Here is a 108,133-nt window from a genome sequence, read left to right on the forward strand (position 1 = left end):
GATCACCGGCGAGGAACGGCCGCAGGACCACTGGGCACCCGGGCTGCTCGCGCTCTACACCGAGCTGGGCCTCGACCGGCCGGCGGCCCGGGTGCTGCACTGGCTGCTCGACGGCCGGCTCGACCGCTTCCAGGAGTCGGCGCAGTGGCCCGCCGTGCTCGTGTTCGCCGTCGAGGCGGCGCTGCGGCTCGGCGACCAGCCGGCGGCCCGGACCCTGCGGCCGATGCTCGACGAGTACGCCGGGCTGAACCTCGTGGCCGGCCAGTTCGTCGCGGTGTTCGGCGCGGCCGACCGCTACCGCGGCGCCCTGGAGTCACTGCTCGGCACCGGCGGCGCCGAGGAGCTGTTCGCCGCGGCGCTGGACCTCGACGAGCGGATGGAGGCGCCGCTGCACCGGGCGTACACGCTCGTCGCGCTCGCCCGGCACCTGCGCCGGTCCGGGGTGCGCGGCGCCCGGCTGGACGCCGTCGTGGCGGAGGCGCGCGCCCTGGCCGAGCCGCTCGGCCTGCGCCGGGTGCTCGACCTGCTGCAGGCGGAGCCGGAGCCGCGGCCGGCCGGCCCGGCGGGGCTGACCGCCCGGGAGACCGAGGTGCTCCGGCTGCTGGCGGACGGGATGCTCAACCGCGAGATCGCCGAGCGGCTGTTCATCAGCGAGAACACCGCCGCCAACCACGTGCGCAGCATCCTGGCGAAGACCGGCTCGGGGAACCGCACCCAGGCGGCGCGGTTCGCCGTCCTCCATCGGCTGCTGGACTGACACCCGCCGCCGGGTCAGAGGGGGACGAGCGTCGAGTCGGGCTGCATCGTCCCGGTCATCTCGACGATGACGTCGGCGGGCAGTCCGGCGCGCTCCGCCGCGCGCCGGATCGCGTCCGCCGACGGTGCCTCGTACAGGCAGTACGTCTTCCGCTTGTCGGCCGAGAGGAACGAGTACAGCCAGCGCACGCCCTCGTCGTCGTTGATCCGGTTGATGCCCTCGGCGTCCTCCTTGCTGACGTCCAGCTCGTCGGCGAAGCGCCGCTCGATCATGAAGACAGGCATCGACACCCCTCTCGCGAAGGGGTCACCGTACTCCGGCCGCCTGGCAGCGGGGCCGGGTCGCGCGTTACTCGAAGTAGCGACGCGGCGTGTCCACCAGCATCTGCCGGATCTGCGCCTCGCTCACCCCGCGGTCGCGCAGCATCGGCAGCACGTCCTCGCTGATGTGCCGGAAGTTCCAGTTCGGCGCGACCTGCTGGAACGCCGCCCGGGCGGCCGGGTCGGGGAAGTAGTCGATGAAGCAGCTCGCGTCGTGCGCGAGCACCATCCGGTCGGCGTAGCCGCGCTCGGCCAGCGCGGCGATCGTGTCCACGCGGTTCTGCGTGGGGTTGTAGATGTCCAGACCGAAGCGGTCCATGCCGAGCAGGCAGCCGGCGTCGGCGAGCTCGGTGAGGTAGTCGAGGTCGTTGCTGTCACCGGCGTGACCGATGACCACCTTGGTCAGGTCGACGTCCTCCTCGCGGAAGACCTTCAGCACCAGCCGGCCTGCCTGCGTGGGGGACGACGTGTGCACGGTGATCGGCGCCCCGGTCGCGCGGTGCGTCGCGGCGCAGGCGCGCAGGGTGCGCTCGACGCCGGGCGTGAGGCCCTTGGCCTCGACGACGCACTTGAGGAACGCCGCCTTGACCCCGGTGTCGGCGATGCCGTCGCGGATGTCGCGGGTGAAGTCGTCGACCATGGGGTCGGTCGGCAGGTCCAGGGGCAGTCCGGGGCCGCGGTGCTCGTACTGGTGCGGGATCTCGTCGAACGTGTACAGCCCGGTGGCCACGATGATGTTGATGTCGGTCTGCTCGGCGACCCGCTGCACCCGCGGGATGTAGCGGCCAAGCCCCCACACCGTGGGGTCGACGATCGTGTCGATGCCCAGCGCCTTGAGCTCGTTCAGCTTCTCGACCGCATCGGCGACGCGTTCGTCCTCGTCCCACCACGAGCCGACGCCGTAGTTCTGCACGTGCTCGGTGGAAAGCACGAAGACGTGCTCGTGCATGAGGGTGGCGCCGAGCTCGGCAGTGTCGACCGGGCCGCGGACGGTCTCGACGGTGGGCACAGGGGAACCTCCCGAGGGATCAACGAACGGGTTGCCAGTCCGTCTGCTCGCGCAGCGGCGGCTTGAGCACCTTGCCACCCGGGTTGCGCGGCAGCGGCTCGCTGCGGACCGCCACGTACTGCGGCACCTTGAAGTCGGCCAGCCGCTCCTTGGCGAACACGAGCAGCTCGGACGGATCGAGTTGGCGCCCAGGCAGCGGGACGACGACGGCGCCGACCTTCTCGCCCATCATCTGGTCCGGGACGCCGACGACGGCGACCTCGCCGACCGCCGGGTGCGCGGCCAGCGCGTTCTCGACCTCGACGCAGTACACGTTCTCGCCGCCGCGGTTGATCATGTCCTTCTTGCGGTCGACGATGTAGACGAGGCCTTCGTCGTCGATGCGGGCGAGGTCGCCGCTGTGCAGCCAGCCGTCGACGAACGTCTCCTGCGTCTGCTCGGGCTTGCGCCAGTACCCGGCGACGACGTTCGGCCCCCGGATCAGCAGCTCCCCGACACCGGTCTCCGGGTCGGGGTGGTCGAGGTCGAGGTCCACGACCGGGGCCGGGAACCCCACGGAGTCGGCGTGCTCGGCGGCGTACTCGTCGGGCAGGTAGGTCGACACCGACGAGGTCTCGGTCAGCCCGAAGCCGTTGCCGACCCGCGCGGTCGGGAACGCCTGCTTGATCCGGTGCACCAGGTCGGGCGCGATGGGAGCGCCGCCGTAGCTGAGCGAGACCACCGACGAGGTGTCGATCTCGGCGAAGTTCGGCTGCTGCAGCGCCAGCCAGTAGATGGCCGGCACGGTGGTGAGGACGTCGATCCGCTCGTCCTGGATCGCCGAGAGGAAGGCCTGCACCTCGAACGCCGGCATGATCACCGACTTCCCGGCGACCGCCGTGACCACCAGCAGCTGGGAGTTGCAGCCGGTGACGTGGAACAGCGGCACCGAGATCAGCGTCGTCCGCGGCTCGCGCGGCAGGCTCAGGCAGCGCAGGCAGGTCTCGATGTTGGACAGGAAGTTCTCGTGGGTGGTCATCGCACCCTTGGGGAAGCCGGTCGTCCCGCTCGTGTAGAAGATGCCGGCCAGGTCGGTGAAGCCCTGGTCGGTCACCTCGAGCGGGTCGCCGTCCGGCAGGGTGCTCCCGGGCTCGACGACGTACGCGGCGCCGGAGTCCTCGACGACGTAGCGCACCTCGGGCTCGGCGAACCGGGTGTTCACCGGCACGACGACGGCGCCGGCCAGCAGCGTGCCCCAGAACGCGTAGACCCAGTCGTTGCCGTTGCCCAGCCGGTTGGCGACCCGGTCGCCGGGCTGCACGCCGGCCGCCCGCAGCCCGCCGGCGACCCGCGCGGCGCGGTCCCACAGCTGCCGGTAGGTCACCCGCTCGCCGCCGAGCTCGACCAGCGCCTCGGCGTCCGGGTTCGAGTCGACGGCGCTGCGCAGCAGCCGCACGAGGTTCTGCGGCAGTCCGGTGTACCGGCGCACGCCGTCGGGTCCGACCTCGGTGCCGCTGCGGTCGTAGGGGTAGGGCATGCCGGCCTCCTCGGGACGTCGTCGTCCGGAACCAGAGTCTCGCGGTGTCCCGGACGCCCTGTCCACCGGCTCAGCTGTGGAGCAGCGCGAAGGTCGCGACGGCGTGCACGAGCTCCTTCCCGTCCTGCTCGACGTCGGCGTCGCAGACGGTGAGGTGCTCGCCGCGGGTGCGCACCTGCGCGGTGACCGTGAGCGGTCCCGGCGTGCCCGGCCGCAGGTAGGTGACGGTCAGCTGGCTGGTGGCCGGCACCTCCTCGTCGCCGGTCGTGCTGCGCACCGCCAGCCCCATCGCGGTGTCGACCAGCGTCGCCAGCACGCCGCCGTGCAGGGTGCCGGCCGGGTTGAGGTGCTCGTCGGCCGCCTCGAACCGGAGCGTCGCGCGGCCGTCCTCGGCGTGCTCGGGCCGCGCCCCGAGCCGTTCGGCGAACCCACCGGTCGCCCCGTCGTCTGCCATGGCCTGCGCCCTACCCCGGGAACCGCACAATGACCGCATGGCGTCCAGCGGCACCGTCGTCGTCTGCCTCGACAAGTTCCGCGGCTCGCTGACGGCCGTCGAGGCCTGCGCGGCGCTGGTCCGGGGGCTGGAGGCGGCCGGAGCGCGGGCGCTCGCGCTGCCGGTCGCCGACGGCGGCGAGGGCACGGTGGCCGCCGCCGTCAGCGCGGGCATGGGCGCGATCTCGCGCCGGGTGAGCGGACCGGCGGGCGAGCCGGTCGAGGCGGTGCTCGCCGTCTCGCGGGAGCACGCCGTCGTGGAGTTGGCCGAGGCGTCCGGCCTGCACCTGCTCGGGGAGCGGCAGCCGCTCACCGCCACCACCCGGGGGACCGGGGAGCTGATCCGGGCCGCGCTCGACCTCGGCTGCCGGTCGGTCGTCCTCGGCGTCGGCGGGAGCGCCACCACCGACGGCGGCGCGGGACTGCTGGAGGCCCTCGGCGCCCGGCTGCGTGACGCCGACGGCCGGCCGCTGCCACCGGGCGGCGCCGCGCTGCGCGACCTCGCCGAGCTCGACCTGTCGGGCCTGGACCCGCGGCTGGCGGACACCGAGCTCACGCTGGCCAGCGACGTCGACAACCCGCTGCTGGGGCCGGCCGGCGCGACCGCGGTCTTCGGCCCCCAGAAGGGCGCGACCCCCGACGACGTCGCCGTCCTCGAGGCCGGGCTGACCCGCTGGGCCGAGCAGGTCGCCGCCGCGACCGGCCGCGACCTGGCCGATCAGCCCGGCGCCGGCGCGGCCGGGGGCACCGGGTTCGCCGCGCTCGCCGTCCTGGGGGCGCGGATGCGGCCGGGCATCGACGTCGTCCTCGACGCGGTCGGCGCGGACCGCGCCCTCGCCGGCGCCGCGCTGGTCGTCGTGGGGGAGGGGAAGCTGGACGAGCAGAGCCTGGCCGGCAAGGCGCCGGTGGGCGTGGCCCGCCGCACCCCGCCCGGTGTCCCGGTGGTCGCGGTGTGCGGCGACTGCACCGTGCCCGCGGAGCGGCTCCGCGAGGTGGGCATCGGCGGGGCGCACACCCTGCTCGACGAGGCCGGCGGCGACCGCGACCGGGCGATGGCCGACGCGGCGGAGCTGCTGGAGCGGATCGGCCGGCGGCTGGCCCCCGCCTGACCTGGCAGGCTCGCGCCCGTGCACCCGCTGGCCGGCTGGCTCGTCACCGCGGCCGGGGCCGCCGTCGTCCTGCTGGCGCTGCGGGACATCTTCCACACGCTCTGGCACCCGAGCGGGCGCAGCGGCTTCAGCCGTCGGGTCATGGCCGCCGTGTGGCGGGCCGGCCGGCCGCGGCGCGGGCGCCACCGGGTCAGCGTCCTCGCCGGGCCGCTCTCGATGGGCCTGGTCGTCATCGGCTGGGTCGCCCTGGTCGCGCTCGGCTGGACCCTGGTCTACTGGCCGCACCTGGCCGGGGGGTTCGTGCTGGGCAGCGATCTGGTCACCAGTGGACGCGGCGGCCTGCTCGACGCGCTGTACCTGTCGATGGTGACCGTGGCGACCCTCGGGTTCGGCGACATCGTGCCGACCGAGGAGTGGCTGCGGATCGCCGTCCCGGTGGAGGCGCTGCTCGGCTTCGCGCTGATCACCGCGGCCGTCACCTGGGTGCTGCAGGTCTACCCCGCGCTGACCCGCCGTCGGTCGCTCGCCGTCCGGCTGTCGCTGCTGGAGCGCGCCGACGCCGTCCGGGTCCTGGCCGAGGAGGACATCGCGATGACCGCGCCGCTGCTGGAGAGCCTCACCGGCGAGCTGGTGCAGGCCCGGGTCGACCTCAAGCAGTACGCCGAGACCTACTACTTCCGGGACGGCGAGGACGCCGAGTCCCTGGCCGCGAACATCGGGACGGCCGCCCGGCTGGCGCGCGCGGCGGCCGCGTCACCCCGGGCCGACGTCCGGTTCGCCGGGCGGCTGCTCGCCACGGCGCTCGACGACCTCGCCCGGCTGCTCGACCAGCAGTTCCTGCGCGTCGGCGGCTCCGTGGACGACGTCCTGGCCGGCTACGCCACCGACCACGGGCACCGCCCCTTCCGTTCCGTCTGACAGAACGTTCCCATCCGGATGTCGTGGCCTCGCGAACCGGCCGATAGCGTCGGCGGCGTCCCCGCACCGTGGAGGAGAACCCGTGACACCCGAGACCCTGCCCTGGTGGGAGGACGGCGAGCGGCACCTCGCCACCGCCCTCGGCCGGCTCGTCGACGACGAGTTCGGCCGGCCGTCGCTCTTGCCCGGCTGGACCCGCCAGACCCTGCTCGCCCACGTCGCCCGCAACGCCGACGCGCTGGTCAACCTGCTGACCTGGGCCCGCACCGGCGTGGAGACGCCGATGTACGCCTCCCCGGAAGCGCGCGAGGCCGGGATCGCCGAGGCGGCGCAGCTGCCCGCCGACGCGCTGCGCGGGGAGGTGCTGGCCGCGACCGAGCGGCTCGCCGCGGCGGTCGGGCAGATGCCGGACGAGGCGTGGCAGGCCGAGGTGCGCACCGCCCAGGGCCGTACGGTGCCGGCGCTGGAGGTGCCCTGGATGCGCTGCCGCGAGGTGTGGGTGCACGCCGTCGACCTCGACGCCGGGATCACCTTCGCCGACATCCCCGACGACGTGCAGGCCGCGCTGGTCGACGACGTCTTCCGCATGTGGGACCGGCGCGACCAGGTGCCCGACGTCGTCCTGTTCGCCGGCGACCGCGAGTGGGGCACCGGCTCCCTCGCCGTCGCGGGCCCGCTGCCGGCGGTCACCGCCTGGGTGACCGGCCGCAGCAAGGGTGAGGACCTCACCGCCGACGGTCCGCTGCCGGCCCTGGCGGCGTGGCTGTGAGCGCCCCCGCCGCGGCCTCGAAGGGCCAAAGTGGCCACTTTGGCCCTTCCCCGCAGACGACCGCCGACGTGGTCGTGGTCGGCGGCGGCATCGGCGGGCTGACCGCCGCGCTGGCCCTGGCCCGCTCGGGCCGCTCCGTGCGGGTGCTGGAGCGCTCGGCCGAGTTCGCCGAGGTCGGCGCGGGGCTGCAGCTGGCGCCGAACGCGACCCGGGAGCTGCGCCGGCTCGGCGTGCTCGACGAGATCGTCGCCCGCGGCGTGCTGCCGAAGCGGCTGGTGCTCCGCGACGCGCTCGACGGCTCGGAGCTCACCTCGCTGGACCTGGGTGAGCGGTTCCGCGCCCGCTACGGCGGCCCGTACGTCGTCGTCCACCGCTCGGACCTGCTCGACGTCCTCGTGGGGGCGTGCGCGGCGGCCGGGGTCGCGCTGGAGACCGGCCGCAGCACCGTCGACGTCCGGCAGGACGGCGACTCCGCCGAGGTGCACTGCGCCGACGGCTCGGTGCACCGCTGTGCCGCTGTGGTCGGCGCCGACGGGCTGCGCTCGGCGCTGCGGACCCGGCTCTCCGACGACCAGCCGGTGTCGTCCGGTTACGTCGCCTACCGCGGCACCGTGCCGTTCGCGCAGGCCGCCGCGCACGTCGACCCCGGTGACGTGACCGTCTTCATCGGCCCGCACCTGCACTGCGTGCAGTACGCGCTGCGGGCCGGCGAGATGGCCAACACCGTCGCCGTCTTCCGCTCACCCGGGCACCTGGCGAACCCCGCCGACCCCGACTGGGGCGGTCCGGAGGAGCTCGACGAGGTCTTCGCCGGCACCTGCGCCGCCGTGCAGGACGCGCTGCCGCTGCTCTGGCGGGACCGCCGCTGGCAGATGTACGACCGGGAGCCGATCCGGCAGTGGGTCGACGGCCGCCTGGCCCTGCTCGGCGACGCGGCGCACCCGATGCTGCAGTACCTCGCGCAGGGCGCCTGCCAGTCGATCGAGGACGGCGTCGCGCTGGCCGCCGCGCTGCAGGACGACGGCGACGTCCAGGCGGCGCTGGCCCGCTACGCCGACGTCCGCCGCGACCGCACCGCGCGCGTGCAGTCGACAGCCCGCACCTGGGGCGAGATCTGGCACGTCGACGGGGTGGCCCGGCTGCTGCGCAACGAGCTGCTCAGGACACTGCCCACCGACCACGCCCGCTGGATCGACTGGCTCTACGGCCCCGCCCGGTAGCGCGCAGCGTCCGCTCAGCCGGCCAGCGTGGTCAGCTCCGCGGCGCAGCGGTGCAGCGCCGCGGTGAGCTCCGGGATCCGGCGGCGGGTCAGCCGCATGGCCGGCACGGACACCGTGACGGCGGCGAACGGCACGCCGGCGTCGTCCCGGACGGCGACGCCGACCGCGCTGATGCCGGCCTCGGTGTCGCCGTCGTTGACGCCGAAGCCGGCCTTGCGGACGGCGGCCAGCTGCTCGTGCAGCGCGGCCAGCGCGGTCGGGTCGAGCTGCCCGCGGTAGCGGGCGTCGACCTCGGCCGGGTCGAGCGCGGCCAGCAGGACCTTGCCGCCGGAGGCCGACTTCGCCGGCAGCCGGGCGCCGGCGCGCGAGCCGATCCGCAGCGGCTGACGGCTCTCCTCGCTGTGCAGGAAGACCGCGTCGCGGCCGTCGAGCACGACCAGGTGCACCGTCTCGTCGATCTCGTCGCGCAGCCGGCGCAGGACGGGCACGGCCAGCTCCACCAGCGCCGGGGTGGTGCGGGTGCGTTGCACGCCGCGGCGCAGCGCGGGGCCCGCGCGGTAGCGGCGGTCGCCCGACTGGACGGCGAACTCCCGGTGCCGCAGCGTCGCGAGGAGCCGGTGCGCGGTGGACCGGGCCACGCCCAGGTGCGCGGCGGCCTCGCTGACGCTCACCGCCTCGGTGGACTGCAGGAGCAGGACGAGCTGCAGCGCCTTGTCCGCGGCGTCGACGAGGTACGCCGGGGGCGGGGACTGCTCGACCACGGCGTCACGCTACGGCCGCGGCGCCACGGCGGGGCCGGCGAGTCGACGCCACGCACCCGGGACGGGCGGCCTGCACTCGACGACCTGAGAAGATTCCGAAAAATCTTCCCGGCGTTGTCGATCGGGTCGGCGGCCGTTCGACGTCAGTGCAGAACGGAGCCGGGAGGGTCGGCCCGTCGACGACGAAGGAGAGACCGATGCGCTACATGGTGATCGTCAAGGCCAACGAGGACTCCGAGAGCGGCCGCATGCCGACCGAGCAGGAGCTCGCCGAGATGGGTGCCTACAACGAGGAGCTCGTCAAGGCAGGAGTCATGCTCGCCGGCGAGGGGCTGCTGCCCAGCTCCAACGGTGCGCGGGTCCGGTTCGACAAGGACGGCCGGTCGACCGTGATCGACGGCCCGTTCGCCGAGACCAAGGAGCTCGTGGCCGGCTTCTGGATCCTGCAGGTCTCCTCGCGCGAAGAGGTGCTCGAGTGGGTGAAGAAGGCGCCGTTCCGCGACGGTGAGGTCGAGGTCCGCAAGATCGCCGAGGCCGAGGACTTCGGCGAGGCGATGACGCCCGAGCTGCGGGAGCAGGAGGACCGGCTCCGGGCGCAGACCGCGGCGCAGCAGGAGGCGTGAGCGAGCCGGTTCCGACGGCGTCGGCGGCGACGGTGGACGTCCACCGCGTCGTCGACGCCGTCTGGCGCATGGAGTCGGCGAAGCTCATCGGTGCGCTGACCCGCGTCACCGGGGACGTCGGCCTCGCCGAGGAACTCGCCCAGGACGCCCTCGTGGCCGCGCTCGAGCAGTGGCCGGGCGCCGGCGTCCCCGACCGGCCGGGCGCGTGGCTCATGGCCGCCGCGAAGCACCGGGCGATCGACACCTTCCGCCGCGCCGAGACGCTGCGGCGCAAGACCGCGGAGCTGGGCCGGGACCTGCAGGAGGCCGACGAGCCGGACTGGGCGGCCGCGCTCGACGAGGTCGTCGAGGACGACGTCCTGCGGCTGGTGTTCATCGCCTGCCACCCGGTGCTCAACCGGGAGGCCCGCGTGGCGCTCACGCTGCGGCTGGTCGGGGGGCTGACCACCGACGAGATCGCCCGCGCCTTCCTCGTGCCCGAGGCGACGCTGGCGCAGCGGATCGTGCGGGCCAAGCGCACGCTCACCGCCGCGCGGGTGCCCTTCGAGGTGCCCGCGGGCACCGATTTCACCGCCCGGCTCGCCTCCGTGCTCGAGGTGATCTACCTGGTCTTCAACGAGGGCTACGCGGCGACCGCCGGCGAGGACTGGATCCGCCCGACGCTGTGCCAGGAGGCGCTTCGGCTCGGCCGCATCCTGGCCGAGCTCACCCCGGGGGAGTCGGAGGTGCACGGCCTGGTCGCGCTGCTGGAGCTGCAGGCCTCGCGGCTGCGGGCCCGGATCGGGCCGGACGGCGCCCCGGTGCTGCTCGGCGACCAGGACCGCACGCGGTGGGACCGGGTGCTCATCGGCCGCGGCCTCGCCGCGCTGGAGCGGGCGGAGCACGCCGGCGGGAGCCTCGGTCCCTACGCGCTGCAGGCGGCGATCGCGGCCTGCCACGCCCGCGCCCGGACGTTCGAGGAGACCGACTGGGTGCGGATCGCGGCGCTGTACGAGGCGCTGGCCGAGCTGACGCCGTCGCCGGTGGTCGAGCTCAACCGGGCGGTCGCGGTGTCCCGCGCCTACGGGGCGGCCGCCGGGCTGGACCTGGTCGACGCGCTCACCGACGTGGCGGCGCTGCGCGGCTACCACCTGCTGCCGAGCGTGCGCGGCGACCTGCTCGAGCAGCTGGGCCGGCTCGCCGAGGCGCGGGCCGAGTTCGAGCGCGCCGCCGCGCTGACCCGCAACGAGCCGGAGCGCGCGCTGCTGCTGGACCGCGCCGCGGCCTGCGGCGGCGCGCTCAGCTCCGAGCCAGCCGTGTCGCGTGCTCCCGCTCCTCCGGCCGCAGCTCGGACGCCGCGGCGCTGACCAGCCGCCACGTCGTCCGGCCGCCGTCCGGCCGGTCCCCGGCACCCCGGGCGAGCGCCTCCTCGATGCCGGCCCGCACCCGCTGCTCGTCGTCCGGATCGGCGGCGAACAGGATCCGCAGCCGCACCTCCTCACCCGAGCGGGAGGCGGCGGTGTGGTGGGGAGCCAGCGGGCAGGGCGGTGGGTGCTCCCAGCTGCCGCAGAGCGCGACGGTGATCGCGCCTCCCGGGGCCCGGTCGTCCTCGGCCGGGGCCATGGCGAGCAGCGCGTCGTGGGCGTAGGGCTGCCGGCTCACGAGGCCACCGGCTCCCGCTCGGCCGCCTCCCGCAGGCGCCGCAGCGTCGTCTCCATCCCGCGGCGCAGCTCCGCGCGCCGGTCCGTGCTTCCGCCGAGGCGCTCGATGATGAGCCAGCCGATCCGCGACACCGGGCGCGGCACCTCGTAAGACTCTGTGACGCGCGTGCCCGTGCCCTCGGGCTCGAAGCGGTAGCGCCAGGTGAGCGTGCCGCCGAAGGGCTCGGTGCGGGCGAAGGCGAACTCGCGGCCGCGGTCGGCCACGACCACCCGGGGGCGGTTGCGGAACCGGAAGCGGGCGTTGGGCGTGCGGTTGACGGCCTCGAAGCGGGCGCCGGTTGCCGGACCGGTGGCGCCGTCGAGCCACGTGCACCGGTCAATCTCCGGGCTGAACTCCGGCGTTCGCGTCACGTCGGCCACGAGGTCGTAGACGACCTCGGGTGCGGCGTCGACGACGATGCTGACCGAGTCGTGGTCCAGTGTCTGCATCGGGAGCTCCTCAGGGTCGGTAGGCGGCGAAGAACAGGTCGAGCGCGGCGGGCGTGAGGCGGCTGAAGTCGCCCTCGTCGAAGGGGACGCCGGGCTGGTTGGCCAGCTGCTGCGACACCAGCCCGCTCATGACCACGGTGAACAACCGGACGGCGTCGTCGCTGTCCGCGGCGGCGGAGAGCTGACCGAGCCGGACGGCCTCGGCGAACTCCGCCCGCACGTCGGCCATGTCCTGCCTGCTGGCGGCGAAGACGTCCGGGGACGGCTCGAAGCCGGGGACCGGGCGCCAGTGCAGCAGCTGGGCCAGGGCCGGGTTGGCCACCGCCCACCGCACCGCCGCCTCCCCGCCCGCGCGCAGCCGGGGCAGCCCCGGCGGCCGGCCGTCGGTGGCGGCCCGGATCGCCGCCAGCTCGCCGGTCAGCCCCCGGGCGAAGAGGGCGTCGTAAATCCCGTGCCGGGACGGGAAGTACTTGTACAGGGACGGGCCGCGGATGCCCATGCGCCGGGCCACCTCGGTAACCGACAGTGCCCCCACGCCCTCCTCGCCGATGAGCGCCAGCGCGTGCTCGAGCGCCTCCTCGACGACGGCGGCCCGCCGCTGCGCCACACGAGGCGTCCGGCTTGACGCTGTAGCCATGGCTAGATCGTGTAGCCATGGCGGGCGGCCGGTCAAGGGGTCAGTCGGGCTGCGAGTTCTCCACCAGTTGCGCGAGCAGGCGGCGCAGCTCCGCGACCTCGTCGTCCTCCAGGCCGGCCCTGAGACGCCCCTCGAAGGCGGCCGCGGCCCGGCGGAGCCGGAGGAAGAGCGCCTCGCCGGCGTCGGTGAGCGTCACCTGCTGGACGCGGCGGTTGCCGGGGTCCCGGTCGCGGGTCACCAGCCCGGCGCGGACCAGACCGTCGAGGTGGTGGGTGAGTGTCGGCTGCCGGACGCCGACCGCCTCGGCGAGCTCGCCCTGGGTGCGGTGCTCGCCGTTCTTCAGTGACGAAAGCACCAGCCAGGTGGCGGAGGAGCCGCCGACGGCGGCCAGGGCGTCGTCGAACGCCCTGCTCAACGTCTTGGCGACGCGGCCCACCAGAAGTCCGACGGGCAGCTCGGCGGGGCTCATGCTGACACTTTAGACGTCTAACAGTTAGCGATCTATCGGTCCAGGCCGGGGTACGTTCGCAGCCGTTACCGGGGACGTCGACCGGCGTTCGGCTCCGCGTCAGGTCGCCCGGCGAGCGTCAGGGCGTCGACCCCGACTCCTGAGGAGCACCCCGCCCCATGACCACGTCCGAACAGCTGCCGCAGACCGACTCCGCGGTCTCCCGCCGCTCCTTCCTCGCCTGTGGCGCGGCGACCGGCCTGGGCATCGTCCTGGTCGGCAGCGTCGACACCCTCTTCGGTGCGACGCCCGCCCCCGCGCGCTTCGGCGGTCCGCGCGGCGTCGGCTACGGCCCGCTGGTCCCTGATCCGAAGGGCGTCCTGTCCCTGCCCGAGGGTTTCCGCTACACCGTCGTCGCCCAGACCGGCGTGACGACACTCGACAGCGGCCACCCGACGCCGGCGGACCCCGACGGCGCGGCCAGCTTCCCGCGCCGGGGCGGTGGCAGCGTGCTCGTCTACAACCACGAGGTCGGCGGTGACGAGGCCAACCCCGTGCCGGCGATCCCGGGCCTGGTCTACGACGCGGGCGCCCGCGGCGGCTGCACCACCCTGGAGGTCGACCGCGACGGCCGGCGGATCCGGGAGTACGTCAGCATCGCGGGCACGGTCAACAACTGCGCCGGCGGTGTGACCCCGTGGGACACCTGGCTCACCTGCGAGGAGACCGAGGCGGTCCCGACCGCCACCAACGGGCTCCAGCAGCGGCACGGCTACGTCTTCGAGGTGGACCCCTACGACCAGTCGGCCAACCGCGAGCCGAAGCCGATCAAGGCCTTCGGCCGGTACGCCCACGAGGCCGTCGTCATCGACCCGCGGGAGAACCGCGCGCACCTCACCGAGGACGCCGGCAACCCCAACGGCCTGCTCTACCGGTGGACCGCGCCCCGGGGCGTGCGGTTGGGCGAGCGCGTGCTCCGGACGCTGGGGTCGGACGAGGGGACGCTGGAGGCGATGCGCGCCCTCGACCGCGGCACCCACGTCCCCGACCTGTCGGTCGCGACCGCGATCGGCACGACGTACCGGGTGGAGTGGGTGACCGTGCCGGACCGGGACGCGACCACGACGCCCACCCGCTCCCAGGACTACGCCAGGCCGATCACCCGCAGCCGCAAGCTCGAGGGCATGTGGAGGGCCGACGGCGGCGCGTACGTCGTCGCGTCGTTCGCCCGCACCTCCGACGGCAGCGCCGCCGAGCACGACGGGCAGGTCTGGTTCCTGGACCCCGAGAAGAACACCATCACGCTGAAGCTCCGGTTCGCCTACACCCCGGCCGACCAGGACGGCGACCCCGACGGCCCGGACAACATCACCGTCTCCCCGTTCGGCGGCGTGATCATCGCCGAGGACGGCGAGGGCGCGCAGCACCTGCTCGGCGCCACCGACCGTGGCGAGGCGTTCTTCTTCGCGCGCAACGACGTCAACGACGCCGAGTTCACCGGTCCCCACTTCTCGCCCGACAAGAAGATCCTCTTCACCAACATCCAGGGCGACGGCAGCCCCGGCAACCCCGGCTACGTCTTCGCCATCACCGGGCCGTTCCGGCACCAGGGCTGACCGGCCGCCGGAGGCGGCGGGCGCCCTCGGCCGCCTCCGGTAATCGGCACGACCCCGACCGGCCGCCCGGTTAGGTTCCGGGGGTGGAGCACGACCAACCCGCCATCCGGGTGCGCGACCTGCGCAAGACCTTCCGGGTGCCCGAACGCGAGGCGGGCCTGCGCGCGTCGCTGAAGAGCCTGGTCCGCCGGACCTACCGCGACGTGCACGCCGTCGCCGGCGTCTCGTTCGACATCGCCCCCGGCGAGGTGGTCGGCTTCCTCGGCCCCAACGGCGCCGGCAAGACGACGACGCTGAAGATGCTCTCGGGGCTGCTGTACCCGACCTCCGGCGAGGCCGTCGTCCTCGGGCACACGCCGTCGCGGCGGGAGAAGGACCACCTGCGGCAGATCACCCTGGTCATGGGCAACCGCAACCAGCTGCAGTGGGACATCCCCGCGGCGGACTCCTTCGAGATGAACCGGGCGATCTACCGGATCCCCGACGCCGACTTCCGCCGCACCCGCGACGAGCTGGTCGAGCTGCTCGAGCTCGGCGACCTGGTGAAGAAGCCCGTCCGCAACCTCTCCCTCGGCGAGCGGATGAAGGCCGAGATCGCGGCGGCCCTGCTGCACCGGCCGCGGGTGCTCTTCCTCGACGAGCCGACCATCGGGCTCGACGTGACCGCCCAGAAGCGCATCCGGGCGTTCCTCGCCGAGTACAACCGCCGGCACGGCGCGTCGGTGCTGCTGACCAGCCACTACATGGCCGACGTCCAGGCCCTGTGCCGGCGGGTGATCGTCATCGACGGCGGCGTCGTCCTGTACGACGGCGGCCTGCGCGAGCTGACCGCCCGGTTCTCGCCGCACCGCACGATCACCGTGACCCTGCCCGACCCGGCCCTCGACCTCTCCCGCTACGGGGAGGTGGTGCAGCCGCCGGACGCCGACGGGCGCGTCGTGCTGCGGGTGCCGACCGAGCGCAGCTCCGCCGTGGCCGCCGCGCTGCTGGCCGACACCGCGGTGAGCGGGCTGACCATCGAGGAGCCGCCGGTCGAGGACGTCATCGAGCAGGTCTTCGCCACCTCGCGGGAGCCGGCGTGACCGGCGGGCTGCTCGGCTTCTACCGCGTCGTCGCCGCGACGGCGGTGCAGGCGCAGTTCCAGTACCGGACGGCGAACTACCTCTACATGATCGGCATGGTCGCCGAGCCCGTCGTCTACCTCGTGGTGTGGCAGACGGTGGCCCGGGCGCAGGGCGGCGCGGTCGAGGGCATCACGGCCGGCTCGTTCGCCGCGTACTACATCGTCTGGACGCTGGTCCGGAACATGAACATCGTCTTCACGCCGTACGGGTGGGAGGAGCGCATCCAGCGCGGCGAGCTGTCCGGGGCGCTGGTCCGCCCGGTGCACCCCATCCACTACGACCTGGCCTACTTCGCCGGCTGGAAGGTCGTCGTGATCGTGCTCTGGCTGCCGATCGCGGCGGTGCTGGCCCTGCTGTTCCGGCCGACCTTCGACGTCTCGGTGCTCGAGGGCGCCGTCTTCTTCGCGGCGATCTGGGGCGCCTATCTGATCCGCTCGCTGCTGCTGTGGGTGCTCGGGATGGTCACCTTCTGGACGACGCGGGTCGGCGCGCTCTACCAGCTGTTCTTCACCGCGGAGCTGCTGCTCTCCGGCCGGCTGCTGCCGCTCGCGCTGCTGCCGGCCTGGGCCGAGGACGTGGCCGCCGCGTCGCCGTTCCCGTCGACGTTCGGCTATCCGATCGAGGTGCTGGCCGGCGACCTCACGACCCGGGAGCTGCTGCTCGGCCTCGCCCAGCAGGGGCTCTGGATTGCGGTGGGGACCGCGCTGGTCGCCGTGGTCTGGCGGTTCGGGATCCGGCGGTTCTCGGCGGTGGGCAACTGATGGCCCGCTCCGTCGTCGGCACCTTCCTGCGCGTGGGCGTGCAGAACGAGCTGCAGTACCGGGTGAACTTCGTGCTGAGCCTGGTGCAGTCCCTGGTCTCGGTCGGGACGTCGCTGGCCGTGCTGGCCCTGGTCTTCCTGCACACCGACTCGCTGCGCGGCTGGAGCGGCGACGAGCTGCTCGTCGTCATGGGCGTCTTCGTGCTCATGGGCGGGGTCATCCGCTCGGTGATCCAGCCGAACATGCAGCAGCTGATGGTCGACGTGCAGGAGGGCACCCTCGACGGGCCGCTCACCAAGCCGGCCGACAGCCAGCTGCTCGTCAGCGTGCGGAAGTTCGACATCTGGCAGGCCGTCGACGTGCTGGTCGGCGCGGCGCTCGTCGTCGTCGGCCTGGTCCGGATCGGCCGCCCGGTCGGGGTGCCCGCCGTCCTGGCCTTCGCCCTCGCGCTGGTGTGCGGCGCCGTCGCGCTCTACTGCGTGTGGCTGCTGCTCAGCGTGACCGCGTTCTGGATCGTGCGGATCGACATGCTGGTCGAGCTGTTCGAGGGTCTCTACCAGGCCGGGCGCTGGCCGGTGGGCATCTACCCGGGCTGGCTGCGGATCGGGCTGACCTTCCTGCTGCCGCTGGCCTTCGCGATCACCGTGCCCGCGTCGGCGCTGACCCGCGGCATCCCGGGCTGGGTGCTGCTCGGCACGGTGGCGTTCACCGGGGCGCTGTTCGCGCTGACCCGGGTGGTCTGGCGGGTGGGGCTGCGGCACTACACCGGGGCTTCCGCCTAGCCCAGGCGCGCCACCAGAACCCGCGCGAGGTGGACGGCGGCGTCGTCCGGGCGGTCCTGCCCCGCCGCGGCGCGCAGCCAGTCGGCCAGCGGGCCGGCGAGCGCGGGGGAGAGGGCGGCGATCCAGCGGGCGCTGCCGGCGCGGGCCTCGGCCACGTGCTCGGTGCCGCCGTCCGGCCGGTGTGCGACCACCTCTGGCCGGCTGGCCAGCAGCCCGCCGATCCGCCAGTCGCCGGCGGTCGTGCGCCCGGCCAGCTCGGTGAGCCGGTCGGCCGCCGTCCGGAGGAGCGCGGCGTCGTCCGAGGTCATCGGGACACCGTACGAGCGGGCACGTTCTACCCCCGACCGGGTGAAGCGGAACGGAACCGTGCCCGATATGGTGCACCCGGCGGCCACGGGTGGTGTCCCGGCGCGACGGGGGTGCGCCGGGCCGCCGGGGGACCCGTGTCCCGCTCTCAGCCGCGCCGCATCGGCACGTGCGGGATGCCGTCCTCCACGTAGCCCGGCCCGCTGCGCCGGAACCCGAACCGCTCGTACCAGCCCTCCAGGTACGCCTGCGCGCCCAGCACGATCGGGACGCCGTCGCCGCACAGGGCGATGCCCGCCTCGAGCAACCGCGCGGCCAGCCCCTGACCGCGCCAGCCCGCGGCGGTGGCCACCCGGCCGATGGCCCGCCCCGCCGGCTCCTCGAGCACCCGGATCGTCGACACCGGCTCGCCGTCGGCCTCGAACCACAGGTGCACGGTGCCCGGCTCGAGATCCCGGCCGTCGAGCTCGGGATAGGGGCACTGCTGCTCGACCACGAACACGTCGACCCGCAGCCGGCACAGCCCGTACACCTCGCGCCCGCTCAGCTCGGGGAAGCGGGCCTGGCGGAGGGACGGGGCGTCGGCGGTCACGCCGGAATTCTGGTCCGGCCCGGAGGACGCCCCCTCGGCAGGTGCGCGCGCATCTGATTAGGTGTGCCTTGCCTATGTTCTCGGGAGGACCGCACGTGACCTGGCACGGCCGGAGAGCCGCCTTCTCGCTCACCCTCCTCGGCGTCGCCGGCGCGCTCGTGGCCTGCGGCGACTCCGGGGGGTCGGACGCCGACACGCTCACCGTCTACAGCGCCCAGCACGAGAGCCTGGTCCGGGCGATGCTCGAGGACTTCACCGCCGACACCGGCATCGAGGTCGAGTTCCGCGAGGGCAACGACGCCGAGCTCGCCAACCAGATCGTGCAGGAGGGCGACGCCTCGCCGGCCGACGTCTTCCTGACCGAGAACAGCCCGTCGATCGACGTCGTCGACCAGGCGGGCCTGCTCGCCCCGCTCGACCAGGCGACGCTGGACCAGGTCGGCGCGCAGTACCGGCCGGCGTCCGGCACGTGGACCGGGTTCGCCGCGCGCGCCACGGTGCTGGGTTTCCAGCCGGACGCGGTCTCGGAGGAGGAGCTACCGGCCTCGATCCTCGACCTCGCCAACCCCGAGTGGCGGGGCCGGGTCGGCATCGCGTCGGGCGGCGCGGACTTCCAGGCGATCGTCAGCGCGGTGCTGGAGCTGCGCGGCGAGGAGGCCACCCGCGCCTGGCTGGAAGGGCTGCAGCGCAACGCCGAGATCTACGCCAGCAACACCGCGGTCATGAAGGCCGTCGACGAGGGCGAGGTCGACGTCGGCGTGATGTACCACTACTACTGGTACCGCGACCAGGCGGAGAACGGCCTCGTCGGGGACGACGTCGTCCTGCACTACTTCCGCAACCAGGACCCGGGCGCCTTCGTCAGCGTGTCCGGCGCGGGCGTGCTGGCCTCCTCCGACCAGCCCGAGGCGGCCCAGCAGCTGGTCGAGTACCTCACCAGCCGGGCCGCGCAGGAGCGGCTGGCGGACAGCGACGCGCTCGAGTACGCCGTGGGCGTCGACGTCGCGTCGGCCGAGGTGCTGCCCCCGCTGGCCGAGCTGCAGGCCCCCGAGATCGACCCCGGCTCGCTCAACGCGCCGCAGGTCACCGAGCTCATGCAGGAGGTGGGCCTGCTCTGACCGCCGCGACCGGGCTCCCCGAAGGCCCGGGGCGCACCCCGGCGCCCGCGGCCCCGGTGGCGGCTGCCCGGAGCCGGGCCGGCGGAGCCCTGCGGCGGCATCCACTGACCCTGCTGCTCGCCGCCGCGGTCGCCGTCCTGGCGCTGCTGCCGCTGGGCTACATCGCCTACTACACCGCCGACGTCGGCTGGAGCGGCGTGCGCGAGCTGGTGTTCCGGCCGCGGGTCGCCGAGCTGCTGTGGAACACCGCCCGGCTCGTCGGCGGCACGGTGGTCCTGTGCGGGCTGCTGGGCGTGGGGGCGGCCTGGCTGGTGGAGCGGTCGTCGCTGCCGGGGCGCCGGGTGTGGCACGTGCTGCTGGTCGCGCCGCTCGCCGTCCCGGCGTTCGTCAACGGCTACGCGTGGATCTCGCTGCTGCCCGGCCTGGACAGCTACGGCGGCGCCCTGCTGGTCGTGACGCTGTCCTACTTCCCGTTCGTCTACCTGCCCGCCGTCGCCGCCTTCCGCGGCCTGGACCCGGCGCTGGAGGAGACCGCCCGCGGGCTGGGCCTGTCCAGCTGGGCTGTCTTCCGGCGGGTGCAGCTGCCCCAGCTGCGGGTGGCGGTGCTCGGCGGCAGCCTGCTGGTCGCGCTGCACCTGCTGGCCGAGTTCGGCGCCTTCGCGATGCTGCGCTACCCGACCTTCACGACGGCGATCTACGACCAGTACCGCGCCACGTTCAACGGCCCCGGCGCGACGATGCTGGCCGGCGTCCTCGTGCTGCTCTGCCTGTTCCTGCTGCTGGCCGAGCTGCGGCTGCGCGGCCGGCGCGGCTACGCCCGCAGCGGCCGCGGGGCCGCCCGGCCGCCCCGCCCGGTGGCACTGAGGGCGCTCACGGGCCCCGCGCTCGCCGGTCTGGGCGCGCTGGTCGGCCTCGCCGTGGCGGTGCCGCTGGGCGCCCTGGTCGCCTGGCTGGTGCGCGGCAGCTCCACCGCGTTCGACGTCGACCGGCTGGTCACCACCACCGGCAGCACGCTGGCGCTCGCGGCGGCCGCGGCGGCGGTCACGACCGCGCTGGCGGTGCCCACCGGCTGGCTGGCCGTGCGGGTGCGCGGGCGGGTGGCCACCCTCCTCGAGCGCAGCACCTACCTCGGCAGCGCCGTCCCCGGGATCGTCATCGCGCTGGCCCTGGTGACCATCAGCATCCGGGCGACGCCGTGGCTCTACCAGACGGTGCCGGTCCTGCTGGCCGCCTACGCGATCCTGTTCCTGCCGCGGGCGATCGTGACGGTGCGGGCGGCGGTGGAGCAGTCGCCGCGGCTCTATGACGACGTCGCCGCCTCGCTCGGCTCCTCGCCCCTCGACCGGCTGCGGCGGGTGACCCTGCCGCTGCTGGCGCCGGGCATCGGCGCGGGCGCGGCGCTGGTGTTCCTCGCCGTCGTCACGGAGCTGACCGCGACCCTGCTGCTCGCACCCACCGGGACGACGACGCTGGCCACGGCCTTCTGGTCGGCCAGCAGCGCCCTGGAGTACGGCGCGGCGGCGCCCTACGCCGTGATCATGGTCTTGCTGTCCGCACCGGCTACCGTCCTGCTGTCCCGTGATGCCCGACGAGGTCTGACCACATGAGCTCCCTGACCGTCCAGGACGTGACGAAGTCCTTCGGCGCCACGCCCGTGCTCACCGGCGTGGACCTGCACGTGCCGTCGGGCAGCTTCACCGCCCTGCTCGGCCCGTCCGGGTGCGGGAAGACGACGCTGCTGCGGCTGATCGCCGGGTTCGACGACCCCGACTCCGGCTCGATCGCGGTGGGCGAGGCCGTCGTCGTCGGCGCCGGCCGCAGCGTGCCCGCCCGCCGGCGGGGGATCGGCTTCGTGCCCCAGGAGGGCGGGCTGTTCCCGCACCTGTCCGTGGCCGGCAACGTCACCTTCGGACTGCCCCGCCGCGAGCGCCGCGACGCCGCACGGGTGCGCGACCTGCTGACCCTCGTCGGCCTGGACGAAGGCCTGGCCGGCCGGCACCCGCACCAGCTCTCCGGCGGCCAGCAGCAGCGGGTGGCCCTCGCGCGGGCGCTCGCGCCGCGGCCCTCGCTCGTGCTGCTCGACGAGCCGTTCTCGTCCCTGGACGCGTCGCTGCGCGAGGAGACCCGCCAGGCCGTGGCGACGGCGCTGCGCGCGGCCGGCGCCACCGCCGTCCTGGTCACCCACGACCAGGCCGAGGCGCTGTCGCTGGCCGACCAGGTGGCCGTGCTGCGCGGCGGGCGGCTGGTGCAGCTCACCGATCCGCGCACGCTCTACCGCAGCCCGCGCGACCTCGACGTCGCCACGTTCGTCGGCGAGGCCGTCGTCCTCGACGCGGAGGTCCGCGACGGCCGGGCCCGGTGCGTCCTCGGCGAGCTCGAGGTCGCCGGGACGGCGGACGGCCCGGCGCGCGTGCTGCTCCGCCCCGAGCAGCTGCGGCTGGGCGAACCCGGGGGAGGACTGCCGGCCGCCCGCGTGCGCAGCGTCGACTTCTACGGGCACGACGCCCGGGTCTGGCTCGAGCTGCCCGGTGGCCCGACCGTCAGCGCGCGGCTCGAGGGCACGCGGCTGCCGGTGGAGGGGCAGGACGTGTCGATCTCGGTGGTGGGCCCGGCCCTTCCCTTTCCGAGCGGGGCCCGCCCGGCGGAGGACCCGCATCCCCTGGTGGCCGGGCAGCTCTGACCGCGGTTGTGCCCGGGCTGTGAGTTCGGGTTAGGAATGCCTAAGCTAACCGGCGTGGACCTCCTCCTCTTCACGGTCGACCCGCAGTGGGGCGCCGACGTGGTCGCGGCCGGTGCGGCCGGCATCGTCGTCGACTGGGAACGGCGCGGCAAGGCGCGCCGGCAGGCCGGTGAGGACACCCAGATCAGCACCGACACCCCGGCCGACCTCAGCCGCATGCGGGCCGGCTTCGACGGCCGGCTGCTGTGCCGCATCAACGGCTATGGCCCGTGGACCGCCGGTGAGGTCGAGGACGCGCTCGCGCGCGGGGCCGACGAGATCCTGCTGCCGATGGTGCGGACCCCCGAGGAGGTCGACCGCACCCTCGACCTGGTGGCCGGCCGCTGCGGGCTCGGCATCCTCATCGAGACGCAGGACGCGGTCGACCGTGCGGCCGAGCTGGCCCGCCGCCCGCTGTCGCGCGTCTACGTCGGCCTCAACGACCTGCGCATCGACCGCCGGTCGGACTCGCTGTTCCACCCGCTGGTCGACGGCACGGTCGACGCCGTCCGCGCGGAGGTGAGCCGGCCGTTCGGGGTCGCCGGCCTCACCCTGCCCGGGGGCGGCTTCCCGGTGCCGGGCGCGCTGCTGGCCGCCGAACTGGTCCGGATCGGCACCGACTTCACCTTCCTGCGCCGCTCGTTCACCGCCGACATGGCCGGCCGGGACCCGTTCGTCGAGGTGCCGCGGCTGCGCGACGCCCTGACGCGGCTGCGGGCGGCCGACCCGGCGCAGGCCGCGGAGCACCGCGCCCGCTTCGTGTCGGCCGTCGCCGGCCGGCACGAGGCGGCGCCGGTGGCCGCCCCGGCGTGAGGGCGCTCGTGACCGGTGCCGGCGGATTCGTCGGCCGGCACCTGGTCGACCGCCTCCGGCGCGACGGCTGGGACGTCGTCGGACTCACCCGGGCCGACGCCGACCTGACCGACCCGCGGGCCGGCGCCGCCGCGGTGCGGGCCGCCGATCCCGACGTCGTCTTCTCCCTCGCCGCCGCCCGGGCCAAGGCGACCGCGGCCGAGCGGGCGGCCACGGTGGCGGTCAACACCAGTCCCTGGCTGGTCGACGCGCTGCCCGACCGCTGCCGCGTCGTGGTGCGGCTCGGCTCGTCGACCGAGTACGCCGCCGGCAGCGGTCCGCTCGACGAGTCCGCGCCGGTGCGCCCGCGTGGCTTCTTCGGGGCGACCAAAGCCGCGGGCTCGCTGCTGCTGCAGGCCGCGGCCGCCGAGCGCGGCGTGCGCGCGGTCGTGCTGCGGGCCTTCCAGGTCTACGGTCCGGGCGACCACCCCACCCGGCTGGTGCCCGTCGTGCTGGCCGCGGCCCGCACCGGCCGCACCGTGCCCCTGCCCGCGCACGTCAGCCGCCGCGACTGGGTGTGGGTCGGCGACGTCGTCGACGCCTGCGTGCGCGCCGCGGGCGCCGACCACCTGCCGGCGGGCAGCGTGCTCAACGTCGGCACCGGCGTGCAGACGAGCACGGCGGAGCTGGTGGCCACGGCCGAGCGGGTGACCGGCCGGCCGATCGCCACGGCACCGGGCGCGCACCCGGGCCGGGAGTGGGACGCCGCGGACTGGGTCTGCGACCCCGCCGCGGCCCGGCGCCTGCTCGGCTGGGCGCCCACGGTGGACCTCGCCGAGGGCCTGGCCCGGACGTGGGCGGCGGCATGAGACCCGGGACCGCGCCGCGGGTGTGCGTCGTCGTCCCGGTGTACGGCAACGCGCGCACGCTGCGCCCGCTGTGCGAGCGGCTGGCCGCCGCGCTCGCCGCCTACGACTGGCGCCTGCAGCTGGTCATCGACGCGTCGCCCGACGACAGCGTCCGCGTGGCCCACGACCTCGCCGCGACCGACGAGCGGGTCGCCGTGACCGGCCTGACGGTCAACGTCGGCCAGCACGCCGCGCTCACCACCGGCCTGGCCGGAGCGGAGGACGCCGACGCCTGGGTCTGCATGGACGCCGACCTGCAGGACCCGCCAGAGGCGGTGCCGCTGCTGCTCGACCGGCTGGCCGTCGGGGACGTCGCGGCGGTCTTCGCCGGCCGCCGCGGCGCGTACGAGCCGCTGCTGCGGCGGGTCACCGGCGGGCTGCACCGGCGGGTCGCCGCCCGGCTCACCGGCCTGCCGCCGGACGCCGGGGCCTTCCTGGCGATGCGCAAGAGCGCCCGCGACGCCGTCGTCGCCGCGCAGGCGCCGAGCGTGGTGCTCGCGATCGGCCGGTCGGGGCTGCCGGTGGCCAGCGTGCCGGTGATCCGCGCCCCGCGCCCGGAGGGGGACTCCGCGTGGTCCGCCCGCGGCCGGCTCGTCCAGTCGGTGCGCTCGCTGCTGTGGGCGCTGCGCGCGCGGCGGCGGGGGTGAGCGTGGCGGATGCCGGCAAGAGGGGTTGCGCGGCCGCAGTCGGGGTATCCCCGGGATCCGCGGGGGCGGGTGGACGTCCAGGTCCAGGTCCAGGGAGGCGGCGAGTGAGCGGACGCACCAGCGCCCCCGAGCAGCTGCACGACCAGGACATCCGGGTGCTGGTCGTGGACGACCACGCGCTCGTGCGGGAGATGCTCGCCGAACTGCTCTCCCAGGAGGCGGGCCTCACCGTCGTCGGCGCCTGCGAGGACGGCTCGCAGGTCGTGGACGCCGCCGCCCGCCTGCGCCCCGACGTCATCGTCATGGACCTCAACATGCCGGTGATGGACGGCCTGGCCGCCACCGAGGCCCTCCGCGCGCTCGCACCCGAACCGCGGGTGGTCGTGCTGACCGCCGACGGCGACGGCGCCCGGCCGCGGGCGGCGGCCGCCGGCGCCGACGCCCTGGTGCCGAAGAGCGCCGACCCTGAGGAACTGCTCACCTGCGTGCGTTGCGTCGCACTGGGCCAGGAGCCCTGCCCGTACTGCCTCTGAGGGCTCCCTACGACGGTGGGGCCAGGGCCGCGGCGGTGGCCGCGTAGCCGGCCGCCCACCCGCCGCTGATCACGGCAGCCCGGCGGTACCGGGGCGACCCGAGCAGCGGGACCATGCTCGTCGCGTGCAGCGCCTCGACGGCGGCGGTCACGCGCACCGGCCTCCGATCGGGGACGGCGAGGACCACCGCGGACTGCGCCACCAGCCGGGCGCCCAGCACGCGCGCCACCCACAGCCTCGACCGCGGGAACTCCGGGCACAGCGCCGCGGCGACCTGCTCGGGCCGCACGAGCAGCGCGAGCCCCCACAGCCCGCCGAGGCCGGCGAGCGCTCGGATGAGACGACGGTTCACCACGTTCCTCCTCACCGCGTCCAGAGCTGGACGACGAGGTCGGTCTTCGAGCCGGGGAACTCGCGCTCGGCGGTCAGCCGCAGGCCGGCGGCGAGCAGGATCGCGTCGTCGTCCGTCGGCTCGGGTTCGCCGTCGATCAGCCGGCGGACCACCCACACGCGGTCCGCGCCGGCGGGGGCGTCGTCCGGCGGCAGGACCAGGTCGGGCCTCAGCTCCGGCGCCAGCAGCCGCACGTAGTGGTCCAGCCCCAGCGCCGAGCGCTGGTCGGCGGCGACGACCGGTTCGCCGGCCTGCCGACCCGCGGCCAGGAAGCGGACGACGTCGTCCGAGCGCTCCCGCGCCTCCCGGTCGAACAGCGGCGCGGACGCCAGCAGCGAGCAGGCGACCAGCAGCGCGCCGACGGGCAGCCGGGCGGCACGGGGAAGGGCCCAGGCGCCGGCCGCGGCCAGGACCCCCACGCCGAGCAGGCCGGCCAGCAGGTAGCGCGGCAGGTACACCGGCCGCACCAGCTCGGCGAGGGTGAGCAGCAGCAGCGGGACGACGGCCCACGCCGCCGCGACCACCCGCACGCCGGTCGCGCGCAGCGCCCCGACGACCCCCAGCACGACGGTGAGGAAGAGCAGCGCCCGCGCGTGCCCGGCCCACGCCGTCAGCGCCAGGTCGGCGAGCCGGCCGCCGGTGTCGCGCAGGTGCTCGGCGTTGTGGGCGCCGGTGCCGTTGAGCAGGTTGACCCCGACCAGGGCCGCCGTCGGCAGGGCGGCGAGGACGCCGACGGCGAGCAGCGGCAGGGCGCCCCGGCCGCGCAGCGCCAGGCCGGCGACGACGAACGCGGCGAGCACGGTGACCGCGTACCAGTGCGCCAGCCCCATAGCGGCGCCGGCCAGCCCGAACAGCAGCAGCCCGCGCGGGGCACCGGCCAGCCGGCGGGCCAGGCCGAGCGCGGCGCCGCCGGTGGCCAGGACGGCGAGGCCATAGCTGCGCGCCTCCACGGCCTGCTCGAGCACGAGAGGGGAGGCGGCGAGCACGGTGCCGGCGAGCACTCCGGCCGGCCGGCCGGCCAGCCGCGTGACGGCGCGGGTGATCAGCGCCAGGCCGCCGGCGGTCGCGAGCAGCGAGAAGATCCGCAGCGCCGTGTCGCTCCCCAGGCCCGGGAGGGAGACCCACAGGTGCGCCACCACGTAGTAGGGCGCGTTGTACGACGGCGGGACGCCGGCCAGGTAGCTCGTCGTCCCCTCGCCCGAGGCGACGGCGGCGAGGATGTCGGACAGCGGCAGCCGCGCCACCTCGGCGGTGAACAGCTCGTCGAACCACAGCCCGTGCCCCGGGCGCAGCAGCAGGCCGCCGAGCAGCAGCACCAGGAGCGGGGGCAGCAGTTCGAGCGCCCACCACGGGCGGGGACGGGCGGGTGCCGGATCCCTCGACGGCGGCGCGGAGGGGCGGGCGGCCGTCGAGGTCACGCCGTCAGGTTAGGACGCCCTTCCTAGCGGTCGTCGTCGTCCTCGTCGTCGGCCGTGCCCTGCGCCCGCTTCACCAGGGGGGTGGCGAACCACCACCAGCCCAGCAGGACGGCGACGATGCCCGCGGTGATCCAGGCCTGCAGGGGGCTGAAGAGCATGTCCACCACCAGGAGCACCGCCGAGCAGAGCGCGATCCCGAGGACGATCAGGCCGGCGAGCGCGGAGCGGCTGCTCCGGTGCAGCAGCTTCTCCTTGTCGTGCTGGCGGAACAGGATGCGGTGCTGGGCGGCGGGCGCGATGAGCAGGCCGGTGGCGACCACGGCGGCCACGAGGGTCACGTAGTAGACGTCCTTCTGGAAGTCCGTGATCTGCGTGACCCGCTGCTGGAACGGCACGACGAGGAGAAAGGCGAAGAGGAACTGCACCCCGGGCAGCGCCACGCGCAGCTCGTTGAGCAGCTCCATGAGCTCGCGGTTGATCCGCTCGGAGCGGGACTCGCCGTGCTGATCGGCCCCCTCCCGGGATCGCTCGCGGGCCTCACTGCCACTGCTCATGCCGCCTCCTCCGCTCGCCCCGCTCGCATGTCGTTCACCTGCCGTTCACTGTGCTCACCGGCAGGCGTGTCAAACCCGGGGTACCTGCCCGGGCATGTCGACGACGCAGCCTCAGCAACCGGGACCCGGCCGGCCGGACGACGGGCGGGAGGAGCCCGGCCGTCCACCCGCCGGCGACCACGCCGACCCGCCCGACGACCCGCCGGACGCGCCGCGCGACGACGTGCCGTTCCGGACGCCGGAGCCCGGCGGCTCCTGAGCGCGGGTCAGGCCGGCGTGCCGTACCGCGCCGCGGCCCGCTCGCGCGCCTTCGCCGCCTCGACCTCGCGGTCCTTGGGCGGCGCGGTCGTCACCAGGGACCCGAGCAGCCGGGCCGAGGCCGCGGCGACCTCGGCGACGGCGCGGTCGAACGCCTCGGCGTTGGCCCGGGACGGCCGCGTCGTGCCGCTGATCTTGCGGACGTACTGCAGGGCTGCCGCGTCGATCTCCGCGGGCGTCACCGGCGGCTCGAAGTTGGCCAGCGGTCGGATGTTCCGGCACATGCCGCGCAGCCTACGAGCGGCCACCGACGGCCAGGGCTCCTCAGAGCGTGAAGCCGGCCCGGTCGATCTTGCGGTGGTAGCGGTCGCCGAGCTTGCCGCCGACGATCGCGCCGAGGAGCGTCACCACGAGGATCGCCACCAGCGTGACGATCCCGGCGGTGGTCGCGGTGCCCTCGTCGACGGGGATGCGCGGCAGGTTGAGCTGCTGCAGCACGTTGTACTCGGCGCCGAGCGCGACGCCGGCGAGGGCCAGCAGGAGCACGACGACCAGCCCGATGAGCCAGACCGCGATGCCCTGGCGCGCACCGTCGAAGCGGGCCATGCGGCCGGCCACGTACCCGCCGGCGAGGTAGGCCAGGAACAGGACGACGAGGATCGCGATGCCGCCCGCGAGGCCGAGGCTGTCGGCCTGCGCGGCGGCCTCGTCGGCGGTGTCCACGCCGTTGGTCAGCCCGATCGCGACGCCGGCGGCCGAGAGCAGGGCGATGAGCACGACCGCCAGGCCGTTCGCCGACAGCCAGCCGAAGAAGGCCGCCCCCCACTTGATGCCGCCGAAGCGCGCGCGCTGCGCGGCGACCGCGTCGCGGGCCGCGCCGCGGGTCGCGTGCGCGCCCTCGCGCGTCGTCGTGGTGGACCCGTCCTGGTCCAGCGGTGCGCGGTCGTCCGTCGCCATGACAGGCCTCCTCGGTCGCGGGCGTACTGCTCACTTCCCTCGGTCCACCTGCGCAAACGGCCCCGGTGTCGCCCGATCGGGCGACGGCGGGTAGGCCGGTGCCCATGACCGTCGTGCTGGTGGACGCCGCCAACGTCGTCGGGTCGCGGCCGGACGGCTGGTGGCGCGACCGCGCCGGCGCGGCCGAGCGGCTGCTGCGCCGCCTGGCCGCGCTGCCGGGCCGGACGCTGCGCTCGCCGGACGGCGCCGAGTTCCCGTGCACGCGCGTCGTCGCGGTCGTGGAGGGGCAGGCCCGGGCCGCGGCGGCGCCGGACGGCGTCGACGTCGTGCGCGCCCCCGGCAGAGGGGACGACGCACTCGCCGCGTGCGCCGCCGAGCTGGCCGCCGCCGGCGAGCCGCTGCTGGTCGTGACCGCCGACCGCGGCCTGCGCGCGCGGCTGCCCGTGGGCACGCCGGTCGCCGGCCCCGGCTGGTTGCTCGACCGGCTGGAGCATGGAACGGCGGACCACGGGTAGATGGCGCACAACCCATTCCCGTGGAGCGGAGTCCGCCGCATGCCCCAGACCGTCCTCGTCACCGGTGCCAGCAGTGGCATCGGCCGGGCCACCGCCCACCGGTTCGCCCAGCGCGGCGCCGCCGTCGTCCTGGTCGCCCGGGGCCGGCCGGCGCTGGAGGAGGCGGCGGAGGAGGCGCGGGCCGCCGGCGCCGCCGCCGCGGTCGTGTGCCCGGCCGACGTCACCGACGAGGCCGCCGTCCGCTCCGTGGTCGAGTCGACCGTCGCCCGCTTCGGCCGGCTCGACGTCGTCGTGCACGCGGCGCAGGTCATGGCCTACGGCCGGGTCGAGGAGGTGCCCGCGAAGGTCTTCGACGCCGTCGTGGACACCGCCCTGCACGGCACCGCCAACGTGGCGCGCACGGTGCTGCCGGTCTTCCGCCGGCAGGAGGCCGGTCACCTGGTGGTGGTCGGCTCGCTGCTCGGCTCGATCGCCACGCCGCTCATGGGCAGCTACGTGGCGGCCAAGTGGGGGCAGCTCGGGCTGGTCCGGGTGCTGCAGCAGGAGACCCGGGACGCGAAGGGCGTCACGGTCTCCGCCGTCGCCCCCGGCGGCGTCGACACCCCGATCTACTACCAGGGCGCCTCGTACATGGGCAGCACCGGCCGCCCACCACCGCCGGTGTACTCGCCGGAGCGCGTGGCGAAGGCGGTGGTCGGCACGCTGGACCGGCCGCGGCGGATCGTGCAGGCGGGGGTGTTCAACCCGCTGATCACCGCCGGTTTCCGCTTCCTGCCCGGGATCTACGACCGGCTGGTCGAGCCGCTGATGCGGCTGCTCGCCGTCGCCCGCGACGAGGTCGGCCCGACCGAGGGCAACGTCCTCGCCTCCCGCCCGGCGGGCAACGCTGCCCGCGGCCGCTGGCGCAGCGTCTGAGCCGAGCGCGGCGTCGGCCGAGGTGGACGCCGGCCCGAGACCGCGACCACAGGAGCCGTTCCCCGTGGGAGAGGGAACGGCTCCTGTGACATGGCGGTGGTTCGTCTCACGGGAAGTTCACGGGGATTCGCGTGAACCGACACATGTCCTGGGGCACCGTGGAGGGGACGGGTGCCCGAGGTCGTGTGCTCTGCCCTGCCCCTCGACGTCCCGAGAGATCCCCTCATGACGACTCCCTTCCTGCTCTCGCGCGCCCGCGCCCCGGTCGCGGACGTCGTCCGTGCCACCGCCGCCCGCGCGCCTCAGCCCTCCCCGGACCGGCTGCGCGCCGCCGTCACCGTGCTGTTCGTGCTCGACGGCGCGGTGTTCGGCAGCTGGGCCGCCCGGGTGCCCGACGTCGCCGACCGGGTCGGTGCCGATCACCGCACCCTGGGCATCGCCCTGCTGTGCCTGTCGCTGGGCGCCCTGGTCTGCATGCGCGGCACCGGGGCGTGGTGCGCCCGGTTCGGCGCGGGGCGGGTGGCCGCCCTGGCCGCGGTCGCCGTCTCCGCCGGCGCCGTCCTCCCCGGCCTGGTCGCTTCCGTTCCCGCCCTGTGCGTCGCGCTGTTCGCGTTCGGCGCCGCGACCGGCATGGTCAACGTCGCCGCCAACGCGGTCGGCGTCGAGGTCGAGGCCCGGCTCGGCCGGCCTCTCCTGTCGGGCCTGCACGCCGGCTTCAGCCTCGGCGGGCTCGGCGGCGCGCTGCTCGGCGGCGCCGTTTCCGCCGTGCTCGGCGTGACCGCCCACCTCGCGCTCGTCGCCGCCGCCGGCCTGTTCGTCAGCGCCTGGGCGCTGCCCACCCTCGTGGGCGCCCGCCGGCGCCGCGCGCCGCACGGCGGGTCCCGGCACACCGACGGCGGGCGGCGGCGGCCGACCGCGGTCCTGGTGGTGCTGGGCGCCATCGCAGGGTGCACGGCCTTCGGCGAGGGGGCGCTCACCGACTGGGGCGCCCTCCTGCTGCGCGAGGAGCTCGCCGCACCGGCCACCGTGGCCGCCGCGGGATACGCCGGCTTCTCCCTCGCCATGGCCGCGGGCCGGCTGGCCGGCGGCCGGCTGCTGCAGGCGATGGGGGAGCGGCGGCTGCTGGTCGGCGGTGCCCTGCTGGCCGCCGGAGGGGCGCTCGCGGCGGTGACCACGTCGTCCCTGGCCGTGGCGCTGGCCGGGTTCGTGCTCGTGGGGCTGGGCCTGGCCAACGTGTTCCCGCTGGCGATCGCCCGCGCCGGGCTGCTCGGCGGCGCGAGCGGCATCGCCCTGGCCACGACGGTCGGCTACACGGGGCTGCTCGGTGGCCCGCCCGTGATCGGGCTGCTCGCGGACTCCGCCGGCCTGCCGGTCGCCGTCGGCTCGGTGGCGCTGCTGGCGCTGGTCGCCGCGGTCCTCGTGCTGACGGTCTCCGGCGAACGGGTCCGGGTGCCGAGGCTGCGCACCCTGCTCGACCGGGCCGTCGCCACCGTGGGTGACCGGTTGCAGCCGGTCGTCTCCGGCTTCGGCCACGGCACCGGCGTCTACGTGCGCGAGCTGACCACGCTGGTCCCGGACTGATCCACCGCGGCCGCCCCCGTCAGGCGAGGTCGTCGTCGGGGGGCGGCTGCTTCCACTCCACGAGCAGGAGTGAGGCGTCGTCGCTGGTGCGTCCTCGCCGGGCGGCCATGAGCGCGTGGGAGAGCCGGCGCACCGTCTCCAGGGCGGTGAGGTCCTCGGCGGTGGTGTGCTCGAGCACCTGCCGGAGCCGCGCCTCGCCGAACTGCTCGCCGTCCACCCGCTCCTCGACGACGCCGTCGGTGAAGAACAGGACGCGGTCGCCGGGCTCGAGCTGCGCCGTCTGCGCGCGGGCGGGGCCGTCGCCGAGGCCCAGTGGCCGGGTCACGGGACCGGTCAGCTCGCCGACGACCGTGGCGGCACGCACCAGCAGGGGAGGCGGGTGTCCGGCGTTGACCCAGCTGAGCCGGCCGCGTTCGGTGTCGAGCCGGCCGATCTGCGCGGTCGCGAAACGTCCGGGGGAGGTGAGGGCGACGGTGCGGTCCATCTCGGCGTACAGCTCGGCCAGCGAGGAGCCGGCCCACCGCCCGTGGCGGTAGGCCGCCACCACGACGGTGGCCATGGTGGCCGCCTCGAGGCCGTGCCCCATGGCGTCGAAGACGGCGACGTGCAGCACGTGCTCGTCCATCGCGTAGTCGAAGCAGTCGCCGCCGACCTCGTAGGCGGGCTCGAGGACGCCGGCCACGTCGACGTCCGGCGTCGTCATGGCCAGCGGCGGCAGGGTCGATCGCTGCAGCTGGGCGGCGAGCGAGAGGGGCCGGACGGCGCGGACCCGGGCGTACGCGTCGGTGTACGCGTTCTTCGTGACGACGAGATCGGCGACCAGCCCGGCCAGCTGCTGCGCCAGCGTGCGGTCACCTCCACCGACGCGGGGCAGGGTGAAGGACAGGACGCCGACGCGATCCGAGCCGTCGAGCATCGGCAGGTGCAGGCGGACGCCGCCGTCGGGCAGCTCCACCTCGACGGTCTCGTGGGTGCGGAAGGCCCGTCCCTCCGGGGTGGAGTCGATCGGTGCCTGCTCGCCGACCAGCCCTCGACCCTGCAGCGGCTGCAGGTGGACCTGGTCGTAGTCCTGCAGGTGGATGCTGACGTCCCAGCCGCCGACCCCGGCGACCTCCTGCGCCACGAGCGGTCCGACCAGCCACGGCGGCAGCAGGTGCGACCGGTCCAGGAGCGAGCCGAGCAGCGCCTCACCGAGGCTCTCCGCGACCGGCCTCTCGCCCCGGCGGTCGCGGAACCCCACCAGCAGCGGCCGGCCGTCGTCCCCGGATCCGGGCATGCCCGGAGCATGCACGCCGGTCCTGGCCGCTAAACCCCTGGGGCGCGGCTCGGGTACGACGGCCCGTGAACGACCGTGGGGGGAGAGAGCCGGCGGCTCTCTCCCCCCACTGGTCAGCGGTCGCGTTCCGGGTCCGGCGGTGGCTCCGCGCCGGTGTCGGTGCCAGGAGCGCCCCCGTGGTCGTGCTCGTGCCGCGCCGACACCGCGCTGGTCAGGCCGGTGTGGTGGTGCGCCTCGTCGATCTCGTGCACGGCCTCCTCGAAGACCCCCGGGACCGGCGCCTTGCGGGGCAGCAGCTTCCGGATCAGCGGCCAGAGCAGGATCACCGCGACGATCGAGTACACGACGATCGTCATCGGGCTGATCAGGCCGGTGACCCGGCCGTTGCTGATCTGCAGCGCCTGGCGCAGCTCCTCCTCGGCGAACGGGCCGAGGATCACGCCGATGATCGCGGGGAGCATCGGCAGCCCGTACCGCCGCATCATGAACCCGAGCGCCCCGATGACCAGGAGCAGGAACAGGTCGAACGGGTTGGCGTTGGCCGCGTAGGCGCCCAGGCTCGCGAAGAACAGGATCCCCGCGTAGAGGTAGGAACGGGGGATCCGCAGCAGCTTCGCCCAGAGCGGGGCCAGCGGCAGGTTCAGCACCAGCAGCGCGGTGTTGCCGATGAAGAGGCTGGCGATGAGGCCCCACACGAGTTCCGGCTCGGTGTCGAACAGCCGGGGACCCGGCTCGATGCCGTAGCTCTGGATCGCGAACAGCATGACCGCCGCGGTCGCCGTCGTCGGGATGCCGAGGGTGAGCATCGGCACCAGACCACCGGCGGCCGAGGCGTTGTTGGTGGCCTCGGGGCCGGCGACGCCCTCGATCGCGCCCTTGCCGAACTCCTCCGGGTGCTTGGAGAGCCGCTTCTCGGTGACGTAGGAGAGGAAGGTCGGGATCTCCGCGCCACCGGCGGGGATGGCGCCGAACGGGAAGCCGATCCCGGTGCCGCGCAGCCACGGCTTCCAGGAACGTCGCCAGTCGTCCCGGCTCATCCGCGGGTTGCCGACCGGGATGACCTCGACCGGGCGCCGGCGCAGGTGCGCCGCCGTCCAGAGCGCCTCGCCGACGGCGAAGAGCCCGACGGCCACCACGATGACGTCGACGCCGTCGGCCAGCTCCGGGATGCCGAAGGTCAGCCGCTGCTCGCCGGACGTGGCGTCGATGCCGATGAGCCCGATCGTCAGGCCGATGCCCAGGGAGGCGAGGCCGCGGATCCGGGAGCTGCCGAGCACCGAGGTGACCGCCAGGAAGGCGAGCACCATCAGGGAGAACGTGTCGGCGGGGGAGACCTCGACGGCGAGGTCGGCGACGGTCGGGGCCAGCAGGGCCAGCAGCAGCGTCGCGATGGTGCCCGCGACGAAGGAACCGATGGCGGCGGTCGCCAGCGCCTGGGCGGCGCGGCCGGCGCGGGCCATCTTGTTGCCCTCGATCGCGGTCACGACCGAGGAGGTCTCGCCGGGGGTGTTCAGCAGGATCGAGGTGGTGGAACCGCCGTACATGCCGCCGTAGTAGATGCCGGCGAACATGATCAGCGCGGTGGTGACGTCGAGGCCGCGGGTCAGCGGCAGCAGCAGCGCGACGGTCATGGCCGGGCCGATGCCGGGGAGCACGCCGATGGCCGTGCCGAGCAGGACGCCCAGCAGCGCGAACATGATGTTCGTCGGCGTCAGGGCGGTGCCGAAGCCCTCGACCAGCGAGGTCAGCGCGTCCATCAGAGGATCCCCCTCAGGATGCCCACGGGCAGTGAGATGCCGAGGCCGAGCACGAACAGGTACCAGCTGCCGATCGACAGCACGAACGCGATAACCGCGTCCCGGATGTAGTGCCGGCTGCCGAGGGCGAAGGCCGAACCCCAGAAGAGGATGGCTCCCGAGATCGGCCAGCCGAGGCTCTCGATGGTCAGGGCGTTGACGACGAAGGCCGCCGCCAGGATGGCGATGGTGCGCCAGTCGCTGCTGCCGGTGAGCTCGACGTCCTCGCCGCCCTCCGGCTCACCCCGGCCGCCGCGCCAGACGTCGACGGCGAGGAAGCCCGCGACGATCACGAGCAGACCACCGACCACCAGGGGCACCGTCGCGGGGCCGACCGGACCGCGGGCGATCCGGCTCTCGGGCAGCAGCAGCGCCTGCACGATGACGAGGACTCCGAGGGCCCCCAGGAACAGGGCCACTCCGAACTCGGAGCGGCCCTGCTCCTGGGTGCCGCCGGGGGCGGCCGAGGTCACGACAGCCCCAGCTCCGTGAGGACGGACTGGACGCGGTCGCTCTCCTCCTGCAGGAAGGCACTGAACTCGTCGCCGGTCTGGAAGGCGTCGGTCCAGCCCTGGTCCTCCAGGACCTTCTGCCAGGCGTCGCTGTCGTGCATCTCGGTGATGGCGTCGATGAAGCGCTGGGTCTCCTCCTCGGAGATGCCCGGGGCCGCCACGATGCCGCGCCAGTTGGTGAAGACCAGGTCGACGCCCTCGTCCTTCAGCGTCGGGGCGTCGACGCCCTCGACGGCGTCCTCCGTGGTCACGGCCAGGATGCGGACGTCACCCGCGGCGGCGGACTCGGCGACCTCGCCGATGCCGGTCGCGGCGAAGGCGACGTCGTCGCCGAGGATGCCGGCCAGCAGCTCGCCGCCGCCGTCGTAGGCGACGTAGTTGACGTCGGTCGGGGTGACGCCGACCTCCTGGGCCAGGAGCATCGGGGTCAGGTGGTCCGGGCCGCCCGGGTTGGAGGCGCCGCCCACCGGGGTGTCCCCGGGGTTGGCCTTCCACGCGGTCACCAGGTCGTCGAGCGTCTGGAAGGGGGAGTCACCCGGGACGACGATCGCCTCGGCCTCCTCGATCAGCTTCGCGATCGGGGTGGTCTGGTCCAGGGTGGCCTCGGACTGGTTGCTGTACTGGGCGCCGACGACACCGAGCCCCATCTGCATGAGCAGCTCGGCGTTGCCCTCCTCGTTGACCAGCCGCTGCAGGCCGACGGTGCCGCCGGCGCCCTCGAGGTTGAACACCTCGATGTTGTCCGCCAGGCCCTCGTCCTCCAGCACCTGCGCCCACGCGCGGCCGGTGGTGTCGTAGCCGCTGCCCGGGGAGTTGGGGACCATCACCCGCAGGCCGCTGATCGGGCCGTCGCCGGACCCGCCGTCGGCGGCCGAGCCGCCCTCGGCGGTGGTGCCGCAGCCGGTGAGCACGACCCCGGCCGCGACGGCGCCGACGGCGCCGATCGCGAGCTTCCTCAGGGAAGCAGTGCGCATCTCTCTCCTCCTGTCAGTCCGGCGGATCACCGCCGCTCCAGGCGAAGGTGGCAACCGGAGTGGTCCGTGTCACGGTTGCGTGCGCATTGAGCTTTGTGGTCGTTGTGTCCACGGCCGTGACGGGATCTGCGGCGTGCTGAACTGCGCGCGCATGCTTGTGCCCAGAAGTCCCGACCGACACTCAGGAGAGAACCGTGACCCGGCGGCTGTCGCTGACCGGCCAGCTGCTCGCGCTGCAGGTGGTCATCGTCTGCGTCGTGCTGCTCGGCGTGGCCGCGGTGTCCGTGGCGCAGGCGATCCAGCGGGCCGAGGGGGTCGAGGGGCGGCGCGCGCAGGCCGTCGCGGAGTCCGTGGCGAATGGGCGCGCGTTCCGGCAGGCGGTGCAGGACGGGGCGCTCTCCTTCGTCCGGGTGGCGGCCGAGAACGCGCGCAGCAGCTCGCTGTCCGAGGAGATCGTGGTCGCGCGCACCGACCGGACGGTCCTCGCCAGCTCGAACCCGTCGCAGCTGGACACCCGGCTCGACCTCGGCGAGAGCGACGTCCTCGAGGGGCGGTCCTGGCGCGGGGACGGCCGGACGCACGACGGCGGCCGGGCGGCCGTCGCCATGGCACCGGTCTACTCGACCGACGGCCGGCAGTTGCTCGGCCTGGTCGAGGTGCAGCGGGCCTACCCCGGGATCCGCGACGGGCTCGCCTCCGCCGTCCCGACCCTGCTCACCTACCTCGGGGTGGCCAGCCTCATCGGGATCGGCGGCTCCCTCCTGGTGGCCCGCCGGGTGAAGCGGCAGACCCTCGGCCTGGAACCGGTCGAGATCGCCGGGCTGGTCGAGCACCGGGACGCGATGCTGCACGGCATCCGCGAGGGCGTGATCGGTCTCGACCTGCGCGGCCGGGTCACGCTCGTCAACGACGAGGCGCTCCGGCTGCTGCGCATCCCGGGCGACGCGGTCGGCCGCGGCCTCGAGGAGCTCGGCGTGGGGGAGGAGATGCGCGAGGCGCTGCTCTCCGACGAGGTGGAGCGCGACCGCGCCGTGGGCAGCGCCGGGCGGGTGCTCGTGGTCAACCGGCTGCCCATCTCCAGCAAGGGCCGGCCGATCGGTTCGGTGACGACGCTGCGCGACCGCACGGAGCTGCTCGAGCTGCGCCGCGAGCTCGACCTCACCCGGCACGTGACCGACACGCTGCGCGCGCAGGCGCACGAGTTCAGCAACCGGCTGCACACCATCGCCGGTCTCATCGAGCTCGGCGAGCCGGACGAGGCCGTGCGGTTCGTCCACCGGGTCAGCGCCGGCCTGTCGGAGTTCAGCGGGGTGGTGACCGCGGCGGTGCGCGATCCCGCGATCGCCGCCCTGCTCATCGCGAAGGCCAGCCAGGCGGCGGAGCTCGCCGTGGACCTGCGGATCGCGCCGGACTCCTCCCTCCCGGTCCTCGACGACGAGCTGAGCACCGACGTCGCGACCGTCGTCGGCAACCTCGTCGACAACGCCATGGACGCGACCGCCTCGGTGGCAAGCCGCTGGGTGGAGGTGGGGCTCGGCCTGGTGGACGGCGAGGTCGACGTCGTCGTCCGCGACTCCGGGCCCGGCGTGCCGCCCGGCATGGAGCGCGAGGTGTTCCGCCGCGGGGTGTCGTCCAAGGACGGTCAGCGCGGCATCGGGCTGTCGCTCGTGCACCTGGTCTGCACCCGGCGCGGCGGCAGCGTCACCGCGACCTCGGCCGGCGGGTCCACGTTCACCGCCCGGCTGCCCGCCGACCCGGCGCTGGTGACGTCATGACCGGCGGCCGGCCGATCGGCGTGCTCATCGTCGACGACGACTTCATGGTGGCGAAGGTGCACGCCGGGTTCGTGCGCGCGCTCGACGGATTCGAGGTCGTGGGGACGGCGTCCACCGGTGCGCAGGCGCTGGAGGAGGTGGCCCGGCTGCGGCCGGACCTGGTGCTGCTCGACGTCTACCTGCCGGACATGACCGGACTGGAGGTGCTCCGCCAGCTGCGCAGCTCGCAGGTCTCCACCGACGTCATCGTGATCAGCGCCGCGCGGGACGTCGAGAGCATCCGCAGCGCGCTGCACGGCGGGGTGTTGCACTACCTGGTGAAGCCGTTCGACCGGCGGACGTTCGAGGAGCGGCTGCTCGACTACGCCGCGCTGCGCACCGACCTGGGGGTGCTCGAGGAGGCGGCGCAGGGCGACGTCGACCGGATGTTCGCCCTGTCCCGCGGCGGTCCGCGGCCGGCTCCCACCCCCAAGGGGATCGCGCCGGAGACCCTGGCGCTGGTCCGCGAGGCGCTGGCCGCGGCCGGCACCGACGGGCTGTCGGCGACCGAGGCCAGCGAGCGCACGGGCCTGGCGCGGGTCAGCGCCCGGCGCTACCTGGAGCAGCTGGTCGCCCAGCAGGAGGCCGACGTCCGCCAGCGGTACGGCACGGCCGGGCGGCCGGAACGCCGGTTCACCCTCCGCACCCCCCGCGCGCCGTCCTGAGCCGCGTGCACGCAACGACCGAAACGATCTCTACGGTCGCAATGCTGACGGTGCCCGCTCGGTCCGGGAGGCTGCCCGCATGACGATCGTCGTGGGCTACGTCCCCACCCCCGAGGGCGAGGCCGCCCTGGCCGCCGCGCTCACCGAGGCGCGGCGCCGCGAGGAGCCGCTGCACGTGGTGAACACCGCGCGCGGCGACTCGCTGATCGACAAGCGGTTCCTCTCCGAGGGGGCGCTGGAGGACCTGCGCACGAAGCTCGCCGCGAGCGGCGTCGTCTACGAGATCGACCAGAAGGTGCGCGGCCACGAGGCGGCCGAGGAGGTCGTCGAGGCCGCCGACCGGGTCAACGCCAGCCTGATCGTCATCGGTATCCGCCGGCGCACGCCGACGGGGAAGCTGATCACCGGCAGCCAGGCACAGCGGATCCTGCTCGACGCCAACTGCCCCGTGCTGGCGGTCAAGGCCCCCTGAGTCAGGCCAGCAGGTCCAGCGCGTCGGCGTCGCCCTGCCCGGCCAGCGCCGTGCGGAAGATGGTCCGCACGCCCTGCGCCAGGTGTTCGCGGCAGGCGGCCGCCGCTTCCTCCGCGTCGCCCGCGAGGAGCGCGTCGCACATCCGCAGGTGCTCCTGCACCGACGCCTCGATCCGCTGCGGGTCGCCGTGCGAGAGGTTGCGCAGCCGGGCCGTGTGCGGCCGCAGCTCGCCGATCGTGCGGCGCAGGTGCTCGTTGCGGGTGGCGCCGATGACCGTCCAGTCGAACCGGTCGGCGAGCTCGTAGAACCGCTCCGACCGGGCGGACGACGGGCTGCGCCGCTGGATCCGCGCGAACTCGCCGCGCAGCCGGGTGAGCTCCCGGCGCAGGGCGGGGTCGGCGGCCGCGGACGCCGCCGCCTGGCGCATCGCCTCGGGCTCGAGCAGCGACCGGAAGTCGAACAGGTCCCGCACCCGCTGCGGCGAGACCCGCGACACCCGGGCGCCCTGGCGGGGGGCGAGGTCGACCAGGCCCTCGGCGGCCAGCCGGCGCAGCGCCTCGCGCACCGGGGTGCGCGAGGCGCCGGTGCGCTCGACCAGCGTCAGCTCGGCCAGCGGCGTGCCCGGCGCCAGGGCACCGGACTCGATCTCGGCCTTGAGCTGCCGGTGGACCAGATCGGCCTTGCTCTGCTCCGCCGTCATGCCGCCTCCGCGGGCAGGGGGACGCCGGTCTCCTCCGCCAGCCGCCGCAGGTCCGCCACCGACTGCTCGGCCAGCACGACGCCGCCCGCCGCGAGGTTCGCGGCCTCGGCCCGGTCCTCGACCTCGCCGGGGTAGAAGACCTCGTCGAAGCCCTTCGCCAGCGGCACGCCCTTCACCTCGTCGATGAGCCGCTCCACCCGCGCCAGGTAGCCGCTCGGGTCGCCGAAGGCCGCCGGGTCGAGCGCGAGGAACAGGTGGCCGCAGCCACTGCGCGCCTCCGGCTCGTACGGCCCGTGCACCTGCGTGCCGACGCCGCTGCCGGTGAGCGCCCCGGAGAGGACGTCCATCAGGAAGGCGATGGCGTACCCCTTGTGGCCGGCCATCGGCAGGATCACGCCGAGCACCCCCTCGGCGGGGTCGGTGGTGGGCGCGCCCTCGCGGGTCAGCGCCCACGTCTCGGGGATCGGCTCGCCGCGGTTCTTCGCCAGGTAGATCTTCCCGCGGGCCACGGCGGTGTTCGCGATGTCGAGCGCGATCACCCGGCCGTCCGGCCCGGGTGCGGCGATCGACCACGGGTTGGTGCCGACCACCTTCTCGCGGCCGCCCCAGGGTGCCATCGCGGGGCTGGCGTTCGTGGTCAGGACCGCGACGCAGCCGTCCCGGGCGGCGCGGCGGGTGAACCACATCGCCGTCCCGAAGTGGTTGGAGTTCCGGACCCCGACGACGCCGACGCCGTGGGCGCGGGCCCGGTCGACGGCGAGCGCGCGCGCCCGGTCGGTGAGGACCTGGCCGATGCCGTCGCGGCCGTCGAGCAGCACCAGGGGCCCGGTGTCGGTGAGCACTCCGGGCTCCGTGCGCGCGGTCATCGCGCCGCTGCGCAGCCGGGCCACGTACCAGGGCAGCCGCAGCACGCCGTGCGACTGGTGTCCCCACAGATCGGCCTGCACCAGGCTGTCGGCGACGAGCGCGGCGTCGTCGTCCGGCACGCCGACCGCGCCGAGCACCCCGGCGGAAAAGGCGCGCAGCTGCTCGGGGGGGATCCGGCCGGTCATTCCGACACCGGCGCCGTCGCGGCGGGCTCGTCGAGGACCCACCACGTGCGGACGTTGACGAACTCGCGGATGCCGGCCGCCGCCAGCTCCCGGCCGTAGCCGCTGCGCCCGGTGCCGCCGAAGGGCATGCGGGCGTCGGAGGCGACGATCGCGTTCACGAAGGCGGCGCCGGAGCGGATGCGCCGGGCCACGGCCACGCCGCGGTCGGGGTCGGCCGTCCAGACGCTGGCGCCGAGGCCGAAGCGGGTGTCGTTGGCGATCCGCACCGCGTCGTCCTCGCCGTCGGCCACGATCACCGCGGCCACCGGGCCGAAGACCTCCTCGTCGTAGGCCGGCATGCCGGGGACGACGCCGGCGAGCACGGTCGGCGCGTAGAACCAGCCCGGCCGGTCCAGCCGCCGGCCGCCGGCGAGCAGCCGGGCGCCGGCGGCCACCGACTTCTCGACCTGGGCGTGCACGCCCTCGAGGAGGTCCTCCCGCGCCATCGGCCCGACGTCGGTGCCCGGCGCCTCCGGGTCGCCGACCGTCAGGGACTCGACCTCGGCGACCAGCAGGCGGGTGAACTCGTCGGCGACGGCGGCGTCGACCACGATCCGCTTCGGCGAGATGCAGCTCTGCCCGGCGTTGAGGAACCGTCCCCTGGCGGCCAGCGCGGCGACCCGGGGCAGGTCGGCGTCGGCCAGCACGACGAACGGGTCGGAGCCGCCCAGCTCGAGCACCGACTTCTTCACCGACCGCCCCGCCGCCGCGCCGACCGCGGCACCGGCCCGCTCGCTGCCGGTGATCGTGACCGCACCGATCCGCGGATCGTCGATCAGCCGCGCGGTCACCGCGGGCACGTCCGGCTCGGCGACGACGAGCGCGCCGAACAGGCCGGCCGGGGCACCGGCCTCCTCGAGCACCCGCTGCACGGCCAGCGCGCAGCCGGTGGTGTTGGGGGAGTGCTTGAGCAGCGCGCCGTTCCCGGCCATGAGGGCCGGCGCGGCGAAGCGGAGCACCTGCCACAGCGGGAAGTTCCACGGCATGACGGCCAGCACGACGCCCACCGGCTCGTAGCCGATCCAGCTGCGGTCGGCGGCGGTGGCGACCTCCTCGTCGGCCAGGAAGCCGGCGGCGTTCTCGGCGTAGTAGTCGCAGGCGGTCGCGCACTTCTCGACCTCGGCCCGGGCCTCGGCCAGCGGCTTGCCCATCTCCCGGGTGACCAGGAGGGCGAGGGCGTCGACGTCGCGGCGGAGCACCTCGGCGGCGCGGCGCAGCACGGCGGCCCGGGCGTCGAACCCGGCGGCCGCCCAGCCGACCTGCGCCTCGGCGGCGCGCTCGAGCGCCGCCTCGACCTCCGTGTCGGAGAAGGCGGGGTACTCGGCGAGCGGCGCGCCGGTCGCCGGGTTCACGGTGACGACGGCGTTCACGCGTCCTCCCGGGGGGCGGGGGTGGCCCCGCGGTCGGCCTCGGAGAGGTGCTCGAAGGTCTCCCCGGTGGCGGTGAGGGTGCGGGTGACGTCGCGGCCGCCGTAGACCCAGTAGATCGTCATCGGTCCGTCGCCGCGGTTGCGGAAGCAGTGCGGGACGCCGGCCGGCACCCACGTGGCCTGCCCGGCGACCAGGTCGAACTCCTCGTCGCCGATGACGGCGGTGGCCTCGCCCTGGTAGACGAGCACGCTCTCCTCGACGTTGTGCGAGTGCAGCGGGATGCCGGTGCCGGGCGTGAAGACGGTCATCCCGGTGGTCACCCGGTTCGTCTCGGCGTTCCACTTGCCGACGAACGGGATCGTGACGACGCCGTTGCCGCGGTCGAACCGGTCGATCTCCTCCGGCCGGAGCACCATGCACGGCTGGGTGCTGGGCTGGCCGGACGTGCGGGGGGCGCTCATGCCAGCGCCTCGGCGGTGTGCGAGACGAGCAGGTCGCCGCGGGTGTTGATCTGCTGGATCACGGTGCGGTCGGCCGCCTCGCGCCAGGCCTGGAAGTGCGGCGCCGCGCGGTGCTCCTCGAACGCGGCCGCGTCGCGGTAGAGCTCGTAGAAGAGGAACCGGTTCTCGTCGCCCTCCACGGAGCACACGTCGAACCGCAGGCACCCCGGCTCGTCGCGCACCGACGCCTCGGCGTTGTCGGTGACGGCGGCGAGGAACTCCGCCCGCCGCTCCGGATCGACCTGGACCTGCACCAGAAGGCTGAACACCCGAACTCCTCTCGTTGTATGCAGCATTGTATACATAGGCCCGGCACGCCAGGGCCCTTCGTCCCCGGCTCGCGGTCTATGCGCCCAGGTGCAGGGCGCTGCGCGTGAGCAGGCTCGTCTCGGCGTGCACCCGCACGAGGTCGGCGGCCCGGTCGGCGTCACCGTCCCGCACCGCCTCGAGCACGAGCCGGTGCTCGACCGCGCGGGCCTCCCGCTCCTCGGCGGTGCGGTCGATCTCGAGGGCGTGGCGGCGGTAGCGGTCGGTCTTGTCCCACACGCCCTCCAGTGCGTCCACCATCAGCGCGTTGTGCGAGGCGCGGTTGATCGCCCGGTGGAACAGCCGGTGCGTGGCCAGCTGGGCGGCCGTCGGGTTCCGGGGCAGCGACTCCAGGCGCTCGAGCGCGTCCGCGATCGCCGCCAGGTCCTCGTCCGTGCGTCGCTGCGCGGCCATCGACGCGGCGAACGGGTCGAGAGCCAGGCGCATCTCCAACAGGTCGCGCGCCTCCGCCTCGGTCAGCGGGGCGACCCGTGCGTTGTGGTGGGCGTCGTGCTCGACCAGGCCCTCCTGCTTGAGCCGGCGCAGCGCCTCGCGCAGGGGAGTGGTGCTCATCCCGACCCTGTGGGCGAGCGCGACCTGGCGCAGCACCGCGCCCGGCGGCAGCTCGCCGGAGAGGATCAGTCGGCGCACCCGCTCGTAGGCCAGGTCGCTCTTCGTCGCGAACGGCTCGTCGGCGGACGACGTCTCGGACACGTCGGCACTCCTCCCTTGCGACTCCATTGCCATCATCATACATTGCACTTTATAAAATCGGCCGAAGGAGATCAGATGCCGTACACCACCGCCCCCGATCGGACCTACCGGCTGGGCGTGCTCGTCGGCGACGGGATCGGCCCGGAGATCGCGCCGGCGGCGGTCCGGGTGATCGACGCGGCCCTCTCGGCCGTCGGGCACCCGGCCATCGAGTGGCAGGAGCTGCCCATGGGCCTCGCCGCGATCGAGTCGCACGGCACGGCGCTGCCGGAGGAGACCGTTGCGGCCCCCGAGAAGCTCGACGGGTGGGTGCTCGGGCCGATCGACCCGGTGGGTTACCCCGAGCCGTTCCGGTCCCAGCTGGCGCCGAGCGGTGCTCTCCGCAAGCACTTCGACCTGTACGCGAACGTGCGACCCGCCCGCGCGCTGAGCTCGGGCCGCGTGGTCGTCCCCGACCTCGACCTGGTGATCTTCCGGGAGAACACGGAGGGCTTCTACGCCGACCGCAACACCGTCGCCGGCACCGGCGAGTTCATGCCCTCGCCGGACGTCGCGATCACCATGGGCATCGTCACCCGGCCGCGGGTGGAGCGGATCGCCGTCGCCGCGTTCGAAGCGGCGCGACGGCGCCGCAAGCACCTGACGATCGTGCACAAGGCGAACGTGCTGCGGCTGTCGATGGGCCTGTTCCGCGACGTCTGCCGCGAGGTGGGTGCGCGGTATCCCGACGTCACGGTCGACGACTTCCACATCGACGCGATGACCGTGCACCTCGTCCGCCGGGGCGGTGACTTCGACGTGATCGTCGCCGAGAACATGTTCGGCGACATCCTCTCCGACCTGACCGGCGAGCTGGCCGGCTCGCTCGGCATCGCGCCGTCGATCAACGCGTCCGACGACCGCGCCATGGCGCAGGCCGCGCACGGTTCGGCGCCCGACATCGCCGGCCGCGGCGTGGCCAATCCCGTGGCGATGATCCTGTCCGGCGGCATGCTGCTGGACTGGCTGGCCACCCGGCACGGCGACGAGCGGCTGGCCGCCGCGGCGGCCGGGATCGACACCGCGGTGCGGTCCACCATCGACGGCGGCGTCCGGACGCGCGACCTCGGTGGCACGGCCACGACCGGTGGCTTCACCGACGCCGTCGTCGCCGCCCTGTCCTGACCGACCTCCGACCCGAGAGCGAGCCCACGCGATGTCCCTCTCCACCACCGACCTCTCCGACGCGCACCCCGAGGCGCAGGTCGGCGAGCCGCTCTTCCAGTCCTACGGCGGCCGGACGGCGTTCCACGGGCCGATCGCGACGCTCAAGGTCTTCGAGGACAACACGCTGGTCCGCGCGGCCGTCGAGCAGCCGGGGGAGGGCCGGGTGCTCGTCGTCGACGGCGGCGGCTCGCTGCGCTGCGCGCTGCTCGGCGGCAACCTCGCGGTGGCGGCCGCCGAGAACGGCTGGGCCGGCGTCGTCGTGAACGGCGCGGTGCGCGACGTCGACGAGATCGACGCGCAGCCGATCGGGGTGCGCGCGCTGGCCGCCCTGCCCCGCCGCAGCCAGAAGGGGCTGCACTCGGGGCAGGTCGGGCTGCCGGTGGCCTTCGCCGGTGTGGCGTTCCGCGAGGGGGAGTGGCTGTACGCCGACAGGGACGGGATCGTCGTCCTGCCGGAGAACCCGGCCTAGTTCCGCCGCAGGACGCGGGCCAGCCGGTGGGTGCGGCCGGCGGTGAGCTCGGCGACCGTCGGTGGCACGGGCTCCGGCTGCGCCTCCAGTGCGGCGTGCCGCTCCTGCAGCCGGGCGCGCACGTCGTCGGCGGTGTAGGCCCGGCGCTGCCGCTCGTTGCGGGCGAGGACGGCGCCGGTCGCCGCCACGCCGGCGAGGCCGGCCAGTCCGAGCACCTTCCAGAGACGCATGATCCGTAAGTTAGCGCCGTGCCTGCCAGCCGCGCGCTCCCGCTCGACGAGGCGGTCGAGCTCACCCGCACCGGCGACGTGTGGGTCTTCCGCGGCGCCTCGCTGGCCGACCGGGCGATCCGGACGGTCACCAACGCGCCGGTCAACCACGTCGGCATGGCCGTCGTCCTCGAGGACCTGCCGCCGCTGCTCTGGCACGCCGAGCTCGGCAAGTCCCTGCCCGACGCGTGGAGCGGCGAGCACCACCGCGGCGTGCAGCTGCACGACCTGCGCGACGCCGTCCTCACCTGGCGCCGCCGCTACGGGCAACGGGCGTGGCTGCGCCAGCTGGTCGGCCCGGCCGACGACGGCGGCGTGACCCGCGAGATGGAGGACGCCGTCCTGCGCACCATCGCCCGCCTCGACGGCAAGCCGTTCCCGACGACGCGCGGCCTGGCGAAGGGCTGGCTGAACGGGCGGCTGCGGCGGCAGACCTCGACCGAGGCGGTCTACTGCGCCGAGCTGGTCGCGGCCACCTACACCGCGATGGGGCTGCTGCCGCCCGAGCGGCCGCGCAACTGGTACGACCCGGGCCGCTTCTGGTCCGGCGACGACCTCGAGCTGCTGCAGGGCGCCACGCTGGGTGACGAGATCGCCGTCGACGTCCCGCTCACGGACGACGTCGCCGCCCGCTCCTGATACTTCCGGGGGATCTCGTCTCGTTCGGCTTCCCGCGCGGCGAGACGGGGTCGATCAGCACCACATGGCTTCTCCCGTCCTGCCCGACCCGGCCGTCCCCGTCCTCTCCGCCGAACCGTTCGGCGAGGACAGCCTGCTGCCCGGGCCGGCCGCCCTGCTCGCGCGGCTGGCCGACCACCTGGCCGACCCCAGCGCGCCGCCCGCGACGCTCGGCATCATCGGCCTGCTGCGTCGCGACGACGGCTGGCCGACCGCGCCGGAGACGCTCTCCGCCGTCACCAGCCTGCTGGCCCGCGGGGTGCGCGGGGACGACTGGCTGACCCGGGAGGGCACCACGGAGTTCGCCGTCCTCATCGGCGGCGGCCCGGACGCCGCCGAGGTGGCCATCGGCCGGCTGGTGCGCGTCGTGACCGGCGTGGTCACCGGCGTCGCCGCGTGCGCCGGCATCGCGGCCCTCGAGCCGGGGCTGCCGGCCGCCGAGGTGCGCCGCCGGGCGCTGCTCGCCCTCGCCGCGGCCCGCACCCAGGGCGGCGGGCAGCTGATCCGCTACAGCGGCAGCCGCTGACCGGCCGGCGCGGCGCTCACCGTCGAGCCGGCGTCGCGCCACGACCGCGGGAGGTCGGTCTCGACCACCCGCTTGCCCAGCGGGAACAGCCCGACCAGCGCGAGCTTGAACAGCGCGAGCCCGAACGGGATCCCGATGATCGTCACGCAGTACGCGATGCCGGCGAGCACGTGGAGCAGCGCCAGCCACCAGCCGGCGACGAGGAACCACAGCAGGTTGCCGAGCGCCGAGCCGACCCCCGCACCGGGTGCCGGGACCGTCGTGCGGCCGAACGGCAGCGCGGCGAAGCCGGCCAGCCGGAAGCAGGCGATGCCGAACGGGATCGTGACCACGAGCAGGCAGGCGAGCAGCCCGGCGAACAGGTAGGCCAGCGCCAGCAGCCAGCCGTGGATCACGAACCAGACGAGGTTGAGCAGGAGCCGCAGACCGTCCACGCCGGAGTCACGAGCGTGCGGCGCGCCCGGTTCCCGCGTACGCCGCCGCGGTGCCCAGGCGGACCTCCGTGTCGCCGGGCCGCGCGACGTCGTCGTCGTGGGTGACGCAGACGACCACCCGGCCGGCCAGCGCGGCGCGCAGGTCGCGGACCAGTGCCCGCGCCGTCGGCGGGTCCAGGTGCGCGGTCGGCTCGTCCAGGAGGACGACGTCGCGGTCGGCCAGCAGGGCGCGGGCGGCGGCCAGCCTTCTCCGCTCGCCGCCGGAGAGCGCGGTGCCGCCCGCGCCGACCGGCGTGTCCAGCCCGCCGGGCAGCGACGCGAGCAGGCCGCCGAGCCCCGCCGCGGTCAGCGCGGCCCGCATCCGCGCCTCGCCGTCCGGCCCGGCCAGTGCGCCCCGCGGGGCGGCCGCGGCCAGGTTGGCCCGGATGCTGGAGGCGAACACGTGTGACTCCTGCGGCAGCCACGCCATGCGGGCGCGCAGGTCGTCCCCGGCGATGCGGTCGGCGGGCACGTCCTCGACCGCGTAGTCGCCGGAGCGCGGCCGCAGCGCCGCCATCAGCACCGCCAGGAACGTCGACTTGCCCGCGCCGGAGGGGCCGCGCACGACCAGCCAGCCGTCGGTGCCGGCTTCCGCGTCGAGCCCCGCGAGCACGTCCGGACCGCCCGGCCAGCCGGCGGTCAGGTCCGCGACGGCCAGCCGCCGCACCGGCGACGGGGCCGGCACCGGGTCGGCCGGGTCGGCCGGCACCGGCGCGGTGAGGACGGCGTCGAGGCGGTCGCGCGCGTCGGCGAGGGGGCCACGCCGCTGCAGCGCCGCGACCAGCCCGGCCAGCGGTTCGGCCAGGGCCAGCGGCGCGAGGCCGAGGACCGCGACGGCCGGACCGCTCAGCGGGCCCGCGGCTCCGACCGCCGTGGCCACGACCGCGGCCACCCCGGTGCCGAGGACGACGAGACCGGTCCCCAGCGCGCCCGCGCCGGCGCCGGTGCGTTGAGCCGCGCCCTGGCGGTCGGCGAGCGCGGCGAGGTCGGCGGCCGTCCGGCCGGCGAGGCCGTGCGCCCGCAGGTCACCCGCGCCGTCGAGCACGGTCGCCGTCTCCCGCAGCGCCGCCACCCGCAGCGCGCCGTCCCGCCGTGCGGCGCCCGCGTCCACCCGCCGGTGCGCCAGCACGACCAGCGCGACGGTGAGCGCCAGCACGGCCGCGACCGCGGCGGCGGCGGCCGGATCGAGCAGCGCCTGGGCGGCGACGGTCGCGGACAGCACCGTGCCGGCGACGAGGATCGGCGGGCGGACCCGCACGGAGAGGTCCTGCACCAGCCCGACGTCGCCGACCACGCGGGCCAGCGCGGCACCCGGCGTCCGGTCGGCGGCGATGCCCTGGGCGGCCAGCGCCCGCCAGACCCGCACGCGGGTGTCGGCGGCCATCCGCAGCGCGGCGTCGTGCGCGGTCATCCGCTCCACCCAGCGCAGGCCGGCGCGGCCGATGCCGAACGCCCGTACACCGACGATCGCGACCATCAGCGTGAGGATCGGCGGCATCTCCGCGGCCCGGACGATCAGCCAGCCCGAGACGGCGGTCAGGGCGATCCCGGCCCCGCTCGACAGCGCCCCGGCGGCCACGGCCCGCAGCAACGCCGTCCGCGGCCGGCGCGGCGCGCCCTCCGCCGTGGTCGTCGTCGGAGGGTGGGAGCGCCGGTTTCCTGCGCTCCCACCCTCCGAGACCTGCGGCACGGGCGCCGGCTCGGGGAGGACGACGGTGCGGTCGGCGAGGGCGGCGAGCGCCGGGTCGTGGGTGACCAGCAGCGTCGTCACGGTGCCGCGCAGGTCGGCCAGCACCGGCCTGACCGTCGCCGCGGCCGCCTCGTCGAGGTGCGCGGTCGGCTCGTCGAGCAGCAGCAACCGGGCGCCGCGGCGGATGCGCACCAGCGCGCGGGCCAGCGCGACCCGCTGCAGCTCACCGGGGGACAGCGTCGAGCACCCGCGGCCGGCGAGCCGGGAAGCACCCACGCGGGCCAGGGCGTCGGCGACGTCCCCGTCGTCCTCCCCGCCGGCGTGCCGGCGCAGCTCGTCGGCGACCGTCGCGGCGGTGGTCCGCGGGTGCTGCGGCACGTAGGCCACCGATCCGACGCCGGTCACCGCGCCGGTGACGACGGCGGAGGACGGCACCAGCCCGGCGAGAACCGCCAGCAGGGTCGACTTGCCGGAGCCGCTGCGGCCGCGGACGGCCACCAGCTCGCCCGGCCGGACGGCGAGGTCGACCGGCGGCAGCGCGGGCAGCGACCGGCCGGGGTAGAGGACCGACAGCCCGGCGACCGCCACGTCGGCGCCGCGCGGGTCGTCGTCCGCCGGCGCGGGGGCCGCCGGGGCAACCGGCGCGGACAGCACCGCGCGCGCCTCGGCCGCGGCGAGCGTCGCGGCCTCGTTCGCGTGGTGCGCCGCCCCGACCGCGCGCAGCGGGGCGAAGGCTTCGGGCGCCAGCAGCAGCGCGAACAGCCCGGCGGCGAGCGGCATCGCGCCGTCCACCAGCCGCAGCCCGACGCCGACCGCGACCAGCGCGACCGACAGCGTGGCGATCAGCTCGAGCACGAGCGCGGAGAGGAACGCCAGCCGCAGCGTCGCCAGCGTCTTCCGGCGGGAGGCCTCGCCCAGCTCGGCGAGCGCCGCCGTCTGGTCGGCGGCCCGGCCCAGCCCGACCAGCACGGGCAGGCCGCGGACCAGCTCGGCGACGTGGCCGGCGATCCGGTCCAGCGCGCGGGCGGCGTCCGTGGTGCCGTCCCGGGTGTGCTTGCCGACCAGCACCATGAACAGCGGCACCAGGGGCAGGGTGAGCGCGACGATCCCCGCCGAGAGCAGGTCGGTCCAGGCCAGCACGCCGAGCAGCAGCGGCGGGACGACGAGCGTCTGCGCGAACGCGGGCAGGAAGCCGGCCAGTCCCGGGCCCAGGTCGGCCAGCCGGGTGGTCGCGAGGACGGCGGCCGGCCCCGATCCGCCCGCGGCGTCGACCGCGGCCGGGTTCTCAGCGAGCCGGGCGAGCAGGGCGCGGCGCAGCAGGTCCTCCGCGTGGCGGGCGTCACGGGCGGCCAGCGCCTCGCCGGCGGTCGAGGCCCCGGCCCGCAGCGCCACCCCGGCGACCGCCACCACCAGCGGCGCGGTCAGGGAGCCGTCGGCCAGGCCGGCGACCCGAGCGATCGCGGTCGCCAGTCCGCCGGCCAGCAGCACGAGACCGGCGGTCAAGAACGTCGCCGCCAGCGCCTGCCGGGCCAGCGCCCCGCGCAGCCCCGGCACGCCGGCCAGCGCACCGAGCGGCCCCCGCCCGGTCACGCGTGCACCGGCTCGGCGGTCAACCGCTTCCGGAACACCCAGTACGTCCAGGCCTGGTAGGCGAGCACCACCGGCAGGCCGACCGCGGCCACCCAGGTCATCACCGTCAGCGTGTAGTCGCTGACCGAGGCCGCGCCGACGGTCAGGTCGAACGCCGGGTCCACCGTCGACGGGATCACCACCGGGTAGGCGGCGCCGAACAGCGTCGCGGCCGAGGCGGCCAGCAGCACCGCCCAGCCGGTGAAGGCCTGCCCCTCGCGGTCGACCCGGATGCGGGTCCAGGTGACGACGGCGGCCAGCACCGCGACCACCCACAGCACCGCGGTGACCGCCGTCCCCTCGCGCAGCTGCACCAGACCGGCCCACGCCAGCAGCGGGAGCGCCGCGACCGGCGACCAGCGCAGCGCGAACGCCCGCGCGCGCAGCCGCACCGGCCCGTCGGTCTTCAGCGCCAGGAACAGCGCGCCGTGCACGACCGCGAACGCGGCCACCGCGACGGCGCCCAGCAGCGCCGGCCAGCCAATCCCGGCGAACGCGCCGCCCACCCGGTTGCCGTCGGCGTCGATCGGCAGGCCGAGCGTGGTGGCGCCCAGCGCGGCGCCGATGCCGAGCCCGGCGACCAGTGAGCCGGCCGTGATGACGTGGGTCCAGGCGGCGTCCCAGCTCGGGCCGGGGTGCGAGTGCCGCCACTCGAACGCGACCGCCCGGACGATCAGCCCGAGCAGCACGAGCACGAACGGCAGGTAGAGCGCCGGCAGCCACGAGGCGTACCAGCCGGGGAAGGCGGCGAAGATCGCGCCGGCGGCGGTGATCAGCCAGACCTCGTTGCCGTCCCACAGCGGGCCGATGGTGCGCAGCATCAGGTGCCGGTCGTGCCGCGAGCGGCCGATCACCGGCAGCAGCGCGGCGACCCCGATGTCGAAGCCCTCGAGCAGGAGGAAGCCGGTCCACAGCACAGCGACGGCGGCGAACCAGATCGTCTGGAGGTCCATGGTCGGGCTCCTCAGTACGCGAACGAGAGGACGTCGTCGGACTCCGGCGTGCCCTCGGGAGGCTCGCCGGGGGTGGGGGAGTCGCCCGGGGCGGCGCCCTTCCGCACGAACCGGGTGATGAGGAACAGCTCGATCACCGCCAGCACGCCGTAGACGGCGGTCAGCGCGATCAGCGACGTCCACACCTCGGCGGCGCTGATGCCGGGCGAGACGGCCTGGGCGGTGAAGAACCAGACCTGCTCGCCGACCGGCACGTCCGGGTTCGGGTGGACGACGAACGGCTGGCGGCCCATCTCGGTGAAGATCCAGCCGGTCGCGTTCGCCACGAACGGCGCGCCGACGGCGAGCAGCGCGCCGTGGACGCCGATCCGCGACGTCGGCACCCGCCCGCGCCGGGTGGCCCACAGCGCGTAGGCGGCCACCGCGGCTGAGACCGCGCCCATGCCGATCATCAGCCGGAAGCTCCAGTAGGTCACGGCGAGCACCGGGCTGTAGTCGATCGGCTCGCCGGCCTTGTCCCCGAACGACGGGTCGTCGGGATAGGTCGCGCCGTAGACCTCGGCGTAGCGCTCCTGCAGGTCGTTCACCCCGGGGACGGCGGTGGAGAAGTCGCTGTGCGCGAGGAAGGACAGCAGCCCCGGCACGGTGATCGAGTGGACGTCGTCGCACTCGTTGGAGCCGAGCTTCCCGAAGGCGAAGACCGAGAACGGCGCCGGCGCCTCGGTCTCGCACAGTGCCTCGGCCGAGCTCATCTTCAGCGGCTGCTGCTCGTACATGAGCTTGCCCTGCCAGTCGCCGGTCAGCGCCACCAGCAGGAACGCGGCCAGCGACACCCAGCCGCCGAGCCGCACCGACCGGCGCCACACCTGGTGGTCGACCTCGGTCGTGGATCGCCCGGCCAGCGCCCGGCGGCGCAGGTGCCACAGGCCGATGCCGACCAGCAGGGCGCCGGCGACCATCAGCGCCGCGACGACCGCGTGGCTGAACGCGGCCAGCGCGGTGTTGTTGGTCAGGACAGCGAGGAAGTCGACCTGGCGCGGCCGGCCGTCCTCGGTCAGCGTCACGCCGACCGGGTGCTGCATCCACGAGTTGGCCGCGATGATGAAGTACGCGCTGACCACCGAGCCGATCACCGCGGCCCACAGCGCGGCGAGGTGCAGCCTCTTGGGCAGCCGGTCCCAGCCGAAGATCCACAGGCCGAGGAACGTCGACTCGAGGAAGAAGGCGAGCAGCGCCTCCATCGCCAGCAGCGAGCCGAAGACGTCGCCGACGAACCGGGAGTACTCGCTCCAGGCCAGGCCGAACTGGAACTCCTGCACCAGGCCGGTGGCCACGCCGAGGGCGAAGTTGATCAGGTAGATGCGGCCCCAGAAGCGGGTCATCCGCAGCCACTCCGGCTTGCTCGTCCGCAGCCAGAGGGTGTGCATGACCGCGACCAGCAGCCCCAGGCCGATGGTCAGCGGGACCATCAGGAAGTGGTAGACGGTCGTGATGCCGAACTGCCAGCGGGCGATGTCGAGCACGTCCACCGCGGGGTCTCCCTCTGTCGTACGATCGACGTGTTCTTTCTACGCCGCGTAGAAGACAGTTTTTCTACATGACGTAGAAGATGCGTGGTGTGATCTGTCGGACAGGAGGGCCCGTGGCCTCGCTCGGTGACCTGGAGCGCGCGGTGATGGAGTGGCTGTGGGCCAAGGACGGCCCCGTGGCGGCCACCGAGCTGCGCGACGCCCTCGCCGACCGCGGGCTGGCGCTGACCACCGTGCACACGGTGCTGAGCCGGCTCGAGCACAAGGGCTTCGTCGTCCACGACGACGCCCGGCCGCGCCGGTTCTCCCCCCGGGCCAGCCGCGAGGACCACGCCGCCGAGCTGATGCACGAGGTGCTCGGCCAGGCCGCCGACCGGCAGGCGGTGCTCGCCCGCTTCGTCGGCAGCGTCAGCGAGGACGAGGCCCGGCTGCTGCGCGAGCTGCTCGCGGGCGGCTGACCGGCATGCTGCCCGCTACCGCGGCCGCGCTGGCAACCCTCGCGGCGCTGCTGGCCTGGCCGGTACCCGCCGTCCTGGCCCGCGCCGGGTGGCCGCGGCGCGACCCGCTGGTCGCACTGGTGTGCTGGCAGGCGATCGGCCTGGCCGGCGGCCTGTCGATCATCGGCGCGCTGCTGGTCCACAGCCTGGCGCCGTGGGGGCACTCGCTGCCCGAGGCGGCCTGGGCGGTGCTGCGCGGGCATCCCGCGACGGAACCGGTGCGCGGCGACCACTGGGTCACGCTGACCCTCGCCGGCGTGCTCGCCGCCGAGCTGCTCGGCGTCCTGCTGCTCTCGTGGGTGCGCACCGCCCGCACTCGCCGGCGGCACCGCGACCTGCTGGAGCTCATCGTGCGGCCAGCCGCGCTGCCGGACACCCGGCTGCTCGAGCACCCGGCCCCGGTGGCGTTCTGCATCCCCGGCGCCCGGCCCCTGCTGGTGCTGTCCTCCGGGATGGTCGCGGAGCTGGACGACGACCAGCTGGCCGCGGTCGTCGCGCACGAGCGGGCGCACCTGCGCGAGCGGCACCACCTGCTCCTGCTGCCGTTCGTCGCCTGGGAGGCGGCGCTGCCGGTGCTGCCGGCGGCGGCGCGGGCGCACGCCTCGGTGCGCCAGCTGGTCGAGATGCGCGCGGACGACGTCGCGCTGCGGCTGCTGCCCGACGGCTCCCGCCGCACCCTGGCCCGGGCGATCGTCGCGGCCGCCGGCGGCACCGGGGGAGGAGGTGTGCCCGCCGGGGCGCTGGCCGTCGGCGGCAGCGGGGCGGGGGCGCGCGTCGTCCGGCTGCTCGAGCCGCCGCGCCCGCTCGCCGCCGCCGCTCGCCTGACCGCGCTGGCCGCCGCGGCGCTGCTCCTGCTCGTCCCGACCGCCCTGCTGCTGCTCCCCGCCGCCCTGTAGCGGGTGCCACGATGCGGCTGTGCTGACCGTGGGTGTCGTCGCCGTGGGCGTCGAGGACGTCGAGCGGGCCGCGGCCTTCTGGACCCGGGCGCTCGGCTACGTGGTGCGCCGCGACGGCTTCGGGGGCTGGGCGACGGTGCTCGAGCCACCGGACGGCGCCCCCGGCCCCCGGATCGCGCTGCAGCGCAGCGAGACGCCCCCGCAGGAGCGGCCGCGGCTGCACCTGGACCTGCACGTGCCGAGCGCCGCGGAGCAGGCCGCCGAGGTCGAGCGGCTGGTCGCGCTCGGGGCGGTGCGGGTCGACTGGCGCGACTACCCCGAGGACCCGGACTTCGTCGTCCTGGCCGACCCGGAGGGCAACCGCTTCTGCGTCGTCGACTCAGGCCACGAGCACGGCTGAGGCAGTTCGGGGACCGCGCCGTCTCACAGCTCGCGGCTAGGTTCCGGCCAGGTCCGTGCCAGCCGGCGGTTGAACAGTCCGACCCTGCCCGCCGTCACTTCGCAGAAGGCAGAGGTCGGCTGATGACGACGCTGGACTTCCTCATCGCCGGGATCGTCGCGGTCCTGATCCTGGTGGTTGGTTTCGCGCTGTGGCTGGCCGGCCGGAGGGAGTGAGGTCGCCTCACACCCCGGTGGCCCCGTCGATGCGCTCGCGGAGCAGGTCGGCGTGGCCGGCATGGCGGGCGTACTCGGCGATCATGTGGGTGTAGATCCAGCGCAGGGTCACCTCGCCGCCCATGAACGGGCTGGTCTGGTCCAGGCCGCGGGCGGCGCAGTTGGCGCGGGCTCGGGCGACCTCGCCCTCCCAGGTCGCCCGGGCGTCGGCGAACGGGACGTCGTCGCCGAGCCCGAACCCGCCGTCCGGACCGTCCGGGTCGGCGGCCGGGTCGTGGATCGGCGGGACCTGCTCGCCGACCAGGACCCGGCGGAACCAGTTCCGCTCCACCTCGGCCATGTGCTGGACCAGCCCCTGGAGCGTGAGCGGCGACGGCGGCACCGATGTGGTCCGCACCTGGTCGTCGGCGAGCCCGTCGCACTTCATGACCAGCGTGGCCCGGTAGAAGTCCAGCCAGCTCTCCAGGGTCGCGCGCTCGTCGGCGGCCAGCGGGGGCATGCTGCGCTCGGTCGTCGTCATGACGGCGATGCTGTCAGCCGCTGCCGACCGTCCCGTCAGGAGGCGACCGGCCTGCGCACGCGACCGGACGGCAGGGGTGTGGTCGCGTCGCGGTTCTCCGGCAGCGGCGCGAACCCGCGCAGCCGCAGGCTGTTGGTCACCACGAACACCGAGCTGAACGCCATGGCCGCCCCGGCGATCATCGGGTTGAGCAGCCCGGCCGCGGCCAGGGGGAGCGCCGCCACGTTGTAGGCGAAGGCCCAGAACAGGTTGCCCTTGATCGTCGTCAGCGTGCGGCGGGAGAGCCGGATCGCGTCGGCGGCGGCCCGCAGGTCGCCGCGCACCAGGGTCAGGTCGGACGCCTCGATCGCGACATCGGTGCCGGTGCCCATCGCCAGCCCGAGGTCGGCTTGCGCTAGCGCGGCGGCGTCGTTCACGCCGTCACCGACCATCGCCACGGTGCGCCCCTCCGCCTGCAGCCGGCGGACGACGTCCACCTTGTCCTTCGGCAGCACCTCGGCGATCACCTCGTCGATGCCGACGGCCGCGGCCACCGACCGCGCGGCCGCCTGGTTGTCGCCGGTCAGCAGCACCGGCCGCAGGCCCAGGTCGCGCAGCTGCCGGACGGCGGTCGCCGAGGTCGGCTTGACCGCGTCGGCGACGACGAGCACGCCGCGGGCCGCGCCGTCCCAGGCCACCGCGATCGCCGTGCGGCCGGCCGCCTCGGCGTCCCGGCGGACGGCGTCGAGGACCTCCGGCAACGGCTCGGTCAGCAGCCGCGGCCGGCCGACGAGCACCGCCCGGCCCTCGACGCGGCCCTGCACGCCGAGGCCCTCGCGGTTGGCGAAGCCCTCCACGGCCGGCAGCAGTCCGCGCTCGGCGGCGGCACGGGCCACCGCCTGCGCGATCGGGTGCTCCGACGCCGCCTCCAGCGCGCCGGCCACGCGGAGCAGCTCGCCGGCGTCCTCCCCGGGGGCCGGGACGACGTCCTGCAGGGTCATCCGCCCGGTGGTGACCGTGCCGGTCTTGTCCAGGACGACGGTGTCCACCCGCCGCGTGGACTCCAGCACCTCCGGGCCCTTGATCAGGATGCCGAGCTGCGCGCCGCGCCCGGTGCCGACCATGAGGGCCGTCGGCGTGGCCAGCCCCAGCGCGCACGGGCAGGCGATGATCAGGACGGCGACGGCGGCGGTGAACGCGGCCGAGAGGCCCGCGCCGGCGCCGATCCAGAAGCCCAGCGTCGCGACCGCCAGCGCCAGCACGACCGGCACGAAGACGCCGGAGATGCGGTCGGCCAGGCGCTGCACCTCGGCCTTGCCGTTCTGCGCCTCCTCGACCAGCCTCGCCATCTGCGCCAGCTGCGTCTCCGAACCCACGCGCGTCGCCCGGACGACGAGCCGGCCGCTGGCGTTGACCGTCGCGCCGGCGACCGGATCGCCCGGCCCCACCTCGGCCGGCACCGACTCCCCGGTCAGCATCGAGGCGTCCACGGCGGAGGAGCCCTCGGTCACCTCGCCGTCCGCGGCGATCTTCTCGCCCGGCCGGACGACGAACTCCTCGCCCACCGCCAGCTGCTCGACCGGGATGCGCCGCTCGGTGCCCTCGCGGAGGACCGACACCTCCTTGGCGCCCATCTCCAGCAGCGCGCGCAGCGCGGCCCCGGCCCGCCGCTTGGAGCGCGCCTCGGCGTACCGCCCGGCCAGGAGGAACGCTGTCACCCCGGCGGCGGCCTCGAGGTAGATGGTCGCCCCGCCGTCGGTGCGCTCGACGGTCAGCTCGAACGGGTGCGTCATGCCGGGCGAGCCGGCGCTGCCCCAGAACAGCGCGTACAGCGACCACGCGAAGGCGGCCAGCGTGCCGAGCGAGACGAGGGTGTCCATGGTCGCCGCGCCGTGCCGCAGGTTGGTCCACGCGGCGCGGTGGAACGGCAGCCCGCCCCAGACGACGACCGGCGCGGCCAGCGTCAGCGACAGCCACTGCCAGTACTCGAACTGCAGTGCCGGCACCATCGCCATCGCGATCACCGGGACGCTCAGCACGGTCGAGACCAGCAGCCGGGTGCGAAGCGGCCGGACGGGGTCGTCCTCCGCCGGCGGCGCATCGGGCTCGGGCGGCGCGGGCAGTGCCGCGGTGTAGCCGGTCCTCTCGACGGTGGCGATGAGGTCGTCGGTCGTGACCCCGTCGGCGTAGCTGACCCTCGCCTTCTCGGTCGCGTAGTTGACCGTGGCGGTGACGCCGTCGAGCCGGTTGAGCTTCTTCTCGATGCGGGCGGCGCACGACGCGCAGGTCATCCCGCCGATCAGCAGCTCGGTGGTCTGCTCAGCCACGGGACGCCTCCACGGTGAACTCCGCCGTCCGGACGACGTCGCCGTGCCGGAAGTCCAGGAACAGCCGGTAGCTGCCCGCCGTGGGGGCGGTGGCGGCGAACGAGAGCGCGTCGTCGTCCGGGTGCACGTGCAGGTAGGCCAGGTCGCCGGCGCGCAGCACGACGAGGTGCCCGGCGGCGCCGAGGTAGGGCTGCAGGTCGGTCACCGGTGCGCCGTCGCGGGCGACGGTGAAGGTCAACCGGGACTCCTCGCCGGGATGCAGGTCGCCGGCCAGGGTCACCCTGTAGCCGTCGACCTCGGCGGTGCGCGACGGCGCCGGCAGGGCGGCGGGCGCGAGCTCACCGGGGACGGCGAGATCGGCGCCCAGCACCCGCTTCTCGCCGTCCGCGGTCGGCACGAAGTCGGCCAGGATCCGCCAGCTCCCGGGGGTCAGCGCCAGGGGAGTGGTCCAGGTGCCGTCGGCGGCCAGGGCCGGGTGCACGTGCTGGTAGCCGGTCAGATCGCGCCGGACGGCGATGAGGTGCAGTCGCTGCTCGTGGCTCTCGTCGAATGCGGTGACGGGGGCGCCGTCCGGTCCGAGGACCCGGAACGCCAGCGGCACGGCCGGACCGGTGGGCAGCCGGTCGCCGGCGAGGGCGAGGGTGTAGCCGCCGTCGGAGACCGCCAGGCCTGCCGGCACCGCGGCCGGTCCGGCGGACGCGTGGCCCCCGTCGTCGGCGTGCGCCCCGTCGTCCGCGTGCGCCGCGGCCGGCGGCGAGCCGACCGGGCCGACCGCCGCGCCGACGCCCAGGGCGGCGCCGAAGACGGTGACCAGCCCCACGGCGAACGCGGCGAACTTGACGACGGTGCTCATGGCAGGGGTCAGCGGCCGGCCAGCGCGTAGCCGGCCTCGTCGACGGCGGCGGCGACCGCGGCGTCGTCCACCGGCGCGTCGCTGGTGACGGTCAGCGCACCGGACTCCAGGTCGACCTCGACGGCGGTGACGCCGGGCAGGGCACCGACCTCCTCGGTGACCGCGGTGACGCAGTGCGCGCAGGTCATCCCGGTGACGGTGTAGCTGGTGGTGCTCATGCTGGGGTGCTTCCTCTCGAGGGGTGGTCAGGAGCGGACGAGCCGCGCGATGGCGTCGGCCGCCTCGCGGACCTTCTCGTCCGCCTCGGGGCCGCCGGCCGCGGCGGCCGACACGACGCAGTGGCTCAGGTGCTCCTCGAGCAGGCCGAGCGCGACCGACTGCAGGGCCTTCGTCATCGCCGAGACCTGGGTCAGGATGTCGATGCAGTACTTCTCGTCCTCGACCATGCGCTGCAGGCCGCGGGCCTGACCCTCGATCCGCCGGAGCCGGGTGAGGTAGTCGGCCTTCTTGGAGATGTAGCCGTGGTGGGCCGGTGCGGTGCCGGACTCGTCGATCGACACTCGGTCCTCCTGCCGCGCCGCGGGCGCCTCCCGCGGTCGTCGACAGAAACCATACCCCCCTAGGGTGTGCGCGTCGAACCGCGCTGGTCCCGGTCGTCGCGTTCGGCCTCGAGGCGGGCGACGTCGGCGCGGGCCTCGGCGAGCTGGTCCTGGAGGTTGACGATCGTCTCGGCCGAGGCGAGGGAGTGTCCGTCGTCGAGCAGGCCGCGCATGCGGGCGGCGACGGCCAGCTGCTGGCGGGAGTAGCGGCGGTGGCCGCCGGGGGAGCGGTGCGGCTGCAGGACGCCGGAGGCGTCCAGGCTGCGCAGGAACGCGGCCTGCACGCCCAGCAGCTCGGCGGCCTGGCTCATCGTGAGGGCCGGGAAGTCCGGGTCGTCCAGCCGGTCCAGCGGGTCCTCGGACATGGAAGCCCTCCTGTTCCTGGGGATAGGCCGAGGGGCCGGCCCCGGTGGGACCGACCCCTCGTGCGCCCGCCGTGGCTCAGGCCTCGACGGCCTTCTTGTCGGACTCGCCCTCGATGGTGCGGTGCTCCACCGACGACGACGAGTCGGCTCGGGTCACCTGGATCTTCCGGGCGCGCGCCTTCTCGGCCACGGGGATGCTCACGGTGAGCACGCCGTCGTGGTAGCTCGCCTCGAGCCGGTCGGTGTCGAGGCTGCGGCCGAGGACCAGCTGCCGGGTGTAGCTGCCGTAGGGCCGCTCGGCGATGGTCCACTCGGCGTTCTCGAGCTGGGGTACCGACCGCTCGGCGCTCACGGTGAGCGTGTTGCCCTCCACCGACAGGTCGATCGAGCCCGGGTCGACGCCCGGCAGGTCGAAGTGGGCGACGAAGTTGTCGCCGACCCGGTAGGCGTCCATCGGCATGCCGGAGAGCGGGCGGGCCGTGCCGCTGCCCATCCGCCCGAGCTGGTCCAGCAGCCGGAAGGCGCTGTTGGTGGCGGAGAACGGGTCGTAGGCGGTCAGCATGGCCATGGCTGTGCAACCTCCTTGTGAGAGTTCTTCAGTTCGCTGCCCGAGGGTTAACCTCTAGCGGCAACTAGAGATTACCTCCAACGGGCGTCCGTGTAAACATGCCGTCGTCGAAACTTGTTCCGCCGGCGTCGGTCGAGGTGGGAACGTCGTACCGTCGGCGGGGCGTTGGCCGGATCGACCGTGGACTTCACTTGCCGTCTCCCGCAGCCGATGTGTGGGAGGGCCCGAGCCGGCCGAGCACCGCGTGACCGGATGCCATGATCTTGGAGGACTGATGGACTACCTGCGCCGTTTGCAGATGGAGCGGCCCGTGCTGTTCTGGGTAGCCATCCTGGTGGCCTTCTGGCTCGCCTTCCAGCTCGTGTTGTTCCTGGCACAACTCCTGCTGGGGCCGTTCGGGCTGCCGTCGTGGGTGCCCCTGGCCGTCGTCCTGGGCGTCCTCGTCGTCATCGCCCGCCGACAGCAGCGATAGGTACGGATAGCCCTGGAGCCGCCCTACCGGCGAGGCAGCCGGTGTTCCTCTGCGGCCCATTCAGGGCGACTCGGTGGCCACCCCTCCGAGATGCGCGATGTCGTGGCTATCCGGCAACGGAAGCCACGAGAGCGCGCATCTCGGAGGGGGGATGGGCTGTCCCAGCGGCCTGGGGACGAGCCGACATGTCCTTCCGTCGCCAGAACGGTGGCGGGTCGTCGGCCGGGTCGGGCGGTGGCGGCGGTGGTGGTCGCCGGCGCATCGCCCACGGTCGGGTGGTGCGGGTGACGCCGGACGGGGTGGTGACGTGCAGCGTGCCGTCGGGGTCCATGGCGAACCGCCAGCCGCGGAAGAGGGTTTTCAGCCGGTGGTGGGTGCGGCACAGGCAGCACAGGTTGGTGCAGTCGGTCGGCCCGCCGCGGGAGTGGGCGACGACGTGGTCGTGGTCGGCCCGGCCGACCCGCTGCCCGCAGTAGGGCATCCGGCAGGTGCGGTCGCGGATGCGGAGGAACTCCCGCTGCGCGCCGGTCGGGGTGTAGGTCTCGGTGGCCGCCGGCGGGTTGAGCCCGTCGCCGCGGCGGACCAGCCTCTCCAGCTGCTCCCGGCTCACCGTGGCGAGCAGCCGGCCGGTCGCGTCGGTGGTCGCGAAGGTCAGCGACCCGCCCTCGGGGGTGTGCAGACCCAGCGCGCCGATCCGGCGCAGCAGGTCACGGAGGTGGGCGGGGGTGATGGCGTAGCCGTTGACCTCGGCCGGGGCGGTGCTGGCGCCCTCCAGCGTCTCCAGCGCGGCGGTGATGGTCAGGCTGGCCCGGGCGCCGGCGGCGCCGATGGCGGCGCCGCGGACGAGCAGGGAGAACAGCTCGGCGCGCAGCTGCCCGATCGGCCGCGGGTCGCCGTCGGCCTTGGCCTGCTGGGCCAGGGTGTTGAGGAAGTCGACGCCCTCGGCGGCCTCCTCGGCCGGCAGGTCGGCGCCGAGGGTGGCCCGCCCGTCCGGGCCGGGCTCGACGAACACATCGGCGTTGCGCTCCGCCAGCGCGCGGCCCTCGTCGGCCGTCGCGGGGTCGAGGTCGAGCAGCACCTCGAGGATGCGCCGCTTGACCGCGGCGAAGCCCAGCCCGGCGGCCTCGGGCAGCACCACGGCCTCCACCCGGGCGGCCGGCGCCGGGCGGGTGTGTTCCAGGGTGTCGGCGAGGATCTGCGCCCGCCGCTCATCCAGCACGCCGCGCGGCAGGGCGGCGCCGGTGGCCGGCAGGCGGTGCCGCCAGGTCCAGGCCCGGCGCAGCTTGGGCGCCGCGGTGCCCCGGCCCACGCCGAGCACCAGGCCCAGCTCGTCGGGACAGGACTCGCTGATCCCGGGGAACTCCGGCTCGGTCTGCCGCCAGTCCCGGCTCCGCGCCCCCGGATGGTCCTCCGAAGGGTCGTCGTCCTCCGGGCGGTCGGCGGCGAACCCCAGCATCACGTCCGCCTCCCGGGCGGCCAGCCGGGCCCGCTCGCCCTGCAGCCGCTGCAGCTCGGCGGCCTTCTGCTCCGCGGTCAGCCAGGAGACCGGCAGCCGCGGCTCGGGCGCCGGCCGGGTCCGCACCCAGTCGACCAGAAAGCCCTCCACCGTGGAGGTGCCCGCCGTCCGCTGCATGACCCCAACCTAGGGACGGGGTCCGACAGTTTCGGCCCGCTGAGCAGGAACTTCCTCAGTGGACCCAGCGCAGGGCGGCGGCCACCTCCTCCGGCGACCGGCCCTCCAGCGCTGCGATCTCCCCGCGCCGCACGTCGACGATCGTCGCCGCGAGCTCCTCGCCGAACACCCCGGTCAGCACGTCGTCCTGCTCGAAGGCGCGCACCGCCTCGTCGAGCGACGAGGGCAGCGGCCGGATCCCCGCCTCCCGCCGTCCCTCCTCGGTCAGGGTCGCGGGGTCGACCCCGACCGGGTCGGGCAGCGTCGCCCCGGCGGCCAGGCCGGCGCGGCCGGCGGCGAGCAGGCCGGCCATGAGCAGGTAGGGGTTGGCCGCGGCGTCGAAGCTCTTGACCTCCACGTTGGCCGCCGCCTGCCGGTGTCCGGAGGGCCCGGTGACGAAGCGGACGGCGGCCTCCCGGTTCTCCAGCCCCCAGACGGCGAACGCGCCGGCCCAGTGCGACGGGATCAGCCGCAGGTAGGACGCCACCGTCGGGGCGCCCACGGCGAGCAGGCCGGGCAGGTGGCCGAGCAGTCCAGCGATGAACGCCTCGCCGTCAGACGTGAGACCGAAGGTCCGGGAACCGCCGCTCATCAGGTTCACGCCGTCCCGCCACAGCGACAGGTGCACGTGCCCGCCGTTGCCGACGCCGTCGGCGAGCACCTTGGGGGAGAAGGACGCGCGCATCCCGTGCCGCGCGCTCACCGCCTTGATCGTGTGCCGGACCAGCACGGTCGTGTCGGCCGCGGCCACCGGGTCCTCCGCGGCGACCGACAGCTCCAGCTGGCCGGCGGCGTACTCGGGGTGGAACTGGTCGACCGCGACGCCCTGCGCGGCGAGCGCGGTCAGCAGGTCGCGCGCGTAGTCGGAGACCTCCACGTGCCGGGTCATCCCGTAGGCGGGACCGGAGAGCCCGGGGACGAAGTCGTCGTGGCCCGCGAGCCCCACTACCCACTCGGTCTCGAACGCGGCCTGCACGGTGAGCCCGTCGCCGTCCAGCTCGTCGACCACGCGGCGCAGCAGCAGCCGCGAGTCCTGCACGTGCGGCGCGCCGTCCTGGTCGTAGCGGTCGACCGGCGCCCATGCCCAGCCGGGCTGCCCGGCCAGCACGGTGAGCCGGTCGAGGTCAGGGTGCAGCCGCAGGTCGCCGACGGCGCTCCCGGCGAAGCGCCCGGCGACGATGGAGTCGTCGAAGAGGAACGCGTCGAACACCGGGCTCATCCCGACGCCCCATGCCGCGGCGCTCGGCAGCTTGGCCAGCGGCACCGACTTCACCCGGGTCACCCCGCTGGTGTCCACCCACGGCAGGACGACGCCGACCACGCCGGCGTCCCGCAGCCCGTCCAGCAGGTCCTCCGCCTGCGCCCGCCGCCGGTCCCGCTCGTCCTGCTGCAGCACTCGTGCCTCCTGAGATGAAGAGGTCGTAACGGATCTTCCCGTCCCGCTACCTGCGGGAGCACACTCCAGCCGCTTGACCTGCGCAACTGTCCTCGAGCTAGGAGTTCCGCATGGCCGTCTCGCCGTCCCGTCCGGACGCCCCTGTCGAGCCCACCGGCCCCGGTCTGCGTCGCAGCCTCTCCGTCTGGCAGGCCGTCGGCCTGTCCGTGGCGCTGATGGCACCCAGCATGGCCGCCAACATCAACCCGCAGGGCACGGCCGGCTTCGTCGGCCGCGCCGTGCCGCTGGCCTTCCTGCTCGCCGCGATCGGCGTGCTGCTGGTGGCCTACGGCTTCGTCCGGCTCTGCCAGTACTTCCACCACGCCGGCTCCGTGTACGCCTTCAACGGCGCCACACTGGGCGCGCGCACCGGCCTGATCAGCGGTTTCGCGCTGTTCGGCACGTACTGCTTCTACGGCGTGGTCACCTCGAGCGCGGCCGGCATCTTCGGCACCGACTTCCTCGTCGCGCTCGGCGTGTGGGACACCGCGCCGTCCTGGGCGCCGTTCGTCCTCGCCGCGCTGGCGCTCCTCGGCTGCCTCGCCCTGACGATCGCCCCGGCCCGGCGGGGCACCAGCGTGCTGCTGAGCGTGGAAGGGGTCACGGTCGCCCTCATCCTGGTGGTCAGCGCGATCGTGCTGGTGCGTCTGCTGGCCGGCAACGCCCCGGGCGGCCAGACCTTCACCTGGTCGGTCTTCTCCGTGCCGGAGGGCACCGGCACCTCGACCCTGTTCCTCGGCGTGGTCTTCGGCTTCCTCTCCTTCGCCGGCTTCGAGGCGGCGGCCACGCTGGGCGAGGAGGCGCGCCACCCGCGCAAGGACATCCCGCGCGCCATCCTGTGGACGGCGATCTTCGGCGGGGTCTACTTCACGGTCGTGACCGCGATCGAGGTGATGGGCTTCGGCGCGGACGACGCGGGGGTCCAGGCGCTGATCGGCTCGGGCTCGCTGGTCGGCGACCTGGGCAGCGACTACATCGCGGGCTGGATCGGCGAGCTCGTCACGATCGGCGCGGCGGTGAGCGCCTTCGGCTGCTGCCTGGCGTGCATGGTCGGCGCGTCGCGGCTGGCCTTCGCCTTCGCCCGCGACATGCGCCGCGAGGGCACGGCCCCGACCGGGTTGGCCGGCACCACGCGGGCCGGGACGCCGGGCGCCGCGGCCGTCCTCGTGCTGGTGGTGATGGGCGTGATCCTGCTGGTGATGGGGATCGCGGGCGGCGGCGACGCGTCCAACGCCTTCCTGTGGTCCGGCACGATCGGCACGCTGATCCTGCTGGTCGTCTATCTCCTGACGACGATCGGCGCGATCAAGCTGGTCTTCGTCGAGCGCCGGATGCCCGCCGTGCCGATGTGGCAGGTGGTCGTCCCCCTCCTGGCGCTGGTCGTCCTCGGCTACACGCTCTACCGCAACGTCATCCCGTTCCCCTCCCCGGACGACGGTGCGCTGTTCTGGAACCCGCTCGTGGCCGCCGCCTGGATCGTGCTCTGCATCGTCGCGGTGCTGGCGGCCGGTGGCGCGGCGCGGCGAGCAGGAGCGGCGCTGACCGAAGCGGAGCTGGGCGCCCGCGAGGAGGAGGCGGTCGCGGAGAGAGGGGTCGAGGCCCGGTGAGCCGCCCGGCGGAGTCGCGGGCCTTCACGCCGCGCACCCGGCCGGTGGTCCCGCCGATCCACCACTCCGTCACCTACTACCTCGACGACAAGGCCTACGCCGACGTCCAGGCCGGCGGCCTGGACGAGCACTGGTACGGCCGCTTCCGCAACCCGACGGCCGACGTCACCGCCACGGCGGTGGCCCGGCTGGAGGGCGGCGGCGCCGCGCTCATGACCTCGTCCGGCATGGGCGCGATCGCGACCACCCTGCTCACGCTCGTGCGGGCGGGGGACCGGGTGGTCGCGGCCCGGCAGGTCTACGGCGACACCCGCGACCTGCTGGTCCGCGACCTGCCCGGCTGGGGGGTGGACGTCGTCCAGGTCGACGCCGCCGACCTGGACGCCTGGCGGGCGGCGGTCGCCGGCGGTCCGACCACGGTCGTCTACGCCGAGACGCTGGCCAACCCGCAGCTCGAGCTCACCGACGTGGCCGGGGTGGCCGCCATCGCCCGGGACGCCGGCGCGCGGTTCGTCGTGGACAACACCTTCGCCACGCCGTACCTCGTGCGCCCGCTGGCGCTCGGCGCCGACGTCGTCGTGCACTCGGCGACCAAGTTCCTCAACGGGCACTCCGACGTCATCGCCGGCGCGGTGGTCGGGGACGTCGACCTCGTCCGCGAGGTGCAGCGCCGGGTGATCACGCTCGGCACGTGCCTGGACGCGCACGCGGCCTACCAGGTGTGGCGCGGCCTGCAGACCTTCGAGGTGCGCATGGCCCGGCAGTGCGCCACCGCAGCCCGGATCGCCCAGGAACTGGCCCGGCATCCCGACGTCGTCGCCGTCCGGTACCCGGACATCGGCGGCGCGATGGTCGCCTTCACCGTCGCCGGCGGCGACGCGCGGGCGGGCGCGGTGATCCGCCGGTTGCAGGTGGCCAGCGAGGCGACCAGCCTCGGCGGTGTGGAGACGCTGGTCAGCACGCCGTTCAACTCCTCGCACTTCTCGCTGACGCCGGAGGAGCGGCGGGCGGCGCGGATCGACGACGGGATGATCCGGCTGTCGGTCGGTCTGGAGGACCCGGCCGAGCTGATCGCCGACCTGGTCGCCGGCCTCGAGGCGACGCGGTGATGGACGGGCCGCTGGTCGACCACCACTGCCACGGGCTGGTCACGCGCGACCTCGACCGCCCCGAGGTCGAGGCGATGCTCACCGAGGCCGAGTCGCCCGGGCTGGCCGGCACGCTGTTCGACTCGCAGATCGGGCTGGCGCTGCGCCGCTGGTGCGCCCCCGTGCTGGACCTGGAGCCGCACGCGCCGATCGACACCTACCTCGCCCGCCGGGCCGAGCTCGGCGCCCCGGAGGTCAACCGGCGGATGGTGGCCGCGACCGGGATCGGCACGTTCCTCGTCGACACCGGCTACGTGCCCGAGCCGATCACCGCACCCGACGAGCTGGCCGCGCTGGCCGGGGGCTCGGCGCGCGAGGTGGTCCGGCTGGAGGCGGTCGCGGAGGAGGTGCTGGCCGGCGGCTGCTCGGCCGGGGCCTTCGCCGGTGCGTTCCGGCAGCGGCTGGCCGACCGGTGCGCCGGTGCCGTCGGCGTGAAGTCGGTCGCCGCCTACCGGGTCGGCCTGGCGCTCGACGGCGCCCGCCCGACCGACGCCGAGGTGGCCGGCGCGGCCGGCGCGCTGCTCCGGGCGGTCGACGGCGGTGCCCGGCCGCGGGTCGCCGACCCGGTCCTGCACCGCTTCCTCGTCTGGGCCGGGATCGACCTCGCGCTGCCGGTGCAGTTCCACGTCGGCTACGGCGACGCCGACGTCGATCTGCACCGCTGCGACCCGCTGCTGCTCACCGACCTGCTGCGGGCCACCGCGCCGACCGGCGTGCCGGTGCTGCTGCTGCACAACTACCCGTTCCACCGCAACGCCGGTTACCTCGCCCAGGTCTTCCCGCACGTGTTCGCCGACGTCGGGCTGGCCACGCACAACGTGGGACGGCGGGCCGACGCGCTGCTCGCCGAGCTGCTGGAGCTCGCGCCGTTCGGCAAGGTGCTGTTCTCCACCGACGCCTTCGGCCTCGGCGAGCTGTACCTGATCTCCACCGCCCTCTTCCGGCGGGCGCTGGGCCGGCTGCTCGACGCCGGCATCGCCGACGACGACTGGACGGCGGCCGACGCCGAGCGCATCGCGGCGGCGATCGGCGCGGGCAACGCGGTGCGCGCGTACGGGCTCGACGAGCGGTGAGCGACCCGGCCCTCGCCGCCTGGTACCGGCTGCTCGAGGACACCGTGGTCGAGGAGGTCCCGGCGGCCGTGCGGCTGCGCCGGGAGCTGCACGCCGATCCGCGGCGCTCGGGCGAGGAGGAGGACACCGCGGCCGCCGTCGTCGCCGCGCTCGACGTCGGCGAGGGCCGGCCGACGGGGGTCACCGGCCGGGTCCTGCGCGTGCTCGCCGGCAGCACGCCGACGGTGGCGCTGCGGGCGGAGCTCGACGGGCTGGCGGTGACCGAGGCGACCGGCGTCCCGTGGGCGGCGCGCGGCGGGGTCATGCACGCCTGCGGGCACGACGTGCACCTGGCCGCGCTGGTCGCGCTGTGCCGGGCGGTGCGCCGGGTGGGCGGCCCGGCGCCGGTGCTGGCCCTGCTGCAGCCGCGGGAGGAGGGGGAGCCCTCGGGCGGCCGGGACGTCGCGGAGTCCGGCGTCCTCGACGAGGAGGACGTCGGCGCGGTCATCGGGGTGCACGTGCAGCCGCAGCTGCCGGCGGGCGTCGTCGCGGCGACCGCCGGCCCGGTCAACGCCGCCGTCGACGAGGTCGTCGTCACCGTCCAGGGCCGCGGCGGGCACGGGGCCTACCCGCACACCACGCACGATCCCGTCCGCGCGCTGGCCGCCGTCGTGCTGGCGCTGCACACCCAGGTGGTCGCGCGGGTGGACCCCGTGGTCGGCGCGGTGCTCGCGATCACCCAGCTCGACGCCGGGTCGGCGTTCAACGTGGTGCCCGACACCGCCCGGGCGCGCGGCGGGCTGCGCACGATGCGGCCCGAGGACCGCGCCCTGCTGCACACCGCCATCGAGGAGGTCGCCCGGCACACCGCGGCGGCGCACGGCTGCACGGCCGTCGTCGACGTCCACCAGTCCGACCCGGTGCTGATCAACGACCCCGACCTGGCCGCCGCCGCGGTGCCCTGGCTGCGGCGGTCGGGCGCGGGGGTCGACGACACCTTCCGGTCGTTCGGCAGCGACGACTTCGCGCACTACTGCGCGGCGCGGCCGGGGCTGATGCTCTTCCTCGGCGTCGACGGGGGCGAGCCGGACGCGGCGGGCAAGCGGCCCGGGCTGCACTCGCCGCGCTTCCTGCCGGACGACGACACGGTCCGGCAGGCGGCCCTGGCGCTGCTCGCCGGGTACCTGGGGGCCGCCGGGCTGCAGGGCCCGGTACCGCACCCTCCCGCCGAGGGCGTGTGAAGGACACCCCTGGCGGCTACCCGAGGGGCGTGGACGAGCCGACGACCGCACCGAAGCACGCGCCGGACGAGCACCCGGCGCCGGGGGAACCGCAGGTGACCTCCGTCCTGGAGGGCGACACCGCGGTGGTGACCGTGGTGGGGGAGCTGACCGAGGTGGCACGGCGGCCACTGGTCCGCACGGTCACCGACCTGCTGCTCAGCCACGCGCCGCTGCACCGGATCGAGCTGCGGCTGGCCGAGGTGACGTTCATGAACTCGGGCGGGGTGGCGGTCCTGGTGCAGCTGCAGAAGCTGGGCCAGCCACGGGCCGTCGACGTCGTGCTGGTCCGGCCGCCGGACGCGGTCGCCCGGCCGCTGCAGCTCGCCGGGCTCTGGCACCGCTTCCCGGTGGTGGAGGAGGACAACTCCTAGCCTGGCCGGGTGCCGTCTTCCCCTTCGCACGCCCACAGCCACGGCCCCGACCCGCATGCGCCGCCGCCCGACGAGCAGACGCTGGCCCGCCGGCGCCGCGCCGTCCGGCTGATGCTCCTCCTGCTCGTCCCCGTCGGGCTGGCCACCGTGCTCGGCCTGGTCCTGCTGTGGCCGAGCGGCGACCCGGGCCGCGCCGAGCGGGCCGCCGCGTCGGCGGTGCCGGCCGGCGCCACGTTCCCCCACGGCACGGTCTCGGGCATCACGCCCTACGACTGCTCGGTGATCGACCAGACCGGGCGCAACCAGCACCTGACCTGCGCGACCGTGGTGGTCGAGGTCACCGAGGGGGCGAGCGAGGGGGAGTTCGTCCAGATCGACGTGCCGGCCGAGGTGGTCGCCTACGGGCTGGACGAGGGCGACGAGATCGTCCTGCAGCGCGATCCGGGCACCGAGGAGGGGCCGACCTACTCGTTCATCGACTACGCGCGCACGACGCCGGTCGTCGTGCTCGCCATCGCGTTCGCGGTGGTAGTCGGCGCGGTCGCCCGGCTGCGCGGGCTCGCCGCGCTGCTCGGCCTGGGCTTCGCGTTCGTCGTCCTCCTGCAGTTCGTGCTGCCGGCCCTGCTGGGGGGTGGCTCACCGACCTGGGTCACCCTGGTCGGGGCGTCGGCGATCATGTTCGTCGTCCTGTACCTGGCCCACGGGTTCTCCGCGCGGACGACGACGGCGCTGGTCGGCACGCTGTTCGGGCTGGTGCTGGTCGCCGGGCTGGGCGCGCTGGCCGTGTCGATCAGCCGGCTCACCGGCTTCTCCAGCGAGGAGACCCTCCAGCTGCAGGCGTTCGACCCGACGCTGGACTTCTCCGGCCTGGTCATCGCCGGCGTCGTGGTCGCCGGGCTCGGCGTGCTCAACGACGTGACGATCACCCAGGCGTCGGCGGTGTGGCAGCTCAACGACGCCGATCCGGCGATGACCTGGCGGCAGCTGTTCGCCCGCGGGATGGCGATCGGCCGCGACCACATCGCCTCGACCGTGTACACGATCGTGTTCGCCTACGCCGGCGCCGCCCTGCCGCTGCTGCTGCTCTTCGAGGTCTACACCCGGCCGGCCGGCACGGTGCTCACCAGCGACGTCGTGGCCGAGGAGGTGATCCGCACGCTGGTGGGCGGGATCGGCCTGGTGCTCGCGACCCCGGTCACGACGGCGGTCGGCGCGTTCTTCGCCCGGCTGTCCTCGACCGAAGCCGGCGCGGCGGCCGACCGCGGGTTCGCCGCGCTGCGTGCGAAGGTGGCCCGGTGAGTGATCTCCTCGCCGCCGCCGAAGCCGCGCCCGGGTTCATGCCCGCCGAGGAGGGGCAGGCCCTCTACGAGGCCGCCCGGACCGTCGCCGTCCCAGGGCCCCTGCTGGAGGTGGGCAGCTGGATGGGCAAGTCGGCGCTCTACCTCGCCGCGGCCGCCCGCGAGACCGGTCGCCAGGTGGTGACCGTCGACCACCACCGCGGCTCCGAGGAGCACCAGCCCGGCTGGGAGTACCACGACCCGTCACTGGTCGACCCCCTGGTGGGGCGGATCGACACCCTGCCGCGGTTCCGGCGGACCATCGCCGACGCCGGCGCCGAGGACGTCGTGATCGCCGTCGTCGCCCGCTCGGAGGTGCTGGCCCCGCTGTGGTCGACCCCGCTGGCGCTGCTGTTCCTCGACGGCAGCCACACCGAGGAGTCCGCCCGCCGCGACCAGGACGCGTGGGTGGCCAAGCTCGCGGTCGGCGGCACGCTGGCGATCCACGACGTCTTCCCCGACCCGGCCGACGGCGGCCAGGCGCCGTTCGGCGTCTACACCCGGGTGATCGCGACGGGGGACTTCGCGGAGCTGCCCGCCACCGGCTCGCTCCGGGTGCTGCGCCGTGTCCGCTGACCCCCTCGACACCGAGCGGGCCGCCGTCCTCGGCGACATCGAGTCGCTGACCCGCGAGTTCGAGCAGGTGGTCGCGGCGTCGGAGGCGTCCAACGCCGACGACGAGCACGACCCCGAGGGCGCGACGATCGCCTTCGAGCGGCAGCAGGTCGCGGCGCTGCTCGAGCAGGCGCGGCGGCGGCTCGCCGAGATCGACGCCGCGTTCGCCCGCCGGGAGGCCGGCACCTACGGCGTGTGCGAGACCTGCGGCCGGCCGATCGCCGCGGAGCGCCTGGCCGCCCGGCCCGCCGCGCGCACCTGCATCGACTGCGCGACCTAGCTGACGTACCGCCGCGCGGTGGACCGCCGCTGCGCCTCCTCCAGCGCGGCGAAGCGGGCCTCGGCGTGGGCAGGGAGCACCCGTCGCTCGCGCAGCACCCACGGCGCGCCGCGGACGGCGTCGAGCAGACCCAGCGCGCTGATCCGGTCGCGCGGCAGCGCCCGCAGCAGGTGCAGGGTGCGGCGCAGCGCCGGTCGCACCGGCCGGCGCAGCCACGTCGTCCAGAGGGTGTTGCGGATGCCGTCCCGGCGGCGCTTGTGCGGGTCGCGGGCCCGGCTCGCCTGGTGGTGCACGGTCAGCTGGGGCAGGTAGCACAGCTCCCAGCCGGCGGCGGCGAGGTCGCCGGCCATCAGCTCCTCCTCGCCGCCCAGCCACAGCCGCTCCGAGAAGCCGCCGATCTCGGTGAACGCCTCGCGGCGCAGCACCGACGCGCCGGCCAGGAACGAGCCGAGGGCGGGGCCGGGCAGCCAGTGGGCGCCGCGGACGGGGGAGTCGCGCAGCTCCGGCACGATCGGGTCCTCCCGCCCGCCGGGCTCGACCAGGATGCGCGCGGTCACCACGGCCAGCCGCGGATGGGCGTCCAGGACGTCGGCGGCGGCACGCAGCGAGCCCGGTTCCCACCAGGTGTCGTCGTCGCAGAAGGCGACGTAGGGGGTGGTCAGCCGGGCGACCCCCAGGTTGCGGCCGACGGCGCCGAGGTTCTCCGCGCTGGCGATCAGCTCGACCGCGGGGAAGTGCGCCCGGACGGCGTCGGCGGTGCCGTCGGTCGAGCCGTTGTCGACCACGACGACGTGCGGCCGTTCGGGCAGGGCGCGCAGCAGCCCGAGCGTGCGCAGCAGTTCGTCGCGGCGCTGGTGGGTGATGACGACGACGGCGACCCGAGGGTCCTCTGTCATGCTCGCGCCAGCCGCTGGACGTCGGCCCAGACGGCCGGAGGCACGGTCCGGCGGCGGCGCAGTGCGGCCGGGACGTCGGGGAGCGCGCCGCACAGGCCCCGCAGCCCGGGCCGGCCGGCGCGCACCGCCCGCAGCAGCAGGCCGGGCAGCGCGGCCGCGGGGTAGCGCATCAGCCCGGTGAGCACGCGGCTGCGCCAGATCGCCGCCTGCCGGCGGGCGGGTGCGTCCCGCCGCGGGGACGGGTGGTGGTGGATGGTGACCTCGTCGACGTAGGCCATGCCCCAGCCGGCCGCCACCAGGTCGAGGGCCACCCGCTCCTCCTCGCCGGGGAAGCGGACCACCGGGTCGAACCCGCCGACCGCCTCGAACGCCTCGGTGCGGACCAGCGCCGCGCAGGCGACGAAGCCGAGCAGGGCGGGGCCGGGCAGGTCCGGCGGCGTGCCGAGGGGGCTGTCGGCCATCTCGGCGCAGACCGGGTCCAGCCGCTCCTCCGGTCCGACGAGGATCCGGGCGTTGAGCAGCGCCAGCCGGGGGTGCGCCCGCATGATCTTCACCGCCCGGGCCAGGTCGCCGGGCGCCCACCACGAGTCGTCGTCGGCGAATGCGACGAACTCTGTGCCGGCGGCGGCCACGCCCCGCGTGCGCCCGCTAGCCCCCTCGTTGCGCCCCAGCGGCAGCACGGTCACCTCGGGGCGCGCCTCGCGGACCGCCTCGACGGTGCCGTCGGTCGAGCCGTTGTCGACCAGGATCACCGGCGCCTCGTGCCGGGGCAGGGTGGTCAGCAGGTCGTCCCGGCGGTTGCGGCTGGCGACGACGACGGTGACCTCGGGGGGAGCGCTCACGGCAGGACTCTGCCCGCCGTCCCCGGCAGCCAATCAGCGCGCTCCGTGATCTCGGCGGTACCGGGCGCGGGCAGCGCCCCGGGATCGGTGAACAGCCCCGCGGCGCCGCTCGCGCCGGCCAGGGCGTCGGCGGCCAGGACGACGGCCGCCGCCGTCCACGTCGTCCGCTCCACCGGCCACCGCGCGTCGTCGGCGTAGACGTACCCCGTCCAGTAGGAACCGTCGTCGTGCCGCAGGTGCTGCATGGCCGCGAGCTGCTCGAGCGCGGCGTCGCGCTGCCCGGCGGCGGCCAGGGCGAGGGCGAGCTCGCAGGTCTCCGCGCCGGTCACCCACGGGCGGTCGGCGACGCACCGGGCGCCCAGCCCGGGGACGACGAACCGGTCCCAGCCGGCGGCCAGCCGGTCGCGGGCGGCCTCGCCGGTGACCGCGCCGCCGAGCACGGGGTAGTACCAGTCCATCGAGTAGCGCGACCGGTCGGCGAAGGCCTCGGGGCGCTCGCGCAGGGCGGTGCCGAGCTCGGTGACCGCCAGCTCCCAGTCCGGCTGCGGCTCGTCCAGCAGCCCGGCCAGCGCGACACCGCAGCGCAGCGCCTGGAACAGGCTGGCGTTGCCGGTGAGCAGGGCCGTGCCGTCCGGGGTCCCGTCCGGGCGCAGCGCCCAGCCGACCGCGCCGCCGGGCAGCTGCATGCGGGTGACCAGATCGAGGCCGCGGCGGACCGCCGGCCACAGCTCGGTCACCCGCTCCTCGTCGCCGGTGACCAGCCAGCCGTGCCAGGCGCCGACGGCGAGGTAGCCGGCGTGGTTGCTCTCGGCGGCCGGGGCGCTGACCGCGCCGTCGCGGTACTCGGCGGCCCAGGAGCCGTCCGGGCGCTGGCGGCCGGCCAGCCAGCGGTAGGCCGCGCGGGCACGGGCGTGCTCGCCGCCGACGTCGAGCGCCATCGCCGCCTCGACCGAGTCCCAGGCGTCGAGCTGGCCGCCGCGGAACCACGGCAGAGCGCCGTCCCGGGCCTGCTCGGCGGCGATCGACGCGACGGTGCGGCGGACCTGCTCGCCGGTCAGGACGCCCGGCAGGACCGGCAGGTCGGCGTCAGCGGGCCGCAGCGGTCCGCTCCGCGTCCGTGCTGCCCGCCGCCGCGGCCGGCCGTCGCGCCGGGCGGGCGATGCCGGGCTTGTCCGCGTAGACCACCAGGCTCTTGCCGAGCACCGGGTCGAGAACCTTCTCGGCGGCGCGCGTCAGCCAGGGGCGATTCATCAGGTCCCACACGAGCAGCCGGTGATAGGCGCGGACGGCGGCGGTGTCGCGGTCGACGCCGACGGCGCACTTCAGCCACCAGAACGGCGCGTGCAGGGCGTGCGCGTGGTGGCTCCCGCCGGGGACGAGCCCGGCGGCGGCGAGGCGGGTCCGCAGCACGTCGCCGCGGTAGATGCGGACGTGGCCGCCCTCGTTGGCGTGGTAGGCGCCGGAGAGCGCCCAGCAGATCCGCTCGGGGCCGTAGCGCGGCACGCTCACCGCCACCCGGCCGCCGGGTGCGAGCACCCGGGCGATCTCGGCGAACGCGGTCACGTCGTCGGGGATGTGCTCGAGCACCTCCGAGGCGATCACCCGGTCGACGGTCGCGTCGGGGAACGGCAGCGCGGTCAGGTCGCCGCGGACCACCGCGAACCGGGCGCCGTCCGGAGCCTCCCCGGCCTCGGCGATCGCGCCCAGCCAGCGCTTCGTCGTCTCGACCTCGTCCCGCCCCCAGTCGACGGCGATCACGCGGGCGCCGCGGCGGTAGGCCTCGAAAGCGTGCCGGCCCTCGCCGCAGCCGAGGTCGAGCACGGTCATGCCCGGCCGGACGTCGAGCCGGTCGTAGTCGATCGTCAGCACGGGCGTCCCTTCGCGCGCAGCACCTCGGCGTACCAGTCGGCGGTGCGCTGCGCGGTGGCCCGCCACGTGTAGGACTCGAGCACCCGGCGGCGGCCGGCGCGGCCCAGCTGCTCGCCCAGCGAGGGCGAGTCGAGGACCAGGGCGAGCGCGGCGGTGAGCTCGCCGACGTCCCCGGCCTTGACCCGCAGGCCGGCCTTGCTGCCGACCACCTCGGGCAGGGCGCCGGCGTCGGTGGTCACCAGCGGGGTGGCGCACGCCATCGCCTCGATCGCGGGCAGGGAGAAGCCTTCGTAGAGGGACGGGATCGCCACGACGGCTGCGCGCTGCAGCAGCTCGACCAGCTGGGGCTCGGGGAGGAAGCCGGTGAAGCGGACGGCGTCGCGCAGCGCGAGCCGGTCCAGCGCCGCCTCCGCGGGGCCGCCCGGCCGCGCGCTGCCGACGACGGTGAGCCGGACCGGGCGCTCGGTGCGCAGCTTCGCGACCGCCTCGAGCAGGTGGACCAGACCCTTCAGCGGCACGTCGGCGCTGGTGATGACGACGATGGACTGCGGGTCGCGCGGCTGGCCGGGCGGCGGCGCGGTGAAGACGCCGGGGTCGATGCCGACCGGGATGACCTCGATGCCCGCGGCCGGCACGCGCATGTGCGTCTCGATGTCGCGGCGGGAGTTCTCCGACACGGTGGTCAGCCCGTCGAGGCGGGGTGCGACGCGCGCCTGCATGCGGGTGAAGGCGTACCAGCGGCGCAGCGTCAACCGCCGGCGCAGCGTGGGGGCGGCGGCGAGCTCGAGGTCGCGGTCGATGGCGATCGGGTGGTGGACGGTGGCCACGGTGGGCAGGCCCGCGCGCGTCAGCCGCAGCAGGCCGTAGCCGAGGGACTGGTTGTCGTGGACGACGTCGAACTCCGCGCGGCGACGCAGCAGCAGGCGGGCGGCGCGCAGGGTGAACGTGAGCGGCTCGGGAAAGCCGGCGGTGCACATGGTCGCCCACTCGGCGACGTCCACCCAGTCGCGGAACTCCGAGGGCCGCGGCGTCCGGAACGGGTCCGGCTCGCGGTAGAGGTCGAGGCTGGGGACCCGGGTGAGGGCGATCCCGTCGTCGAGCTCGGGGTAGGGCTGGCCGCTGAGCACCTCGACGCGGTGGCCGAGCTCGGCCAGCTCGCGCGACAGCGCGCGCACGTAGACGCCCTGGCCCCCGCTGTGCGGCTTGCTCCGGTAGGACAGCAGTGCGATGCGCAACGACCGTCCCATGCAGCGGACTCTAACGAGCCGTTGTTACCGACCGGTCGCAGGCGCGGCGGCCGGCGCCTGACACGCTCTGGCGCATGCTGCGCCACGTCGTGCTCTTCACCTGGTCCGACGCCGCCGACGCGGAGCGCCGGGCGGCCACGCTGGCCGCGCTCCGCCGGCTGCCCGAGGAGGTCGGCGGGATGACCGCCTTCGCCGTCGGCGACGACGCGGGGCTGCGCGAGGGCAACGCGCACACCGCGCTGGTCGCGGACTTCCCCGACGCCGACGCCTACCTCCGCTACGCCGAGGACCCGGCGCACCTCGCGGTGATCGAGGAGCACGTCAAGCCGTACGTCGCCGCGCGCAGCGCGGTCCAGTACGAGGTCTGATGCCCGCGCCCCGGGCCGGTGCGCGACGACGCCGGGCGGCCTACCGTCGCAGTCATGCGTCACACCGCGTCCCGTACCCGCCGCGCCGCCGGACTCCTCGGTGCCGGGCTGGTGACCGGCGCGGTCCTGACCGGCTGCGGCAGCGACGAGACGGCGACCGCCCCGGCCGCCGCCACCGGCCCGGCGACCGCCGCCGCACCGGCGGCCGACACCGCTACCCCGGACCTGGCTGACGGCCTGCTGCCCGCCACAGCGTTCGGACCGGATGCCACGGTCATCCCCGTGCCCGCCGACCGGCTGGACCGCGCGGGCGACCTGGCCGGCGCGCTGGCTTTCGTGCAGGTGACCCCCGATTCTTGCGCGACGGCCCTGCGCGAGGCGCTCCCGCAGGTGGCCGCCGTGTCGGAGGCGGCGGCGGAGGTCGCCCGGAGCGGGGACACGGTGACCGCCGAGCTGCTGGCCCGCCCGGCGGGGGCCGACGCCGTGGGGCAGTTCACCACGCTGAGCCAGGCCTGTGCGTCGGCGCAGGTGTCCGCGGGCGAGCACGGCGAGGGCACCGTGACGGTGACCCCCCTCGGCCTCCCCGCCCTGGCCGGTGGCGTGCCCGCCGCGGCCGTGTCCGTCGCCGTCGAGGCCACCGGCCCGGACGGGCAGGCGTGGTCCGGCACGGCGCTGGCTGCCGTCGTGCAGGACGGGGACCGCGTGCTCGCGCTCGCCCAGGCGGCGCCGTCCGGCGGCGCCGTCGACCCGGCCACGTTCACCGACCTCCTCCAGCAGGCCGTCGACGCGCAGAACGCGCTCGACTGACGGCCGACGCTAGGCGGCGGCCCGCCTGCCGCGCCGGTACGCATCCACAGGCGCCGGCCCCGTCCACAGATCTGCCGGAGCCGGCCCACGGCCGGCCGCCGGTGCCCAGGCTCCCTGGGCATGGACGAGTGCGAGTACGAGGTGCGGATCTCCGACCCCGGCGAGGTCGCGGCGGGCCTGCCGCACCTGCTGGGGTTCCGCCCTGAGGAGTCGGTGGTGATCGTCGGGCTGGGCGGACCGTCGGGCGGGCGTGTGGGCCTGACCGTGCGCGCCGACATCCCACCGCCCGAGCACGCCGTGCCGCTGGCGGCGGCCTTGGCCCGCGGCGTCGCGACCGACGATCCGGCCGCGGTGCTGGTCGCCGTCGTCACCGAGGCCGACGACGAACCGGGCGGGTGCGACGGGGTGGACCTGCCGCACCGCGACCTCGTCCACGCGCTGGTCATGACCCTCGCCGAGGCGGCCATCCCGGTGCGCGACGTCCTCCTCGTCCGCCGCGGGCGCTGGTGGTCCTACGACTGCCCGTACGAGTGCTGCGCTCCGGCCGCCGGGACACCGCTGCCCGAGGGCGTGTCCGCGCTGGCCGCCGCCTCCGTCGCCACCGGCCAGGTGCTCGCCCAGAGCCGGCAGGAGCTGGAGGCGCGGCTCACGCACCTGGACCGGATGGACCACGAGGAGGTCCGCGAGGCCTCCTTCCAGATGGTGCGCGCCCGCTCGGCCCGCGCGAACGAGGCCGGGTGGGCCGCCGTCGAGCAGGACGCCTGGGCCGCCGTCGAGACCGCCGTCCGCGAGCGCCGCGGCGACGGCGTCGTGCCCGCGCTCGGTGCCCAGGAGGTGGCCGAGATCGTCTGGGGGCTGCAGCACACCACGCTGCGGGACCGCGCGCTCGGCCTGGCGCTGGGGGACGACGCGGCCGCGGCCGAGGCGCTGTGGACCGAGTGCACCCGACGAGCACCGTGGATGCTCGCCGCGGCACCGGCCACCCTGCTCGCGGTCAGCGCCTGGCTGCGCGGGGACGGCGCCATGGCCGGTGTCGCGCTCGAGCGAGCGCTCGACAGCGACGAGGACTACCCGCTGGCCCGGCTGCTCCGCTCGGCGCTGGCGGCGTGCCTGCGCCCCGAGGAGCTGCGCGCCATGATCGTCGCCACGGTGAGCCGGCTCCATGACGCGCGCAGCGCGCGGTGACCGCGGGGGCCGCTCAGAGCAGCTCGGGGCGCCGCCACTCCTCGCCCAGCACGTGCTCGGCCAGGAAGGCGATGACCGTCTCGTACCAGACCGCCGCGTTCCCCGGCGTGAGCACCCAGTGGTTCTCGTCGGGGAAGTACAGGAACTTCGAGGGGACGCCGCGCTTCTGCAGGTCGTACCAGAGGCGCAGCCCCTCACCGATCGGCACCCGGTAGTCCTTGTCGCCGTGGATGACCAGCATCGGCGTGCGGATCGCGTCGGCGAAGCGGTGCGGCGAGTTCTGCTCGTAGCGCTTGGGCTCGCGCAGCGGGTCGCCCCACTCCTTCTCCCAGTAGTACGCCGCGTCGGTGGTGCCGGTGAACGCGTCGAGGTCCCACAGGCTGGCGTGGGTCACGATCGCCCGGAACCGGTCGGTCTGCGTGGCCACCCAGTTGGCCATGTAGCCGCCGAACGAGCCGCCCATCGCCGCGGTGCGGGTCTCGTCGATGTCGGGCCGCTGCTCCACGAGGTCCGCCGCCGCCATCAGGTCGGTGTAGGGAGCGCCGCCCCACTCGCCCCAGCCGCGCCGCACGAAATCCTGGCCGAAGCCCTGCGACAGCGCCGGGTTCGGCAGCAGGACGGCGTAGCCGCGGGCGGCCAGCACCCAGGGGCACCAGCGCCACGACCAGGAGTTCCAGCTCATCAGCGGCCCGCCGTGGATCCACAGCAGCAGCGGCGCCGGGGACTCGGCCGAGGCGCCCTCCGGGAGCACCAGCCAGCCCTGCACCCGGGCGCCGTCCGGCGCGGTGGCCTCGATCTCCTCCACGCGTCCCGGGAGGTGCTCGATCGTGCCGGGGTTGGGGAGGACGACGGGCTCCTGCCGCTCGGCGGCGGGGTCGAGCCGGACCGGCACGGCCGGGGAGTCGTAGGCCGAGCGCAGCGCGTACAGGGCGCTGCCGTCGCGGGCGACCTGCAGGTCGCTGTAGGCACCGTCGCCGGTGAGCCGCACCGGCGTCCCGCCGGTGACGTCGACGCGGAAGATCGCGTGCCGGCCGTCGTCGTCGGCGAGGAAGTAGACCGCCGACCCGTCGGCGCTGAACTGGGGCGCGCTGGGCCAGCGGTCGAAGCCGCCCGTCAGCTCGGTCGCGCGGCCGCTGTCGACCTCGACGAGCAGCAGGGTGTAGTCCGGCGGGTCGGCGTAGGTCGAGAGGGTCTCGCGCACGCAGACCAGGGCGCGGCCGTCGGGGGAGAACCGGGCGCTGTGGACGTCGGCCAGCGGGTCGTCCACCAGGACCCGCCCGTCCCCGGTGGCGGTCTCGACGAGCACCAGCCGGTTGCGCCGCCCGGCCGGTCCGTCGGGGACCTCCTCGCTGCGGGCCAGCAGCCCGCCGTCGGGGGAGAGGCTGATCTCCTCGCCGGCGCCGTTCGGCGGGCCGGCGTCCGGGGTGAGATCACGCAGCCGCGGCGGCTCGGGCGCCTGGCCGGCAGCCGCGTCGGCGGGCACCTGCCCCAGCCAGAAGGCGTGCGGCACCGCCGGCCCGAGGTCGTGGTCCCAGAAGCGCACCGGGTAGGCCTCGTGCAGGATCGCCGAGACGCCGGCGTCCTTGCGGTCCTTGCGCCGGGCCTCGTCGGCCTCGGCGTCCGCGGCACCGGGCATCGTCGAGGCGAGGACGGCGACGTCGCCGCTGTCGGCCGCGACGGCGAAAGCGCTGAGCCCCGCACCGCGGGAGAGCACGAGCCGCGCCTCGCCACCGGTCGAGGGCAGGCTCCACAGGGCGGCCTGCGGGTCGCCGTTCTTGTCGGAGCCCGCCTCCGGGTCGGGGCGCGCGGAGGTGAACAGCAGCGAGCCGTCGGGCGCGAAGGCCGGCGAGGACTCACCCGGCGCGCTGCGGGTGAGCCGGTGCGCGGGACGCCGGCCCTCCGGGTCGACCTCCCACAGCGCCGACTGCCACTTCTTCTTCTCCGCGTCCAGCGTCTGCACCGAGACGACCAGACGACGCCCGTCCCGGGAGAGGGCCAGGCCACCGAGGCGGGGCAGCGCGACGAAGTCGGCCAGCCGGTGGAACGGGCTGGGCGCGGGGTTCTCGGCGGCGGGAGCGGAAGTGTCGGGCTGGCTCACGGGGCGTCCTTCGCGGGCGGGGATCGTGTCCTCCACCGTAATGAGCGCCGCAGTCCCGTCCTGCCGGCGGTTGCCGCCCCGACGTCAGCCGAGCGGCACGAACCGGCGCAGCTTCCCGGTTCGCTCGTCCCGGGCCAGCACGGGAACCCCCTCGACGCTCACGTCGGCACCGCGAAGACCCGCGTCTGCGAGCGCGACGGCGAGCCGCCCGGACGACCAGGGGTGCACCGCCCGGTCGCCGAACCGGAGTACGTCGTCCGAGCGCCCGCGAACGACGGCCCGCAGGTGCGCCGGCCGGCCGGGGACCTGGGGCTGGACGACGAAGCTGTCCGGGATCCGGTAGCGGATGAGCGGCTGTACGTGGACCCCGAGCAACGCCCCGGAACGGCGAGAGCCGCGGTCCCCGGGCGGGACCGCGGCTCTCCGGGCGGCTCAGAGGACCGCGGCCGCCTCCGCGGGGGTGAGGTCCTCGTCGAGGGCCCGGACGAACAGGTGCTGCGCCACCCCGGGGGGCAGCGCGTAGTCGTCGAGGGTCACCGAGCCGTCGACGAGGCGGGCGGTCATCGTGGCGCCGGGCCGGACACCCCGCTCGTCCAGGGCGCGCAGCGTCTCCGGCTCCTGCAGCTGCTCGCTGATCCGCGTGATCACCACCTGGCGACCGTCCGGGGTCGCGGTCGTGGAGAGCAGGGTCAGCGAGTGCAGCACGGCGGAGGTCTCCCCGCCCAGCGGCTCGTCGCCGGCCAGCATGTCCAGGCCGGGGATCGGGTTGCCGAACGGCGATACCGTGGGGTTGCCCAGCAGGCGGAGCAGCTTGCGCTCCACCGCTTCGCTCATGACGTGCTCCCAGCGGCAGGCCTCCTCGTGCACGTCGGCGTAGTCGAGGCCGATCACGTCGACGAGCAGGCACTCGGCCAGCCGGTGCTTGCGCATGACCGCGGTGGCGAGCGCGCGGCCCTCCTCCGACAGTTGCAGGTGCCGGTCGCCCTCCACCCGGAGCAGTCCGTCGCGCTCCATGCGGGCGACGGTCTGGCTGACGGTCGGGCCGCTCTGGTGCAGCCGCTCGGCGATCCGGGCGCGGAGCGGGACGATGCCCTCTTCCTCCAGCTCGAAGATCGTCCGGAGGTACATCTCCGTGGTGTCGATGAGGTCGTTCACAGGTACTCCTCCGTGTCGAACACGCATTCTACGGACGATCACCCCGGAATCGGCGGCCCCGAGCGGGTGGTCGACAGCGGCGTCGGCCACTCACGTGACCGGGTAGCGTCGCCCGCGCCGGGCTGTGGTGCGAGGAGGGCCCCATGAGCGACGCCGTGACCGTGGTCTGGGACGAGAGCCTGCTCGGTTACACGATGGGTGGCGAGCACCCGCTGCACCCCGTCCGCCTCGACCTCACCATGCGCCTGGCCGACGCGCTGGGCGTGCTGGCCGGCGACCGCATCCAGGTGGTCAAGCCGACCCCCGCCGACGTCGACCTGCTCACCCTGGTGCACGACCCGGCCTACCTGGAGGCGGTCAAGCGCGCCCCGGCCGACCCCGACGTCGGCCACGGGCTCGGCACGCCCGACAACCCGATCTTCGACGGCATGTACGACGCCGCCGCGCTCATCGCCGGCGGCAGCGTGCTCGCCGCGCAGCTGGTCCACGAGGGCAAGGCTCAGCACGCGGTGAACATCTCCGGCGGCCTGCACCACGCGATGCGCGACGCCGCCTCGGGCTTCTGCGTCTTCAACGACGCCGCGATCGCCATCCGCTGGCTGCTGAACCAGGGCTACGAGCGGATCGCCTACGTCGACGTCGACGTGCACCACGGGGACGGCGTCCAGGCGGCCTTCTACGACGAGCCGCGGGTGCTCACCGTGAGCGTGCACCAGACCCCGCTGACCCTCTTCCCGGGCACCGGCTTCCCCGAGGAGACCGGTGATCCGCAGAAGGCGCTGGGCGGCGCGGTCAACCTCGCCCTGCCCAACGGCACCGACGACTCCGGGTGGCTGCGCGCGTTCAGCGCCGTCGTCCCGAGCGTGCTCAAGGCGTTCCGGCCGCAGATCATCGTCAGCCAGTGCGGCTGCGACGCCCACCACGAGGACCCCCTGGCCGACCTGGCGCTGACGGTCGACGGCCAGCGGGCCAGCTACCGGCTGATGCACGACCTGGCGCACGAGATCTGCGACGGCCGGTGGATCGCGCTGGGCGGCGGGGGTTACGGCCTGGTCCGCTGCGTGCCGCGGGCCTGGACGCACCTGCTGGCCACCGCCGGCGAGGTGCCGCTGGACCCGGCCACCGAGATCCCGGAGTCCTGGCGGCAGGACGTCGAGAGGCGCGGGCTGCGCGCCCGGCCGCCGACGCACATGACCGAGGGCGGCTGGACCGGCTTCGCGCGCTGGGACACGTTCACCGAGTCCCGCGTCGACCGGGCGATCCTGCGCACCCGCCGCGCCTGCTTCCCCTACTTCGGCCTGGACCCGGACGATCCCCGTGACTGACCAACAGATCACCCAGCCATCTCCCGAGCGGACGACGAGCGCGCCGCCGGCCGTCGAGCCCCCACCCCCGCCGGCGCACTGGGAGGCCGACGTCATCGCCGCCGACGGCGGCACGGTGCACCTGCGGCCGATCTGCCCGGAGGACGCCGAGGGCCTGGTCGGGCTCATGGAGCGCAGCTCCGACCAGACCCGCTACTACCGCTTCTTCGGTCCGATGAAGCGGCTCTCCGAGCGCGACCTGCACCGGTTCACCCACGTCGACCACGTCGACCGGGTGGCCTTCGTCCTGCTGCTCGGCGGCGACCTCATCGGCGTCGGCCGCTACGACCGGCTGCCCGGCACCGACGAGGCCGAGGTGGCCTTCCTCATCGAGGACGCCCACCAGGGCCGCGGCCTGGGGTCGGTGCTGCTCGAGCACCTGGCCGCCGCCGCCCGCGAGCGCGGGGTCGCGAAGTTCGTCGCCGAGGTGCTCAGCCAGAACGCCCGCATGGTCCGCGTCTTCCTCGACGCGGGCTACGAGCCCCGCCGGGAGTACGAGGACGGCGTCGTCCACCTGACCTTCCCGATCGCGCAGACCGAGACGGCGCTCGCCGTCGCCTACGAGCGCGAGCAGCGCAGCGAGTCCCGGTCGATCGCGCGGCTGCTCACCCCGTCGTCGGTCGCCGTCGTCGGGGCGAGCAACGACGACGGCAAGATCGGCAACGTCCTGCTGCGGCACCTGCTCGAGTACGGCTTCGACGGGCCGGTCTACCCGGTCAACCCCGGCGCCCGGCACGTCCGCGGGGTGCCCGCCTACGCCGACGTCGAAGCGATCCCCGACGACGTCGACCTCGCCGTCATCGCGGTCCCGGCCGACCGCGTCGCCGGCGTCGTGGAGGCCTGCCGCCGCAAGCGGGTCCGCGGCCTGGTCGTCGTCTCCGGCGGCTTCGGCGAGACCGGCGAGGAGGGACGGATCGCCCAGCGCGACCTGGTCACCGCCGCCCGCGCGTCGGGCATGCGCGTCGTCGGGCCCAACTGCCTGGGCATCGTCAACACCGACCCCGCGCTGCGGCTCAACGCCAGCCTCGCGCCCAAGGTCCCCGGCCGCGGCCGGGTCGGGTTCTTCGCCCAGTCCGGCGCGCTGGGTGTCGCCCTCCTCGAGCGTGCCCGCAGCCGCGGCATCGGCCTGTCCACCTTCGTGTCGGCCGGCAACCGCGCCGACGTCAGCGGCAACGACCTGCTGCAGTACTGGGCCACGGACCCGGCCACCGAGGTCGTGCTGCTCCATCTGGAGAGCTTCGGCAACCCGCGCAAGTTCGCCCGGCTGGCCCGCCGGGTCGGGCGCAACAAGCCGGTGGTGGCGGTCAAGAGCGGCCGGAACGTGGGCATGGCCCCCGGCCTGGCCGGGACGTCGGTGCAGGTCCCCGAGCAGTCGGTGGCCGCGCTGTTCGCCTCGGCCGGCGTCATCCGCGTCGAGACGGTCGCCCAGCTCTTCGACGTCGGCACGCTGCTGGCCCACCAGCCGCTGCCGGAGGGCAACCGCGTCGCCGTGGTCGGCAACTCCACCGCGCTGGGCGTGCTGGTCGCCGACTCCATCCTCGAGCAGGGGCTCGAGCTGGCCGACGACGCCCCGGTCGACATCGGGACGACAGCCGGGCCCGAGGCCTTCCGGGCCGCGCTGCAGGCGGCCGTGGACGACAAACGGGTCGACTCGATCGTCGCCGTCTACCTGCCGCCGATGGTCACCGGCTCCGCGGAGGTCGGCCGGGCGCTGCGCGAGGTGTCCCTGGGCTCGCCGAAGCCGATCGTGGCGACGTTCCTCTCCACCGAGGGGGTCCCGCCGGAGCTCGCCGTCCTCGACGAGTCGGGGATGCCGGCCCGCGGCTCGGTCCCGTCGTTCTCCACGCCCGAGCGCGCCGTCATCGCCCTCGCCATGGTCAGCCAGTACGCGCGCTGGCGGAGCCGGCCGGTCGGCCGGCTGCCCGAGCTGCCCGACGTCGACGAGGCCACCGCCCGGGCGGTCGTGCACAAGGTCCTCGCCGAGGTCCCCGGCGGCCGCGACCTCACCGACGACGAGGCCCTGACCGTGCTGGGCGCCTACGGCGTCCCGCTGCTGCGCAGTCACCGGGTGACCAGCGCCGACGAGGCCGTGGCCGCCGCCGAGAAGATCGGCTACCCCGTCGTCCTCAAGTCGACCGCTCCCTGGCTGCGCGACCGGACCGATCTCGGCGGCGTGCGCCTGGACCTCAAGGACGCCGACGACGTCCGCGCCGCTCACGCGGCCATCCCGGCCGGCGATCCGATGATCGTCCAGGAGATGGCCGCGCCGGGCGTGGCCACGGTGGTCGGGATCGTCGACGACCCGTCCTTCGGCGCCCTCGTGAGCTTCGGGCTCGGCGGCGTGGCGACCGACCTGCTCGGCGACCGCGCCTACCGCACGCTTCCGCTGACGGACCTCGACGCCGCGGAGCTGGTGCGGGCGCCGCGGGCCTGGCCGCTGCTCAACGGGTACCGCGGCTCGGAGCCGGTCGACATCGCCGCGATCGAGCAGCTGCTGCTGCGCGTCGCGCGGCTGGCCGACGACCTGCCCGAGGTGCTGGCGCTGGGCCTGGAGCCGGTCATCGTCGGCCCGCCCGACCCCTGGCACGGCGGCCGCTCGCTGGTGGTCGCCGGTGGCGGCCTCCGCGTCGGCCCGCCCACCGGCCGCGTCGAGCCCGGCCCGCGAAGGATGCGCAGCCCGGTCTGAGCGCTCACCCGGCCAGGAACGCCTCCACCTCGGCGAGGAACACCGCCCACGCCGGTTCGTCGGCGAGGAGGATGTGATTGCCGCCGTCCAGGGCGACGAACCGGCTGCCGCGGAGCGTGGACGCGGTTGGCCGGCCCTGCGCGAACGGGCACGCCCTGTCGTCGCGGGCGTGGAGGACCAGTGCCGGCGTCCGCACCCGGGCGGCGGTGGCGACGACGTCGATGGGGCCGCTGACGACACCGCGACCAGCCCTCGCCCCCGGGACGGCCCGGCCGGGAGACGACGAAGGGCCGCCTCCGGCAGGGGAGGCGGCCCTTCGACGAGGCGCTTACGCCAGGTAGTCGCGCAGGGCGTCGGCGCGCTCCGGGTCGCGGAGCTTGGCCATCGTCTCGCGCTCGATCTGCCGGACCCGCTCGCGGGACAGACCGAACTGCTTGCCGATCTGCTCGAGGGTGCGCGGCTGGTTGCCGTCCAGCCCGAACCGGAGGACGACGACGTCGCGCTCCCGGTCCTCGAGGGTCGACAGCACGTTGCGGACGTCGCCCTTCATCATCTGGAAGGCGACCGCGTCCTCGGCGACCGCGGCGTCGGCGTCCTCGATGAAGTCACCCAGGCGGGACTCCTCGTCGGCACCGACGGTCTGGTCGAGGCTGACCAGGTCGCGGCTGTACTCGAGCAGCTCGGTGATCCGCTCCGGCGTCATGTCCAGCTCGAGCCCGAGCTCCTCCGGAGTGGGCTCGCGCTCCAGCTCCTGGTGCACCCGGCGGCGGGTGCGCACGACCTTGTTGACCTGCTCGGCCAGGTGGACGGGCAGCCGGATCGTGCGGCCGGAGTCGGCCATCGCGCGGGTGATCGCCTGCCGGATCCACCACGTCGCGTACGTCGAGAACTTGAAGCCCTTGGTGTAGTCGAACTTCTCGACCGCGCGGATCAGGCCGACGTTGCCCTCCTGGATCAGGTCCAGGAACGTCATGCCGTGCCCGGTGTAGCGCTTGGCCACCGAGACGACCAGCCGCAGGTTGGCCTCGAGCAGGTGCGCCTTGGCGGCCTTCCCGTCGATCGCGAGGGCCTTGTAGTCCCGCTGCAGGGCAGGGGTCAGCTTCTTCTCGGCCAGCAGCCGGTCGGCGTAGAGCCCGGCCTCGATCCGCTTGGCCAGCTCCACCTCCTGCTCGGCGGTCAGCAGGGCGGTCTTGCCGATCGTGTTGAGGTACACGCGCACCAGGTCGGTCGACACCAGGCCCGTGGTGTCGGACTCCCGGCGCGGCGAACGCACCTCGAGGGTGTCAGTGGGGGAAGACTGCAACAGCGTCACGGTGTGTCTTCGTCCTTGCCTTCTGTTCGGATGCAACCGTCGCCACGTCGCGGGGCGGCACGATCCGGGCGTCGTGGTGCCGGTCTCCGGGATCGCCGGGGTGGCACCTGGCTCTTCTTCCGGTGTGGTACGCCCGGAACAACGGCGTCGACCGGGCTCCGTGTTCCACGGATGCCCGTATCACAGGGAACGCACAGGCCGTGCGTTCGGTCACGTACACGTACGTGAACACGTACCCGGGTCGAGGGACGTCTCAACGTGCGGGGCGCAATCTTTCTTCCGTCAGGTCTCCAGCAGCAGGGTCATCGGGCCCTCGTTCACCGAGCTGACCTGCATGGACGCCCGGAACACGCCGGTGGCGACCGGCGCGCCACGCCGGCGCAGCTCGGCCACCACCTCCTCGACGAGGGGCTCGGCGACCTCCGCCGGAGCCGCGGCGTCCCAGGACGGACGGCGCCCCTTGCGCGTGTCGGCGTAGAGCGTGAACTGACTCACCACGAGGACCGGCAGCCCGAGGTCGGCGGCGGAGCGCGCCCCCGTGTCACCGGGGAAGATCCGCAGCTCGTGGATCTTGCGGGCCAGCGCCCGCGCGCGGTCGGCGTCGTCCTCCCGGCCGGCGCCGACCAGCGACAGCAGCCCGCGGCCGATCTCGCCCACGACGGCGCCGTCCACCGTTACAGCCGCTGCACCAACCCGGCTCACCACGGCGCGCACCGGGGCATTCTCCCCGGCCGTCCATGCGGCAGGATCGCGCGGGTGCCGACCCTCACGCTGACCCAGGACGCCGCCGCCGACGAGCTGCTCGGCCGTGACCCGCTCGCGCTGCTGCTCGGCATGCTGTTCGACCAGCAGTTCCCGATGGAGCGCGCCTTCGCCGGCCCGCGGCTGCTCGCCGACCGGCTCGGCGTCGACACCCTCGACGCGGCCGCTCTCGCCGCAGAGGACCCGGAGAAGCTGGCGAAGGCCTTCCAGGGTCCCCCGGCCGTGCATCGGTACCCCGGCTCGATGGCGGCCCGCACCCAGGAGCTGTGCCGGCTGCTGGTCGAGCGCTACGCGGGCCGTGCCGACGCGCTCTGGGCCGACGCCCCCGACGGCGCCACGCTCCTGAAGCGGCTCGGGGAGCTGCCCGGTTTCGGCGCGCAGAAGTCGAAGATCTTCGTCGCCCTGCTGGGCAAGCAGTACGGCGTCACCCCGCCCGGCTGGCGGGAGGCGTCCGGCGCCTACGGCGAGGAGGGGTCACGGCGCTCGGTCGCGGACATCACCGGGCCGGAGTCGCTGGCCGAGGTCCGCGCCTTCAAGCAGGCGCAGAAGCAGGCGGCCAAGGCGGCCCGCGCCGGCGCCTGAGAGCGGGCGAGGAAGTACCTGCATCGGCCCGGATGCGGTGGCACGATGGGTGGCGGAGCCGGTCCGCCCGCGCGGTCTCTTCCTCAGCGCGATCGGCCGGCGGAGGGATGGGTGACGTGGTCTCGAGCCAGGAGTCCGCTCGTTCCCGCAGGATGGAGCCGGTGCTCATCACCGACGCCCAGCGCAGTCTCCTCGAGGAGCACGCGGCGCGGAAGAAGCGCTACGTGATCACCATGGGCATCCGTGCCCTGAGCGTGGTGCTGGCCACGGTCGTGTACGCGACGACGCACATCCTCTGGCTGGTCCTGGCCTTCGCGGCTCTGGGCACGGTGCTGCCGTGGATCGCCGTGATCATGGCCAACGACGGTCCGCCCAAGAGCAAGCAGCACGTGCACCGCTACGACGCCCGGCCCGACCGCACGCTCGAGAATCCGAACGCGCGGGTCATCGAGGGTTAGCGCGCCCCCGGCCGCGCCACCACGCGCGCGGCCAGGGCCAGTCCGGCCTGCAGCGCCGCCGGCGGCTTGCCACCGGCCAGCCAGACCGACAGCAGCCCCGCGGCGAAGGCGTCGCCCGCTCCGGTCGTGTCCACCACCGTCGCCGGGTGCGCCGGCCGGTGGACCAGCGTCGTCCCGGCGGCCCAGAGCCCGCCGTCCGCCCCGAGGCTGACCGCCACCGCCGGATGCCGCGCGGCCAGGGCCCGTGCCGCGTCGGCGACGTCGGAGCAGCCGGTCAGCAGCCGCGCCTCCTCGGCGTTGGGCAGGACCAGCGTCGCCGCGGCGGTGTCGGCCAGCCACCGGTCGACGCCGTACCGCCGCAGCGGCCCCGTCGAGGCGGGATCCACCGACACCGTCGCGCCGACGTCCGCCGCCGCGGTGAGCGCGGCCAGCCCCGCGGCGCGCGAGGGTTCGTCGAGCAGCGTGTAGCCCGACAGGTGCAGGTGCCCGCCCGGCGCGACCGGCGGGACGTCGTCGGGCCGCAGCGCGAGGTTCGCCCCCCGGTCGGCCAGCATGCTGCGCTGCCCGTCCGGCTCGACCAGGCTCACGATCGTGCCGGTCGGCGTCCCCGGCACCGTGCGCAGCGCGCTCCGCACGCCCGCCGCGTCCAGCTCGGCGGCGAGGACGGCGCCGGCCGGGTCGTCGCCGACGCACGCGGCCAGCTGCACCGGGACGCCCAGGCGAGCCAGGTGGACGGCGACGTTCGCTCCGGCGCCGCCGCCGCGGGTGCGGATCGCCGCCGGCCGGTCGGAGCCGGGCGCGGGCTCGCCGTCCAGGACGGCGACCACGTCCGTGGCGACGTCCCCGACCACCAGGACCGGGCGCACCTCAGCCCGCCTGCAGCGCGGCGGCGATCCGCCCGGCCAGCTCGGCGTTGCGCACCACCAGCCGCACGTTGACCGCCAGGGTCGCGGCCGCGCTGGCGCGGTGCAGGTGGTCGAGCACGAACGGGGTGACCGCCTTGCCGCGGATCCCGGCCGCGCCGGCGGCGGCCAGCGCGTCGGCGATGACCCGGTCGTGCAGCTCCGGGTCGAGCTGCTCGTCGGCCGGCAGCGGGTTGGCCACGACCACCGCGCCGGGCGCCAGGTCGCGACGGGCGGCGAAGACCGCGGCGGCCTGCGCCGGGTCGTCCACCGACCAGTCCAGCGGCGATCCGGAGTCGGCGACGTAGAAGCCAGGGAAGGCCGTCGTCCGGTAGCCGACGACGGTGACCGACAGCGACTCCAGCCGCTCCAGCGTCGCCGGGACGTCGAGAATCGACTTCACGCCCGCGCAGACCACGACGATCGACGTGCGGGCCAGGGCGCCCAGGTCGGCGGACTCGTCGAACGTCTCCGCCGATTGCCGGTGCACCCCGCCGAGCCCGCCCGTGGCGAACACCTCGATCCCGGCCCGTGCCGCCAGCAGCGCGGTGCCGGAGACGGTCGTCGCCCCGGACAGCCCCCGGGCGGCCGCCACCGGCAGGTCGCGGATGCCCAGCTTGGCCAGACCGGGGTCGCCGCAGACGCGGTCGACCTGCTCCGGCTCCAACCCGATGTGCGCCACCCCGTCGAGGACGGCGATCGTCGCGGGCACCGCACCCCCGCGGCGGACGGCGTCCTCGACCTCGTCGGCGGCCTTGCGGTTGTCGGGGCGGGGCAGGCCGTGGGCGAGGAGGGTGCTCTCGAGCGCGACGACCGGGCGGCCGGTGGCCAGCGCGTCGGCCACCTCGGGCGAGACGACGGTGCCGGCAACGGGGGAGGAGGGCTGCACGCTGCCATCATGGAGGGCGACGAGAGACGCCCCGCCCACAGGGAGACACCGTGAGCAGCACCGACATCCTCGAGAAGCCCGACGTCCGGGACGCCGACACCGATCAGCCGCCGGAGATGTTCCACTACGTGAAGAAGGACAAGATCGCGGAGAGCGCGGTCATGGGCACCCTGGTCCAGGCGCTGTGCGGCGAGGTCTTCCCGGTCACCAAGGCCCCGAAGCCGGGCAGCCCGGTGTGCCCGGCCTGCCAGGAGATCTACGAGTCGCTGCGCCCGGAGTGAGCCCGCGGGCGGTCAGCCGCCCAGCCCGAGCTTTCTCGCCTCGGACTGCAGCTTGGCCGCCCGCCGCTCCTGGCGGCGCCGCTCGTGCCGGCGCAGGGGTGCCGGCCAGCGCGCCTGGATGGTGGCGTTGAGCTCCGCGCCGAGCAGCACGGCCATCCCGAAGAAGAAGCAGAACAGCAGGGCCGCGATCGGGGCGGCCAGCGCCCCGTAGGGCAGCGCCGTGGTCAGGATGTCGGACACGTAGGTCCGCAGCACGGTCGAGGCGATCAGGAAGAACCCCATCGCCGCCAGCGCCCCCGGCAGGTGCCGCCGCCACGGCAGCCGGCGCGGCAGCATGACGTGGTAGAAGCTGGTCAGGACGACGACCAGGCCCATGACGACCAGCGGCCAGTACACCGCGTTGATCAGCACCGTGGCGACCGGCCGCCAGCCGGCGGGCAGCAGGTCCACCAGGACCTCGCGGCCGAGCACGAGCAGCGGCAGGGTGAGCACCGCGACCACGAGCCCGACGACGAACAGCCACAGCGCCATGAGCCGGGTGGCGATCGGCCCGCGGACGTCGCGCTGGTCGTAGGCGATGACCGCCGTGTTGATGAAGGTCGCCGTGGCGGAGGAGCCGGCCCACAGCGAGAGCAGGAAGCCGACGCTGACGACGTCCAGCCGCCCGGAGCTCAGGATGTCGTTGAGCGTGGGCGCGACCAGCGAGTCCACGACGTCGGGGGTGAGCACCTCGGCGGAGGCGTCGAGCAGCTTGTCCTCGATCTCGGCCACCGAGGCCGCGCCGATGACCTGGCCGACGTAGCCCAGCGTCCCGAGCAGCCCGATGAGCAGCGGCGGCACGGAGAGGATCTGCCAGAACGACGCCTCGGCCGACAGCCCGAGGATGCGGTCCTGCCACGCCTTGGCCACCGTCCGCCCGGCCACCTCCAGCGGCACGCGCGCCCAGCTCGGCCACCCGGCCAGGCGGCCGGAGCCCGCCTCGTCGGCCCGGCCGTCGCCCGTGGCGCCGGCGACGACCGGCTGCGTGTCCTCGGCGACCACCGCCGGCGCCGTCCCGTCCGCGGCCGGCTCGTCGCCGGCACGCGGCGGGGAGCCGCTCGGCAGGACCGCGCTCATGGGCCCAGTGTGCACGCGACGACCTGCGGGGAAGCGGATCGCCACCGGCCGGCCGTCCGGTTCCCCCGGTGGAGGGACCGGCCGGTCGCCGGCGTCAGCCGCCGGGCGTGGGGCCGGCTGGGGGCGCGGCCGGGTCGGCCGGCGGCGGCACGCAGCGGATGATGTCCTCGGCCGCGTAGTGGGTGTTGAACTGCTCGCGGCGGATCTCCGCGCCGGTGTTCGGGTCCTTGAACACCCGGGTCACGGTGATGTCGAAGCCGGTCGAGCCCGACTGCGCCGTGCAGTTGCCGTCGTCCACCTTCTCGATGACTTCGGGCTGGCGGATGTTGCGCCGGTCGCTGCTGAGCGACTCGATCTCGTAGTGCCGGGTGCCCCAGAACGTCACGGTGAGCGACCCGGGCGTCCACTCGGTCTGCACGTAGATGCCGGTGTCGGTGTCGTTCTTCCAGACCAGGTCGATCAGGCCCTCGTACACCGTCGCCTCGCGGCCGGCCGGGTAGCGGCTGATGTAGAAACTGTGCGGCTTGTGGTAGACGTCCTCGAGCCCGGCGAAGAAGACGGCGTTGAACATCGTCGTCGCGAACTGGCTCACGCCGCCACCGACGGCCTGGGAGATCTGGCCGCCGCTGATGACCCCGGCCGGCACGTACCCCTGCGCGGTGCCGCGCGGGCCGGTGTAGGTGTTCAGGCTGAAGGTCTCACCCGGCCGGACGATCGCGCCGTCGACCTCGGCGGCGACCACGCGGATGTTCGTGCCGCTGGCCTGGCTGGTGAAGTTGGTCGTGAAGGTGCTGACCTGCTCGGTGATGCCGAGCGCCTGCGCCTGCTCGGTGGTGAAGGACGCCGGCACCGGGCCCAGCTCGGCGGTGACGCTGCGCGGCGCCGGGGCGGTCAGCACCGGCAGGAGCTGCCCGGCGAGCGCGGCCGGGTCCACCCCGGTGCCGTCCACGGACGGGACGACGCTGATCGTGTCGCCGTCGACCGCGAAGTCGGCGTCCTTGGCGGGGGTGCCGAACTCGCCGAGCTCGTCGCCGAGCTCGCCCTGCAGCTTCGCCGGGTCGAGCGAGACGGCGAGCACGCCGTCGTCCTGGGGCGTGAAGGTCAGCGCGGCGGCGATCGCGGTCACCGGGATCTCGGCCGACGTGGCGCCGTCCTCGCTGACCAGGCTGACCGGTGCGGCCAGGCCCGGGGTGACCGTCTCGTCGAGCACCCGCTGCGCCTCGGCGGCGTCGACGTGCGGCGCGGCCACCTCGACGGGCAGCTCGATCGGGTCGGCCGGGTCGGCGCCCGCGGCCAGCGCGCCGGTGATCGCCGCGACGGCGCCGTCGCGGTCCAGGCTGCGGCCGTCGGCCGGCTGGACCAGCTCGGGCGTGGTGCCGTGCAGCGCGATGCCGGCCTCGACCGGGGCGACGTCGACCTGCCCGGCGATCGCGTCGAGCTGGGCGTCGAGCGCGACCCGGTCGATGGCGAGCACCGGCTCGACGTCCTGGTCGCCGAACAACGAGGTCAGCCGGGTCCAGGGGTTCAGCGGCTGGTCGTCCGCGGCATCGACGGTCGCGTCGACGTCCAGGGTGATGCCGGCGGCGGCCGGCGCCAGGGTGGTCGTGAAGTCGTCGGCGGCGACGGTGTGCTCGGCGGCGACCCGCTCGCCGACCTGGCGCTCGAGGGTCTGCGCGGCGTCGGCGGGGGACAGCCCGCCGATCTCGACGCCCGCGACCACGGTGTTGCGCGGGATGTCGCCGGAGGACAGCAGCAGGTCCACGCCGTAGGCGCCGGCCAGCGCCACCACGGCGGCGGCCGGCGCGAGGACGCCGGGACGGCGCCACCACGGACGACGGGGGCTGCCCGTGCCGCCGTCCTCACCACCGGGCACAGCGGGCGGCCCGGCCGGGGTGCCGGGGCCGGCGCCGTCGGCGGGCAGCACGGTCGTGTCATCGGCGGGGGGCGCCTCGGGCGCATCCGGGAGCGCGGCGTCGTCCAGGACCTGCGTGCTGTCCTGCGCCGCAGCCGCGTCGCCGGCCGTGGTGAGCTCGGCCGCGGGCGCGGCGGCCGCCGGGGCCGCGGCGGCCTCCGGCGGCACCTTCAGCCACTCACGGGAGACGGGGCGGGTGTCGTCCGGCTGCTCGACATAGGGAGGCTGGGCCGGAGGGGTCTGCGGGGCCGGCTGCTCCTGGGCGGGCGGGGGAGTGCCATGGACCGTGGACTGCCCGTGCGCGGCCGGGACGGCTCCGGTCGGCGGTGGGGCGACGACAGGACCGCCCAGGCGGGCGGTCTCGTCGGGCGCGGCACCGTGCTCGGCGCGGGTCTGCTGGGGCATGGGACTTTCCTCGGGTCGCCGTCGACCGGGCGACCCCGGAAACGACGGAGCCGCCGGCCCCTCGCCCGCACTCGGCGGGACGGAGGACGCGGCGGCATCGTCGGGAGAGAGCTCTTTCATTGCGGCGCGACGATAGCGCCTCTCTCACGTTGTGATGCGCTGCTCACCGTCAGTCTCGATGATGTCGACGGCGATGTCACGCAACTTGCTCTCGTACTCACGGGCGTGGTGACCGCAGAAGACGAGGTCACTCCCACTGGCGAGCACGACACGCACCTTGGCCAGGGCGCCACAACGGTCACAGTGGAAGGGCACGACCAGGTCGTCGGTGGGCGGGGTCGTCGTCAGCGTCTGGGTCATCTGGGTCTCACTCGCTCTCTACCGCACGGACCCGCGGCTGCGGATCGGCCTCTGCACAGCGCCAGGATGGCCCCTCCCATTCCCGTAACCCGTCCAATCGGTCCGTGACTCGCCGGGAGCGGGACCGGTGGGACGCGAGGTGCCGGGTAGCAGGGGACGTCACTGGAGCAGTGCGGTTCTCGGTCGTGCTGTGTTGCCGTGGTGCTGGTGTTCGTTCACCGGCCGCGGCCGGTTGTGGGTCCGCTGCTGCTTGCCTTGCCGTCCCCCACGGTACGCGGCTTACCCGTGGCCGAGCGGCTCACACCGGCCGCATAGCGCGGACGGGTGAGATCGTGACCAAGCCGCAACCCGGCCGTGTCCGGCGCGATGCCGCAGGTCGGGAAGCCCCAGGTGGCCGGCACGTGCCGGCGTTCCCGCCGCGGCCCGCGTGGTGCGCAGTGACGGTCCTCACAGCACCGGGGCCCGGCCCGCCAGTGGCGGACCGGGCCCCGGGACCGGGTCAGTGCTCAGTCGAGGTAGTCGCGCAGCACCTGCGAGCGGCTCGGGTGGCGCAGCTTCGACATCGTCTTCGACTCGATCTGCCGGATCCGCTCACGGGTGACCCCGTAGACCTGGCCGATCTCGTCGAGCGTGCGCGGCTGGCCGTCGGTGAGGCCGAAGCGCAGCCGGACGACGCCGGCCTCCCGCTCGGAGAGGGTCTGCAGCACGCTGGTGAGCTGGTCCTGCATGAGGGTGAAGCTCACCGCGTCGACCGCGACGACCGCCTCGGAGTCCTCGATGAAGTCGCCGAGCTGGCTGTCGCCCTCGTCGCCGATGGTCTGGTCGAGGCTGATCGGCTCCCGGGCGTACTGCTGGATCTCCAGCACCTTGTCCGGGGTGATGTCCATCTCCTTGGCCAGCTCCTCCGGCGTGGGCTCGCGCCCGAGGTCCTGGAGCAGCTCGCGCTGGATGCGGCCGAGCTTGTTGATGACCTCGACCATGTGCACCGGGATGCGGATGGTGCGGGCCTGGTCGGCCATGGCGCGGGTGATCGCCTGCCGGATCCACCAGGTGGCGTAGGTGGAGAACTTGTAGCCCTTGGTGTAGTCGAACTTCTCGACCGCGCGGATCAGGCCGAGGTTGCCCTCCTGGATCAGGTCCAGGAACGCCATGCCGCGGCCGGTGTAGCGCTTGGCGAGGGAGACCACGAGGCGGAGGTTGGCCTCGAGCAGGTGGTTCTTGGCGCGCTCGCCGTCGCGAACGATCCAGTTCAGGTCGCGGCGCATCTGCGGGGAGAGCTTCTGGTTCTCCTCCTCCACCTGGCGCAGCCGCTCGGCGGCGTACAGGCCGGCCTCGATCCGCTTGGCGAGGTCGACCTCCTCCTCCGCGTTGAGCAGCGCGACCTTGCCGATCTGCTTGAGGTAGGCGCGGACGGAGTCGGCCGACGCGGTGAGCTCGGCGTCCTTGCGGGCCTGCCGCAGCGCCTCGGACTCCTCCTCGTCGTCCCACTCGAAGTCGGCGGCGGCCTCCTCCTCGGCGGCGACCTCGCCGTCGGCGGGGCCCTCGGCGACGCCGTCGGGACCGGCGACGACTGTCTCGTCGAGGCTGAGACCCTCACCGGCCTCGTCGTTGGAGACTGCGGTCAGGACGGCGCCCTCACCCGTGCCGGGAGAGGGCGCGATGGTGGGCTTGGTGCGCCCGCCGGCGGTCTTCGCCGCCTTCGCGGGGGCCTTCTTCTTCGTGGCTGCCGCGGCCTTCGGAGCTGCCTCCTGGGGAACCGCAGCGGTGGCCCGAGGGGCCCGGGTACCGGCGGCGACCGTCGTGGTGCGAGAGCGGGTGCTCGCGGCGGCTGCTTCCGGTGCTGGCTGGTCGGCGGGCACTCAGGTTCCTTCCCGTGCTGGGGCGTTCCCCAGGGGTCCGAATGGCCCCCGGGCAGCGGCACCCCCCGCCGTTCGGACGGCCGACGGATCCCGGGCACACCGGCGCGGCGTTTGACCGGCGGTGGTGCGGGGGATCCCTCCCGGCTGGCGGACGACGGGGTGGGGCTCTCCTATTGTAACGACCGTCAACGGCGATTCCACCGTTCCGGACGGCTGCTGCTCGCTCCTAGGGGGCGACCCGGACCCGGTCGGGTGCGTGCTCACTCTCCGGAGCGACCCTCGTCACTGACCGACGTGCTCGTGCGCCGCCAGCGCGGCACCCACGATCCCGGCGTCGTTCTGCAGCTGCGCCGGGACCACCTCGGTGCGTGTGCTGAGCAGCGGCACCCACTTGTGCGCCTTCTTGCTCACCCCGCCACCGACGATGATCAGGTCCGGCCAGAGCCCGGCCTCGAGGACGTCGAGGTAGCGGTCGACCCGCTTGGCCCACTCCGGGTAGCTGAGGTCCTCCCGCTCGCGGGCGGCGGCGGAGGCGCGCCGCTCGCCGTCCTCCCCGTCGACCTGGATGTGCCCGAACTCGGTGTTGGGCACCAGCCGGCCGTCGACGAACAGCGCGCTGCCGATGCCGGTGCCGAAGGTCAGCATGAGGACGACGCCGTCGCGGTCGCGGCCGGCGCCGTAGCGGACCTCGGCCAGCCCGGCGGCGTCGGCGTCGTTGAGCGTCTGCACGTGCTTGCCCGGGATGCGCGCCGACACCCCTTCGGCGAGGTTCGTGCCGATCCAGCTCTTGTCCACGTTGGCCGCGGTGTAGGCGACCCCGTGCTTGAGGACTCCCGGGAACGTCACGCCGACCCGGTGCTGCCAGTCGAACGCGGCCACGACCTGGGCGACCACTTCGCAGACCGCGTCGGGCATCGACGGCTGCGGCGTCTCGATGCGCACCCGTTCACCGATGAGCTCGCCCTTGTCCAGGTCGACCGGGCAGCCCTTGATGCCACTGCCGCCGATGTCCACTCCGAAGCCGTGCACGGCCGACAGCGTAGTGATCAGCGCGACAGCGGGAACGGGCCGTCGTCCGGCTCGGGCAGGATCGGCGCGTGACTCCCTCTCCCGGCCCCGCCGACACCGAGCTGCTCGACCTCGCCGTGGCGACCGCGCAGGAGGCGGCGGCGCTGGTCGCGCGGGGCCGGGCGACGGCCGCCGAGCAGGTGGACGTGAAGTCCAGCCCGGTCGACATGGTCACCGCCGTCGACCGGGCCAGCGAGGAGCTCGTCGTCGGGCGCCTGCTGGGCGCGCGGCCGGGCGACGGGCTGCTGGGGGAGGAGGGCGGCGAGCGCACCGGCACGACCGGGGTGCGCTGGATCGTCGACCCGATCGACGGCACCACCAACTTCGTCTACGGCCTGCCCGCCTATGCCGTCTCCATCGCCGCCGAGGTGGACGGCGAGGTGCGGGCCGGCGCGGTCCTCAACGCCGCCACGGGCGAGCTGTTCACGGCGACCCGAGGCGGCGGTGCGCGGCTGTCGGTTCCCGGTCGCGAGCCGGTGCTGCTGCGCGCCGGTGAGCCGGGGTCGCTGGGTCAGGCGCTCGTGGCCACCGGCTTCGGCTACCGCGCGGAGCAGCGACGGGCCCAGGGTGCGGTCGTCGCCGAGCTGCTGCCGCTCGTCCGCGACATCCGCCGCAACGGCTCGGCCGCGCTGGACCTCTGCAGCGTGGCGGCGGGCCGGGTCGACGCCTACTACGAGCGGCACCTCAACCTGTGGGACGTCGCCGCGGGCGGGCTCATCGCCGCCGAGGCCGGGGCCGTGGTGACCGGCCTGCCGGGGCACCCGTTCGCCGACCCGCTCGGCATCGCGGCCGCGCCGTCCGTCGCCGAGGAGTTCGTGGCGCTGCTGGACCGCTTGCACGCGAACAGCCTGCCCGCCAGAGGTGACGGAGCGCGCTGACTGTCAGGGGACCGTCAGCAGGCCGACTGGGCGCTGGCGCCCGCAGACAGCGCCGCCGCGACGTCCTCGATGCTGGCCAGCCCCTGGTAGTCGGGACCCACCACGAGGTCGACCACTGCGGTCGCGCGGGTGTCCTCGAAGTCGCCGGCCCCGGGCAGGTACAGCGCGACGTACAGCGCGGCGTCGGCGCCACGCGGGCCGTGCCGCACCTCGCCGACACCGGTCACCTCGCGGCCGCTGGAGTCGTTCGCGACCTCGTCGACGACGAACCCCAACTGGCCCAGCGCGCCGGCCACCTCGCCGGCCAGGCCCTGCTGGTCGGTGGCGTTGAGCACCCGCACGTTGATCGTGGTCGGGTCCATCGACGGCGCCGCCGCGGCGGCGGTGCTGCACGCCGCCTGCTGCTCGGCCTCGCGCGCCTGGTCCTGGCGCAGCACGTTCCACCACACGCCCAGGGCGGCCAGGGCGAGCACCAGGAGGAAGATCAGCGGCGGGATCGGGCGCCGTCCGCTCCGGGCCCGCACCGCAGGCCGGTCCGTCCGTTCGCCGACGCCCGTCACGTGTCCTCCTCGCTGGCAGTCGGCGGGAGTCTAGGTCCGTGCGGAGCCCCTAGATCGCACCGTGGTCCAGCGCGGCGCGTCCCAACTCCACGCACGGATCGATGCGGTCCGCGTAACCGCTCGTGTCCTTGCCCGCCATGGCGCCGGCGGCCGAGCGGGCGACGATCCCGGCGACGATCGCGGCGAACTTGAAGTAGGCGAAGCCGACGTACCAGTTGAGGTTCGACAGGTCGAGGCCGGTGTGCTGCGCGTAGCGCTCGGCGACCTCGGTGCGCGCCGGGAAGCCGGGCAGCGCGGTCACCGAGCTCTGCGTCGCGGGGAGGTCCTCCCCGGCCTGCGGCCAGTAGACGAGCAGCATGGCGAGGTCGGCGAGCGGATCGCCGAGCGTCGACATCTCCCAGTCCAGGACGGCGAGGATCCGCCCGGGCTTCTCCGGGTCCAGCAGGCAGTTGTCGAGCCGGTAGTCGCCGTGGACGACGGCGTGGCGCTGGGTGTCCGGCACCGTCTCGGCCAGCCGGGCGGCGAGCGAGTCGAGGCCGGGCCGGTCGCGGTCGCGGGTGGCCTCCCACTGCTTGGTCCAGCGGCGCACCTGCCGGGCCATGAAACCCTCGGGCCGGCCGAACTCGCCCAGCCCGACCTCGTGGTAGTCGACGCCGTGCAGGTCGGCGAGCACGTCGACCAGCCCCTCGCCGATCGCCCGGCGCTGCTCCGGCGCGTCGGCGTACCCGGCGGGGATCTCGGTCACCACGTGCACCCCGGCGACCCGCTCCATCACGTAGAAGGGGGCGCCGAGCACCGAGGTGTCCGTGCACAGGTGCAGCGTGCGGGGCACGGGGACGGCCGTCGGGCCGAGCGCGGTGATGACCTTGTACTCGCGCTCCATGTCGTGCGCGGTGGCCAGGACCGCGCCGGTCGGTGGGCGCCGGAGGATCACCGCCTCGTCGATCGGAGCCCCGGCAGGGGTCACCGTGTAGGTGAGGTTGGACATGCCCGCGGCGATGAGGTCGATCGAGACCGATCGCCACTTCTCGTTCCCGAGCACGGAGGCCAGGTACGGCCCGACGACGGCTGGATCAGCACCCACGGGAGTCGACACGGCGGCAGGGTAACCTCTGGCGCTCCGCGCCCCGACCGAGCCTTCTCGGACGAGAGGTGTGGCCGATCCCGCACCGGGCACAAACGGGGGCCTCGCGGCGTTGGGGGGCTGCCGGTTTCGCAACCGAGCGCTCCCGGACGCCGGGGGGCACGGGGCGGATCCGGACAGCACGACCGATCGGTGACCCAGCAGCGGGCCACCGGCTGCAGACCTCCGGCCACCCACGGGTGACCGGCCAGGACGGCGGCGCACCACCGCCGCCGTCAGACGAGCGCGGGCCCGACGCCCGCGAGAGAACCCCGGAGGAGGGGCACACCCCATGGCCACCGACTACGACGCCCCACGCCGCAGCGAGGCGGACGAGCTCGGCGAGGACTCGCTCGAGGAGCTCAAGGCGAGGCGCGCGGAGGCGCAGTCCGCATCCGTCGACGTCGACGAGACCGACTTCAACGAGAACCTCGAGCTGCCCGGCGCAGACCTGTCCAACGAGGAGCTCACGGTTCGCGTGCTCCCCAAGCAAGAGGACGAGTTCACCTGCTCGCGCTGCTTCCTGGTGCAGCACCGCAGCCGCCTGGCCGCCACCCGGGGCGACCAGATGTACTGCCGGGACTGCGCGGCCTAGTTCCGCCGATGACCGAGGAGCACCCGCGCACGGGCGCGGCGAGGGACGTCCCCCCGCCGCGCCCGGTGCGCGCGCCCGCCGCCGCGCCGGAGCCCGACGACGGCACCCCCCTCGGCCGGGCGGCGCGTGCCGTGGCCGACGCGGTCGGCGGGCTGCTCGGAACCACCGGCGACGGGGCCGCGGCGACCCCGTCGGACGACGCCCCCTCGGCCGCCACCGGCCTCAAGGACGTGCTCGGCGCCGTCGCCGGGGCGGCCGCCGCGTGGCGCGAGCGGCGCGGCTCCGCGGCTCCCGCCGCGGCCCCGCCGAACGGGGACGGCGCCGGCGAGCGCTCGCCGGGCGCCTTCCTCGGTGACCTGCTGGCCGCGGCCGCGCCCCGGCTGCCGATCCGCGACGCCGCGCGCCTGCGGGCGGCCTACCCCGGCGCCACGGACGACCAGATCGCCGACGCGCTCGTGGCCCGTGCCGCCCGGCTGACCGCCGGCATCGGCGCGGCCACCGGCGGGCTCGCGGCGGCCCAGTGGCTGGCGACGCCGTCCCTGCTGGCCCTGCCGCTGGAGCTCGGCGCCGAGACCGTGCTGGTCGCCGGGGTCGAGGTCGTCCTGCTCGGCGAGCTGCACGAGCTCTACGGCCGGCCGGCGCCGGGCGACTCCCGGGGTCGGGCGGCCGCCTACCTGTCCAGCTGGTCGGACCAGCGCGCCGTCGACGGCCCCGGCGCCGCCTCGATGGTGTCGGTGCTCGGCAGCGCCGGTCTCCGTGCGCTCAGCCGCCGGATGACCCGGCGGCTGGCCCGCGGCATCCCGGCCGCGGCGCCGTTCCTCCTGGGCGCGGCGATCGCGGGGCGCGGCAACCGGAAGGCGACCGAGACGCTGGCCCGCCGGGTGCTGACCGACCTGCGCGCCCCGGGGGGACCGCGCGGCTAGGGTCGCGGGCGTGGCCGACTTCCCTGCACCCGAGGTGGACGTCCCGGTGCGGCTGAGCTCACCGGACGCGACCGCTCCCCGGTACGCGCTGCCCGGCGACGCGGGCGCGGACCTCACCCTCGCCGAGGACGTCGAGCTCGCCCCGTTCCAGCGGGCGCTGGTCGGCACGGGCGTGGCGGTCGCCATCCCCGAGGGCTACGCCGGGTTCGTGCACCCGCGGTCCGGCCTCGCCCACCGGCTGGGCCTGAGCCTGGTCAACGCGCCCGGCACGATCGACGCCGGCTACCGCGGCGAGATCAAGGTGAACCTGGTCAACCTCGACCCCACCACGCCCCTGACCCTGCGCCGCGGCGACCGCGTGGCCCAGCTGGTGGTCCAGCCGGTCGTGCGCGCCCGCTTCGTCCCGGTCGACGAGCTGCCGGACAGCCACCGCGGTGCCGGCGGGCACGGCTCGACCGGCGGGCACGGGGAGCTGGTGGCCGGGGCACCTCTCGAGGGGCGGGGCTGACATGCCGTTCGGACGACGGCGCAACCGGATCGACCGCAGCCTGCGCGAGCGGGGCGTGCCGCCGGAGCCGCAGGTGCGCGAGCGCGAGGCCATCGCGACCACCGGCCCGTGGGACGAGGCCGACGCGCCCGACGACGGTGTGGCCCGCGTGGACCTCGGTTGCCTGCGGCTGCCCGCGGTGGCCGGCATGGAGCTGCGGGTCGACGTCAACCCGCAGCAGAAGGTGATCGGCGCGACCCTGCGCTCCGGGGAGTCGACGCTGTCGGTGTCGGCCTTCGCCGCGCCCCGGGCCACCGGCATCTGGGACGACGTCCGCGCCGACCTGGCGAAGAGTGCCTCCGGCCAGGGCGCCTCCCTCAAGGAGACCGTCGGGCCGTTCGGGCCCGAGCTGGCCGGCACGGTGGTGGTGCCGGCGCCGCAGCAGCCGGGGCAGACCGCAGCACCCAAGCCGGTGCGCCGGCCGGCCCGCTTCCTCGGCGTCGACGGCCCGCGCTGGTTCCTGCGGGCGATGCTCAGCGGCCCGGCGGGGGAGGACCCGGCGGCCGCGGCGCCGCTGGAGGAGGCGTTCCGCCAGATCGTCGTCGTCCGCGGGAGCGAGCCGATGCCGGTGCGCGAGCAGCTGCCGATGACCCTGCCCCCGCAGGCCGCCGCCCAGGTCCAGGCGGCCCAGGCGGCCCAGGCGGCCCAGGCACAGGCCCAGCAGGCGGCCGCGGAGGCGGCCCGCCGTCCGGCGCGCGACGCCTGAGGTGGCCGCACAGGCCCACTCCTACGGGCCCGGACCGGACCAGTTCCTCGAGCTCACCCTGCCGGCCGGCGACGACCCGGCGCCCGTGGCCGTCGTCCTGCACGGCGGCTTCTGGCGGGCGGCCTACGGGGTCGAGCTCGCCCGGCCGCTGGCCGCCGACCTGGCCGCGGCGGGCTGGGCCGCGGTCGCCGTCGAGTACCGCCGGGTCGGCGCGGGCGGCGGATGGCCGGAGACGGTCCTCGACGTCGCCGCCGCGCTCGACGCGCTGCCGGACCTCGCGCCCGGCCGCCTGGACCTCGGCGAGCTCGTCGTCATCGGGCACTCGGCCGGCGGGCACCTCGCCGCGTGGGCGGCCGGCCGCGGCCACCTGCACGAGGGCGCCCCGGGGGCGGGGCCGCGGATCCCGGTGACCGCGGCGGTGCTGCAGGCCGGTGTGCTCGACCTCGGGCTCGCCGACGAGGACGGCCTCGGTGCCGGCGCGGTCCGGGACTTCCTGGGCGTGCCCGCCGGTGAGGCGCCGGAGCGGTGGGCGCAGGCCGACCCCGTGCGGCTGCTGCCGACCGACGCGGCGGTGCTCTGCGTGCACGGCCTCACCGATGACGTCGTCCCGCTGACCCAGACCGAGCGCTACGCGGCGCTGGCCCGGGCGGCGGGTGACCGGGTGGAGGTGCACGTCGCGCCTGGCGACCACATGGCCGTGATCGATCCCGGCGGCGTGTCGTGGCGGATCGTGCGCGACTGGCTGGACGCACGGCGGAGAGCTCGCGTCAACCGGATTACGCTGGAGGCGTGACAGAGACGAAGTCGCGCGGCTGGTTCTCGCGAACGCTCGAGCGCCTGACCGCGGACGACCACACGATCGACGCGGAGGAGCTCCGCGCCGAGGCGGCCAGCGCCGGCTGCGAGCCGGTGAGCATGTGCCGCAAGGGCGAGGTCGTCACCGTGACCGGCCGGCTCAAGTCGGTGGTCTACACGCCCCGTGAGACGGTGCCGACCCTCGAGGCCGAGCTGTTCGACGGCTCCGGCTCGGTCACCCTCGTCTGGCTCGGCCGGCGGCGCATCCCCGGTATCGAGCCGGGCCGCACCCTCTCCGCCCATGGCCGCTTCGCGTCCTTCGACGGCAAGCAGGTCATCTACAACCCCCGGTACGAGCTCGCCGCAGGGTGACGGCCGACCGCCGATGACCGGAGCGGGGGAAGCGACAGGCGGGAGGCGGCGGTGGCCACAGCGGACGGCGGACCGGGCGCGGCCGAGGGCCGGGACACCGATGGGGCGGCGGAGCCGCTGACCTTCGACCGCCACCTGGTGCTCCAGCAGCTCGGCGGCTGGCGCGGCATGCTCGACGCCACGCTGCCGACGGTCGCCTTCATCGTCGCCAACTCCCTCGCTGGGCTCCGCGTCGGCATCTGGACGGCGCTCGGCGCCGCGTTCCTGGTGTTCGTCCTCCGGCTCGTGCGCCGGGAGAGCATCCAGCAGGGCGTCAGCGGGCTGATCGGCGTCGCCGTGGCCGTGGCCATCGCCGCCGCCTCCGGCGAGGCCCGCGACTTCTTCGTCCTCGGCATCGTGCGCAACGCGGCGATCGGCGTGGGGCTGATCGGCTCGATCCTCGTCCGCCGGCCGCTGGTGGGGTACATCGCCGAGTTCCTCGCGCCCAGCCATCTCGGCGCGATGGCCTCGCACTCGCTGCCGGGGCTGCGCGCCAGGATCGGCCGGGTCAGCGACACGCTGCACCACCGGCCGCCGCGCGACCCCGAGACCGGGCTGCGGCCGGCCGACCCGGAACCCGAGCAGCACTGGCGCGAGGACCCCCGCATGCTGCGGGCCTACTCCTGGCTGACCGCGCTGTGGGGCGGCACGTTCCTGCTGCGCGTCGCCGTCCAGGGGCTGCTCTACCAGCGCAACGACGTGGAGCTCCTGGGCACCGCCTCGCTGGTGCTCGGCCTGCCGGTCACCGCGGCCGAGCTGATCATCACGCTGTGGGTGGTCGCCCGGCTGCACCGGCACCGCTGCCCGGAGACCGAGCAGCCCGAGTCGGCGCAGGAGCCGGCGGACCCCCGCGAGGGCGAGGCACCCGCGGCCTAGAGGGGGCCGGGGCCGGCCGGGGCCAGCACCGCCTGCAGCTGCTCCTCGACCTCGGCGTGGGCGACGAAGAGCAGCTCGTCGCCGGCCTCCAGGGGCTCGTCGGGCGTCGGGTTGATGACCCGCTCGCCGCGGAGGATCGCGGTCAGCACCGTCTCGCGGGGCAGCGGCACCTCGCGCAGCGGCTTGCCCACCCACGGGGTGTCCTCGGCGAGGGTGATCTCGACCAGGTTGGCGGCGCCCTTGCGGAAGCTCATCAGCCGGACGACGTCGCCGACCGTCACCGCCTCCTCGACCAGCGCGGCGAGCACCCGCGGGGTCGAGACCGCGACGTCGACGCCCCACGACTCCGTGTAGAGCCACTCGTTGCGCGGCTCCTTCACGCGGGCCACCACCCGGTTGACCGCGAACTCGGTCTTGGCCAGCAGCGCGAAGACCAGGTTCGCCTTGTCGTCGCCGGTGGCGGCGATCGCGACGTCGGAGGTGGCCAGCTGCGCCTCCTCCAGGGAGGACACCTCGCAGGCGTCGGCCTGCACCCACTCCGCGCCCGGCACGGCGCGGGTGCGCACCTTGCGGCCGTCCTTCTCGATCAGCATCACGCTGTGCCCGTTGGCCAGCAGCTCCCCGGCGATGGACCGGCCGACCGCGCCGGCCCCGGCGATCGTGACCCGCATCAGGCGTGCCCTCCCTCGGCGCCCCGCTCGACGATGTCGTGCACCCGCGGGGCGATCGCGTCGGTGACCGCGACGACCAGGTGGTCGCCGTCCTGGAGCACCGTGCCGGGCGTGGGCAGCTGGGCCTCGCCGAAGCGGACCAGCCAGGCCGCGCGGGCCCCGGAGGCGGCCTCGAGCTCGGCGAGCTTGCGGCCCACCCACACCTCGGTGACGGTGACCCGCATGAGCAGCACCTGGCCGGTGGGCTCGCGCCACATCTCGCTGACCTTGACCGAGAGCAGTTCGCGCATCAGCCGGTTCACCGTCCACGGGACGGTGGCCACGCTGGGGATGCCCATCCGCTCGTAGACCTCGGCCCGCTTCTCGTCGTAGATCCGGGCGACGACGTGCTGGACGCCGAAGGTCTCCCGCGCGACCCGGGCGCTGATGATGTTCGAGTTGTCGCCGCTGCTGACCGCGGCGAAGGCGCCCGCGGAGTCGATGCCCGCGTCGAGCAGCGTCTGCCGGTCGAAGCCCAGGCCGGTGACCTGGCGGCCGCCGAAGTCGGCGCCCAGCCGGCGGAACGCCCCGGGGTCCTGATCGATCACCGCGACGCTGTGGCCGATCTCCTCGAGCCGGCGGGCGATCGCCGAGCCGACGCGGCCGCAACCCATCACGACCACGTGCACGAACCACTCCTCGGATGATCGGCGCGGGCGCGGCTGCCCGCTGCTGCCGGGCGCGAAGCTACACCCGCGCAGCGGGGCCGAGCGGCCAGGACGCACGGATCTCCCTCCCGGGGAGGGACGCGCCGCCCGGGAGGGCGCACGCGGTGCCCCACGTACGTACGATCGCCGCCGTGCCGTCCCTGTCCGACCTCGGACAACTCCCGAAACGACTCGTCCTCGGGCGCCCCGTGCGCAGCGACCGGGTCGGGGAGTCGTTGCTGCCCAAGCGCCTGGCGCTGCCCATCTTCGCCAGCGACCCGCTCTCCTCGGTGGCCTACGCCACCCAGGAGATCCTCATCGTGCTGACGCTGGCGGGCACGGCCTTCCTGCACCTGGCGCCGTGGCTGGCGGTGTGCGTCGTCCTGCTGCTGGTGACGGTCGTGCTGTCGTATCGGCAGGTGGTGCGCGCCTACCCGTCCGGCGGCGGCGACTACGAGGTCGCGATGAAGAACCACGGGCAGTTCGCCGGACTGGTGGTCGCCAGCGCGCTGCTCACCGACTACGTGCTCACCGTGGCCGTGTCGGTGTCGGCCGGCACCGACAACATCATCTCGGCCTTCCCGTCCTGGAACCAGCACCGCGTCCTCATCGCCGTGGGCCTGGTCGCCCTGCTGGCGGCGATCAACCTGCGGGGCGTGCGGGAGTCGGGGCGCGCCTTCGCCGTCCCGACCTACCTGTTCATCGGCGGCATCATGGTCATGCTGGCCACGGGGCTGTTCCGGGACCTCTTCACGGACAACCCCGTGGTGGCCGAGAGCGCCGGGTACACGGTCGCCCCGGAGCCGGGCTACGGGCAGGTGGGCGGGCTGGCGCTGCTGTTCCTCGCGCTGCGCGCGTTCGCCTCCGGGTGCACCGCGCTGACCGGTGTGGAGGCGATCGCCAACGGGGTCCCGGCGTTCAAGCCGCCGAAGAGCCGGAACGCCGCGGCCACGCTCGCGATCATGGGCGGGCTGGCGGCCACCATGTTCGCGGGCGTGACCGCCCTCGCCCTGGTCGGCGACGTCAGGTACACCCAGAACACGTGCGACCTGATCGGGTTCGCCGGGGACTGCGAGTCCGATCCTCAGCGGACCGTCATCGCGCAGCTCGCCGCGGCCACCTTCGGCGGTGACAGCTCGCCCGGCTTCTTCTACATCCAGGCCGCGACCGCGCTGATCCTGATCCTGGCGGCGAACACCGCGTTCAACGGCTTCCCGCTGCTGGGCTCGGTGCTGGCCCAGGACCGCTTCCTGCCGCGGCAGCTGCACACCCGCGGCGACAAGCTCGTCTTCAGCAACGGCATCCTGCTGCTGGCCGGGTTCGCGGCATTGCTCATCGCGGTCTTCGACGCCGACGTCACCCGCCTGATCCAGCTCTACATCATCGGCGTCTTCACCAGCTTCACCATCGGCCAGTGGGGCATGGTGCGGCACTGGAACCGGGAGATGAGGAGCGCGCAGGACGCCGGCGTGCGTCGCCGGATGCGCCGCTCGCAGGTGATCAACTTCGTCGGCGGCACGCTGACCAGCGTCGTCCTGGTGATCATCGTCCTGACCAAGTTCACCCACGGCGCCTGGCTGGTCATCGTGGCGATGCCGATCCTGTTCGCCCTGATGAGGGCGATCAACCGGCACTACTCGC

Annotated in this window: 120 protein-coding genes (2 of these 120 cut by a window edge); 58 read left to right on the top strand and 62 right to left on the bottom strand. The window is 75.0% G+C overall.

Going from position 1 to position 108,133, the window contains the following annotated elements:
* Positions 1-757, top strand: the end of a protein-coding gene (locus ACWIYF_RS09125) for a helix-turn-helix transcriptional regulator (RefSeq protein WP_448627802.1). Its footprint begins 2,090 nt before the window's first position; only the last 757 of its 2,847 coding nucleotides appear in the window; its start codon lies off the left edge, out of view; it ends in the stop codon at positions 755-757.
* Positions 758-771: 14 nt separating this feature from the next.
* Here the strand turns inward: ACWIYF_RS09125 and ACWIYF_RS09130 are convergent, their stop codons facing one another.
* From ACWIYF_RS09130 to ACWIYF_RS09145, 4 genes are all read right to left on the bottom strand, one after another.
* Positions 772-1,041: a DUF4242 domain-containing protein gene (locus tag ACWIYF_RS09130; RefSeq protein WP_448627803.1), complete on the bottom strand. Its 270-nt coding sequence runs from the start codon at positions 1,039-1,041 to the stop codon at positions 772-774.
* Between the two features lie 64 nt (positions 1,042-1,105).
* On the bottom strand, positions 1,106-2,086 hold the full coding sequence (locus ACWIYF_RS09135; protein WP_448627804.1) for a phosphotriesterase family protein: 981 nt from the start codon (positions 2,084-2,086) through the stop codon (positions 1,106-1,108).
* Positions 2,087-2,105: 19 nt separating this feature from the next.
* Positions 2,106-3,602, bottom strand: coding sequence for a class I adenylate-forming enzyme family protein (locus ACWIYF_RS09140; RefSeq protein WP_448627805.1), 1,497 nt, complete (start codon positions 3,600-3,602; stop codon positions 2,106-2,108).
* Positions 3,603-3,672: 70 nt separating this feature from the next.
* Positions 3,673-4,056: a PaaI family thioesterase gene (locus ACWIYF_RS09145; RefSeq protein WP_448627806.1), complete on the bottom strand. Its 384-nt coding sequence runs from the start codon at positions 4,054-4,056 to the stop codon at positions 3,673-3,675.
* A 37-nt stretch (positions 4,057-4,093) separates the two neighbouring features.
* Here ACWIYF_RS09145 and ACWIYF_RS09150 point away from each other — a divergent pair, with 37 nt between their 5' ends.
* From ACWIYF_RS09150 to ACWIYF_RS09165, 4 genes are all read left to right on the top strand, one after another.
* Positions 4,094-5,203, top strand: a complete 1,110-nt coding sequence (locus ACWIYF_RS09150) for a glycerate kinase (protein ID WP_448627807.1) — start codon at positions 4,094-4,096, stop codon at positions 5,201-5,203.
* 18 nt (positions 5,204-5,221) lie between these two features.
* Positions 5,222-6,121 carry a potassium channel family protein gene (locus ACWIYF_RS09155; RefSeq protein ID WP_448627808.1) on the top strand — a complete coding sequence of 300 codons (900 nt, stop codon included), beginning with the start codon at positions 5,222-5,224 and terminating at the stop codon, positions 6,119-6,121.
* Between the two features lie 82 nt (positions 6,122-6,203).
* Positions 6,204-6,890, top strand: a complete 687-nt coding sequence (locus tag ACWIYF_RS09160) for a maleylpyruvate isomerase family mycothiol-dependent enzyme (protein ID WP_448627809.1) — start codon at positions 6,204-6,206, stop codon at positions 6,888-6,890.
* Complete coding sequence (locus ACWIYF_RS09165; RefSeq protein ID WP_448627810.1) at positions 6,887-8,110, top strand: FAD-dependent oxidoreductase; 1,224 nt, start codon at positions 6,887-6,889, stop codon at positions 8,108-8,110. Before ACWIYF_RS09160 ends, ACWIYF_RS09165 begins: the two co-directional genes overlap by 4 nt.
* A 14-nt stretch (positions 8,111-8,124) precedes the next feature.
* Here ACWIYF_RS09165 and ACWIYF_RS09170 read toward each other — a convergent pair whose 3' ends face one another.
* Positions 8,125-8,871, bottom strand: coding sequence for an IclR family transcriptional regulator (locus ACWIYF_RS09170; protein WP_448627811.1), 747 nt, complete (start codon positions 8,869-8,871; stop codon positions 8,125-8,127).
* A gap of 197 nt (positions 8,872-9,068) precedes the next feature.
* Here ACWIYF_RS09170 and ACWIYF_RS09175 point away from each other — a divergent pair, with 197 nt between their 5' ends.
* Together ACWIYF_RS09175 and ACWIYF_RS09180 are read left to right on the top strand one after the other, a co-directional pair.
* Positions 9,069-9,494, top strand: a complete 426-nt coding sequence (locus ACWIYF_RS09175; protein WP_448627812.1) for a YciI family protein — start codon at positions 9,069-9,071, stop codon at positions 9,492-9,494.
* Positions 9,491-10,840, top strand: a complete 1,350-nt coding sequence (locus ACWIYF_RS09180; RefSeq protein ID WP_448627813.1) for an RNA polymerase sigma factor — start codon at positions 9,491-9,493, stop codon at positions 10,838-10,840. Before ACWIYF_RS09175 ends, ACWIYF_RS09180 begins: the two co-directional genes overlap by 4 nt.
* Here ACWIYF_RS09180 and ACWIYF_RS09185 read toward each other — a convergent pair.
* Genes ACWIYF_RS09185 through ACWIYF_RS09200 form a run of 4 tightly spaced genes read right to left on the bottom strand, consistent with a single transcriptional unit; the run spans position 10,773 to position 12,729 of the window.
* A complete protein-coding gene (locus tag ACWIYF_RS09185) occupies positions 10,773-11,135 on the bottom strand; it encodes a hypothetical protein (RefSeq protein ID WP_448627814.1) in 363 nt (120 codons plus the stop codon). The genes ACWIYF_RS09180 and ACWIYF_RS09185 overlap by 68 nt on opposite strands.
* The gene (locus ACWIYF_RS09190; protein ID WP_448627815.1) at positions 11,132-11,623 is read right to left on the bottom strand and encodes an SRPBCC family protein; all 492 of its coding nucleotides are present in this window, start codon (positions 11,621-11,623) and stop codon (positions 11,132-11,134) included. Before ACWIYF_RS09190 ends, ACWIYF_RS09185 begins: the two co-directional genes overlap by 4 nt.
* 10 nt (positions 11,624-11,633) lie before the next feature.
* Positions 11,634-12,260, bottom strand: a complete 627-nt coding sequence (locus tag ACWIYF_RS09195) for a TetR/AcrR family transcriptional regulator (RefSeq protein ID WP_448627816.1) — start codon at positions 12,258-12,260, stop codon at positions 11,634-11,636.
* A 40-nt stretch (positions 12,261-12,300) separates the two neighbouring features.
* Positions 12,301-12,729, bottom strand: coding sequence for a MarR family winged helix-turn-helix transcriptional regulator (locus tag ACWIYF_RS09200; RefSeq protein WP_448627817.1), 429 nt, complete (start codon positions 12,727-12,729; stop codon positions 12,301-12,303).
* A gap of 158 nt (positions 12,730-12,887) precedes the next feature.
* Between ACWIYF_RS09200 and ACWIYF_RS09205 the strand changes: the two genes are divergently transcribed.
* From ACWIYF_RS09205 to ACWIYF_RS09220, 4 genes are all read left to right on the top strand, one after another.
* Positions 12,888-14,324 (top strand): alkaline phosphatase PhoX, encoded by a 1,437-nt coding sequence (locus ACWIYF_RS09205; RefSeq protein WP_448627818.1) that lies wholly within the window; start codon positions 12,888-12,890, stop codon positions 14,322-14,324.
* Between the two features lie 83 nt (positions 14,325-14,407).
* Entirely contained in the window at positions 14,408-15,406 is a 999-nt protein-coding gene (locus ACWIYF_RS09210; RefSeq protein WP_448627819.1) for an ABC transporter ATP-binding protein, read from the top strand.
* Positions 15,403-16,209 carry an ABC transporter permease gene (locus tag ACWIYF_RS09215; RefSeq protein ID WP_448627820.1) on the top strand — a complete coding sequence of 269 codons (807 nt, stop codon included), beginning with the start codon at positions 15,403-15,405 and terminating at the stop codon, positions 16,207-16,209. The genes ACWIYF_RS09210 and ACWIYF_RS09215 overlap by 4 nt, the downstream gene beginning before the upstream one ends.
* Complete coding sequence (locus ACWIYF_RS09220; protein WP_448627821.1) at positions 16,209-16,991, top strand: ABC transporter permease; 783 nt, start codon at positions 16,209-16,211, stop codon at positions 16,989-16,991. The genes ACWIYF_RS09215 and ACWIYF_RS09220 overlap by 1 nt, the downstream gene beginning before the upstream one ends.
* Here ACWIYF_RS09220 and ACWIYF_RS09225 read toward each other — a convergent pair.
* Positions 16,988-17,299 (bottom strand): hypothetical protein, encoded by a 312-nt coding sequence (locus tag ACWIYF_RS09225; RefSeq protein WP_448627822.1) that lies wholly within the window; start codon positions 17,297-17,299, stop codon positions 16,988-16,990. The genes ACWIYF_RS09220 and ACWIYF_RS09225 overlap by 4 nt on opposite strands.
* Positions 17,300-17,445: 146 nt before the next feature.
* Positions 17,446-17,889: a GNAT family N-acetyltransferase gene (locus tag ACWIYF_RS09230; protein WP_448627823.1), complete on the bottom strand. Its 444-nt coding sequence runs from the start codon at positions 17,887-17,889 to the stop codon at positions 17,446-17,448.
* Positions 17,890-17,984: 95 nt separating this feature from the next.
* Here ACWIYF_RS09230 and ACWIYF_RS09235 point away from each other — a divergent pair, with 95 nt between their 5' ends.
* The 7 genes from ACWIYF_RS09235 (at position 17,985) to ACWIYF_RS09265 (ending at position 24,606) form a co-directional block, all read left to right on the top strand.
* Positions 17,985-19,007 carry an iron ABC transporter substrate-binding protein gene (locus ACWIYF_RS09235; RefSeq protein WP_448627824.1) on the top strand — a complete coding sequence of 341 codons (1,023 nt, stop codon included), beginning with the start codon at positions 17,985-17,987 and terminating at the stop codon, positions 19,005-19,007.
* Between the two features lie 56 nt (positions 19,008-19,063).
* Positions 19,064-20,614, top strand: coding sequence for an ABC transporter permease (locus ACWIYF_RS09240; protein WP_448627825.1), 1,551 nt, complete (start codon positions 19,064-19,066; stop codon positions 20,612-20,614).
* Positions 20,611-21,687 carry an ABC transporter ATP-binding protein gene (locus tag ACWIYF_RS09245; RefSeq protein ID WP_448627826.1) on the top strand — a complete coding sequence of 359 codons (1,077 nt, stop codon included), beginning with the start codon at positions 20,611-20,613 and terminating at the stop codon, positions 21,685-21,687. The genes ACWIYF_RS09240 and ACWIYF_RS09245 overlap by 4 nt, the downstream gene beginning before the upstream one ends.
* Positions 21,688-21,741: 54 nt before the next feature.
* Positions 21,742-22,539, top strand: a complete 798-nt coding sequence (locus tag ACWIYF_RS09250; RefSeq protein ID WP_448627827.1) for an aldolase/citrate lyase family protein — start codon at positions 21,742-21,744, stop codon at positions 22,537-22,539.
* Entirely contained in the window at positions 22,536-23,387 is an 852-nt protein-coding gene (locus tag ACWIYF_RS09255) for an NAD-dependent epimerase/dehydratase family protein (RefSeq protein WP_448627828.1), read from the top strand. Before ACWIYF_RS09250 ends, ACWIYF_RS09255 begins: the two co-directional genes overlap by 4 nt.
* On the top strand, positions 23,384-24,073 hold the full coding sequence (locus ACWIYF_RS09260; protein WP_448627829.1) for a glycosyltransferase: 690 nt from the start codon (positions 23,384-23,386) through the stop codon (positions 24,071-24,073). Before ACWIYF_RS09255 ends, ACWIYF_RS09260 begins: the two co-directional genes overlap by 4 nt.
* A gap of 104 nt (positions 24,074-24,177) precedes the next feature.
* Positions 24,178-24,606, top strand: a complete 429-nt coding sequence (locus tag ACWIYF_RS09265; protein ID WP_448627830.1) for a response regulator — start codon at positions 24,178-24,180, stop codon at positions 24,604-24,606.
* 7 nt (positions 24,607-24,613) lie between these two features.
* On the opposite strand, the gene ACWIYF_RS09270 is transcribed toward ACWIYF_RS09265, so the two are convergent.
* From ACWIYF_RS09270 to ACWIYF_RS09280, 3 genes are read right to left on the bottom strand one after another with little or no spacing between them, the layout of a single operon-like run.
* On the bottom strand, positions 24,614-24,958 hold the full coding sequence (locus ACWIYF_RS09270) for a hypothetical protein (protein ID WP_448627831.1): 345 nt from the start codon (positions 24,956-24,958) through the stop codon (positions 24,614-24,616).
* An 11-nt stretch (positions 24,959-24,969) separates the two neighbouring features.
* The gene (locus ACWIYF_RS09275; RefSeq protein WP_448627832.1) at positions 24,970-26,415 is read right to left on the bottom strand and encodes a hypothetical protein; all 1,446 of its coding nucleotides are present in this window, start codon (positions 26,413-26,415) and stop codon (positions 24,970-24,972) included.
* Between the two features lie 23 nt (positions 26,416-26,438).
* Positions 26,439-26,969 carry a DUF6328 family protein gene (locus ACWIYF_RS09280; RefSeq protein WP_448627833.1) on the bottom strand — a complete coding sequence of 177 codons (531 nt, stop codon included), beginning with the start codon at positions 26,967-26,969 and terminating at the stop codon, positions 26,439-26,441.
* Between the two features lie 94 nt (positions 26,970-27,063).
* On the opposite strand from ACWIYF_RS09280, the gene ACWIYF_RS09285 reads away from it, so the two are divergent.
* Positions 27,064-27,228 (top strand): hypothetical protein, encoded by a 165-nt coding sequence (locus ACWIYF_RS09285; RefSeq protein WP_448627834.1) that lies wholly within the window; start codon positions 27,064-27,066, stop codon positions 27,226-27,228.
* 7 nt (positions 27,229-27,235) lie between these two features.
* On the opposite strand, the gene ACWIYF_RS09290 is transcribed toward ACWIYF_RS09285, so the two are convergent.
* Positions 27,236-27,511, bottom strand: coding sequence for a DUF2277 domain-containing protein (locus ACWIYF_RS09290; RefSeq protein WP_448627835.1), 276 nt, complete (start codon positions 27,509-27,511; stop codon positions 27,236-27,238).
* Between the two features lie 40 nt (positions 27,512-27,551).
* A complete protein-coding gene (locus ACWIYF_RS09295; protein WP_448627836.1) occupies positions 27,552-28,184 on the bottom strand; it encodes a hypothetical protein in 633 nt (210 codons plus the stop codon).
* Positions 28,185-28,288: 104 nt separating this feature from the next.
* Between ACWIYF_RS09295 and ACWIYF_RS09300 the strand changes: the two genes are divergently transcribed.
* The 3 genes from ACWIYF_RS09300 (at position 28,289) to ACWIYF_RS09310 (ending at position 31,195) form a co-directional block, all read left to right on the top strand.
* Positions 28,289-28,699 carry a hypothetical protein gene (locus ACWIYF_RS09300; RefSeq protein WP_448627837.1) on the top strand — a complete coding sequence of 137 codons (411 nt, stop codon included), beginning with the start codon at positions 28,289-28,291 and terminating at the stop codon, positions 28,697-28,699.
* Positions 28,700-28,738: 39 nt separating this feature from the next.
* Positions 28,739-29,614, top strand: a complete 876-nt coding sequence (locus tag ACWIYF_RS09305; RefSeq protein ID WP_448627838.1) for an SDR family NAD(P)-dependent oxidoreductase — start codon at positions 28,739-28,741, stop codon at positions 29,612-29,614.
* Between the two features lie 225 nt (positions 29,615-29,839).
* Positions 29,840-31,195, top strand: coding sequence for an MFS transporter (locus tag ACWIYF_RS09310; RefSeq protein ID WP_448627839.1), 1,356 nt, complete (start codon positions 29,840-29,842; stop codon positions 31,193-31,195).
* A gap of 19 nt (positions 31,196-31,214) precedes the next feature.
* On the opposite strand, the gene ACWIYF_RS09315 is transcribed toward ACWIYF_RS09310, so the two are convergent.
* The 4 genes from ACWIYF_RS09315 to ACWIYF_RS09330 form a co-directional block, all read right to left on the bottom strand.
* The gene (locus ACWIYF_RS09315) at positions 31,215-32,471 is read right to left on the bottom strand and encodes a PP2C family protein-serine/threonine phosphatase (protein ID WP_448627840.1); all 1,257 of its coding nucleotides are present in this window, start codon (positions 32,469-32,471) and stop codon (positions 31,215-31,217) included.
* A 113-nt stretch (positions 32,472-32,584) separates the two neighbouring features.
* Complete coding sequence (locus ACWIYF_RS09320) at positions 32,585-34,228, bottom strand: tripartite tricarboxylate transporter permease (protein WP_448627841.1); 1,644 nt, start codon at positions 34,226-34,228, stop codon at positions 32,585-32,587.
* Positions 34,228-34,740 (bottom strand): tripartite tricarboxylate transporter TctB family protein, encoded by a 513-nt coding sequence (locus ACWIYF_RS09325; RefSeq protein ID WP_448627842.1) that lies wholly within the window; start codon positions 34,738-34,740, stop codon positions 34,228-34,230. The genes ACWIYF_RS09320 and ACWIYF_RS09325 overlap by 1 nt, the downstream gene beginning before the upstream one ends.
* Positions 34,737-35,753, bottom strand: a complete 1,017-nt coding sequence (locus ACWIYF_RS09330) for a Bug family tripartite tricarboxylate transporter substrate binding protein (RefSeq protein WP_448627843.1) — start codon at positions 35,751-35,753, stop codon at positions 34,737-34,739. Before ACWIYF_RS09330 ends, ACWIYF_RS09325 begins: the two co-directional genes overlap by 4 nt.
* 194 nt (positions 35,754-35,947) lie before the next feature.
* Here ACWIYF_RS09330 and ACWIYF_RS09335 point away from each other — a divergent pair, with 194 nt between their 5' ends.
* The 3 genes from ACWIYF_RS09335 (at position 35,948) to ACWIYF_RS09345 (ending at position 38,704) form a co-directional block, all read left to right on the top strand.
* Positions 35,948-37,528 (top strand): ATP-binding protein, encoded by a 1,581-nt coding sequence (locus ACWIYF_RS09335; RefSeq protein ID WP_448627844.1) that lies wholly within the window; start codon positions 35,948-35,950, stop codon positions 37,526-37,528.
* Entirely contained in the window at positions 37,525-38,232 is a 708-nt protein-coding gene (locus tag ACWIYF_RS09340) for a response regulator (RefSeq protein ID WP_448627845.1), read from the top strand. The genes ACWIYF_RS09335 and ACWIYF_RS09340 overlap by 4 nt, the downstream gene beginning before the upstream one ends.
* 79 nt (positions 38,233-38,311) lie before the next feature.
* Positions 38,312-38,704, top strand: a complete 393-nt coding sequence (locus ACWIYF_RS09345) for a universal stress protein (protein ID WP_448627846.1) — start codon at positions 38,312-38,314, stop codon at positions 38,702-38,704.
* Between the two features lies 1 nt (position 38,705).
* Here the strand turns inward: ACWIYF_RS09345 and ACWIYF_RS09350 are convergent, their stop codons facing one another.
* The 6 genes from ACWIYF_RS09350 to ACWIYF_RS09375 form a co-directional block, all read right to left on the bottom strand.
* Positions 38,706-39,404, bottom strand: a complete 699-nt coding sequence (locus tag ACWIYF_RS09350; RefSeq protein WP_448627847.1) for a GntR family transcriptional regulator — start codon at positions 39,402-39,404, stop codon at positions 38,706-38,708.
* Positions 39,401-40,456 carry an Ldh family oxidoreductase gene (locus ACWIYF_RS09355; protein ID WP_448627848.1) on the bottom strand — a complete coding sequence of 352 codons (1,056 nt, stop codon included), beginning with the start codon at positions 40,454-40,456 and terminating at the stop codon, positions 39,401-39,403. Before ACWIYF_RS09355 ends, ACWIYF_RS09350 begins: the two co-directional genes overlap by 4 nt.
* Positions 40,453-41,865, bottom strand: a complete 1,413-nt coding sequence (locus tag ACWIYF_RS09360; RefSeq protein WP_448627849.1) for an NAD-dependent succinate-semialdehyde dehydrogenase — start codon at positions 41,863-41,865, stop codon at positions 40,453-40,455. Before ACWIYF_RS09360 ends, ACWIYF_RS09355 begins: the two co-directional genes overlap by 4 nt.
* Entirely contained in the window at positions 41,862-42,326 is a 465-nt protein-coding gene (locus ACWIYF_RS09365) for a cupin domain-containing protein (protein WP_448627850.1), read from the bottom strand. The genes ACWIYF_RS09360 and ACWIYF_RS09365 overlap by 4 nt, the downstream gene beginning before the upstream one ends.
* Positions 42,323-42,634: a putative quinol monooxygenase gene (locus ACWIYF_RS09370; RefSeq protein WP_448627851.1), complete on the bottom strand. Its 312-nt coding sequence runs from the start codon at positions 42,632-42,634 to the stop codon at positions 42,323-42,325. The genes ACWIYF_RS09365 and ACWIYF_RS09370 overlap by 4 nt, the downstream gene beginning before the upstream one ends.
* Positions 42,635-42,710: 76 nt before the next feature.
* Positions 42,711-43,385 (bottom strand): GntR family transcriptional regulator, encoded by a 675-nt coding sequence (locus ACWIYF_RS09375; RefSeq protein WP_448627852.1) that lies wholly within the window; start codon positions 43,383-43,385, stop codon positions 42,711-42,713.
* 75 nt (positions 43,386-43,460) lie between these two features.
* Here ACWIYF_RS09375 and ACWIYF_RS09380 point away from each other — a divergent pair, with 75 nt between their 5' ends.
* Together ACWIYF_RS09380 and rraA are read left to right on the top strand one after the other, a co-directional pair.
* Positions 43,461-44,549: an isocitrate/isopropylmalate dehydrogenase family protein gene (locus ACWIYF_RS09380; RefSeq protein ID WP_448627853.1), complete on the top strand. Its 1,089-nt coding sequence runs from the start codon at positions 43,461-43,463 to the stop codon at positions 44,547-44,549.
* Positions 44,550-44,580: 31 nt separating this feature from the next.
* Positions 44,581-45,060 carry a ribonuclease E activity regulator RraA gene (rraA, locus tag ACWIYF_RS09385; RefSeq protein WP_448627854.1) on the top strand — a complete coding sequence of 160 codons (480 nt, stop codon included), beginning with the start codon at positions 44,581-44,583 and terminating at the stop codon, positions 45,058-45,060.
* Here rraA and ACWIYF_RS09390 read toward each other — a convergent pair.
* Positions 45,057-45,290 carry a hypothetical protein gene (locus ACWIYF_RS09390; protein ID WP_448627855.1) on the bottom strand — a complete coding sequence of 78 codons (234 nt, stop codon included), beginning with the start codon at positions 45,288-45,290 and terminating at the stop codon, positions 45,057-45,059. The two genes, rraA and ACWIYF_RS09390, sit on opposite strands and share 4 nt — an antisense overlap.
* Positions 45,291-45,308: 18 nt before the next feature.
* Between ACWIYF_RS09390 and ACWIYF_RS09395 the strand changes: the two genes are divergently transcribed.
* A complete protein-coding gene (locus ACWIYF_RS09395; protein WP_448627856.1) occupies positions 45,309-45,968 on the top strand; it encodes a hypothetical protein in 660 nt (219 codons plus the stop codon).
* Between the two features lie 64 nt (positions 45,969-46,032).
* Entirely contained in the window at positions 46,033-46,533 is a 501-nt protein-coding gene (locus ACWIYF_RS09400) for a hypothetical protein (protein WP_448627857.1), read from the top strand.
* On the opposite strand, the gene ACWIYF_RS09405 is transcribed toward ACWIYF_RS09400, so the two are convergent.
* Genes ACWIYF_RS09405 through ACWIYF_RS09420 form a run of 4 tightly spaced genes read right to left on the bottom strand, consistent with a single transcriptional unit; the run spans position 46,515 to position 52,807 of the window.
* Entirely contained in the window at positions 46,515-46,967 is a 453-nt protein-coding gene (locus ACWIYF_RS09405; protein ID WP_448627858.1) for a YccF domain-containing protein, read from the bottom strand. The two genes, ACWIYF_RS09400 and ACWIYF_RS09405, sit on opposite strands and share 19 nt — an antisense overlap.
* A gap of 7 nt (positions 46,968-46,974) precedes the next feature.
* Positions 46,975-50,286 carry a thiol reductant ABC exporter subunit CydC gene (gene cydC, locus ACWIYF_RS09410; protein ID WP_448627859.1) on the bottom strand — a complete coding sequence of 1,104 codons (3,312 nt, stop codon included), beginning with the start codon at positions 50,284-50,286 and terminating at the stop codon, positions 46,975-46,977.
* The gene (gene cydB / locus ACWIYF_RS09415; protein ID WP_448627860.1) at positions 50,283-51,278 is read right to left on the bottom strand and encodes a cytochrome d ubiquinol oxidase subunit II; all 996 of its coding nucleotides are present in this window, start codon (positions 51,276-51,278) and stop codon (positions 50,283-50,285) included. Before cydB ends, cydC begins: the two co-directional genes overlap by 4 nt.
* Before the next feature lie 11 nt (positions 51,279-51,289).
* Positions 51,290-52,807 carry a cytochrome ubiquinol oxidase subunit I gene (locus tag ACWIYF_RS09420; RefSeq protein ID WP_448627861.1) on the bottom strand — a complete coding sequence of 506 codons (1,518 nt, stop codon included), beginning with the start codon at positions 52,805-52,807 and terminating at the stop codon, positions 51,290-51,292.
* A gap of 113 nt (positions 52,808-52,920) precedes the next feature.
* On the opposite strand from ACWIYF_RS09420, the gene ACWIYF_RS09425 reads away from it, so the two are divergent.
* Genes ACWIYF_RS09425 through ACWIYF_RS09435 form a run of 3 tightly spaced genes read left to right on the top strand, consistent with a single transcriptional unit; the run spans position 52,921 to position 54,600 of the window.
* Positions 52,921-53,265: a BlaI/MecI/CopY family transcriptional regulator gene (locus ACWIYF_RS09425; RefSeq protein ID WP_448627862.1), complete on the top strand. Its 345-nt coding sequence runs from the start codon at positions 52,921-52,923 to the stop codon at positions 53,263-53,265.
* A 5-nt stretch (positions 53,266-53,270) separates the two neighbouring features.
* On the top strand, positions 53,271-54,200 hold the full coding sequence (locus tag ACWIYF_RS09430) for a M48 family metalloprotease (RefSeq protein ID WP_448627863.1): 930 nt from the start codon (positions 53,271-53,273) through the stop codon (positions 54,198-54,200).
* A 19-nt stretch (positions 54,201-54,219) separates the two neighbouring features.
* Positions 54,220-54,600, top strand: coding sequence for a VOC family protein (locus ACWIYF_RS09435; RefSeq protein WP_448627864.1), 381 nt, complete (start codon positions 54,220-54,222; stop codon positions 54,598-54,600).
* Between the two features lie 222 nt (positions 54,601-54,822).
* Here ACWIYF_RS09435 and ACWIYF_RS09440 read toward each other — a convergent pair whose 3' ends face one another.
* The 7 genes from ACWIYF_RS09440 to ACWIYF_RS09470 form a co-directional block, all read right to left on the bottom strand.
* The gene (locus ACWIYF_RS09440; RefSeq protein WP_448627865.1) at positions 54,823-55,335 is read right to left on the bottom strand and encodes a DinB family protein; all 513 of its coding nucleotides are present in this window, start codon (positions 55,333-55,335) and stop codon (positions 54,823-54,825) included.
* Between the two features lie 35 nt (positions 55,336-55,370).
* Positions 55,371-57,605 carry a heavy metal translocating P-type ATPase gene (locus ACWIYF_RS09445; RefSeq protein WP_448628738.1) on the bottom strand — a complete coding sequence of 745 codons (2,235 nt, stop codon included), beginning with the start codon at positions 57,603-57,605 and terminating at the stop codon, positions 55,371-55,373.
* A gap of 28 nt (positions 57,606-57,633) precedes the next feature.
* The gene (locus ACWIYF_RS09450) at positions 57,634-58,494 is read right to left on the bottom strand and encodes a hypothetical protein (RefSeq protein WP_448627866.1); all 861 of its coding nucleotides are present in this window, start codon (positions 58,492-58,494) and stop codon (positions 57,634-57,636) included.
* Positions 58,495-58,502: 8 nt separating this feature from the next.
* The gene (locus ACWIYF_RS09455; RefSeq protein ID WP_448627867.1) at positions 58,503-58,712 is read right to left on the bottom strand and encodes a heavy-metal-associated domain-containing protein; all 210 of its coding nucleotides are present in this window, start codon (positions 58,710-58,712) and stop codon (positions 58,503-58,505) included.
* 27 nt (positions 58,713-58,739) lie between these two features.
* Positions 58,740-59,048: a metal-sensitive transcriptional regulator gene (locus tag ACWIYF_RS09460; protein WP_448628739.1), complete on the bottom strand. Its 309-nt coding sequence runs from the start codon at positions 59,046-59,048 to the stop codon at positions 58,740-58,742.
* A 65-nt stretch (positions 59,049-59,113) separates the two neighbouring features.
* Positions 59,114-59,458, bottom strand: a complete 345-nt coding sequence (locus tag ACWIYF_RS09465) for a MerR family transcriptional regulator (protein ID WP_448627868.1) — start codon at positions 59,456-59,458, stop codon at positions 59,114-59,116.
* A gap of 76 nt (positions 59,459-59,534) precedes the next feature.
* Positions 59,535-60,026, bottom strand: coding sequence for an Hsp20/alpha crystallin family protein (locus ACWIYF_RS09470; protein ID WP_448627869.1), 492 nt, complete (start codon positions 60,024-60,026; stop codon positions 59,535-59,537).
* A 274-nt stretch (positions 60,027-60,300) separates the two neighbouring features.
* Between ACWIYF_RS09470 and ACWIYF_RS09475 the strand changes: the two genes are divergently transcribed.
* The gene (locus tag ACWIYF_RS09475) at positions 60,301-60,498 is read left to right on the top strand and encodes a hypothetical protein (protein ID WP_448627870.1); all 198 of its coding nucleotides are present in this window, start codon (positions 60,301-60,303) and stop codon (positions 60,496-60,498) included.
* Between the two features lie 106 nt (positions 60,499-60,604).
* On the opposite strand, the gene ACWIYF_RS09480 is transcribed toward ACWIYF_RS09475, so the two are convergent.
* Together ACWIYF_RS09480 and ACWIYF_RS09485 are read right to left on the bottom strand one after the other, a co-directional pair.
* Positions 60,605-62,131, bottom strand: coding sequence for a DUF222 domain-containing protein (locus tag ACWIYF_RS09480; protein WP_448627871.1), 1,527 nt, complete (start codon positions 62,129-62,131; stop codon positions 60,605-60,607).
* 55 nt (positions 62,132-62,186) lie between these two features.
* Entirely contained in the window at positions 62,187-63,566 is a 1,380-nt protein-coding gene (locus ACWIYF_RS09485; protein ID WP_448627872.1) for a glutamine synthetase, read from the bottom strand.
* A 110-nt stretch (positions 63,567-63,676) separates the two neighbouring features.
* Between ACWIYF_RS09485 and ACWIYF_RS09490 the strand changes: the two genes are divergently transcribed.
* The 8 genes from ACWIYF_RS09490 to ACWIYF_RS09525 are packed head-to-tail and all read left to right on the top strand — an operon-like array spanning position 63,677 to position 71,298.
* The gene (locus ACWIYF_RS09490; protein ID WP_448627873.1) at positions 63,677-65,212 is read left to right on the top strand and encodes an APC family permease; all 1,536 of its coding nucleotides are present in this window, start codon (positions 63,677-63,679) and stop codon (positions 65,210-65,212) included.
* Positions 65,209-66,321 (top strand): trans-sulfuration enzyme family protein, encoded by a 1,113-nt coding sequence (locus ACWIYF_RS09495; protein WP_448627874.1) that lies wholly within the window; start codon positions 65,209-65,211, stop codon positions 66,319-66,321. The genes ACWIYF_RS09490 and ACWIYF_RS09495 overlap by 4 nt, the downstream gene beginning before the upstream one ends.
* Positions 66,321-67,433: an amidohydrolase family protein gene (locus ACWIYF_RS09500; RefSeq protein ID WP_448627875.1), complete on the top strand. Its 1,113-nt coding sequence runs from the start codon at positions 66,321-66,323 to the stop codon at positions 67,431-67,433. The genes ACWIYF_RS09495 and ACWIYF_RS09500 overlap by 1 nt, the downstream gene beginning before the upstream one ends.
* The gene (locus ACWIYF_RS09505; protein ID WP_448627876.1) at positions 67,430-68,653 is read left to right on the top strand and encodes a M20 metallopeptidase family protein; all 1,224 of its coding nucleotides are present in this window, start codon (positions 67,430-67,432) and stop codon (positions 68,651-68,653) included. Before ACWIYF_RS09500 ends, ACWIYF_RS09505 begins: the two co-directional genes overlap by 4 nt.
* Positions 68,654-68,682: 29 nt before the next feature.
* Positions 68,683-69,066 carry an STAS domain-containing protein gene (locus ACWIYF_RS09510; protein WP_448627877.1) on the top strand — a complete coding sequence of 128 codons (384 nt, stop codon included), beginning with the start codon at positions 68,683-68,685 and terminating at the stop codon, positions 69,064-69,066.
* Between the two features lie 9 nt (positions 69,067-69,075).
* Positions 69,076-70,365: a YibE/F family protein gene (locus tag ACWIYF_RS09515; RefSeq protein ID WP_448627878.1), complete on the top strand. Its 1,290-nt coding sequence runs from the start codon at positions 69,076-69,078 to the stop codon at positions 70,363-70,365.
* Entirely contained in the window at positions 70,362-70,979 is a 618-nt protein-coding gene (locus ACWIYF_RS09520) for a class I SAM-dependent methyltransferase (RefSeq protein WP_448627879.1), read from the top strand. The genes ACWIYF_RS09515 and ACWIYF_RS09520 overlap by 4 nt, the downstream gene beginning before the upstream one ends.
* Entirely contained in the window at positions 70,969-71,298 is a 330-nt protein-coding gene (locus tag ACWIYF_RS09525; protein ID WP_448627880.1) for a TraR/DksA family transcriptional regulator, read from the top strand. The genes ACWIYF_RS09520 and ACWIYF_RS09525 overlap by 11 nt, the downstream gene beginning before the upstream one ends.
* On the opposite strand, the gene ACWIYF_RS09530 is transcribed toward ACWIYF_RS09525, so the two are convergent.
* The 5 genes from ACWIYF_RS09530 to ACWIYF_RS09550 all read right to left on the bottom strand — a co-directional run bounded on the left by ACWIYF_RS09530 (position 71,295) and on the right by ACWIYF_RS09550 (position 76,152).
* Positions 71,295-72,194: a glycosyltransferase family 2 protein gene (locus ACWIYF_RS09530; protein WP_448627881.1), complete on the bottom strand. Its 900-nt coding sequence runs from the start codon at positions 72,192-72,194 to the stop codon at positions 71,295-71,297. The two genes, ACWIYF_RS09525 and ACWIYF_RS09530, sit on opposite strands and share 4 nt — an antisense overlap.
* Entirely contained in the window at positions 72,191-73,036 is an 846-nt protein-coding gene (locus ACWIYF_RS09535) for a glycosyltransferase family 2 protein (protein ID WP_448627882.1), read from the bottom strand. Before ACWIYF_RS09535 ends, ACWIYF_RS09530 begins: the two co-directional genes overlap by 4 nt.
* Positions 73,033-73,974: a prenyltransferase gene (locus ACWIYF_RS09540; RefSeq protein WP_448627883.1), complete on the bottom strand. Its 942-nt coding sequence runs from the start codon at positions 73,972-73,974 to the stop codon at positions 73,033-73,035. Before ACWIYF_RS09540 ends, ACWIYF_RS09535 begins: the two co-directional genes overlap by 4 nt.
* Before the next feature lie 148 nt (positions 73,975-74,122).
* Positions 74,123-74,905: a class I SAM-dependent methyltransferase gene (locus ACWIYF_RS09545; RefSeq protein ID WP_448627884.1), complete on the bottom strand. Its 783-nt coding sequence runs from the start codon at positions 74,903-74,905 to the stop codon at positions 74,123-74,125.
* Positions 74,899-76,152 carry a glycosyltransferase family 4 protein gene (locus ACWIYF_RS09550; protein ID WP_448627885.1) on the bottom strand — a complete coding sequence of 418 codons (1,254 nt, stop codon included), beginning with the start codon at positions 76,150-76,152 and terminating at the stop codon, positions 74,899-74,901. Before ACWIYF_RS09550 ends, ACWIYF_RS09545 begins: the two co-directional genes overlap by 7 nt.
* A gap of 74 nt (positions 76,153-76,226) precedes the next feature.
* On the opposite strand from ACWIYF_RS09550, the gene ACWIYF_RS09555 reads away from it, so the two are divergent.
* The 3 genes from ACWIYF_RS09555 (at position 76,227) to ACWIYF_RS09565 (ending at position 78,512) form a co-directional block, all read left to right on the top strand.
* The gene (locus ACWIYF_RS09555; RefSeq protein WP_448627886.1) at positions 76,227-76,520 is read left to right on the top strand and encodes a Dabb family protein; all 294 of its coding nucleotides are present in this window, start codon (positions 76,227-76,229) and stop codon (positions 76,518-76,520) included.
* A 54-nt stretch (positions 76,521-76,574) separates the two neighbouring features.
* Positions 76,575-77,327 carry a hypothetical protein gene (locus ACWIYF_RS09560; RefSeq protein ID WP_448627887.1) on the top strand — a complete coding sequence of 251 codons (753 nt, stop codon included), beginning with the start codon at positions 76,575-76,577 and terminating at the stop codon, positions 77,325-77,327.
* A gap of 120 nt (positions 77,328-77,447) precedes the next feature.
* Positions 77,448-78,512, top strand: coding sequence for a DUF4192 domain-containing protein (locus ACWIYF_RS09565; RefSeq protein ID WP_448627888.1), 1,065 nt, complete (start codon positions 77,448-77,450; stop codon positions 78,510-78,512).
* A gap of 13 nt (positions 78,513-78,525) precedes the next feature.
* Here ACWIYF_RS09565 and ACWIYF_RS09570 read toward each other — a convergent pair whose 3' ends face one another.
* The 3 genes from ACWIYF_RS09570 to ACWIYF_RS09580 form a co-directional block, all read right to left on the bottom strand.
* On the bottom strand, positions 78,526-80,610 hold the full coding sequence (locus tag ACWIYF_RS09570; protein ID WP_448627889.1) for a S9 family peptidase: 2,085 nt from the start codon (positions 80,608-80,610) through the stop codon (positions 78,526-78,528).
* A gap of 84 nt (positions 80,611-80,694) precedes the next feature.
* A complete protein-coding gene (locus ACWIYF_RS09575) occupies positions 80,695-80,985 on the bottom strand; it encodes a hypothetical protein (protein ID WP_448627890.1) in 291 nt (96 codons plus the stop codon).
* Between the two features lie 57 nt (positions 80,986-81,042).
* Positions 81,043-81,765 (bottom strand): metal-dependent transcriptional regulator, encoded by a 723-nt coding sequence (locus ACWIYF_RS09580; protein ID WP_448627891.1) that lies wholly within the window; start codon positions 81,763-81,765, stop codon positions 81,043-81,045.
* A 143-nt stretch (positions 81,766-81,908) separates the two neighbouring features.
* Here ACWIYF_RS09580 and ACWIYF_RS09585 point away from each other — a divergent pair, with 143 nt between their 5' ends.
* A complete protein-coding gene (locus ACWIYF_RS09585; RefSeq protein ID WP_448627892.1) occupies positions 81,909-83,090 on the top strand; it encodes an acetoin utilization protein AcuC in 1,182 nt (393 codons plus the stop codon).
* Positions 83,083-85,815 carry a bifunctional acetate--CoA ligase family protein/GNAT family N-acetyltransferase gene (locus tag ACWIYF_RS09590; RefSeq protein ID WP_448627893.1) on the top strand — a complete coding sequence of 911 codons (2,733 nt, stop codon included), beginning with the start codon at positions 83,083-83,085 and terminating at the stop codon, positions 85,813-85,815. The genes ACWIYF_RS09585 and ACWIYF_RS09590 overlap by 8 nt, the downstream gene beginning before the upstream one ends.
* A 4-nt stretch (positions 85,816-85,819) precedes the next feature.
* On the opposite strand, the gene ACWIYF_RS09595 is transcribed toward ACWIYF_RS09590, so the two are convergent.
* The 3 genes from ACWIYF_RS09595 to dtd form a co-directional block, all read right to left on the bottom strand.
* Complete coding sequence (locus ACWIYF_RS09595; protein WP_448627894.1) at positions 85,820-86,011, bottom strand: alpha/beta fold hydrolase; 192 nt, start codon at positions 86,009-86,011, stop codon at positions 85,820-85,822.
* Between the two features lie 132 nt (positions 86,012-86,143).
* On the bottom strand, positions 86,144-87,127 hold the full coding sequence (sigB, locus tag ACWIYF_RS09600) for an RNA polymerase sigma factor SigB (RefSeq protein WP_448627895.1): 984 nt from the start codon (positions 87,125-87,127) through the stop codon (positions 86,144-86,146).
* Positions 87,128-87,409: 282 nt separating this feature from the next.
* Positions 87,410-87,841 carry a D-aminoacyl-tRNA deacylase gene (gene dtd, locus ACWIYF_RS09605; protein WP_448627896.1) on the bottom strand — a complete coding sequence of 144 codons (432 nt, stop codon included), beginning with the start codon at positions 87,839-87,841 and terminating at the stop codon, positions 87,410-87,412.
* Positions 87,842-87,883: 42 nt separating this feature from the next.
* Here dtd and ACWIYF_RS09610 point away from each other — a divergent pair, with 42 nt between their 5' ends.
* Both ACWIYF_RS09610 and ACWIYF_RS09615 read left to right on the top strand, forming a co-directional pair.
* A complete protein-coding gene (locus ACWIYF_RS09610; RefSeq protein WP_448627897.1) occupies positions 87,884-88,471 on the top strand; it encodes an HhH-GPD-type base excision DNA repair protein in 588 nt (195 codons plus the stop codon).
* 152 nt (positions 88,472-88,623) lie between these two features.
* Positions 88,624-88,929 carry a DUF3099 domain-containing protein gene (locus tag ACWIYF_RS09615; protein ID WP_448628740.1) on the top strand — a complete coding sequence of 102 codons (306 nt, stop codon included), beginning with the start codon at positions 88,624-88,626 and terminating at the stop codon, positions 88,927-88,929.
* Here ACWIYF_RS09615 and ACWIYF_RS09620 read toward each other — a convergent pair.
* Both ACWIYF_RS09620 and ACWIYF_RS09625 read right to left on the bottom strand, forming a co-directional pair.
* Entirely contained in the window at positions 88,926-89,795 is an 870-nt protein-coding gene (locus tag ACWIYF_RS09620) for a carbohydrate kinase family protein (protein WP_448627898.1), read from the bottom strand. The two genes, ACWIYF_RS09615 and ACWIYF_RS09620, sit on opposite strands and share 4 nt — an antisense overlap.
* Position 89,796: 1 nt before the next feature.
* On the bottom strand, positions 89,797-90,720 hold the full coding sequence (locus tag ACWIYF_RS09625; RefSeq protein WP_448627899.1) for a pseudouridine-5'-phosphate glycosidase: 924 nt from the start codon (positions 90,718-90,720) through the stop codon (positions 89,797-89,799).
* Between the two features lie 50 nt (positions 90,721-90,770).
* Here ACWIYF_RS09625 and ACWIYF_RS09630 point away from each other — a divergent pair, with 50 nt between their 5' ends.
* Entirely contained in the window at positions 90,771-91,001 is a 231-nt protein-coding gene (locus ACWIYF_RS09630; RefSeq protein ID WP_448627900.1) for a DUF3039 domain-containing protein, read from the top strand.
* 12 nt (positions 91,002-91,013) lie between these two features.
* On the opposite strand, the gene ACWIYF_RS09635 is transcribed toward ACWIYF_RS09630, so the two are convergent.
* The 5 genes from ACWIYF_RS09635 to ppgK form a co-directional block, all read right to left on the bottom strand.
* Positions 91,014-92,117 (bottom strand): YihY/virulence factor BrkB family protein, encoded by a 1,104-nt coding sequence (locus ACWIYF_RS09635; RefSeq protein WP_448627901.1) that lies wholly within the window; start codon positions 92,115-92,117, stop codon positions 91,014-91,016.
* A 94-nt stretch (positions 92,118-92,211) separates the two neighbouring features.
* The gene (locus tag ACWIYF_RS09640) at positions 92,212-94,434 is read right to left on the bottom strand and encodes a VanW family protein (protein ID WP_448627902.1); all 2,223 of its coding nucleotides are present in this window, start codon (positions 94,432-94,434) and stop codon (positions 92,212-92,214) included.
* 144 nt (positions 94,435-94,578) lie between these two features.
* Complete coding sequence (locus ACWIYF_RS09645; RefSeq protein WP_448627903.1) at positions 94,579-94,794, bottom strand: DUF7455 domain-containing protein; 216 nt, start codon at positions 94,792-94,794, stop codon at positions 94,579-94,581.
* A gap of 506 nt (positions 94,795-95,300) precedes the next feature.
* A complete protein-coding gene (locus ACWIYF_RS09650; protein ID WP_448627904.1) occupies positions 95,301-96,653 on the bottom strand; it encodes an RNA polymerase sigma factor in 1,353 nt (450 codons plus the stop codon).
* Between the two features lie 282 nt (positions 96,654-96,935).
* A complete protein-coding gene (gene ppgK / locus ACWIYF_RS09655; RefSeq protein ID WP_448627905.1) occupies positions 96,936-97,682 on the bottom strand; it encodes a polyphosphate--glucose phosphotransferase in 747 nt (248 codons plus the stop codon).
* A gap of 68 nt (positions 97,683-97,750) precedes the next feature.
* Between ppgK and ACWIYF_RS09660 the strand changes: the two genes are divergently transcribed.
* Positions 97,751-98,599 (top strand): inositol monophosphatase family protein, encoded by an 849-nt coding sequence (locus tag ACWIYF_RS09660; RefSeq protein WP_448627906.1) that lies wholly within the window; start codon positions 97,751-97,753, stop codon positions 98,597-98,599.
* A 14-nt stretch (positions 98,600-98,613) separates the two neighbouring features.
* Here the strand turns inward: ACWIYF_RS09660 and ACWIYF_RS09665 are convergent, their stop codons facing one another.
* On the bottom strand, positions 98,614-99,159 hold the full coding sequence (locus ACWIYF_RS09665; protein ID WP_448627907.1) for a LytR C-terminal domain-containing protein: 546 nt from the start codon (positions 99,157-99,159) through the stop codon (positions 98,614-98,616).
* Positions 99,160-99,208: 49 nt separating this feature from the next.
* Positions 99,209-100,255, bottom strand: coding sequence for a phosphotransferase family protein (locus ACWIYF_RS09670; RefSeq protein ID WP_448627908.1), 1,047 nt, complete (start codon positions 100,253-100,255; stop codon positions 99,209-99,211).
* 319 nt (positions 100,256-100,574) lie between these two features.
* Here ACWIYF_RS09670 and ACWIYF_RS09675 point away from each other — a divergent pair, with 319 nt between their 5' ends.
* From ACWIYF_RS09675 to ACWIYF_RS09705, 7 genes are read left to right on the top strand one after another with little or no spacing between them, the layout of a single operon-like run.
* The gene (locus ACWIYF_RS09675) at positions 100,575-100,877 is read left to right on the top strand and encodes a DUF4193 domain-containing protein (RefSeq protein ID WP_179714531.1); all 303 of its coding nucleotides are present in this window, start codon (positions 100,575-100,577) and stop codon (positions 100,875-100,877) included.
* Between the two features lie 8 nt (positions 100,878-100,885).
* Positions 100,886-101,800 carry a hypothetical protein gene (locus tag ACWIYF_RS09680; RefSeq protein ID WP_448627909.1) on the top strand — a complete coding sequence of 305 codons (915 nt, stop codon included), beginning with the start codon at positions 100,886-100,888 and terminating at the stop codon, positions 101,798-101,800.
* Between the two features lie 10 nt (positions 101,801-101,810).
* Positions 101,811-102,308 (top strand): dUTP diphosphatase, encoded by a 498-nt coding sequence (dut, locus tag ACWIYF_RS09685; RefSeq protein ID WP_448627910.1) that lies wholly within the window; start codon positions 101,811-101,813, stop codon positions 102,306-102,308.
* A gap of 1 nt (position 102,309) precedes the next feature.
* Complete coding sequence (locus ACWIYF_RS09690; protein ID WP_448627911.1) at positions 102,310-103,053, top strand: DUF3710 domain-containing protein; 744 nt, start codon at positions 102,310-102,312, stop codon at positions 103,051-103,053.
* A 1-nt stretch (position 103,054) separates the two neighbouring features.
* Positions 103,055-103,846 carry an alpha/beta hydrolase family protein gene (locus tag ACWIYF_RS09695; RefSeq protein ID WP_448627912.1) on the top strand — a complete coding sequence of 264 codons (792 nt, stop codon included), beginning with the start codon at positions 103,055-103,057 and terminating at the stop codon, positions 103,844-103,846.
* Positions 103,843-104,220, top strand: a complete 378-nt coding sequence (locus ACWIYF_RS09700) for an OB-fold nucleic acid binding domain-containing protein (RefSeq protein WP_448627913.1) — start codon at positions 103,843-103,845, stop codon at positions 104,218-104,220. Before ACWIYF_RS09695 ends, ACWIYF_RS09700 begins: the two co-directional genes overlap by 4 nt.
* A 51-nt stretch (positions 104,221-104,271) precedes the next feature.
* Positions 104,272-105,135, top strand: coding sequence for a DUF3159 domain-containing protein (locus ACWIYF_RS09705; protein WP_448627914.1), 864 nt, complete (start codon positions 104,272-104,274; stop codon positions 105,133-105,135).
* Here the strand turns inward: ACWIYF_RS09705 and ACWIYF_RS09710 are convergent.
* Together ACWIYF_RS09710 and ACWIYF_RS09715 are read right to left on the bottom strand one after the other, a co-directional pair.
* Entirely contained in the window at positions 105,132-105,806 is a 675-nt protein-coding gene (locus tag ACWIYF_RS09710) for a potassium channel family protein (protein WP_448627915.1), read from the bottom strand. The two genes, ACWIYF_RS09705 and ACWIYF_RS09710, sit on opposite strands and share 4 nt — an antisense overlap.
* The gene (locus ACWIYF_RS09715; protein ID WP_448627916.1) at positions 105,806-106,474 is read right to left on the bottom strand and encodes a potassium channel family protein; all 669 of its coding nucleotides are present in this window, start codon (positions 106,472-106,474) and stop codon (positions 105,806-105,808) included. The genes ACWIYF_RS09710 and ACWIYF_RS09715 overlap by 1 nt, the downstream gene beginning before the upstream one ends.
* A 170-nt stretch (positions 106,475-106,644) precedes the next feature.
* Between ACWIYF_RS09715 and ACWIYF_RS09720 the strand changes: the two genes are divergently transcribed.
* Positions 106,645-108,133 carry the 5' portion of an APC family permease gene (locus tag ACWIYF_RS09720; RefSeq protein ID WP_448627917.1) on the top strand. 557 nt of this gene lie beyond the right edge of the window, so only the first 1,489 of its 2,046 coding nucleotides appear in the window; its start codon is at positions 106,645-106,647; the stop codon falls past the right edge of the window.

The sequence above is a fragment of the Geodermatophilus sp. URMC 64 genome, from assembly GCF_053502555.1.

What these genes read in the sequence shown, in the direction of transcription:
- ACWIYF_RS09175 (WP_448627812.1), top strand. Translation starts at nt 9,069, where the DNA reads ATGCGCTACATGGTGATCGTCAAGGCCAACGAGGACTCCGAGAGCGGC.
- ACWIYF_RS09260 (WP_448627829.1), top strand. Translation starts at nt 23,384, where the DNA reads ATGAGACCCGGGACCGCGCCGCGGGTGTGCGTCGTCGTCCCGGTGTAC.
- ACWIYF_RS09130 (WP_448627803.1), bottom strand. Translation starts at nt 1,041, where the DNA reads ATGCCTGTCTTCATGATCGAGCGGCGCTTCGCCGACGAGCTGGACGTC.
- ACWIYF_RS09310 (WP_448627839.1), top strand. Translation starts at nt 29,840, where the DNA reads ATGACGACTCCCTTCCTGCTCTCGCGCGCCCGCGCCCCGGTCGCGGAC.
- ACWIYF_RS09530 (WP_448627881.1), bottom strand. Translation starts at nt 72,194, where the DNA reads ATGACAGAGGACCCTCGGGTCGCCGTCGTCGTCATCACCCACCAGCGC.
- ACWIYF_RS09315 (WP_448627840.1), bottom strand. Translation starts at nt 32,471, where the DNA reads ATGCCCGGATCCGGGGACGACGGCCGGCCGCTGCTGGTGGGGTTCCGC.
- ACWIYF_RS09450 (WP_448627866.1), bottom strand. Translation starts at nt 58,494, where the DNA reads ATGAGCACCGTCGTCAAGTTCGCCGCGTTCGCCGTGGGGCTGGTCACC.
- ACWIYF_RS09490 (WP_448627873.1), top strand. Translation starts at nt 63,677, where the DNA reads ATGGCCGTCTCGCCGTCCCGTCCGGACGCCCCTGTCGAGCCCACCGGC.
- ACWIYF_RS09150 (WP_448627807.1), top strand. Translation starts at nt 4,094, where the DNA reads ATGGCGTCCAGCGGCACCGTCGTCGTCTGCCTCGACAAGTTCCGCGGC.
- ACWIYF_RS09330 (WP_448627843.1), bottom strand. Translation starts at nt 35,753, where the DNA reads ATGCGCACTGCTTCCCTGAGGAAGCTCGCGATCGGCGCCGTCGGCGCC.
- ACWIYF_RS09345 (WP_448627846.1), top strand. Translation starts at nt 38,312, where the DNA reads ATGACGATCGTCGTGGGCTACGTCCCCACCCCCGAGGGCGAGGCCGCC.
- ACWIYF_RS09635 (WP_448627901.1), bottom strand. Translation starts at nt 92,117, where the DNA reads ATGAGCGCGGTCCTGCCGAGCGGCTCCCCGCCGCGTGCCGGCGACGAG.
- ACWIYF_RS09645 (WP_448627903.1), bottom strand. Translation starts at nt 94,794, where the DNA reads ATGACCCAGACGCTGACGACGACCCCGCCCACCGACGACCTGGTCGTG.
- cydB (WP_448627860.1), bottom strand. Translation starts at nt 51,278, where the DNA reads ATGGACCTCCAGACGATCTGGTTCGCCGCCGTCGCTGTGCTGTGGACC.
- ACWIYF_RS09475 (WP_448627870.1), top strand. Translation starts at nt 60,301, where the DNA reads ATGGACTACCTGCGCCGTTTGCAGATGGAGCGGCCCGTGCTGTTCTGG.
- ACWIYF_RS09430 (WP_448627863.1), top strand. Translation starts at nt 53,271, where the DNA reads ATGCTGCCCGCTACCGCGGCCGCGCTGGCAACCCTCGCGGCGCTGCTG.
- ACWIYF_RS09560 (WP_448627887.1), top strand. Translation starts at nt 76,575, where the DNA reads ATGCGTCACACCGCGTCCCGTACCCGCCGCGCCGCCGGACTCCTCGGT.
- ACWIYF_RS09390 (WP_448627855.1), bottom strand. Translation starts at nt 45,290, where the DNA reads ATGCGTCTCTGGAAGGTGCTCGGACTGGCCGGCCTCGCCGGCGTGGCG.
- ACWIYF_RS09710 (WP_448627915.1), bottom strand. Translation starts at nt 105,806, where the DNA reads ATGCGGGTCACGATCGCCGGGGCCGGCGCGGTCGGCCGGTCCATCGCC.
- ACWIYF_RS09290 (WP_448627835.1), bottom strand. Translation starts at nt 27,511, where the DNA reads ATGTGCCGGAACATCCGACCGCTGGCCAACTTCGAGCCGCCGGTGACG.
- ACWIYF_RS09585 (WP_448627892.1), top strand. Translation starts at nt 81,909, where the DNA reads ATGAGCGACGCCGTGACCGTGGTCTGGGACGAGAGCCTGCTCGGTTAC.
- ACWIYF_RS09350 (WP_448627847.1), bottom strand. Translation starts at nt 39,404, where the DNA reads ATGACGGCGGAGCAGAGCAAGGCCGATCTGGTCCACCGGCAGCTCAAG.
- ACWIYF_RS09565 (WP_448627888.1), top strand. Translation starts at nt 77,448, where the DNA reads ATGGACGAGTGCGAGTACGAGGTGCGGATCTCCGACCCCGGCGAGGTC.
- ACWIYF_RS09190 (WP_448627815.1), bottom strand. Translation starts at nt 11,623, where the DNA reads ATGCAGACACTGGACCACGACTCGGTCAGCATCGTCGTCGACGCCGCA.
- ACWIYF_RS09440 (WP_448627865.1), bottom strand. Translation starts at nt 55,335, where the DNA reads ATGACGACGACCGAGCGCAGCATGCCCCCGCTGGCCGCCGACGAGCGC.
- ACWIYF_RS09225 (WP_448627822.1), bottom strand. Translation starts at nt 17,299, where the DNA reads ATGACCTCGGACGACGCCGCGCTCCTCCGGACGGCGGCCGACCGGCTC.
- rraA (WP_448627854.1), top strand. Translation starts at nt 44,581, where the DNA reads ATGTCCCTCTCCACCACCGACCTCTCCGACGCGCACCCCGAGGCGCAG.
- ACWIYF_RS09200 (WP_448627817.1), bottom strand. Translation starts at nt 12,729, where the DNA reads ATGAGCCCCGCCGAGCTGCCCGTCGGACTTCTGGTGGGCCGCGTCGCC.
- ACWIYF_RS09555 (WP_448627886.1), top strand. Translation starts at nt 76,227, where the DNA reads ATGCTGCGCCACGTCGTGCTCTTCACCTGGTCCGACGCCGCCGACGCG.
- ACWIYF_RS09480 (WP_448627871.1), bottom strand. Translation starts at nt 62,131, where the DNA reads ATGCAGCGGACGGCGGGCACCTCCACGGTGGAGGGCTTTCTGGTCGAC.
- ACWIYF_RS09465 (WP_448627868.1), bottom strand. Translation starts at nt 59,458, where the DNA reads ATGTCCGAGGACCCGCTGGACCGGCTGGACGACCCGGACTTCCCGGCC.
- ACWIYF_RS09320 (WP_448627841.1), bottom strand. Translation starts at nt 34,228, where the DNA reads ATGGACGCGCTGACCTCGCTGGTCGAGGGCTTCGGCACCGCCCTGACG.
- ACWIYF_RS09285 (WP_448627834.1), top strand. Translation starts at nt 27,064, where the DNA reads ATGTCGACGACGCAGCCTCAGCAACCGGGACCCGGCCGGCCGGACGAC.
- ACWIYF_RS09680 (WP_448627909.1), top strand. Translation starts at nt 100,886, where the DNA reads ATGACCGAGGAGCACCCGCGCACGGGCGCGGCGAGGGACGTCCCCCCG.
- ACWIYF_RS09675 (WP_179714531.1), top strand. Translation starts at nt 100,575, where the DNA reads ATGGCCACCGACTACGACGCCCCACGCCGCAGCGAGGCGGACGAGCTC.
- ACWIYF_RS09690 (WP_448627911.1), top strand. Translation starts at nt 102,310, where the DNA reads ATGCCGTTCGGACGACGGCGCAACCGGATCGACCGCAGCCTGCGCGAG.
- ACWIYF_RS09280 (WP_448627833.1), bottom strand. Translation starts at nt 26,969, where the DNA reads ATGAGCAGTGGCAGTGAGGCCCGCGAGCGATCCCGGGAGGGGGCCGAT.
- ACWIYF_RS09245 (WP_448627826.1), top strand. Translation starts at nt 20,611, where the DNA reads ATGAGCTCCCTGACCGTCCAGGACGTGACGAAGTCCTTCGGCGCCACG.
- ACWIYF_RS09540 (WP_448627883.1), bottom strand. Translation starts at nt 73,974, where the DNA reads ATGGCGCTCGACGTCGGCGGCGAGCACGCCCGTGCCCGCGCGGCCTAC.
- ACWIYF_RS09205 (WP_448627818.1), top strand. Translation starts at nt 12,888, where the DNA reads ATGACCACGTCCGAACAGCTGCCGCAGACCGACTCCGCGGTCTCCCGC.
- ACWIYF_RS09140 (WP_448627805.1), bottom strand. Translation starts at nt 3,602, where the DNA reads ATGCCCTACCCCTACGACCGCAGCGGCACCGAGGTCGGACCCGACGGC.
- ACWIYF_RS09340 (WP_448627845.1), top strand. Translation starts at nt 37,525, where the DNA reads ATGACCGGCGGCCGGCCGATCGGCGTGCTCATCGTCGACGACGACTTC.
- ACWIYF_RS09455 (WP_448627867.1), bottom strand. Translation starts at nt 58,712, where the DNA reads ATGAGCACCACCAGCTACACCGTCACCGGGATGACCTGCGCGCACTGC.
- ACWIYF_RS09615 (WP_448628740.1), top strand. Translation starts at nt 88,624, where the DNA reads ATGGAGCCGGTGCTCATCACCGACGCCCAGCGCAGTCTCCTCGAGGAG.
- ACWIYF_RS09145 (WP_448627806.1), bottom strand. Translation starts at nt 4,056, where the DNA reads ATGGCAGACGACGGGGCGACCGGTGGGTTCGCCGAACGGCTCGGGGCG.
- ACWIYF_RS09305 (WP_448627838.1), top strand. Translation starts at nt 28,739, where the DNA reads ATGCCCCAGACCGTCCTCGTCACCGGTGCCAGCAGTGGCATCGGCCGG.
- ACWIYF_RS09500 (WP_448627875.1), top strand. Translation starts at nt 66,321, where the DNA reads ATGGACGGGCCGCTGGTCGACCACCACTGCCACGGGCTGGTCACGCGC.
- ACWIYF_RS09295 (WP_448627836.1), bottom strand. Translation starts at nt 28,184, where the DNA reads ATGGCGACGGACGACCGCGCACCGCTGGACCAGGACGGGTCCACCACG.
- ACWIYF_RS09445 (WP_448628738.1), bottom strand. Translation starts at nt 57,605, where the DNA reads ATGACCTGCGCGTCGTGCGCCGCCCGCATCGAGAAGAAGCTCAACCGG.
- ACWIYF_RS09195 (WP_448627816.1), bottom strand. Translation starts at nt 12,260, where the DNA reads ATGGCTACAGCGTCAAGCCGGACGCCTCGTGTGGCGCAGCGGCGGGCC.
- ACWIYF_RS09640 (WP_448627902.1), bottom strand. Translation starts at nt 94,434, where the DNA reads ATGCCCCAGCAGACCCGCGCCGAGCACGGTGCCGCGCCCGACGAGACC.
- ACWIYF_RS09470 (WP_448627869.1), bottom strand. Translation starts at nt 60,026, where the DNA reads ATGGCCATGCTGACCGCCTACGACCCGTTCTCCGCCACCAACAGCGCC.
- ACWIYF_RS09550 (WP_448627885.1), bottom strand. Translation starts at nt 76,152, where the DNA reads ATGGGACGGTCGTTGCGCATCGCACTGCTGTCCTACCGGAGCAAGCCG.
- ACWIYF_RS09380 (WP_448627853.1), top strand. Translation starts at nt 43,461, where the DNA reads ATGCCGTACACCACCGCCCCCGATCGGACCTACCGGCTGGGCGTGCTC.
- ACWIYF_RS09365 (WP_448627850.1), bottom strand. Translation starts at nt 42,326, where the DNA reads ATGAGCGCCCCCCGCACGTCCGGCCAGCCCAGCACCCAGCCGTGCATG.
- ACWIYF_RS09355 (WP_448627848.1), bottom strand. Translation starts at nt 40,456, where the DNA reads ATGACCGGCCGGATCCCCCCCGAGCAGCTGCGCGCCTTTTCCGCCGGG.
- ACWIYF_RS09400 (WP_448627857.1), top strand. Translation starts at nt 46,033, where the DNA reads ATGGCTTCTCCCGTCCTGCCCGACCCGGCCGTCCCCGTCCTCTCCGCC.
- ACWIYF_RS09220 (WP_448627821.1), top strand. Translation starts at nt 16,209, where the DNA reads ATGGCCCGCTCCGTCGTCGGCACCTTCCTGCGCGTGGGCGTGCAGAAC.
- ACWIYF_RS09300 (WP_448627837.1), top strand. Translation starts at nt 28,289, where the DNA reads ATGACCGTCGTGCTGGTGGACGCCGCCAACGTCGTCGGGTCGCGGCCG.